Source organism: Amycolatopsis sp. NPDC024027 (assembly GCF_040638975.1).
GTDB lineage: Bacteria > Actinomycetota > Actinomycetes > Mycobacteriales > Pseudonocardiaceae > Amycolatopsis.
The window spans coordinates 55,343-168,564 of the sequence record NZ_JBEZYY010000007.1; the positions used below are offsets into that span (position 1 = coordinate 55,343).

At 71.7% G+C, this 113,222-nt stretch carries 109 protein-coding genes and 1 pseudogene (2 of these 110 running past the window's edge); 68 read left to right on the forward strand and 42 right to left on the reverse strand.

Going from position 1 to position 113,222, the window contains the following annotated elements; translation table 11 throughout:
• From glmS to AB0F52_RS19030, 9 genes and pseudogenes are all read left to right on the forward strand, one after another.
• Positions 1-1,011: the 3' portion of a glutamine--fructose-6-phosphate transaminase (isomerizing) gene (glmS, locus tag AB0F52_RS18990; RefSeq protein WP_103342497.1), read on the forward strand. Its footprint begins 852 nt before the window's first position; only the last 1,011 of its 1,863 coding nucleotides appear in the window; the start codon falls outside the window, past its left edge; its stop codon occupies positions 1,009-1,011.
• Positions 1,012-1,028: 17 nt separating this feature from the next.
• Entirely contained in the window at positions 1,029-2,468 is a 1,440-nt protein-coding gene (locus AB0F52_RS18995) for an NAD(P)H-hydrate dehydratase (RefSeq protein ID WP_360172190.1), read from the forward strand.
• A gap of 194 nt (positions 2,469-2,662) precedes the next feature.
• Complete coding sequence (locus AB0F52_RS19000) at positions 2,663-3,499, forward strand: DeoR/GlpR family DNA-binding transcription regulator (protein WP_360172193.1); 837 nt, start codon at positions 2,663-2,665, stop codon at positions 3,497-3,499.
• On the forward strand, positions 3,489-4,919 hold the full coding sequence (xylB, locus tag AB0F52_RS19005; protein WP_360172196.1) for a xylulokinase: 1,431 nt from the start codon (positions 3,489-3,491) through the stop codon (positions 4,917-4,919). Before AB0F52_RS19000 ends, xylB begins: the two co-directional genes overlap by 11 nt.
• Positions 4,920-4,922: 3 nt before the next feature.
• Positions 4,923-6,014, forward strand: coding sequence for a sn-glycerol-3-phosphate ABC transporter ATP-binding protein UgpC (ugpC, locus tag AB0F52_RS19010; protein WP_308672627.1), 1,092 nt, complete (start codon positions 4,923-4,925; stop codon positions 6,012-6,014).
• Between the two features lie 29 nt (positions 6,015-6,043).
• On the forward strand, positions 6,044-7,174 hold the full coding sequence (gene alr, locus AB0F52_RS19015) for an alanine racemase (RefSeq protein ID WP_360172200.1): 1,131 nt from the start codon (positions 6,044-6,046) through the stop codon (positions 7,172-7,174).
• Positions 7,171-8,268 (forward strand): alpha/beta hydrolase, encoded by a 1,098-nt coding sequence (locus tag AB0F52_RS19020; RefSeq protein WP_360172203.1) that lies wholly within the window; start codon positions 7,171-7,173, stop codon positions 8,266-8,268. Before alr ends, AB0F52_RS19020 begins: the two co-directional genes overlap by 4 nt.
• A complete protein-coding gene (tsaE, locus tag AB0F52_RS19025) occupies positions 8,265-8,726 on the forward strand; it encodes a tRNA (adenosine(37)-N6)-threonylcarbamoyltransferase complex ATPase subunit type 1 TsaE (RefSeq protein WP_360172206.1) in 462 nt (153 codons plus the stop codon). The genes AB0F52_RS19020 and tsaE overlap by 4 nt, the downstream gene beginning before the upstream one ends.
• Before the next feature lie 20 nt (positions 8,727-8,746).
• Positions 8,747-9,634: pseudogene (locus tag AB0F52_RS19030) on the forward strand (P-loop NTPase fold protein); the annotation flags it as partial.
• 1,144 nt (positions 9,635-10,778) lie between these two features.
• Here AB0F52_RS19030 and AB0F52_RS19035 read toward each other — a convergent pair.
• The 3 genes from AB0F52_RS19035 to AB0F52_RS19045 are packed head-to-tail and all read right to left on the reverse strand — an operon-like array spanning position 10,779 to position 14,576.
• Positions 10,779-11,777 carry a serine hydrolase gene (locus AB0F52_RS19035; RefSeq protein WP_360172209.1) on the reverse strand — a complete coding sequence of 333 codons (999 nt, stop codon included), beginning with the start codon at positions 11,775-11,777 and terminating at the stop codon, positions 10,779-10,781.
• A 50-nt stretch (positions 11,778-11,827) separates the two neighbouring features.
• Positions 11,828-13,159 carry a carboxyl transferase domain-containing protein gene (locus AB0F52_RS19040; RefSeq protein WP_360172212.1) on the reverse strand — a complete coding sequence of 444 codons (1,332 nt, stop codon included), beginning with the start codon at positions 13,157-13,159 and terminating at the stop codon, positions 11,828-11,830.
• Positions 13,152-14,576, reverse strand: a complete 1,425-nt coding sequence (locus tag AB0F52_RS19045; RefSeq protein WP_360172215.1) for an acyl-CoA synthetase — start codon at positions 14,574-14,576, stop codon at positions 13,152-13,154. Before AB0F52_RS19045 ends, AB0F52_RS19040 begins: the two co-directional genes overlap by 8 nt.
• A 99-nt stretch (positions 14,577-14,675) precedes the next feature.
• Between AB0F52_RS19045 and tsaB the strand changes: the two genes are divergently transcribed.
• From tsaB to tsaD, 3 genes are read left to right on the forward strand one after another with little or no spacing between them, the layout of a single operon-like run.
• Complete coding sequence (gene tsaB, locus AB0F52_RS19050; protein WP_360172218.1) at positions 14,676-15,341, forward strand: tRNA (adenosine(37)-N6)-threonylcarbamoyltransferase complex dimerization subunit type 1 TsaB; 666 nt, start codon at positions 14,676-14,678, stop codon at positions 15,339-15,341.
• Complete coding sequence (rimI, locus tag AB0F52_RS19055) at positions 15,338-15,817, forward strand: ribosomal protein S18-alanine N-acetyltransferase (RefSeq protein ID WP_013222663.1); 480 nt, start codon at positions 15,338-15,340, stop codon at positions 15,815-15,817. Before tsaB ends, rimI begins: the two co-directional genes overlap by 4 nt.
• Complete coding sequence (tsaD, locus tag AB0F52_RS19060; RefSeq protein WP_360172221.1) at positions 15,817-16,863, forward strand: tRNA (adenosine(37)-N6)-threonylcarbamoyltransferase complex transferase subunit TsaD; 1,047 nt, start codon at positions 15,817-15,819, stop codon at positions 16,861-16,863. Before rimI ends, tsaD begins: the two co-directional genes overlap by 1 nt.
• A 182-nt stretch (positions 16,864-17,045) precedes the next feature.
• On the opposite strand, the gene wecB is transcribed toward tsaD, so the two are convergent.
• From wecB to AB0F52_RS19075, 3 genes are all read right to left on the reverse strand, one after another.
• The gene (gene wecB / locus AB0F52_RS19065; protein ID WP_360173187.1) at positions 17,046-18,197 is read right to left on the reverse strand and encodes a UDP-N-acetylglucosamine 2-epimerase (non-hydrolyzing); all 1,152 of its coding nucleotides are present in this window, start codon (positions 18,195-18,197) and stop codon (positions 17,046-17,048) included.
• Between the two features lie 100 nt (positions 18,198-18,297).
• Positions 18,298-18,477 carry an LPXTG cell wall anchor domain-containing protein gene (locus tag AB0F52_RS19070; protein WP_360172224.1) on the reverse strand — a complete coding sequence of 60 codons (180 nt, stop codon included), beginning with the start codon at positions 18,475-18,477 and terminating at the stop codon, positions 18,298-18,300.
• Positions 18,478-18,488: 11 nt separating this feature from the next.
• A complete protein-coding gene (locus tag AB0F52_RS19075; RefSeq protein WP_360172227.1) occupies positions 18,489-19,256 on the reverse strand; it encodes a choice-of-anchor P family protein in 768 nt (255 codons plus the stop codon).
• A 360-nt stretch (positions 19,257-19,616) separates the two neighbouring features.
• Between AB0F52_RS19075 and xrtP the strand changes: the two genes are divergently transcribed.
• Both xrtP and AB0F52_RS19085 read left to right on the forward strand, forming a co-directional pair.
• Complete coding sequence (gene xrtP / locus AB0F52_RS19080; RefSeq protein WP_360173190.1) at positions 19,617-20,126, forward strand: exosortase P; 510 nt, start codon at positions 19,617-19,619, stop codon at positions 20,124-20,126.
• Positions 20,123-21,499, forward strand: coding sequence for a glycosyltransferase family 2 protein (locus tag AB0F52_RS19085; protein ID WP_360172230.1), 1,377 nt, complete (start codon positions 20,123-20,125; stop codon positions 21,497-21,499). The genes xrtP and AB0F52_RS19085 overlap by 4 nt, the downstream gene beginning before the upstream one ends.
• A 21-nt stretch (positions 21,500-21,520) precedes the next feature.
• Here the strand turns inward: AB0F52_RS19085 and AB0F52_RS19090 are convergent, their stop codons facing one another.
• Complete coding sequence (locus AB0F52_RS19090) at positions 21,521-23,389, reverse strand: peptidoglycan recognition family protein (RefSeq protein ID WP_360172233.1); 1,869 nt, start codon at positions 23,387-23,389, stop codon at positions 21,521-21,523.
• 248 nt (positions 23,390-23,637) lie between these two features.
• Here AB0F52_RS19090 and groES point away from each other — a divergent pair, with 248 nt between their 5' ends.
• Positions 23,638-23,931 carry a co-chaperone GroES gene (groES, locus tag AB0F52_RS19095; protein ID WP_004559922.1) on the forward strand — a complete coding sequence of 98 codons (294 nt, stop codon included), beginning with the start codon at positions 23,638-23,640 and terminating at the stop codon, positions 23,929-23,931.
• 97 nt (positions 23,932-24,028) lie between these two features.
• Positions 24,029-25,642, forward strand: coding sequence for a chaperonin GroEL (gene groL / locus AB0F52_RS19100; protein ID WP_360172237.1), 1,614 nt, complete (start codon positions 24,029-24,031; stop codon positions 25,640-25,642).
• Between the two features lie 152 nt (positions 25,643-25,794).
• Here the strand turns inward: groL and AB0F52_RS19105 are convergent, their stop codons facing one another.
• Positions 25,795-26,097 (reverse strand): WhiB family transcriptional regulator, encoded by a 303-nt coding sequence (locus AB0F52_RS19105; protein WP_276209731.1) that lies wholly within the window; start codon positions 26,095-26,097, stop codon positions 25,795-25,797.
• Between the two features lie 209 nt (positions 26,098-26,306).
• On the opposite strand from AB0F52_RS19105, the gene AB0F52_RS19110 reads away from it, so the two are divergent.
• The 5 genes from AB0F52_RS19110 to AB0F52_RS19130 all read left to right on the forward strand — a co-directional run bounded on the left by AB0F52_RS19110 (position 26,307) and on the right by AB0F52_RS19130 (position 31,079).
• Complete coding sequence (locus AB0F52_RS19110) at positions 26,307-27,251, forward strand: MerR family transcriptional regulator (protein ID WP_360172241.1); 945 nt, start codon at positions 26,307-26,309, stop codon at positions 27,249-27,251.
• Positions 27,252-27,615: 364 nt separating this feature from the next.
• Complete coding sequence (locus tag AB0F52_RS19115) at positions 27,616-28,470, forward strand: hypothetical protein (RefSeq protein ID WP_360172244.1); 855 nt, start codon at positions 27,616-27,618, stop codon at positions 28,468-28,470.
• 131 nt (positions 28,471-28,601) lie between these two features.
• Positions 28,602-29,198, forward strand: coding sequence for a response regulator transcription factor (locus tag AB0F52_RS19120; protein ID WP_003073605.1), 597 nt, complete (start codon positions 28,602-28,604; stop codon positions 29,196-29,198).
• 372 nt (positions 29,199-29,570) lie between these two features.
• Positions 29,571-30,143, forward strand: coding sequence for a sigma-70 family RNA polymerase sigma factor (locus AB0F52_RS19125; protein ID WP_026468912.1), 573 nt, complete (start codon positions 29,571-29,573; stop codon positions 30,141-30,143).
• Positions 30,144-31,079 (forward strand): anti-sigma-D factor RsdA, encoded by a 936-nt coding sequence (locus AB0F52_RS19130; RefSeq protein ID WP_360172247.1) that lies wholly within the window; start codon positions 30,144-30,146, stop codon positions 31,077-31,079. It abuts the gene before it with no gap.
• Between the two features lie 68 nt (positions 31,080-31,147).
• Here the strand turns inward: AB0F52_RS19130 and AB0F52_RS19135 are convergent, their stop codons facing one another.
• Positions 31,148-31,543: a DUF5319 domain-containing protein gene (locus AB0F52_RS19135; RefSeq protein ID WP_003073549.1), complete on the reverse strand. Its 396-nt coding sequence runs from the start codon at positions 31,541-31,543 to the stop codon at positions 31,148-31,150.
• A 149-nt stretch (positions 31,544-31,692) separates the two neighbouring features.
• Here AB0F52_RS19135 and guaB point away from each other — a divergent pair, with 149 nt between their 5' ends.
• The 4 genes from guaB to AB0F52_RS19155 all read left to right on the forward strand — a co-directional run bounded on the left by guaB (position 31,693) and on the right by AB0F52_RS19155 (position 35,569).
• Positions 31,693-33,204, forward strand: a complete 1,512-nt coding sequence (gene guaB / locus AB0F52_RS19140; RefSeq protein ID WP_360172250.1) for an IMP dehydrogenase — start codon at positions 31,693-31,695, stop codon at positions 33,202-33,204.
• Between the two features lie 142 nt (positions 33,205-33,346).
• Positions 33,347-33,874, forward strand: coding sequence for a hypothetical protein (locus AB0F52_RS19145; RefSeq protein WP_360172253.1), 528 nt, complete (start codon positions 33,347-33,349; stop codon positions 33,872-33,874).
• Positions 33,875-33,876: 2 nt separating this feature from the next.
• Positions 33,877-34,359 carry a hypothetical protein gene (locus AB0F52_RS19150; protein WP_360172256.1) on the forward strand — a complete coding sequence of 161 codons (483 nt, stop codon included), beginning with the start codon at positions 33,877-33,879 and terminating at the stop codon, positions 34,357-34,359.
• 76 nt (positions 34,360-34,435) lie between these two features.
• Complete coding sequence (locus AB0F52_RS19155; protein WP_103353362.1) at positions 34,436-35,569, forward strand: GuaB3 family IMP dehydrogenase-related protein; 1,134 nt, start codon at positions 34,436-34,438, stop codon at positions 35,567-35,569.
• Here the strand turns inward: AB0F52_RS19155 and AB0F52_RS19160 are convergent.
• Complete coding sequence (locus tag AB0F52_RS19160) at positions 35,553-35,747, reverse strand: DUF397 domain-containing protein (RefSeq protein ID WP_360172260.1); 195 nt, start codon at positions 35,745-35,747, stop codon at positions 35,553-35,555. The two genes, AB0F52_RS19155 and AB0F52_RS19160, sit on opposite strands and share 17 nt — an antisense overlap.
• 154 nt (positions 35,748-35,901) lie before the next feature.
• Here AB0F52_RS19160 and AB0F52_RS19165 point away from each other — a divergent pair, with 154 nt between their 5' ends.
• From AB0F52_RS19165 to AB0F52_RS19175, 3 genes are all read left to right on the forward strand, one after another.
• Entirely contained in the window at positions 35,902-37,614 is a 1,713-nt protein-coding gene (locus tag AB0F52_RS19165) for a GMC family oxidoreductase (RefSeq protein ID WP_360172263.1), read from the forward strand.
• A gap of 10 nt (positions 37,615-37,624) precedes the next feature.
• Positions 37,625-38,332: a maleylpyruvate isomerase family mycothiol-dependent enzyme gene (locus AB0F52_RS19170; protein WP_360172266.1), complete on the forward strand. Its 708-nt coding sequence runs from the start codon at positions 37,625-37,627 to the stop codon at positions 38,330-38,332.
• 71 nt (positions 38,333-38,403) lie between these two features.
• Positions 38,404-39,909: an FAD-binding oxidoreductase gene (locus AB0F52_RS19175; protein ID WP_360172269.1), complete on the forward strand. Its 1,506-nt coding sequence runs from the start codon at positions 38,404-38,406 to the stop codon at positions 39,907-39,909.
• Here AB0F52_RS19175 and AB0F52_RS19180 read toward each other — a convergent pair.
• On the reverse strand, positions 39,906-41,351 hold the full coding sequence (locus AB0F52_RS19180; protein WP_360172272.1) for an aldehyde dehydrogenase family protein: 1,446 nt from the start codon (positions 41,349-41,351) through the stop codon (positions 39,906-39,908). The genes AB0F52_RS19175 and AB0F52_RS19180 overlap by 4 nt on opposite strands.
• A gap of 162 nt (positions 41,352-41,513) precedes the next feature.
• Here AB0F52_RS19180 and AB0F52_RS19185 point away from each other — a divergent pair, with 162 nt between their 5' ends.
• The gene (locus AB0F52_RS19185) at positions 41,514-42,119 is read left to right on the forward strand and encodes a rhomboid family intramembrane serine protease (protein ID WP_360172275.1); all 606 of its coding nucleotides are present in this window, start codon (positions 41,514-41,516) and stop codon (positions 42,117-42,119) included.
• Here AB0F52_RS19185 and AB0F52_RS19190 read toward each other — a convergent pair.
• Positions 42,087-42,632 carry a DinB family protein gene (locus tag AB0F52_RS19190; protein ID WP_360172278.1) on the reverse strand — a complete coding sequence of 182 codons (546 nt, stop codon included), beginning with the start codon at positions 42,630-42,632 and terminating at the stop codon, positions 42,087-42,089. The two genes, AB0F52_RS19185 and AB0F52_RS19190, sit on opposite strands and share 33 nt — an antisense overlap.
• Positions 42,633-42,739: 107 nt before the next feature.
• On the opposite strand from AB0F52_RS19190, the gene guaA reads away from it, so the two are divergent.
• Positions 42,740-44,296 (forward strand): glutamine-hydrolyzing GMP synthase, encoded by a 1,557-nt coding sequence (gene guaA / locus AB0F52_RS19195; protein ID WP_360172281.1) that lies wholly within the window; start codon positions 42,740-42,742, stop codon positions 44,294-44,296.
• 63 nt (positions 44,297-44,359) lie between these two features.
• Here guaA and AB0F52_RS19200 read toward each other — a convergent pair whose 3' ends face one another.
• Together AB0F52_RS19200 and AB0F52_RS19205 are read right to left on the reverse strand one after the other, a co-directional pair.
• Positions 44,360-44,602: a hypothetical protein gene (locus tag AB0F52_RS19200; protein WP_103342481.1), complete on the reverse strand. Its 243-nt coding sequence runs from the start codon at positions 44,600-44,602 to the stop codon at positions 44,360-44,362.
• A complete protein-coding gene (locus AB0F52_RS19205) occupies positions 44,595-45,884 on the reverse strand; it encodes a PspC domain-containing protein (RefSeq protein ID WP_360172285.1) in 1,290 nt (429 codons plus the stop codon). Before AB0F52_RS19205 ends, AB0F52_RS19200 begins: the two co-directional genes overlap by 8 nt.
• A gap of 120 nt (positions 45,885-46,004) precedes the next feature.
• On the opposite strand from AB0F52_RS19205, the gene AB0F52_RS19210 reads away from it, so the two are divergent.
• Together AB0F52_RS19210 and AB0F52_RS19215 are read left to right on the forward strand one after the other, a co-directional pair.
• Entirely contained in the window at positions 46,005-47,312 is a 1,308-nt protein-coding gene (locus AB0F52_RS19210) for a PspC domain-containing protein (protein WP_360173195.1), read from the forward strand.
• A 7-nt stretch (positions 47,313-47,319) separates the two neighbouring features.
• Positions 47,320-48,000: a response regulator transcription factor gene (locus AB0F52_RS19215; RefSeq protein ID WP_103342484.1), complete on the forward strand. Its 681-nt coding sequence runs from the start codon at positions 47,320-47,322 to the stop codon at positions 47,998-48,000.
• Here the strand turns inward: AB0F52_RS19215 and AB0F52_RS19220 are convergent.
• A complete protein-coding gene (locus AB0F52_RS19220; protein WP_360172288.1) occupies positions 47,997-48,902 on the reverse strand; it encodes a DMT family transporter in 906 nt (301 codons plus the stop codon). The genes AB0F52_RS19215 and AB0F52_RS19220 overlap by 4 nt on opposite strands.
• Positions 48,903-49,006: 104 nt before the next feature.
• Here AB0F52_RS19220 and AB0F52_RS19225 point away from each other — a divergent pair, with 104 nt between their 5' ends.
• Complete coding sequence (locus AB0F52_RS19225; RefSeq protein WP_360172291.1) at positions 49,007-49,909, forward strand: LysR family transcriptional regulator; 903 nt, start codon at positions 49,007-49,009, stop codon at positions 49,907-49,909.
• Here the strand turns inward: AB0F52_RS19225 and AB0F52_RS19230 are convergent.
• The 7 genes from AB0F52_RS19230 to AB0F52_RS19260 all read right to left on the reverse strand — a co-directional run bounded on the left by AB0F52_RS19230 (position 49,906) and on the right by AB0F52_RS19260 (position 57,125).
• Positions 49,906-51,015: a serine/threonine-protein kinase gene (locus AB0F52_RS19230; protein WP_360172294.1), complete on the reverse strand. Its 1,110-nt coding sequence runs from the start codon at positions 51,013-51,015 to the stop codon at positions 49,906-49,908. The two genes, AB0F52_RS19225 and AB0F52_RS19230, sit on opposite strands and share 4 nt — an antisense overlap.
• A gap of 13 nt (positions 51,016-51,028) precedes the next feature.
• Entirely contained in the window at positions 51,029-52,651 is a 1,623-nt protein-coding gene (locus tag AB0F52_RS19235; RefSeq protein ID WP_360172297.1) for a serine/threonine-protein kinase, read from the reverse strand.
• Positions 52,652-52,866: 215 nt separating this feature from the next.
• Positions 52,867-53,724 (reverse strand): hypothetical protein, encoded by an 858-nt coding sequence (locus AB0F52_RS19240; RefSeq protein WP_360172300.1) that lies wholly within the window; start codon positions 53,722-53,724, stop codon positions 52,867-52,869.
• Positions 53,725-53,983: 259 nt separating this feature from the next.
• Positions 53,984-55,516 (reverse strand): hypothetical protein, encoded by a 1,533-nt coding sequence (locus tag AB0F52_RS19245; RefSeq protein WP_360172303.1) that lies wholly within the window; start codon positions 55,514-55,516, stop codon positions 53,984-53,986.
• A 346-nt stretch (positions 55,517-55,862) separates the two neighbouring features.
• Entirely contained in the window at positions 55,863-56,177 is a 315-nt protein-coding gene (locus AB0F52_RS19250; RefSeq protein ID WP_013222708.1) for a hypothetical protein, read from the reverse strand.
• Between the two features lie 64 nt (positions 56,178-56,241).
• On the reverse strand, positions 56,242-56,538 hold the full coding sequence (locus AB0F52_RS19255) for a chorismate mutase (protein WP_360172306.1): 297 nt from the start codon (positions 56,536-56,538) through the stop codon (positions 56,242-56,244).
• 161 nt (positions 56,539-56,699) lie between these two features.
• Positions 56,700-57,125 carry a DUF1707 domain-containing protein gene (locus AB0F52_RS19260; protein WP_360172309.1) on the reverse strand — a complete coding sequence of 142 codons (426 nt, stop codon included), beginning with the start codon at positions 57,123-57,125 and terminating at the stop codon, positions 56,700-56,702.
• 156 nt (positions 57,126-57,281) lie between these two features.
• Here AB0F52_RS19260 and pcrA point away from each other — a divergent pair, with 156 nt between their 5' ends.
• Positions 57,282-59,696, forward strand: coding sequence for a DNA helicase PcrA (gene pcrA, locus AB0F52_RS19265; RefSeq protein WP_360172312.1), 2,415 nt, complete (start codon positions 57,282-57,284; stop codon positions 59,694-59,696).
• A 939-nt stretch (positions 59,697-60,635) separates the two neighbouring features.
• Here the strand turns inward: pcrA and AB0F52_RS19270 are convergent.
• Complete coding sequence (locus AB0F52_RS19270; RefSeq protein ID WP_360172315.1) at positions 60,636-61,316, reverse strand: M23 family metallopeptidase; 681 nt, start codon at positions 61,314-61,316, stop codon at positions 60,636-60,638.
• A gap of 1,294 nt (positions 61,317-62,610) precedes the next feature.
• On the opposite strand from AB0F52_RS19270, the gene AB0F52_RS19275 reads away from it, so the two are divergent.
• The 9 genes from AB0F52_RS19275 to AB0F52_RS19315 all read left to right on the forward strand — a co-directional run bounded on the left by AB0F52_RS19275 (position 62,611) and on the right by AB0F52_RS19315 (position 72,969).
• Positions 62,611-64,599, forward strand: coding sequence for a hypothetical protein (locus AB0F52_RS19275; protein WP_360172318.1), 1,989 nt, complete (start codon positions 62,611-62,613; stop codon positions 64,597-64,599).
• A gap of 129 nt (positions 64,600-64,728) precedes the next feature.
• On the forward strand, positions 64,729-65,061 hold the full coding sequence (locus AB0F52_RS19280; protein ID WP_360172321.1) for a hypothetical protein: 333 nt from the start codon (positions 64,729-64,731) through the stop codon (positions 65,059-65,061).
• Between the two features lie 118 nt (positions 65,062-65,179).
• Positions 65,180-66,349: an ADP-forming succinate--CoA ligase subunit beta gene (gene sucC, locus AB0F52_RS19285; protein ID WP_360172324.1), complete on the forward strand. Its 1,170-nt coding sequence runs from the start codon at positions 65,180-65,182 to the stop codon at positions 66,347-66,349.
• A gap of 2 nt (positions 66,350-66,351) precedes the next feature.
• Positions 66,352-67,242 (forward strand): succinate--CoA ligase subunit alpha, encoded by an 891-nt coding sequence (sucD, locus tag AB0F52_RS19290; RefSeq protein WP_103353387.1) that lies wholly within the window; start codon positions 66,352-66,354, stop codon positions 67,240-67,242.
• Between the two features lie 205 nt (positions 67,243-67,447).
• Entirely contained in the window at positions 67,448-68,242 is a 795-nt protein-coding gene (locus AB0F52_RS19295; RefSeq protein ID WP_360172328.1) for a DUF5336 domain-containing protein, read from the forward strand.
• Positions 68,243-68,377: 135 nt separating this feature from the next.
• On the forward strand, positions 68,378-69,871 hold the full coding sequence (locus AB0F52_RS19300) for a DUF6350 family protein (protein WP_360172331.1): 1,494 nt from the start codon (positions 68,378-68,380) through the stop codon (positions 69,869-69,871).
• Positions 69,872-69,948: 77 nt separating this feature from the next.
• On the forward strand, positions 69,949-70,566 hold the full coding sequence (purN, locus tag AB0F52_RS19305) for a phosphoribosylglycinamide formyltransferase (protein WP_360172334.1): 618 nt from the start codon (positions 69,949-69,951) through the stop codon (positions 70,564-70,566).
• The gene (gene purH, locus AB0F52_RS19310) at positions 70,556-72,124 is read left to right on the forward strand and encodes a bifunctional phosphoribosylaminoimidazolecarboxamide formyltransferase/IMP cyclohydrolase (RefSeq protein WP_360172337.1); all 1,569 of its coding nucleotides are present in this window, start codon (positions 70,556-70,558) and stop codon (positions 72,122-72,124) included. Before purN ends, purH begins: the two co-directional genes overlap by 11 nt.
• Positions 72,125-72,156: 32 nt before the next feature.
• Positions 72,157-72,969, forward strand: a complete 813-nt coding sequence (locus AB0F52_RS19315; RefSeq protein ID WP_360172340.1) for a hypothetical protein — start codon at positions 72,157-72,159, stop codon at positions 72,967-72,969.
• On the opposite strand, the gene AB0F52_RS19320 is transcribed toward AB0F52_RS19315, so the two are convergent.
• Both AB0F52_RS19320 and AB0F52_RS19325 read right to left on the reverse strand, forming a co-directional pair.
• Positions 72,966-73,685 carry a hypothetical protein gene (locus AB0F52_RS19320; RefSeq protein ID WP_360172343.1) on the reverse strand — a complete coding sequence of 240 codons (720 nt, stop codon included), beginning with the start codon at positions 73,683-73,685 and terminating at the stop codon, positions 72,966-72,968. The genes AB0F52_RS19315 and AB0F52_RS19320 overlap by 4 nt on opposite strands.
• A gap of 71 nt (positions 73,686-73,756) precedes the next feature.
• On the reverse strand, positions 73,757-74,245 hold the full coding sequence (locus AB0F52_RS19325) for a GNAT family N-acetyltransferase (RefSeq protein ID WP_103340908.1): 489 nt from the start codon (positions 74,243-74,245) through the stop codon (positions 73,757-73,759).
• Positions 74,246-74,298: 53 nt separating this feature from the next.
• On the opposite strand from AB0F52_RS19325, the gene AB0F52_RS19330 reads away from it, so the two are divergent.
• The 5 genes from AB0F52_RS19330 (at position 74,299) to AB0F52_RS19350 (ending at position 81,445) form a co-directional block, all read left to right on the forward strand.
• Positions 74,299-74,847, forward strand: coding sequence for an HD domain-containing protein (locus AB0F52_RS19330; protein ID WP_360172346.1), 549 nt, complete (start codon positions 74,299-74,301; stop codon positions 74,845-74,847).
• A 154-nt stretch (positions 74,848-75,001) separates the two neighbouring features.
• Positions 75,002-75,697, forward strand: coding sequence for a hypothetical protein (locus AB0F52_RS19335; RefSeq protein WP_360172349.1), 696 nt, complete (start codon positions 75,002-75,004; stop codon positions 75,695-75,697).
• 409 nt (positions 75,698-76,106) lie between these two features.
• On the forward strand, positions 76,107-77,669 hold the full coding sequence (locus AB0F52_RS19340; protein ID WP_360173198.1) for a DNA polymerase Y family protein: 1,563 nt from the start codon (positions 76,107-76,109) through the stop codon (positions 77,667-77,669).
• Between the two features lie 2 nt (positions 77,670-77,671).
• Complete coding sequence (locus tag AB0F52_RS19345; RefSeq protein ID WP_360172352.1) at positions 77,672-78,139, forward strand: hypothetical protein; 468 nt, start codon at positions 77,672-77,674, stop codon at positions 78,137-78,139.
• Positions 78,140-81,445, forward strand: a complete 3,306-nt coding sequence (locus AB0F52_RS19350; protein WP_360172355.1) for an error-prone DNA polymerase — start codon at positions 78,140-78,142, stop codon at positions 81,443-81,445.
• Here AB0F52_RS19350 and AB0F52_RS19355 read toward each other — a convergent pair.
• Positions 81,438-82,166 carry a methyltransferase domain-containing protein gene (locus tag AB0F52_RS19355; RefSeq protein ID WP_360172358.1) on the reverse strand — a complete coding sequence of 243 codons (729 nt, stop codon included), beginning with the start codon at positions 82,164-82,166 and terminating at the stop codon, positions 81,438-81,440. The two genes, AB0F52_RS19350 and AB0F52_RS19355, sit on opposite strands and share 8 nt — an antisense overlap.
• Positions 82,167-82,246: 80 nt before the next feature.
• Between AB0F52_RS19355 and AB0F52_RS19360 the strand changes: the two genes are divergently transcribed.
• Positions 82,247-82,714: a VOC family protein gene (locus tag AB0F52_RS19360; RefSeq protein ID WP_360172361.1), complete on the forward strand. Its 468-nt coding sequence runs from the start codon at positions 82,247-82,249 to the stop codon at positions 82,712-82,714.
• Between the two features lie 24 nt (positions 82,715-82,738).
• A complete protein-coding gene (locus AB0F52_RS19365; protein WP_360172364.1) occupies positions 82,739-83,326 on the forward strand; it encodes a pentapeptide repeat-containing protein in 588 nt (195 codons plus the stop codon).
• 47 nt (positions 83,327-83,373) lie between these two features.
• Here the strand turns inward: AB0F52_RS19365 and AB0F52_RS19370 are convergent, their stop codons facing one another.
• Positions 83,374-86,385 (reverse strand): glycohydrolase toxin TNT-related protein, encoded by a 3,012-nt coding sequence (locus tag AB0F52_RS19370; RefSeq protein ID WP_360172367.1) that lies wholly within the window; start codon positions 86,383-86,385, stop codon positions 83,374-83,376.
• 223 nt (positions 86,386-86,608) lie between these two features.
• Here AB0F52_RS19370 and AB0F52_RS19375 point away from each other — a divergent pair, with 223 nt between their 5' ends.
• On the forward strand, positions 86,609-87,463 hold the full coding sequence (locus tag AB0F52_RS19375; RefSeq protein ID WP_360172370.1) for a bifunctional methylenetetrahydrofolate dehydrogenase/methenyltetrahydrofolate cyclohydrolase: 855 nt from the start codon (positions 86,609-86,611) through the stop codon (positions 87,461-87,463).
• Entirely contained in the window at positions 87,463-87,786 is a 324-nt protein-coding gene (locus AB0F52_RS19380; RefSeq protein ID WP_360172373.1) for a DUF3017 domain-containing protein, read from the forward strand. Before AB0F52_RS19375 ends, AB0F52_RS19380 begins: the two co-directional genes overlap by 1 nt.
• A gap of 51 nt (positions 87,787-87,837) precedes the next feature.
• Here AB0F52_RS19380 and AB0F52_RS19385 read toward each other — a convergent pair whose 3' ends face one another.
• On the reverse strand, positions 87,838-89,022 hold the full coding sequence (locus AB0F52_RS19385) for an MFS transporter (RefSeq protein ID WP_360172376.1): 1,185 nt from the start codon (positions 89,020-89,022) through the stop codon (positions 87,838-87,840).
• Between the two features lie 184 nt (positions 89,023-89,206).
• The gene (locus tag AB0F52_RS19390) at positions 89,207-89,530 is read right to left on the reverse strand and encodes a metalloregulator ArsR/SmtB family transcription factor (RefSeq protein ID WP_360172379.1); all 324 of its coding nucleotides are present in this window, start codon (positions 89,528-89,530) and stop codon (positions 89,207-89,209) included.
• Between the two features lie 108 nt (positions 89,531-89,638).
• Between AB0F52_RS19390 and AB0F52_RS19395 the strand changes: the two genes are divergently transcribed.
• A complete protein-coding gene (locus tag AB0F52_RS19395; protein WP_360172382.1) occupies positions 89,639-90,817 on the forward strand; it encodes an MFS transporter in 1,179 nt (392 codons plus the stop codon).
• Here the strand turns inward: AB0F52_RS19395 and AB0F52_RS19400 are convergent.
• A complete protein-coding gene (locus AB0F52_RS19400; RefSeq protein ID WP_360172385.1) occupies positions 90,814-91,002 on the reverse strand; it encodes a DUF1918 domain-containing protein in 189 nt (62 codons plus the stop codon). The two genes, AB0F52_RS19395 and AB0F52_RS19400, sit on opposite strands and share 4 nt — an antisense overlap.
• 198 nt (positions 91,003-91,200) lie before the next feature.
• On the opposite strand from AB0F52_RS19400, the gene AB0F52_RS19405 reads away from it, so the two are divergent.
• Complete coding sequence (locus AB0F52_RS19405) at positions 91,201-91,635, forward strand: TrmH family RNA methyltransferase (RefSeq protein ID WP_360172388.1); 435 nt, start codon at positions 91,201-91,203, stop codon at positions 91,633-91,635.
• Positions 91,632-92,192: a hypothetical protein gene (locus tag AB0F52_RS19410; protein ID WP_360172391.1), complete on the forward strand. Its 561-nt coding sequence runs from the start codon at positions 91,632-91,634 to the stop codon at positions 92,190-92,192. Before AB0F52_RS19405 ends, AB0F52_RS19410 begins: the two co-directional genes overlap by 4 nt.
• On the opposite strand, the gene AB0F52_RS19415 is transcribed toward AB0F52_RS19410, so the two are convergent.
• Together AB0F52_RS19415 and AB0F52_RS19420 are read right to left on the reverse strand one after the other, a co-directional pair.
• Positions 92,189-92,770, reverse strand: a complete 582-nt coding sequence (locus AB0F52_RS19415; RefSeq protein WP_360172394.1) for an HhH-GPD-type base excision DNA repair protein — start codon at positions 92,768-92,770, stop codon at positions 92,189-92,191. The genes AB0F52_RS19410 and AB0F52_RS19415 overlap by 4 nt on opposite strands.
• A 67-nt stretch (positions 92,771-92,837) precedes the next feature.
• Positions 92,838-93,614: an AraC family transcriptional regulator gene (locus AB0F52_RS19420; protein WP_360172397.1), complete on the reverse strand. Its 777-nt coding sequence runs from the start codon at positions 93,612-93,614 to the stop codon at positions 92,838-92,840.
• Positions 93,615-93,664: 50 nt separating this feature from the next.
• On the opposite strand from AB0F52_RS19420, the gene AB0F52_RS19425 reads away from it, so the two are divergent.
• Positions 93,665-94,078, forward strand: a complete 414-nt coding sequence (locus AB0F52_RS19425; RefSeq protein WP_103340925.1) for a DUF2000 domain-containing protein — start codon at positions 93,665-93,667, stop codon at positions 94,076-94,078.
• 84 nt (positions 94,079-94,162) lie between these two features.
• Positions 94,163-94,651: a hypothetical protein gene (locus AB0F52_RS19430; RefSeq protein WP_360172402.1), complete on the forward strand. Its 489-nt coding sequence runs from the start codon at positions 94,163-94,165 to the stop codon at positions 94,649-94,651.
• 1 nt (position 94,652) lies between these two features.
• Here the strand turns inward: AB0F52_RS19430 and AB0F52_RS19435 are convergent, their stop codons facing one another.
• The 3 genes from AB0F52_RS19435 to AB0F52_RS19445 are packed head-to-tail and all read right to left on the reverse strand — an operon-like array spanning position 94,653 to position 96,204.
• Entirely contained in the window at positions 94,653-95,270 is a 618-nt protein-coding gene (locus AB0F52_RS19435) for a class I SAM-dependent methyltransferase (protein WP_360172405.1), read from the reverse strand.
• Between the two features lie 9 nt (positions 95,271-95,279).
• Positions 95,280-95,660 (reverse strand): DUF2203 domain-containing protein, encoded by a 381-nt coding sequence (locus tag AB0F52_RS19440; protein WP_360172408.1) that lies wholly within the window; start codon positions 95,658-95,660, stop codon positions 95,280-95,282.
• 25 nt (positions 95,661-95,685) lie between these two features.
• Complete coding sequence (locus AB0F52_RS19445) at positions 95,686-96,204, reverse strand: hypothetical protein (RefSeq protein ID WP_360172411.1); 519 nt, start codon at positions 96,202-96,204, stop codon at positions 95,686-95,688.
• A gap of 247 nt (positions 96,205-96,451) precedes the next feature.
• Between AB0F52_RS19445 and AB0F52_RS19450 the strand changes: the two genes are divergently transcribed.
• Positions 96,452-97,675: an NADP-dependent isocitrate dehydrogenase gene (locus tag AB0F52_RS19450; protein WP_360172414.1), complete on the forward strand. Its 1,224-nt coding sequence runs from the start codon at positions 96,452-96,454 to the stop codon at positions 97,673-97,675.
• A gap of 182 nt (positions 97,676-97,857) precedes the next feature.
• Positions 97,858-98,154 (forward strand): hypothetical protein, encoded by a 297-nt coding sequence (locus AB0F52_RS19455; RefSeq protein ID WP_086844049.1) that lies wholly within the window; start codon positions 97,858-97,860, stop codon positions 98,152-98,154.
• Between the two features lie 4 nt (positions 98,155-98,158).
• On the opposite strand, the gene AB0F52_RS19460 is transcribed toward AB0F52_RS19455, so the two are convergent.
• The 3 genes from AB0F52_RS19460 to AB0F52_RS19470 all read right to left on the reverse strand — a co-directional run bounded on the left by AB0F52_RS19460 (position 98,159) and on the right by AB0F52_RS19470 (position 100,677).
• Positions 98,159-98,707 (reverse strand): permease, encoded by a 549-nt coding sequence (locus AB0F52_RS19460; protein WP_360172417.1) that lies wholly within the window; start codon positions 98,705-98,707, stop codon positions 98,159-98,161.
• 79 nt (positions 98,708-98,786) lie between these two features.
• Positions 98,787-99,368, reverse strand: a complete 582-nt coding sequence (locus AB0F52_RS19465; RefSeq protein ID WP_360172420.1) for a TetR/AcrR family transcriptional regulator — start codon at positions 99,366-99,368, stop codon at positions 98,787-98,789.
• 550 nt (positions 99,369-99,918) lie between these two features.
• Positions 99,919-100,677: an MBL fold metallo-hydrolase gene (locus AB0F52_RS19470; RefSeq protein ID WP_360172423.1), complete on the reverse strand. Its 759-nt coding sequence runs from the start codon at positions 100,675-100,677 to the stop codon at positions 99,919-99,921.
• 103 nt (positions 100,678-100,780) lie between these two features.
• Between AB0F52_RS19470 and AB0F52_RS19475 the strand changes: the two genes are divergently transcribed.
• From AB0F52_RS19475 to AB0F52_RS19505, 7 genes are all read left to right on the forward strand, one after another.
• A complete protein-coding gene (locus AB0F52_RS19475; RefSeq protein WP_360172426.1) occupies positions 100,781-101,617 on the forward strand; it encodes an exodeoxyribonuclease III in 837 nt (278 codons plus the stop codon).
• A 328-nt stretch (positions 101,618-101,945) separates the two neighbouring features.
• Positions 101,946-102,323, forward strand: a complete 378-nt coding sequence (locus AB0F52_RS19480) for a hypothetical protein (protein WP_360172429.1) — start codon at positions 101,946-101,948, stop codon at positions 102,321-102,323.
• A gap of 46 nt (positions 102,324-102,369) precedes the next feature.
• Positions 102,370-103,404, forward strand: coding sequence for a tryptophan--tRNA ligase (gene trpS / locus AB0F52_RS19485; RefSeq protein WP_360172432.1), 1,035 nt, complete (start codon positions 102,370-102,372; stop codon positions 103,402-103,404).
• Positions 103,401-103,901, forward strand: coding sequence for an AAA family ATPase (locus AB0F52_RS19490; RefSeq protein WP_360172435.1), 501 nt, complete (start codon positions 103,401-103,403; stop codon positions 103,899-103,901). Before trpS ends, AB0F52_RS19490 begins: the two co-directional genes overlap by 4 nt.
• Positions 103,902-104,206: 305 nt before the next feature.
• Positions 104,207-105,217 (forward strand): inner membrane protein YhjD, encoded by a 1,011-nt coding sequence (yhjD, locus tag AB0F52_RS19495; protein ID WP_360172438.1) that lies wholly within the window; start codon positions 104,207-104,209, stop codon positions 105,215-105,217.
• A 58-nt stretch (positions 105,218-105,275) separates the two neighbouring features.
• Positions 105,276-106,385: an acyl-CoA dehydrogenase family protein gene (locus tag AB0F52_RS19500; RefSeq protein WP_360172441.1), complete on the forward strand. Its 1,110-nt coding sequence runs from the start codon at positions 105,276-105,278 to the stop codon at positions 106,383-106,385.
• Complete coding sequence (locus AB0F52_RS19505; protein WP_360172444.1) at positions 106,382-106,819, forward strand: helix-turn-helix domain-containing protein; 438 nt, start codon at positions 106,382-106,384, stop codon at positions 106,817-106,819. Before AB0F52_RS19500 ends, AB0F52_RS19505 begins: the two co-directional genes overlap by 4 nt.
• On the opposite strand, the gene AB0F52_RS19510 is transcribed toward AB0F52_RS19505, so the two are convergent.
• A complete protein-coding gene (locus tag AB0F52_RS19510) occupies positions 106,816-108,060 on the reverse strand; it encodes a D-alanyl-D-alanine carboxypeptidase family protein (protein ID WP_360172447.1) in 1,245 nt (414 codons plus the stop codon). The genes AB0F52_RS19505 and AB0F52_RS19510 overlap by 4 nt on opposite strands.
• Positions 108,061-108,103: 43 nt before the next feature.
• Here AB0F52_RS19510 and AB0F52_RS19515 point away from each other — a divergent pair, with 43 nt between their 5' ends.
• Both AB0F52_RS19515 and AB0F52_RS19520 read left to right on the forward strand, forming a co-directional pair.
• Positions 108,104-108,343 (forward strand): SCO4848 family membrane protein, encoded by a 240-nt coding sequence (locus AB0F52_RS19515; RefSeq protein ID WP_103340941.1) that lies wholly within the window; start codon positions 108,104-108,106, stop codon positions 108,341-108,343.
• Positions 108,344-108,406: 63 nt separating this feature from the next.
• On the forward strand, positions 108,407-109,804 hold the full coding sequence (locus AB0F52_RS19520) for a S8 family serine peptidase (RefSeq protein WP_360172451.1): 1,398 nt from the start codon (positions 108,407-108,409) through the stop codon (positions 109,802-109,804).
• 577 nt (positions 109,805-110,381) lie between these two features.
• Here AB0F52_RS19520 and AB0F52_RS19525 read toward each other — a convergent pair.
• The 3 genes in view from AB0F52_RS19525 to AB0F52_RS19535 are tightly spaced (at most 18 nt apart) and all read right to left on the reverse strand, a layout consistent with a single transcriptional unit that may run on beyond the window.
• A complete protein-coding gene (locus AB0F52_RS19525) occupies positions 110,382-111,152 on the reverse strand; it encodes a succinate dehydrogenase iron-sulfur subunit (RefSeq protein ID WP_360172454.1) in 771 nt (256 codons plus the stop codon).
• Complete coding sequence (gene sdhA, locus AB0F52_RS19530; RefSeq protein ID WP_360172457.1) at positions 111,152-112,906, reverse strand: succinate dehydrogenase flavoprotein subunit; 1,755 nt, start codon at positions 112,904-112,906, stop codon at positions 111,152-111,154. The genes AB0F52_RS19525 and sdhA overlap by 1 nt, the downstream gene beginning before the upstream one ends.
• Positions 112,907-112,924: 18 nt before the next feature.
• On the reverse strand, positions 112,925-113,222 hold the 3' portion of the coding sequence (locus AB0F52_RS19535; protein ID WP_103340945.1) for a succinate dehydrogenase hydrophobic membrane anchor subunit. Its footprint extends 116 nt past the window's final position; only the last 298 of its 414 coding nucleotides appear in the window; the start codon falls outside the window, past its right edge — the gene reads right to left on this strand; its stop codon occupies positions 112,925-112,927.

The window sequence follows — 113,222 nt, forward strand, 5'->3', positions numbered from 1 at the left end:
ATCATCCTCGACGAGCAGCGCATCTCCGACCAGGACCTCCGGGACGTCGACAAGGTCTTCGTCGTCGCCTGCGGGTCGGCCTACCACTCCGGCCTGGTCGCCAAGTACGCCATCGAGCACTGGACGCGGCTGCCGGTCGAGGTCGAGCTGGCGTCGGAGTTCCGCTACCGCGACCCGGTCCTCGACCGCGACACGCTGGTCGTCGCCGTGTCGCAGTCCGGCGAGACGGCGGACACGCTGGAAGCGGTCCGGCACGCGCGTGAGCAGAAGGCGCGCGTCCTCGCCGTCTGCAACACCAACGGCGCGCAGATCCCGCGCGAGTCCGACGCCGTGCTCTACACCCACGCCGGGCCCGAGATCGGCGTGGCCTCGACGAAGGCGTTCCTCGCCCAGATCGCGGCCAACTACCTGGTCGGCCTGGCGCTGGCGCAGGCTCGCGGCACGAAGTACCCGGACGAGGTCGCGCGCGAGTACGCCGAGCTGGAGGCCATGCCCGCGGCCGTCCAAAAGGTACTGTCCACTGTGGAGCAGGTGCGGGACCTCGGTCGCCGGATCGCCGACTCGAAGGCGATCCTGTTCCTCGGCAGGCACGTCGGCTTCCCGGTCGCCCTCGAAGGCGCGCTGAAGCTCAAGGAACTCGCGTACATGCATGCCGAGGGCTTCGCCGCCGGCGAGCTCAAGCACGGCCCGATCGCGCTGATCGAAGACGGCCTGCCGGTCGTCGTCGTGATGCCGTCGCCCAAGGGTCGCGCGGTGCTGCACTCGAAGCTCGTGTCGAACATCAGCGAGATCCAGGCGCGTGGCGCGCGCACGATCGTCATCGCCGAAGAGGGCGACGAGACGGTCCGGCCGTTCGCCGACGAGCTCATCGAGGTCCCCGCGGTGCCGACGCTGCTGCAGCCGCTGGTGTCCACCGTGCCGCTGCAGGTGCTGGCGGCGGAGATCGCCCGCGCCCGCGGGTACGACGTCGACAAGCCGCGTAACCTGGCGAAGTCCGTCACTGTCGAGTAGTTGCGGGAGGCCCCGCCGTGCAGGGAATCTGGACCACGGAACGGATTCGTGAGGCGGAGGGGCGGGCGTTCGCCGTCACGCCCGAGGGCGAGCTGATGCGGCGAGCGTCGTTCGGCTTGTCGGTGCAGCTCGCGGACTTCCTCGACGACCACACCGGCGGCGTGTCCGGCCGCCGGGTCGTCCTGCTGGTCGGCTCCGGTGACAACGGCGGCGATGCGCTGTGGGCGGGGGCGTTCCTGCGCCGCCGCGGGGTCGCGGTGACGGCGATCCTGCTCAAGCCCGAGAAGGCGCACGCGAAGGGACTCGCCGCGCTGAAGCGAGCCGGGGGTCGCGTGGTGTCCGCCGAGGACGGTCCACAGTGGATCGCGAAGGCGGACGTCGTGGTCGACGGGATCGTCGGCATCTCCGGCCGCGGCGCGCTGCGGCCGGACGCGGCCCGGCTGGTCGGGCTGGTCGAGGCCCCGATCGTGGCGGTCGACCTGCCCAGCGGCGTCGACCCGGACACCGGCGCGGTCGACGGGCCCGCGGTCAACGCCACCCGCACCGTCACGTTCGGCGCGCTCAAGCCGGTGCACGTGCTGGCGCCGTCGTGGTGCGGTGAAGTGGTGCTGGTCGACATCGGCCTCGAACTGACGGACCCCGATCTCCGGCGGCTCGACATCGTGGACGTCGCCGCGGCCTGGCCGGTGCCCGGCCCGGAAGACGACAAGTACAGCCAGGGCGTGGTGGGCGTCGCGGCGGGTTCGGCGACCTACCCGGGCGCGGCGGTGCTGGCCGCGGGCTCGGCGGTCCGCGCGACCTCGGGTCTCGTGCGGTACGCCGGCCACGCGGCGGACATCGTCCGCGCGCAGTGGCCGGAGGTCATCGCGACCGGCACGGTGGCCGACGCGGGCCGCGTCCAGGCGTGGGTGGTCGGGCCGGGCATCGGCACCGGCTCCGAAGGGCGCGATGTGCTGCGGTACGTCCTCGGCCAGGGCGTCCCGGTCTGCGCCGACGCCGACGCGACGACGATCATCGCGAAGTCCCCGGACGTCCTCGACGCGCGCGACCCGGACACCCCGCTGGTCCTGACCCCGCACGCGGGCGAGTACGAGCGGCTGATGGGCCGCAAGCCGGGCCCGGACCGGGTGACCGCGGCGCGCGAAGCGGCGAAGAAGTACCAGGCGGTGGTGCTGCTGAAGGGGCACTGCACGGTGATCGCGGCACCGGACGGCCGGATCGCGGTGAATCGTCCCCGAGGAGCTTGGCTGGCGACGGCCGGTTCGGGCGACGTGCTGTCGGGCCTGGTGGGTGCCCTCCTGGCCGCCGGGTTGGACCCCTGGCTGGCGGCCGCCGCGGCGGCCGATGTGCATGCGCTGGCCGGGGCGATCGCGGCCCAGAACGCCCCCACCTCGGCGTCGGGCCTGGTCCACGCGATCCCGGAGGCCATCCGGTCGATCCGCTCGCTGACGACCTGACCGGACGACACGCGTACCTCCACGGACGACACGCGTACCTGGATGGCCGACACGCGGGCCCGCCGGTCCGGCGGTCGTGTCGTCCGCTCGGGTACGCGTGTCGTCCGGTTGGAGACGACGGCCCGGCGACCGACGTGCGAAGAGATATCGAGTTCTCTGTTAACTTCGCGCGATAAATCTGGTAAGAAGTCCGTGTGAGCGGCGGCACAGCAGCATCCGGAGACCGGAAGACCCGGCCGTCCGATGCTGTCGTCGAGCAGCGGCGGCAGGACATCCTCGATCACGTCATCGAGGAGGGCGAGGCCCGGATCGACGACCTGACGTCGAAGTTCAAGGTCAGCCTGATGACCATGCACCGCGACCTCGACGACCTGGCCGAGCGCCGGCTCCTGCGCAAGCTGCGCGGCAAGGTCGAGGCCTACCCGGCGCTCACCATCGAGAGCGCCGCCCGCTTCCGCGACACGCTCCACCACGGCGAAAAAGAAGCTCTCGGCCAGGCCGCCGCGAACCACGTGCTGCCCGGCCAGACCGTCTTCGTCGACGACTCCACCACCCTCCTCCCGCTGGTCAAGCGGCTCGCCGAGATCGACGCGCTGACCGTCGTCACCAACTCGCTGCACGCCGCCCGGCTGCTCGGGCCCCGGGTCGAGGTCGTCCTCGCCGGCGGCCGCTACAGCCACGAGTACGACTCCTGCGCCGGGCCCGAGGTCCTCAACCTGCTCGACAGCATCCGCGCCGACGTCTCGTTCGTGTCGGTCACCGCCGTCGCCGTCGGGCGCCTGTTCCACCCCGATCGTGACTACGCCGAGCTCAAGAAGGCCGCGCTGAAGGTCGCGAACCAGACCGTCCTCGTCGTCGACCATTCGAAGTTCGGCCGCACCGCCACCTACGCGCACGGCGACGTCGGCGACTACGACCTGCTGATCACGGGCCAGGCCACGCCCACCGAGGAGATCGAGGCCGCGTTGAACGCGGGCACCGCGATCGAGATCGTCGAACACGTCGCAGAGGGGCAGCCCTATGACAGCTGAACTGGTCGCCGGCATCGACTCGTCCACCCAGTCGACCAAGGTCGTCGTGTGTGACGCCGCCACCGGCGAAATCGTCCGCACCGGCCGCGCGCCGCACCCCGACGGCACCGAGGTCGCTCCCGCCGCCTGGTGGGACGCCTTCAAGGAAGCCACGAACGGCCTGCTCGACGGCGTCACGGCCATCGGCGTCGGCGGCCAGCAGCACGGCATGGTCACGCTGGACGAAAACGACGACGTGGTCCGGCCGGCGCTGCTCTGGAACGACACCCGCTCCGCGCAGGCCGCCCTCGACCTGATCGAGGAGCTCGGCGGGCCGTCGGCCTGGGCGAAGTCCGTCGGCTCGGTGCCGGTCGCCAGCTTCACCGTCACGAAGCTGCGCTGGCTGGCCGAAAACGAGCCGAAGCTCGCCGACCGCGTCGCGCGCGTGCTGCTCCCGCACGACTGGCTGACCTGGAAGCTCACCGGCGGCGACCCGGTCACCGACCGCGGCGACGCGTCCGGCACCGGGTACTTCTCGCCGTCCGACAACGCCTACCGCCTCGACGTCCTGAGCCACGCCTTCGGCGGCCGGACGCCGGAGCTGCCGACCGTGCTCGGCCCGGCCGACGCCGCCGGCCACACCCCGGACGGCGTGCTCGTCTCCGCCGGCACCGGCGACAACATGGCCGCCGCGCTGGGGCTCGAACTCCAGCCCGGCGACGCCGTCGTCTCGCTCGGCACCAGCGGCACCGTGTTCGGCGTCGCCGAGACCGGCGCGGCCGACGTCAGCGGCGAAGTCGCCGGGTTCGCCGACGCCACCGGCCGCTTCCTGCCGCTCGCCTGCACCCTCAACGCCGCCCGCGTCCTCACCGCGACAGCCGCGATGCTCGGCGCGACGCTGAGCGAGTTCGACCGCCTCGCCCTGACTGCCGAGCCGGGGGCGGGCGGACTGACGTTCCTGCCGTACCTGGACGGCGAGCGCACCCCGAACCTGCCCGGCGCCACCGGCTCGCTGTCCGGCCTGACCAGGGACAACATGTCCCCGGCGAACCTCGCGCGCAGCGCCGTCGAAGGCATGCTCTGCGGCCTGGCCGCCGGCCTCGACGCGGTGCGCGCGCACGGTCTCGACGTCCAGCGCGTGCTGCTGATCGGCGGGGGCGCGCAGTCGCGGGCCGTCCGCGCGGTCGCGCCGCTGGTGTTCGGCGTGCCCGTGCAGCTGCCCGAAGTCGCCGAGTACGTCGCGCTCGGCGCGGCCCGGCAAGCGGCCTGGGCGGCGGCCTCCAGTGCGGAACCGCCGTCCTGGCAGGAAAACCAGAAGCTCCGGCTCGAGCTGGACGAGCCGACCGAGGCGCAGCGCGCCGAGGGCCACCGGATCCAGCAGCGCCACCTCGAAGCCCGCGAAGCGGCTTACGGGGTCCGGCGGAATCTCGGAGAGGACTGACCGATGGCTTCCATCACCTACGACAAGGCGACCCGGCGCTACGCCGGCTCGGAGCGCCCCGCGGTCGACGCGCTGGACCTGGAGATCGCCGACGGCGAGTTCCTCGTGCTGGTCGGCCCGTCCGGCTGCGGCAAGTCGACCAGCCTGCGCATGCTGGCCGGCCTCGAGGACATCGACGACGGCGCGGTCTGGATCGGCGACCGCGACGTCACCCAGCTGCCGCCGCGCTCGCGTGACATCGCGATGGTGTTCCAGAACTACGCGCTGTACCCGCACATGACGGTCGCGCAGAACATGGGCTTCGCGCTGAAGATCGCCGGCCGCCCCGCGTCCGAGATCAAGCAGAAGGTCCTCGAGGCCGCGAAGCTGCTGGACATCGTGGACTACCTCGACCGCAAGCCGAAGGCGCTCTCCGGTGGTCAGCGCCAGCGCGTCGCGATGGGCCGCGCGATCGTCCGCGAGCCGCAGGTCTTTCTGATGGACGAGCCGCTGTCGAACCTCGACGCCAAGCTGCGGGTGTCGACGCGTACGCAGATCGCCGCACTCCAGCGCCGGCTCGGCGTCACGACGGTGTACGTCACGCACGACCAGGTCGAGGCCATGACGATGGGTGACCGCGTCGCGGTGCTCTCGGACGGCCTGCTGCAGCAGTGCGACACCCCGCGCGCCCTGTACGACCGGCCCGCAAACGCTTTCGTCGCGGGCTTCATCGGCTCGCCGGCGATGAACCTCGCCACCGCGAAGCTGACGGCGGACGGGGCCGAGGTGGGTGGCGCGCGCGTGCCGCTGACCCGCGAGACCATCGCCGCCGCCGACGGTGACACCGTGACCCTGGGCTTCCGCCCCGAGGCCCTCGAGGTCGTGACGAACGAGGACGGCGCCCTGCCGATCAAGGTGGACCTGGTCGAGGAGCTCGGCTCGGACGCCTTCGTCTACGGCAAGCTCGCCCAGACCGACGCCGACGACACCCGCCCCAACGTCGTCGTCCGGGTCGACCCGCGCACGCCGCCGGCCATGGGCGACACGCTCCACCTGCGGATCCGCCCCGACGAGCTGCACGTGTTCTCCGCCACGTCCGGGGCGCGCCTGCCCTGACCTCGGCTCATGGGAAACTGGAGGGCGCCATGTCCTCCAGTTTTCCCCATGAACCCAGCCCGCGGGCGCAGGTCGACATCGACCTCGACGCGATCCGCCACAACCTCACCCTGCTGGGCGCCCGCGCGCCCGGCTCCCAGGTGATGGCCGTGGTCAAAGCCGACGCCTACGGCCACGGCGCGCTGCCGGTGGCGCGCGCCGCGGTCGAGGCCGGGGCCACCTGGCTGGGCACCTGCTCGCTCGGCGAGGCCCTCGCCCTGCGTGAAGCCGGCCTCAAGACCCGGCTGTTCAGCTGGCTGGACACCCCCGACGTCGACTTCGCGCCGGGCGTCGAAAACGACATCGACCTCGCCGCCAGCTCGCTGGGTGAGCTTCGCCGCATCGCGGCCGCGGCGAAACCGGGTACCCCGGCGCGTGTGCACCTCAAAATCGACACCGGGCTCTCGCGCAACGGCTGCCCGCCCGCCGCGTGGGCCGAACTGGTCGAAGCGGCGGCCGCCGAACCGCGGGTCGAGGTCGTCGCGATCTGGTCCCACCTCGCGTGTGCCGACGAGCCGGACCACCCGGCGACCGACCTGCAGGCCAAACGCTTCGCCGAGGCCTACGACACCGCCCGCGCCGCCGGGCTCGACCCGCTGCGGCACCTGGCGAACTCCGCGGCCCTGCTCACCCGGCCCGACCTGCACTTCGACATCGTCCGGCCCGGCATCGCGATGTACGGGCTGAACCCGGTGCCGCAGCCGGAAGACCTGCGCCCGGCCATGACGTTCCGGTCGGCGGTCGCGCTGGTCAAGCGGATCGAGGCCGGGGAATCGGTGTCCTACGGGCACACCTGGACCGCTTCCCGGGAGACGAACCTGGCGCTCGTCCCGGCCGGGTACGCCGACGGCGTCCCGCGTTCCCTTTCGGGCCGCATGGACGTACTCCTCGGCGGGCAGCGGCGGCCGGTCGCCGGGCGGGTCTGCATGGACCAGCTGGTGGTCGACTGCGGTGACTACGAGCCTTCCGTCGGCGACGAGGTCGTCCTCTTCGGCGCCGGTGCGCACGGCGAGCCGACCGCCCGGGAATGGGCCGGCAAGCTGGGCACCATCGACTACGAGATCGTGACCTCGATGTACCGGCCGCGGGTGCGCCGCCGGTATCTGGGGGAGCACCCGTGACTCCTTCACGACGAATGCTGGCCATCGCCGGCGGGGTCGGGGCCCTGGCCACCGGGACCGCCGCCGTCATCGCCGTCGCCGCGCAGCAGCGGCGGCACAGTGAGGATCCGTACGTGGACGAGCCGCTGGGGGAGCTGAAGCCGGACCGCACTTCGACGGTCGCGGCCGAGGACGGCACGCCGCTTTCGGTCGAGGAGATCGACCCGGAAGACGGCGGCGAACCGGAACTGACCGTCGTGGGGGTCCACGGCTTCGCGCTTTCGCGGCGCTGCTGGCACTTCCAGCGTCGCGACCTCGCCTCGCTTCGGCTGCCTCGCGTGCGTCAGGTGTACTACGACCACCGCAGCCACGGGCTGTCCGGCATGGCTTCCACCAAGACGTCGACCATCGAGCAGCTGGCGCGGGACCTGGACTGCGTGCTGCGGTCCGTGGTGCCGGACGGGCCCATCGTGCTGCTGGGGCACTCGATGGGCGGCATGGTGATCATGGAGCTGGCCGCCGAGTTCCCTTCGCTGTTCGAAGAGCGGGTGGAAGGCGTCGCCTTCATCGCGACCGCGGCGGGCGAAGTCGGCGCACGCGGGTTGCCGCGTTCACTGCTCTCGAAGTACAACCCGCTGACGCGCGCCGCCGGCGGGCTCGCCGGCTGGCAGCCGGGGCTGGTGGAGTTCGTCCGCGCGGCCGGCGGTCAGCTGACCCGGCAGGCCGTGCGCCGGCTGGCGTTCGGCAGCCGCGACGTCGCGCCCCGGCTCGTCGACTTCATGCTCGAAATGCTGGAAGTGACGCCGGTGCGCGGGCTCGTCAACTTCATCGACACGCTCGGCAGCCACAACCGCTACGCGGCGCTGGCGGGCCTGAAGCACGCGGAAGTGCTGGTCATCGGCGGCGATTCGGACCGGTTCACGCCGTTCTCGCACGCCGAACGGATCGCGGCCGAGCTGCCCGACGCGGAGCTGGTGCGCGTCCGCGGCGCCGGCCACATGGTCCAGCTCGAGCAGCCCGAGCTGGTGAACAGCCATCTGATCGATCTCCTGCAACGCTGTTCCGGTGCGGACGGCGAATCCTCGTCCCGGCGAACCTGGTGGTGGCAGCGTTGAGCATGGTGTTTCCCACGCCCGAAGAGACCATGGACTTCGGGCGGGCCCTCGGCCGCGTCCTGCGCGCGGGCGACCTGGTCCTGCTGGCCGGGCCACTCGGCGCGGGCAAGACGACGCTGACCCGCGGCATCGCGGACGGCCTGGGTGTCGGCGGCCGGGTGAGTTCCCCGACGTTCGTGCTGGCCCGCGTCCACCCGGCGGGCGCTGCGGGCGTGCCGCTGGTGCACGTGGACGCGTACCGCCTGGGCGGCGACCTGTCCCAGCTGGACGACCTCGATCTGGACACGGACCTCGAGCGTTCGGCGATCGTGGTCGAGTGGGGTGAGGGGTCGGCGGAACGGCTGTCGGAGGACTACCTGGTGGTCCGCCTGGACCGCCGCGAGGACGACGTCCGCGAGATTACGCTGGAACCACACGGTTCCTGGGCGGACCGCGTCCCGGAGCTGGTCGGCTCGTGACCCAAGCACGGCGTTTCGTCGTGCTCAACGACGCGCCGCTGGGCGATGGCGCAGACGAAGACCTGCTCAAGATCACGCAGGTCGCAGGGGCCCTCGCCGACTTGATCGTCGCGTCGCGGAGCACCGCGCCCTTCACCTTGGCCGTCGACGCCGCCTGGGGCATGGGCAAGAGCAGTCTCCTGCACCGGCTGGACGTGACGTTGGCCGCCGAGGCCGGGATTTCCACCGTGTGGTTCAACGCGTGGACCTCGGGCCGGGCGAGTGCGTTGGAAGGTCTGATCAAGTCGGTGCTGCTCCGCTTCGACCGCAACGTCATCCGGCGGGCCCTGCGGTCGATGTCGAAGCGCGCGCACCTGCTCGGTGCGTTGCGGGGACTCGCGCTTGGGGCGGCCAGCTTCTTCGGTCTCGGCCGGGTGGTCGACGAGATGTGGCAGCGCATGTCCTTGGACGCGCAGGCTCGCAACCAGATCAAAGGCGTCCTGCGCGATGCGTTCGGGGCTTGGCTGGCGAAGGGCGGCGAAACCGGCGGCCGGCTGCTGGTCGTGTTCGTCGACGACTTGGATCGATGCGCGGGCGAACGTGTTGTCGAGGTGTGCGAGGCGATCAAGCTCTACCTCGACGTGCCGGGGATCGTCTTCGTGCTGGCCTGCGACCAAAGCGCTTTGTGGCGAGCGGTCCAGAACTCATCGGGCGTCGGCGACCCCGCGGCCGCGGTGGAGTACCTGGAGAAGATCGTCCAGATCAGCTACCGCATTCCGGCGCCGTCGTCCGACCAAGCTCTGCAGCTGGTGGACGGCTACCTTTACCGGTCGGGAACGAGCGGTTTGTTCGACAAGCCGCTGAAAGACCTGATCATCGAACGATCCGGCCGCAACCCACGCCGGATCAAGCGGCTGATCAACAGCTTTGTGCTCGAGTACCACCTCAACCGGACCTGGGACGCGATCGGTCTGGAGAACCTGGTCAAAGTGATCATGCTCCAGCACTTCTACCCGGCGTTCTACCGCCTCCTGAGCAATCCCCGGCACCTCGGCCTGATCTCCGAGTTCCTGGCTTACCGGGACTTTCGCAAGGAAGTGAAGGAAGTGGAGGAGGGCGGCGCGGTGACAACTTCGGACTGGGCGCCGCTGTTCGGCTCGAAGGGGCTGAGGCCGCCGCTGGGCCGGCCGGACGAGCTGCACGACTTGGAGCGGCAGCTGCCGGCCGAGTTTCCGGCCCTCGTCGACGACCGGGACTTCGTGGCCTTGCTGGAGAGCTTCGGCCCGGCCACGGAAAGCGTGATGGAGCAGCTGCAACGGCGTCCGCTCGCGGTGACCCAGGTGCCGGACGACCACGCGGCGGCAGGACTCCTGGCGAGTCTGCAGTCGATTCCGGAGCACCTGGACCTCCCGGCCACGCCGGACAACCTGGCCATCACGGCCGACGGCCGGCTGGTCGCGGTCCAGCGCCCGGACCGGGTGGAGGGGTTGCGGGAGAGTTTTCCGTTGGCGGAGAACCGGCGATCGGCGCGTGTTCGCCTCCCGGTGGCCGAGCCGATCCGGCCGGCGCTGCGCGACCTCCGCGTCCTTTGGGTCGACGACCAGCCGCCGAACAACCGCGGCCTGGTGGGCTACCTCGTCGAGTGTGGCGTCCGGGTCGACATCGCGAGGGGCTGGACCGAGGCTCGGGACAGGCTGGTCCGGCATCGTCCGGACGCCCTGCTGTCGGACTTCCGGCGCGGCACCGATGACAACGCGGGGATCGACGATCTGGCGAGCTTCCGCCGCGAGGGCTACGACGGCCCGGTGCTGTTCTTCTCCGGGAAGGTACCGAGCTTGAGGCTGCAGAGCCGGATCCAAGAACTGCGGGCGGAGGGTCCGACCAACGACGAGAACGAGGTGGTGCGCTGGCTGGAGCAGCTGGTCGCCGGCCGAGAGGATTGACCACCGCCCGCGCCACGCCCAGGTCCACTCGCGCGGCTCCGAACGAGCTGATCGGATCACGGCGGCGGAACTGCCGGAGGGCAGCGACCGCCGTGTGGCCCACGGTGGTCGCTGCCCTCGGGAGCTGCGCTCAGCCGCCGTTGTACTGCTGGTAGGCCGGTGCCCGGAAGGTCCGGGCGCCGGCGCCCGCGATCTTGTCGACCGCGCGCATGAACTTCGGCCCCATCTTCGCGGTGGCCTGCCGGACCGGGTGCGTGGCCCCGAAGTCCTCCGGGTTCGCCTGGCCGTGCGCGAACATCGAGTAGATCACCACCGGCTTGCCCGCGGCGTCGAACATGATCCCGGCCTCGTTGCGGCCGTCGTTCAGCCAGCCCGCCTTCGTGGCGATCCTCGCCCGGTCGGCGGACGACATCTCACGGCGGATACCGTCGGTGAACGCCACCTGCGACCGCAGGATGGACAGCAGGTAGTCCGTCGACGCCGGGCTCAGCAACGTGCCCGCGACCAGCGCCTTCAGCAAGTCGTGGGTCTCGCGCGGAGTGGTTTGGCCGAGGAAGTAGCGGTTCGGGTTGGCCACCGGCGTGACCTGGGTCTTGGGGAAACCCTTGGTCACCAGGATCTGGTTGATCTCGGCCGCCGGCACCACGAGCCCCACCAGCCGGACGCACGTGTCATCCGAAACCGTGAGGAACAGCGACAGGACGTGGCCCAGCGTGAACGCGCTCGGGTACGCCTTGTCCAGGATGATGATGCCGTCGCCACCCGGCACGACGATGCTCGCCGGCACCTGGACCTGCTGGTCCAGGGTGAGCAGGCCACGGTCGATCTTGTCCATCAAGGTGACCGCGACGGCCACCTTGTTGACGCTGTACGCCTCGACGATCTCGTCGGACGCCACGTCGACGGCCACCTGGTCGGCCACGCTGATGTAGGAGTTCCAGATGCCGCCTGCCTCGGCGGCCGCGTCGTCGTAGACGCGCTTGACCTTCTGCCTGGCCCGGTCCGGTGTGGCCGGGCTGGCCTCGATGTCTGCTTCCTGCGCGAACGCGGGAGAGCCGGCCAGAAAGCTTCCAGCGGCGACGGCGGTCCCCAAACCGAACGCCGCTCGCCTGTTGAGTCGATACCCCATCGCAAGATCCAACCACGAATGGCTGAACCTCGTGAGTGGTAACGCGGGTTCTAATCCGCTTTACCACTCACGACCGCCCGCGCGACGCCCAGGTCCACCAGGTCCTGCGGCCGCAGGTGCAGCTGGTTGGCGATGTCCGGCACCTCCGAAGCCGGCCGCTTGAGGATCGCCGCCGCGGCTTCCGGAGAGGTCACCGAGAAGTACGCGTCCGGGGCCACCCACGTCGAACCCGCCGCGGCGAACGCCAGGGCACCGCCCGAGCCGCCTTCGCCGATCACCAGCGTCGTCACCGGGACCGAGGCCGTCGCCACCGCCTCGAACATCTCCGCGATCGCGCCGCCCGCGCCCGCCTGCTCCGCCGCGGCGTCGTTCGCCGCGCCCGGGGTGTCGACCAGCGTCAGCACCGGGATGCCCAGGCGCGACGCCAGCCGCACCAGCCGGGCCGCCGTCCGGAAGCCGGATGGCAACGTCGGCGTGCCGCACTGGGCCGCGTACGCGACCGTCCGCCCGTCGCGCCGGCCGAAACCGCACGCGACACCGGGATCCGCGCCGCCGACGCGGTCGCCGCTGATGTCCTGCCGCCAGTCGAAGTACGCGTCGAGGTACTCCGCCGCCCGGGCCCGCGATGGTGACCGCGCCGCCTGAACCGCTTCCCAGCCGGTCGAAGGCGCCGAAACGGCCCGCAGCGCGGAAGGCGGCGGAGCCGCGGCCGACGAATGCGCGGTCAACAGGCGCAGCCACCGTTCCAGCGTCGCGCCGAGTTCCTCCGGTGCCACGACGGCGTCGACCTGGCCCCAGCCGAAGTGCGCCTCCGCGGTGTACGCCTCCGGCGAGCCGGCCGGGCGCACCCGCGAGCCCGCGAACCCGACCTGCGCTTCCGGCAGCGCGAGGATGACGTCGGCACCCGCGCCGAGCGTCGCCCACCCGCCGCCGGTCGTCGGGTCCCGCAGCACCGAGATCTGGGGGATGCCCACCGACCGCGTCAACGCCGACGCCCGTGCCACCCGCTGCAGCTGCATCAACGCGCGCATGCCCTGCTGCATGCGGCTGCCGCCGGTCGCGATCAGCGAAACCACCGGCAGCCGCACGTCGCGGGCGTGCGCGAACGCCGCTTCGATCCGGTCGCCGGTGCGCTGCCCGAGCGACCCGCCGAGGAACCCGAACTCGAAGGCGATCAGCACGGCTTCGACATCGCCGATCTTCGCCGTCCCGCAGAGGACCGATTCCTTCTCGCCCGTGCGCTCCTCCGCGGCGGAACGCGCTTCCCGGTAACCCGGCCAGCCGATCGGGCCGTCGGCGGGCTCCTCGCGCAGCGGGGTCGGGAACTCCGTGAAACCGCTTCCGATGGCGCCGAGGATCTCGCGCGCCGGCAGCCTAGGCACCGAGCGTCCGCTTCATGACCTTGCCCATGTCGTTGCGCGGCAACGCGTCCAGGTACCGGACGACCCGCGGGCGCTTGTGCGGCGCAAGCAGCTTCGCGACGTGGTCGGCGAGCTCGCCGGCGGCCGGTGGCTCGCCGGCGGGCACGATCCAGGCGACGATGCGCTCGCCGAGGTCGTCGTCCGGTTCGCCGGTGACGGCCGCCTCGGCGACGCCGGGGTGTTCGAGCAGCGCGTTCTCGATCTCGCCCGCGCCGATCTTGTAACCGCCGCTCTTGATCAGGTCGGTCGCCTTGCGCCCGACGATCTTGACGTACCCGTCGGTGTCGCGCGTCGCCATGTCGCCGGTGCGGAACCAGCCGCCGTCGAACGCGGCCGCGGTCGCGTCCGGGCGGTTGAGGTACTCGGTGAACAGGTTCGGCCCGCGGACCTGGATCTCGCCGACCGTCTCGACGTCTTCGATCACTTCGCCGGCGTCGCCGACCAGCCGCAGTTCGACGCCCCGCAGCGGGACGCCGACCGTGCCGGGCTTGCGCTCGCCGTCCGCGCGGACGCTCGTGTTCATCAGTGTCTCGGTCATGCCGTAGCGCTCGACGACCTGCTGGCCGGTGGCCGCGGTGATCCGCTGGTGGTCGTGCACCGGCAGCGCCGCGGACCCGGAGACGAGCAGCCGGGCCCGCTTGAGCGCCTCGGCGAGCGTGGCGTCGGAGCCGACCTCGCCGGCGATCCGGTGGTACATCGTCGGCACGCCGAACAGCATCGTCGCGCCGGCCGCCAGCTCCCGCGCGACGCCCTCGGTCGAGAACCGGCCGAGGTGGCGCACCGAACCGCCGCGGCGCAGCGGGCCGAGGATGCCGAGGATCAGCCCGTGCACGTGGAACAGGGGAAGCGCGTGCACCAGCGTGTCCGCGCCGGTCCAGCCCCAGGCGTCCTCCAGGGCGTCCAACGTGGTCGCGAGCGCGCGGCGGGGGAGCACGACACCCTTCGGCGGCCCGGTGGTGCCCGAGGTGTAGACGATCAGCGCCGGGCTTTCCGGGTCGGGTTCGTCCGCGAGCAGCGCTTTCCCCCCGGTCAGGGAGATGTCGCGGCGCGGCAGGGCGGCGAGCCCGGCGGGCAGCTCGGCGCCGGGTTCGGCCAGGACGAGGGCGGGTTCGCTGTCGGCGAGGATGTGGGCGAGCTCGCGCTCGCCGATCTTCGGGTTGAGCGGCACCGCCGGCACCCCGGCGAGCAGCGCGGCGACGACCGCGACACTCGTGTGCACGGTCGGCGTCGCCCACACCGCCACCCGGCCGGGTGGCAGCTCGCGGGCGAGACCGCCGGCGACGGCGGCGAGGTCGTCGTAGCTCAGGACGTGGTCGCCGAAGCGCAAGGCTTCCTTCGCGGCACCGGCGACGAGCGAGGGGAACAAGGGGTCGGGCACCGCGGGGACCTCCCAGTGTCGGACTCGAGCAGCACGTTACCGCGCTGATCCGTCCCCTGCAGCAAGCGGCCGAAGACGCTGGTCGTAGGCTGGGACACCGTGTTGGTACTGGCGATCGATACTTCGACCCCGGCGGTGACCGCGGGCGTCGTCGCGCTGGACGGCGGCTTGGTCGAGACGCGCGGTGAGCGCGTCACGGTCGACCCCCGCGCCCACGGAGAGCTGATCACGCCGCACGCGCTGGCCGCCGCCGAGGCCGCCGGGGTGACCCTCAAGGACCTCGACGCGATCGTCGCCGGCGTCGGCCCCGGGCCGTTCACCGGCCTGCGCGCCGGCCTGGCCACCGCCGCCGCGCTCGGCCACGCCCTCGGCATCCCGGTGTACCCGGTCTGCAGCCTCGACGCGCTGGCCACCGACGTCGCCCCGGGGGACGACGCTTTCCTCGTGTGCACCGACGCCCGCCGCCGCGAGGTCTACTGGGCCGCCTACGACGCCGCCGGCCGGCGCACCGACGGCCCGCACGTCCAGCGCCCCGCGGACCTCGAGACCGGCGTCAAGGTGGCGGCCGGGGACGGCGCCGTCCTGTACGCCGACGTGCTCGACGTCCGGCCGGTCGAGCCGCGCTTCCCGTCGCCCGCCGGGCTGGTGAAGGTCGCGAAGGACGCGCTGCTGGCGAAGGAACCGCCCGCGCCGCTGACGCCGTTGTACCTGCGCCGTCCGGACGCCGTCGAGCCCGCGGCGCCGAAACGGGTGACCGCTCCGTGAGACTCGAACCCCTGCGCCGCATGGACATCGCCCGGTGCGTGGAGATCGAGAAGATCCTGTTCCCCGGCGACGACCCGTGGAGCGCCCGCGCCTTCCACTCCGAACTGGACGCGGGCAACTTCTACCTCGCCGCCCGCCCGGACGAGGGCGACGAGCTGCTCGGCTACGCCGGGCTGGCCGTCGTCGGGCGCCGCCGCGGCGAGTACGAGGCGACCGTGCACACCATCGGCGTCGCGCCCGAGCACCAGGGCCAGGGCATCGGCAAGGCGCTGCTGCAGGCGCTGCTGACGCGGGCCGACGAGTTCGAGGCGCCGGTCTTCCTCGAGGTCCGCACGGACAACACCACCGCGCTCGCCTTGTACGAGCGCCACGGCTTCGAACGGCTCGGCATCCGGAAGCGCTACTACCAGCCTTCCGGTGCCGACGCGTACACGATGGTCCGCCCGGCGCGGACGCGAGACGGGGTGGCGGGCTGATGGCACGCATCATCATGGGCATCGAGAGCTCGTGCGACGAGACCGGCGTCGGGTTGGTCCGGCTGCACGACGACGGCACGGTAGAGCTGCTGGCCGACGAGGTGGCCTCCAGCGTCGAGCAGCACGCCCGGTTCGGCGGTGTGGTGCCCGAGGTCGCCAGCCGCGCGCACCTGGAGGCGATGGTCCCGACGACTTCGCGGGCGTTCGCCACGGCTGGTCTTTCGCTGTCCGATGTGGACGCGATCGCGGTGACGGCCGGGCCGGGGCTGGCCGGTGCGCTGCTCGTCGGTGTCTCCGCGGCGAAGGCGTATGCGACGGCGTTGGATGTGCCTCTGTACGGCGTCAACCACCTGGCCGGGCACATCGCCGTCGATACGCTGCAGCATGGGCCGTTGCCGGCGCCGTGCCTGGCGCTGCTGGTTTCCGGTGGGCACACGCAGCTGCTGCGCGTTGATGACATCGCGTCGTCGATCACCGAGCTGGGGTCCACTGTGGACGATGCCGCCGGTGAGGCGTACGACAAGGTCGCTCGCGTGCTCGGCCTGCCGTACCCGGGTGGGCCGCCGATCGACAACGCGGCCAAGAACGGGAATCCGGCGGCGATCGCGTTTCCCCGTGGGATGACGGGGCCGCGCGATGCTGCTTTCGACTTTTCCTTCTCGGGGTTGAAGACTTCGGTCGCGCGTTGGGTCGAAGGCGCTTTGCGGCGTGGCGAGGAGATTCCCGTGGACGATGTTGCGGCGTCGTTCCAGGAGGCCGTTGCGGATGTGCTGACCGCGAAGGCGATTCGTGCGGCGAAGGAGCAGGGGATCGACACGATGGTGATTTCCGGTGGGGTGGCGGCGAACTCGCGCTTGAAGGAGCTGGCCGCGGAGCGTTGTGCGGTTGCGGGTATTGAGCTGCGGGTTCCTCGGCCGAGGCTGTGCACGGACAACGGCGCGATGATCGCGGCCTTGGGTGCGCATGTTGTGGCGGCGAAGCGGCCGACGGCGCCGCTGGACTTCAGTGCCAATCCGGCGCTGCCGGTGAATGTGGTGTCGCTCTAGCGGTATTTCTCCGCCACCCCGAAGCCCGATTGTGACTACGGCCGGCGGCACCGCGTCAAGGCGGGAAAGCGTGCCTTGACCCGGCGCCGCCGGCCGTGTTCTGGCTTCGGATCGGGGTTGCGGGGGGCCTGGGCCCCGTGTTGCGGTCGGCGAGGTCGCCGCCCTTGGTGGTCGCGTGCGCGTTAGGAAGCCGCTGCTGGGGTGGTGGCCGGGGCTCGGACGCCCAGCAACTCCTCGATCGCCGCGACCGCCAGCACCGCCGCATTTCCTTCTCCGTAAGGATTGCCCACCTGGGCCGGGCGTAGCTCGCCGCTCAGCAATCTTGCCGCCGTGTCCGCGATGCGCTCGGTGTCCGTGCCCGCCAGCCAGGCGCACCCCGCCGCCACCACCTCCACGCGCTCGGTCACCTCGCGCAGCACCACCACCGGGGTGCCGAACGTCGGTGCTTCCTCCTGGATGCCGCCCGAATCCGTCAGTACCAGTGCTGCCAGCCGCAACGCTCGGACCAGGTCCGGGTACTCCAGCGGGTCCGTCACCGTCACCCGGGGGAGGCCGGCCAGTGCCGCCTCCACCTGGGCGCGGACCTGGGGGTTGGGGTGTGCCGGGAACAGCACCTGGACGTCCGGGTGCTCGGCCACGATCAGCTGCACCGCCGCCAGCGTCCGCTCCAGGGGCTCGCCCCAGGACTCCCGGCGGTGGGACGTGACCAGCACCAGCCGCTCGCCCGCCTCCGCTAACCCCATCTCCAGCAACGCCAGCGCCGTGTCGCGGGCAGGCAGGTCGCGGGCCGCGATCTCCAGCACCGCGTCGACCACCGTGTTGCCCGTGACCGCGATCTGTTGCCGCGCAACGCCTTCCGAGCGCAATGCCGCCGCCGCGCCCAGGGTCGGGGCCAGGTGCAGCGCCGCGATCCGGGACACCATCTGCCGCGCGCCCTCCTCCGGGAACGGCGCCGCGAGGTCGTGGGTGCGCAGCCCGGCTTCCAGGTGGACCACCGGTATGCCGAGCCAGAACGCGGCCAGCGCGCCCGCGAGCGTCGTCGTCGTGTCGCCCTGGACCACCAGTGCGGCCGGGGTGTGGCGGCGCAGTGCGTCGTCGAGCGCGGGCAGCAGGCCCGCCATCAGCTCGGCCTGGCCGCCGGTCACCCGCGGTGGCACGTCGAGCCACACGTCCACGGCCAGCCCGAACGGCTCCAGGGCCTGCTCGACCATGCCCGGGTGCTGGCCGCTGTGGACCACGACCGGGCGCAGCACCGGGTGGGCCGCCAGCGCCAGTGCCAGCGGCGCGAGCTTGACGGCTTCCGGTCGTGTCCCGGCCAGCAACATCACGTCCACCTCGCGGTGCCCCTTCTCCACATCGTCCAGTGTCCAGGAAATAACCAGCCCGGGCCGCCGGCGTGCGAGGGGCACACGCCGGCGGCCCGGGGTCACCGCCTCAGTCCCGCGCCCGGGAAAGGCGGCGGTTGCGGCGGTGGACGGCGATCAGCGCGCCGGTCCCGAGCAGGACCAGGAGCACGCCGAGGGCCAGCCACCACCCGATGTCGGCGCCGGTGGCGGCGAGGGTGCCGACCCCGCCCCCGGCCACGCCGACGCCCGCGCCCGGCATCTTGTACATCCGCGCCTCACTCAGGCCCGCGCGGAACGGCGGCGGAAGATGCGGGTGCCGACCGGCAGCGCGACGGCGCCCAGCAGGCCGAGCCCGATCCACAGGCCCGCACCCGACGCCAGCGGCATCGGCGGCGCGGCCGGACCGCAGGTCGCCGACGACACGACGACGTCACCCGAGCCGAGCGCCTTGAGCCCTTCGCCGAGCAGCTTCACGTGGACGGCGTTGACCGTGAGGCTGCCGTCGGCGTTCTTCACCTGCTCGTTGAGGATGATCGTCGCGACGTTGAGCGCGCCGAGACCGACCTTGATCTGCGTGTTCGCGGCCGGAGCGGCGTCAACCGCGCCGACGCTGCCGAGGTTCGCGCCGACCAGTTTCGTGCTGCCTTCGACGCCCTTCTGCGTCGCGGTGCACACGGCCTCGACGAGCTTGATGCCGACGTTGCCGAGAGCCGCCTTGAGCAGCGGCAGCGCGACGTCGGCGGTGCTCGCCTTCGCCGTCACCGCACCGGAATTCTCGTCGCGCTTGGCTTCGGTGTTGATCGCGCCGGCGGTGAGGATGCCGGTGAGGTCGACCTTCGCCAGGCTGCTGCTCGTCGGGCCCGCGGTGTTCGCGGCCGCGAACGGGCCCGCCTTCACCGCGTTCTGGCCGAGCAGCTTGACGTCGACCTTGACGCCGTACGCCGATCCGTCGCCGGGTGCTGCCGAAGCGGGGGCCGCGCCGGCGAGCACGACGCTCGCCACGACCGCGGCGAGCAGCCCGCCACGGCGCACGAGGGAGCTCTTCATCAAGTGGTCCTCCGAATTCGCTGGATTTATCGGGGGTGCGTGACGGCGGCGCGGAACGACCCGGCTTGCCATGACTCGGCACGCGGATCGACTATCGCGAAGACCGGCTCGAATAGCACACAAAATTTTCCGAATCACCGGATCGGGTAAGGCTCGGCGCCGTTTTCGCTGGTCGTTTCCGTATCACTCGAACGGCGTAACAAGTTCGGCTGAGGTCCAGCCGATTGGGGCGGCGTTTCCACCCCTCCGGGTGGAAACGCGCGGCACATATGTCCTACGCTCGCCGGTGCCCCCCAACTCGATCGGGAAATCGACACCGAGAGGAACGTCGTGGCGGTAGCGAGCGCTCCGAACTCAGGAATGGCAAGGTTTCCGCTGGTCGCGGCCATGGGTGCACTGGCCGCGGCGGGTGCCGCGGTGGTGCTGGCCGAGCGGTTCTACCGCGAACTCGAAGTGCGGCTCGCCGGGGTGATCCTCGATCTGTTCACTACATCGGGTGTTTATGTCGCGCCCGATCGGGAGACTGTTTACTTTGGGTTGACCAGTGCTGCTCCGTTCGGGTTGAGAATGACGCCGGAATGTTCCTCGGCGTTCCTTTTGCTCCCGCTGCTCGTTGTGACGATGGCCATGCTGTACTTCCGGCCGTCGAATGTGCGGCGGCTCTTCTTTTCGCTCGGCATTTCGGCGCTCGTCGTCGTGCTGGTGAACCAGCTGCGCATTCTGACGATCGTCGGTCTCGTGCACTGGTTCGGCACCGACGATGGCTACTACTGGGGCCACACGCTGCTCGGTTCGATGGTGAGCGTGTTCGGCGGTGCGGTCTCGATCGTCCTGTTCGTCTGGCTGTCCACGCGAAAGAAGCAGGCATGAGCGTCAAGGTCCTGCTGGCCATCACGCAGGCGTTCGCGCTGACCATGAGTGTGGCGTTCCTCGTCTACGTCGTGGTGATCGTGGTGCCTTACCTGCGCCGCAGACCCGGTCCGGCCGGCGACCCGGCCGGCTTCACGTGGCACTTCTTCGTACCGTGCCGCGACGAGCAGACGGTCATCCGCGAGACGATCCGCTACCTGCGCACCACGTTCCGCCGGGCGCACGTCTGGGTCGTCGACGACGACTCGGAGGACCGCACCGCCCGCGTCGTCCGGATGCTGTGGCGGCGCCACGGCGGCTACGACCCGTACCTGCACCTGGTGCCGCGCGTGCGACCCGAAGCCCGGACCGGCAAGGGGGACGCGCTCAACGCGGCCTACCGCGCCCTGAACGACTGGATGGGCCCGGACGCCGCCCGTGACGACGTCGTCGTGGTGGTCGTCGACGCCGACGGCCGCCCGTCGCCGAACTGCCTGGAGGTCTGCGCCGCGGACCACCTCTTCGGTGCTCCGGCGGTCGGTGCGGTGCAGCTCGACGTCCGGATGGGCAACGTGGACACGCCACCGCCGTCGCGCAACCCGCTCGGCCGCTGGTTCGGCCTCAAGCTCGCGCAGCTGCAGGACCTGGAGTTCCGGACGGCGATCGCGGCGATCCAGACGTCTCGCGGGTTCACCGGCACGATCTCGATGGGCGGCAACGGCCAGTTCACCCGCCTCACCGCGCTGGACTCGATCGCCGGCGACGCCGGGGAGCCGTGGCGCGGCTCGCTGCTGGAGGACTTCGAACTCGGCGTCCACCTGCTCACCGCGGGCTGGCGCACCGGGTTTACCCCGGATGCCCACGTCTCGCAGGAAGGTCTGTACAGCCTGCGGCGGTTCCTCGTGCAGCGCACGCGGTGGGGCCAGGGCACCATGCAGTGCGCCCGGTACCTGCGCCGGATCTGGGATTCACCGCACGTCAGCACGCTCGGCGCGGCGGAGATGATGTACTACCTGGCCCAGCCGTGGCTGCAGCTGCTGGGCTCGCTGCTGTACCCGATCCCGTTCGTCCTGCTGGTGATCGGCACCGCGGGCGATCCGGGGCAGATGTGGACGTGGTTCACCGGCGGCGCCTGGATCCTGTTCGCCGTCTACGGTTCGTTCGGGCTGCTGCCGTTCCTCGTCTGGGGCCCGATCTACCAGCTGAAGTGCTTGCGCACCAAGAACATCCTGCGCGGGTTGGGGATGGGCTTCGCGTACGCCGCGTACATCTACACGTTCTACGTGACGTCGTGGCGCGCGCTGTTCCGGCTCGTCCGCGGGCGCAACGGGTGGGCGAAGACGCGCCGCAACACCGAGCAGGCGGCCGGGGTGAAGGTCGCGCTCGACGCGTGAGCGCGACCTCCACCCGGGGAGTCAGAACGCCGGGACGATCCGGACGTCGTCGGCCTTGACGAAGGCGATCCGGTGCCCGAACTGGATCTGGACGTACTTGAGCTTGCCCTTCACCACCACGTGGTCGGCCGGGTCGAACGTGGTCGCCCAGTAGTACTCGGAGCCGACCGTCCCGCCCGAGGAGTACCTCTGGCCGGCGGAGAGGGTGTACGGCAGCGGCGTGATGGCCTGCACGGTCACGCCCGCCGGGTAGGCCTCCGGCTCGGGGTAGGCCCGGCCGTAGACCGGCACTGTCGCCAGGCCGGCCTTCGGCGTCACGACCCAGCCGATCGCGGGCTTCGCGACCCGGGCGTCGCGCGGGTTGTGGAACCAGCCCTTCTGACCGAGGTACCAGATCGCCGTCCAGTCGCCCCGGACGTCGGCGACGGCGTACCGCTGGCCGGTCGCGACCCGGCTGCCGACGTCGGACACGTCCATTGTGGACGCCGTCCCCTTCGGGTGCAGGCCGATGTCGACCAGCAGCGGCGACGACTCACTCGGCGCCGAGTGCAGCACGACGGCTTCCGAGCCGCGCGGCACGCAGGGGGTGCCGGGACTGTCGCAGCCGGTGAAGGCGGGCTGGTTCTTCGCGAAGTCCGGGTCGATGGTGACCAGCGACGAGCCGGGCAGGCCGAACCCGCCGAGCGGCGCGCCGAGCAGGTCGAAGTAGTGCGACCAGTCCCAGTACGGACCCGGATCCCAGTGCATGCCCGGGATCGTCGCCGGGGTCGTGCCCGGCACGTTGTCGTGGCCGATGATGTGCGCCCGGTCGAGCGGGATGCCGTACTTGCGCGAGAGGTAGCCGACGAGCTTCGCGCTCGAGCGGTACATGGCCTCGGTGTACCAGGTGCCCTTCGCGGCGAAGCCCTCGTGCTCGATGCCGATCGACTTCGCGTTGACGTACCAGTTGCCGGCGTGCCAGGCGACGTCCTTGGTCGGGACGTGCTGCGCGATCAGGCCGTCGGCCGAGCGGATGGTGTAGTGCCAGCTGACGTACGTCGGGTCCTGGACGAGGTCGAGGACGTTGGCCCAGTAGCCCTCGGTGTCGTGGATGACGATGTGGTCGATCTTCTGGCTCTCGGGCCGGTTCGCGAGGTCGTGGTTGCCGTAGTCGTCCTTCGGCAGCTGCTGGTACGGCGCCGGGACCGATTCGCAAGTCACCCTGCGCGGGCATTCGACGCCGGCCGGTGTCTTGTCGGCGTGCTGCGGGACGACGATGTCGGGGGTCGCGCTCAGCGTGACCTGCTGGCCGTCGTCGGTCGTCCGGGCGGCGCCGGTCTTGATCGTGTCGAAGACCTCGTCGGCGAAGGTCTGCGCGGCGGCTTGGTCGGCCGAGCCGCTGTAGCGGGCGACCGCGTTGTACCAGTCGCTCTGGCCGGCGTGGTACTTCGCGAGGAGGACCGCGCCGCCCCGGATGTTCTGGGTTGCGTCGGTGCGCAGCGTTTGTGCGTCGGTTCCGAGCAGTTGCGCGGCTTCATCGACGGTCTGCAGCGTTGGCGGCGGCGCGGCGGGCCTGGCCTGGGGGTGCGTGGCCGGGCGGGCGTCGTCGCCTCTTGCGTCTTCGGTGCCGTCGTCGTGGTGGCTGGTCGCCGCTCCCGCTTCGCGCAGGTCCGTGAGGTGCATCGGGCCGTAGCCGGCTGAGGTGCTGGGCGTGCCGGCGTTGGTGTCCCAGCGTGACTCCAGGTAGGAGACGCCGAGGAGGACGTTCTCGGGGACTTTGAACTCGGCCGCCGCTGCCGCGAAGTCGCGCTGGCGTTGGCTCGTGGGGTCGGCTTGGGCCGGAGTGGCAAGACCGGTGAGAAGGGCGAGGGCAGCGGCTACGGCCGCCGTTCTCGGGACGGGCCGGGACATGGGCATGAACCCCCAGGGTGCAGTGGCCAGAGGTCAGAACTTAACCAGAAACTCACGTCGGGGGTAAGGGCTGACCTGCTGGGAATGCGGGACATCGCCCTGCTGGTGGACCCTGGTTGCACGGCTGGCACTCCCGTGGCTAGAGTGCTAAATGCACGGCCCGACAGCCCCGGCACCCGCGACGGCGGGGGTGGTAGAGCCGTAACCACATCCTGCCAACGCTTTCGACGACCGTGGAGGTCAACCCGGTGAGCGTGAACATCAAGCCGCTCGAGGACAAGATCGTTGTCCAGACGAGTGAGGCCGAGGAGACGACCGCTTCCGGCCTCGTCATCCCCGACACCGCCAAGGAGAAGCCCCAGGAGGGCAAGGTTCTGGCCGTGGGCCCGGGCCGGATCGACGACAAGGGCAACCGTGTCCCGCTGGACGTGAACGTCGGCGACGTCGTCATCTACTCCAAGTACGGCGGCACCGAGGTCAAGTACAACGGCGAGGACTACCTCATCCTGTCCGCCCGCGACGTGCTGGCCGTCATCAACTGACGTCCGCTCGCAGCGCATGACGCCCCGGGCCCCGCACAACGCCGGGGAGCGGGGCGTTCGTGCGTTCAAGACCACCGGAAGGTAAGCGGAAAACGCTATGCCCAAGCAGATCAAATTCGACGAGGACGCTCGTCGCGCACTCGAGCGCGGGGTGAACAAGCTCGCCGACGCGGTCAAGGTCACTCTCGGCCCGCGCGGTCGCCACGTCGTGCTCGACAAGAAGTTCGGCGGGCCGACCATCACCCTCGACGGCGTGACCGTCGCCCGTGAGATCGAGCTCGACGACCCGTTCGAGAACCTCGGCGCCCAGCTCGCCAAGAGCGTCGCCACCAAGACCAACGACGTCGCGGGTGACGGCACCACGACCGCGACCGTGCTCGCGCAGTCGCTGGTGAAGGTCGGCCTGCGCAACGTCGCGGCCGGCGCCAACCCCTCGGCGATCGGCCGCGGCATCGAGGCCGCCGCGGAGAAGGTCATCGAGATCCTCAAGGCCAAGGCCACCCCGGTCAAGGGCCGCGAGAACATCGCCCAGGTCGGCACCGTGACCTCGCGTGACGCGAACATCGGCGCCCTGCTCGGCGAAGCCGTCGAGAAGGTCGGCGAAGACGGCGTCATCACCATCGAGGAGTCGTCGACCCTGGCGACCGAGCTGGTGATCACCGAGGGCGTCCAGTTCGACAAGGGCTTCCTCTCGGCGCACTTCGCGACCAACCCGGAGGAGCAGAAGGCGATCCTCGAGGACGCCTACATCCTGCTCGTCCGCGAGAAGATTTCGTCGCTGGCGGACCTGCTGCCGGTGCTCGAGAAGGTCGTCGAGGCCAAGAAGCCGCTGCTGATCATCGCCGAGGACGTCGACGGCGAAGCGCTGTCAACCCTCGTGGTTAACTCGCTGCGCAAGACGATCACCGCGGTCGCCGTCAAGGCGCCGTTCTTCGGTGACCGCCGCAAGGCGTTCCTGGACGACCTCGCGGTCGTCACCGGTGGCGAGGTGATCTCCACGGAGATCGGCATGAAGCTGGCCGACGCGAACCTCGGTTCGCTCGGCAGCGCGCGCCGCATCGTCGTCACCAAGGACGACACCACGATCGTCGACGGCGCCGGCACCAAGGACGCCACCCAGGCGCGGATCGCGCAGATCCGCAAGGAGATCGAGAGCACCGACTCCGACTGGGACCGCGAGAAGCTGCAGGAGCGGCTCGCGAAGCTCGGCGGCGGTGTCGCGGTGATCAAGGTCGGCGCGGCCACCGAGACCGAGCTGAACGAGCGCAAGCACCGCATCGAGGACGCCGTGGCCGCGACCAAGGCCGCCGTCGAAGAGGGCATCCTGCCCGGCGGCGGTTCGGCGCTGGTGCACGCGGTCAAGGAGCTCGAGGGCGGCCTCGGCCTCTCCGGCGACGAAGCGACCGGTGTCCGGATCGTGAAGGACGCGCTGACGGCGCCGCTGTTCTGGATCGCGACCAACGCGGGCCACGAGGGCGCGGTCATCGTCAACAAGGTGCAGGAGCAGGGCTGGGGGCAGGGCTTCAACGCCGCCACCGGCGAGCTCACCGACCTGCTGGCCGCCGGCATCGTCGACCCGGTCAAGGTGACCCGGTCCGCGGTGGCGAACGCCGCCTCCATCGCCCGGCTGGTGCTGACCACGGAGTCGTCCGTGGTCGAGAAGCCGGCCGACGAGGAGCCCGCCTCGGCGGGGCACGGCCACTCGCACTGACGCAGTACGCGAAGCGGGGCGGTACTTCCCAGGGGGAGTGCCGCCCCGCTTTCGTCGGCGCCGGGCGCGTCCGCTTCGAGCCCCGAACGGCCCCTGAACGGCACGGAGGGCGGCACCCCACCCGGTGCCGCCCTCCGATGTCTGTGGTGCGCTCAGCCGCCGGACATGCTGAGCGCGCGTTTGTCCGATTTGATGATGTTCTCCCGCTCGGACTCCGAGAGCCCGCCCCAGATGCCGTACGGCTCGTGCACCGCCAGCGCGTGGCTGCGGCACATCTCCAAGACCGGGCAGCTCAGGCAGACGGCCTTCGCCCTGGCCTCCCGCCGTGCCCGCGCCGGGCCGCGCTCGCCGTCCGGGTGAAAGAAGGACGCGCTGTCCATCCCCCGGCACGACCCTTCGAGCTGCCAGTCCCACATGTCGGCGTTGGGTCCTGGGAGCCTGCGCGTGTCTGCCATCCTGACCGCCTCCGTCATTCGGTCGATGCCGCTAGCTGCTCTGCGGTGGTGCCGATACTCCATTCGGTGCAACGGGCGTAACGTTAGAAGCGCGCCAATAGTTGTTCAAGCGATTCGGTTCGATTCAGCCGTTAGGCATCCCCCGGATGTGTGAGCAGGGCTTTCGCCTCCGGTTGCCGACTGCGCTGGGTGCCTGGATATTGAGCCTCGTGGGAGCTGGGTCGGGCACCGAAGAACCCACCCTGCCGGTGGCCTCGGTCGCCCGCCGGCTCGGGGTCGCGCCGTCCACCCTCCGAACCTGGGACCGCCGCTACGGACTGGGCCCCAGCCGCCACACCGACGGCCGGCACCGCCGCTACGGAACCTCCGACATCGGCCGCCTCGAACTGATGCAGCGAGCGCTGCTGAGCGGCGCGTCGACGGCCGAGGCGGCGCGCTACGCCCTCGAGCAGATGCCCCGCTCCGGCCCGCCCCAGCCGGAGGAGCTTTCGGAGCCCGCCGGTGCCTCGGCGGCCGACGACGGCCTGGAGGTCCGCTCCCGCCTGGCCCGCCGCTTGAGCACGGCGGCGCTGGCGATGGACGTCGGCGCGGTCCAGCGCATGCTCGCGGACACCATCGCCGAGCTCGGCGTGCTCCCGGCCTGGACGGGCGTGATCGAGCCGGTCCTGTCGGCGCTCGGCGCGCGCTGGCGGGGGGCGAGCGCGGGGGCGGAGGTCGAGTACCTGCTGGCGGAGTGCGTGTTCGCGGCCCTGGTCCGCGCGACGCCGGTGCTCGACGAACCCCGCAACACCCGCCCGGTCCTCCTCGGCTGCGTCCCCGACGAGCGCGACTCGATGCCGATGTACGCGCTGGCGGCGTCCCTGGCGGGCCGCCGGATCGGCGCGCAGCTGTTCGGGGTGCCGTTGCCGGCGGAGGTGCTGGCGGTGGCGGTGCGCCGCAGCGCCCCGGCGGCGGTGGTGCTGTGGGCGCACGGGCGCGGGGTGGCGGACGCGCGGCTGTTCGCGAGGGTGTCGCGCGGACGCCAGCGCAGCAGGTTGTTCGCCTGCGGCCCGGGCTGGGACCCGGCGGGCCTGCCGGACAAGGTGGAGCTGCTGACGGACCTTCCCTCGGCGGCGGACCGCCTCGAGCACGTCCTGGTCGGCGCCTGCCATTAGCGGCCGTTCGCGGCACGCGTGGCCGGTTCAGGTGGCCGTGGCGAGGTGGGGTGTCGGTTGTCGGCGGCTGGCTCGGTGGCCGTGCTGGGCAAGGTGGAGTTGCTGACGGGCCTCCTGCCGGCGGCGGACCGCCTGGAGCACGTCTTGGTCGGCGCGCAGCGGTAGGGCCGGGCTGCCCGCTGTCCACAACCTGGCAGCGATGTGGACAACTCCGGCGGACGGACCGCGATCCGCCGGTTTTGTCGCACTTCGCCGATAGACTGGACCGGGGTCAGCCCCCAGGGATGGGTGGGGCATGCCTGTCCGGGCGCGCGGCGGTAGTTCGATCATGTTTTTTGTCGGTCCTACCCACTAGAAAGGACGGGTGCACGAACCCGCCCTCAGGGCCGCCGCGTTCGGGAGCGATCCGCTGCCCGATCCCGCCGCCGTGCGCGGTGCCGGCAGCCCGCGGGAACGGCTGCTCGCCGCCATCGTCCTCGGCGCCCAGGGCCGGTACGCCGCCGCCGCGACCCTGCTCGATGCCCTCCGGCACGACAGCGACCCGGTGGTGGCCTCCCTCGCCGCCAGCACCCTCGCCTCGCACCGGCGGCAGCTGGGGGGCCACCGGCAGGCTCGCGCGCTCGACGGCGAGGCCTTCGCGAAAGCCGCCCACCTGGACACCCAGCAGGATCCCGACGGCCTCGACGCCGCCGGTGCGAGAGCCGACGCCCTCCTCGGCCTGGCCGCCGACAACCTCGCCCTCGGCCGCCTCGCCGCCGCCCGCAGGCTCGCCGCGCGCGCCGGTACCGGTGCCGCCGGGTGGCGGGCCGGCGTCCGCGGCGGCTGGGTGGGCGCCGAAATCGCTCTCGCCGCAGGTCAGGGCGCCGATGCCGTGCCGCACGCCGAGCGCGCTTTGGAAACCGCGCTCGCGCGGGGCGCGCGGCGGCACGCCGTGAAATCCCGGATTGTGCTGGCCGTGGCCCTGAGGGCGGCCGGGGCTCCCGATCACCGGAAGATTTCGGACGACCTTGTCGGAAATGCAATGGCGGCCGCGGAGGAATGCGAACTCCTTTCACTTTCGTGGCCGGCGGCGCTCGTCGCGGCCGACCTGCGCCCAGGACACGCCGAGGAGTATCGATTCAGAGTGGCGCAGGTGTTGCACGCAGTGTTACGAAGCGCAGATCCTTGCGGGAGGAGGGTTGCGGGGGAATCACCATGGGTCCCGGTCCCGGGTGGTTGAGCCGTCGGAATGGGGTGTTCCGGCATCCGGGCTAAGAAACTTCAAAAAAAGCCACCGGATCGTGTCAAGGTTCGGGCTAAAGCGTCCGATAGGGGAAGAGGAATGTCACCCGGCTGCAGGAAGGAAACCCCGTGACGACGGTCTTGATCTGCGACGACCGACGCAGTGTCCGTGAAGGGCTCACCCGAGTGATGTCCGCGGTCCCTGGGGTCAGTCGCATCGACTGCGTAGCGCACGGTGACGAGCTGCTGGCCCGGTACTCCCGTCAGCCCGTCGACGTCGTGCTGGTCGGGACGCAACGCGCGGTCCCGACGGGTGTCGAAGCCACCCGGCGGCTCGTCTCGGCCAACCCCCAGGCGAACGTCATCGTCTTCGGTGCCCCGGACGACGCGGGCAGCATCGCCGCCGCGATCGCCGGCGGTGCCCGCGGCTACCTCCGCTGGGACGCGTCCCGGCCGGAGCTGGTCGCCGCGCTGGCCCACACCCTGGCGAGCACCTCGGTGCCCGCGCCCCGTCAGCCGTCCGACCCGGGCGTCCAGCTGACCGAGCGCGAGCTTCAGGTGCTCCGCGGGATGAGCCAGGGCAAGAGCAACGGCCAGATCGGCCGCGAGCTCTACCTGTCCGAGGACACGGTCAAAACCCACGCTCGGCGGTTGTTCCGCAAGCTCGGCGTGCGCGACCGCGCGCAGGCCGTGGCGCACGGTTTCCGCCGCGGCCTGGTCAGCTGACCTGCCGCTCTCCCCGTTCCTGACACGGCCGGTTCCCAGGTGACGACGGGCCAGGGCGTACTGCCCTGGCCCGCACCTGTGTGGTCCCCACCACACTCCGGCGCCGCCGGGGCCGTTGACGCCCCCGGCACCGTCCTCCGACGGATCTCGTACCCGTGACGCCGCTCACTCGTTGAAACGACGATGTCGACCACGGGTCTGCACGACAATCCGTATTTCCGCGGCTACGCACGCCGCGGCGCGCCGGGGAGTACCGCGCGCGCCGCTCCGGTGCGAGCCGAAGGTACGGTAGCGGTCACCGGTGCGCGGTGGAGGCGACCACGGGCCGGGTTCTTTGCACACCTACACGTAACACTGGGACTGTTGTCTGCGATGGCCAATGTGGGGGATGGACTGGATGAGCCGGTCGCCGCTGCTGTCGAGGGAGATCCCCAGGCAGTCGAGCGGCTGTTGGCTGCTATCCGTCCACTGGTAGTGCGGTATTGCCGCGCTCGGGTTGGCAGGCAGGAGCGATCGTTCGCTTCGGCGGACGACGTTGCGCAGGAGGTGTGTCTCGCGGTGCTAACGGCATTGCCCTCGTACCGCGATCAAGGCCGCCCGTTTCTGGCCTTCGTCTACGGGATCGCCCAGCACAAGGTGGCCGACGCGCACCGCGCGGCGGCCCGGAACCGGGCCGAGCCGGTGGCCGAGATCCCCGACGAGGTCGAGGGCGGGGTCGGTCCCGAGCAGCGGGCGCTGCAAGGTGAGCTGAACGAGCGGATGTCCCAGTTGTTGCAGGTGCTGCCGGACAAGCAGCGGGAGATCGTGGTGTTGCGCGTGGTCGTGGGCCTGTCGGCGGAGGAGACCGCGGACGCGGTCGGCTCCACCCCGGGTGCCGTCCGCGTCGCCCAGCACCGCGCCCTCGCGCGGCTGAGAAAGGTCCTGGCCGCGGAGGAGGTGATCTGAGTGACCGGTCACGAGAAGAGATTCGAGCCGGACGACGTCTTCGGCAGTGGCCTGACGGCGTCGGAGGCGGAGTTCGCCGCCGACCTGTCGGCCGTGCAGGCCGATGACGCACTGCTCGACGCGCTCGGCGGGTCCGACCCGGCGCTGGCCGACGGTCTCGGCGACCAGGAGCTCAACGCGTTGCTGGTGGCGTGGCGAAGAGACATCGACAGCGAGCCGCTGGCCGAGCTCGTCGACGTCGACACCGCCGTGCGCACCGTCAGTACCGCCGCTCTCGCGAAGCGGCACGCTTCGAGCGGACGCCGTCGCAGGCTGCTCGTCCCGGTCGCCGTCGCCGCCGCCGTGCTGGCGATCGCGTTCACCGGCACCGGGCTGGCCGCGCGCTCCGCGCAACCCGGCGACACCCTGTGGGGCCTCGCCAAGGTCCTCTACTCCGACCACACCCGTTCCGTCGAGGCGGCCGCGACAGCGAAGCTCGACCTCGAAAAGGCCAACCTCGCCATCGCCGGCGGCAACCTCGACGCCGCCCGCCAGGCCCTCCAGGACGCCCAGGCCGCCCTGACGCAGGTCACCGACGAGGAGAACCGTGACCAGCTGATGGAGCAGCACCGGCAGCTCGCCGCCCAGCTCCAGAACCCCGAAGCGCCGGTCCAGGGCCCGATCCAGACCTCGGTACCGCCGGTTTCGCCCGGCGCGCCGACGAGCCAGGCGCCGCCGGCCGGGCCGGCGTCGTCCTTGCCGGGCAGCGGCAGCGGCACCACGAGCCTGCCGGGCAGCGCGACCCCGACGCCGACGCCCCCGGCGCCGACCACCACGCTGCCGGCCACCACGACCCCGGCGGCGCCGACCACCACCGGCGCCACCGGCAACGACCCGGGCACCCCGCGCAGCGAGTCCGCCGGCGGTCAGCCACAGGGCGTCAGCGAGACCCCGTAGAACGGACAGCGAAAAGCCCTGGTGAGGAAACTCTCACCAGGGCTTTTCCGGGTCTTCGGGGAGTGCGCTCAGTAGGCGCTTTCGTTGGCCGTGACACCGTCGGCGAAGCCGCGGCAGTAGTCCCAGCTCACGTAGTCGCCGGGGTTCGGGTCGTAGGCCGGCTCGTGCGGACGCATCCGCCCGTCGGCCAGCAGCTGCTCGAGGCTCGCCCGCAGCAGGTGCCAGTCGTGGTAGTGCGGTTCGTCGCACTCACCGCAGTCGACGACGATCCCGCGAACCCCGCGGGGTTCGAGGAGAGCCTGGTAGACGGCCAGATCCGAGAGATCGGCCAGTAGTTCGGTGCGTTCGGAGTCGCTGATCGGCTCGTCCAGCCGGTCCTCGGGGTCTCCGAATGCGCGGGCCGGGTCGTCCGGGTCGTCCGCGAACGGGTCTGGAGGCAGGACATCGTGCGCCACGGCCTGCACGGTACCGGTCGGCCCCGCCGGCCCGCCCACCGCCCGGGGCGGGCGCCGGGCGGCGGATATCATGAGGGGAAGGCTCCGGGTTGCCGCTGATCTTGGATCGAAGACCGGCGACCCCCGCTCATCCCGCGCCAGGAAGGCCCTTCACCCGCATGACCAGCGACGGCACCACCGCCCCCGTTCCGGCCAAGTTCGCCATGCTCGGCCTGACCTTCGACGACGTGCTGCTGCTGCCGGCCGAATCGGACGTCGTGCCGAGCTCCGTCGACACGAGTTCCCGGCTGACCCGGAACATCACCCTCGGCGTCCCGCTGGTGTCCGCGGCGATGGACACCGTCACCGAGGCGCGGATGGCCATCGCCATGGCCCGCCAGGGTGGCATCGGCGTCCTCCAGCGCAACCTGCCGATCGACGAGCAGGCCGCCGCGGTCGAGGTCGTCAAGCGGTCCGAGGCCGGCATGGTCACCGACCCGGTCACCTGCGCCCCCGACGCGACGCTGGCCGAGGTCGACGCCCTGTGCGCGAAGTTCCGCATCTCCGGCGTGCCGGTGACCGACGCGGCCGGGACGCTGGTGGGCATCATCACCAACCGCGACATGCGGTTCGAGGTCGACCACAGCCGCCCGGTGTCCGAGGTCATGACGAAGGCGCCGCTGGTCACCGCCCAGGTCGGGGTGTCGGCGGACGCCGCGCTCGGCCTGCTGCGCCGGCACAAGATCGAGAAGCTGCCGATCGTCGACGGCGCGGGCAAGCTCCGCGGGCTGATCACGGTCAAGGACTTCGTGAAGACCGAGCAGTACCCGAAGGCGACGAAGGACCCGGACGGCCGGCTCATCGTCGGGGCCGCGGTCGGCGTGGGCGTCGACGGGCACAAGCGCGCGATGACGCTCGCCGAAGCCGGCGTCGACGTGCTGATGGTCGACACCGCGCACGGGCACTCCCGCGCGGTCGTCGACACGGTCTCGCTGCTGAAGAAGGAGCTGGGCGAGTCGGTCGACATCGTCGGCGGCAATGTCGCGACCCGGGCCGGCGCGCAGGCGCTGGTCGACGCGGGCGCCGACGGCATCAAGGTCGGCGTCGGCCCGGGCTCCATCTGCACCACCCGGATCGTGGCGGGCGTCGGCGTGCCGCAGATCTCGGCGATCTACGAGGCCGACCAGGCCGCGCGGCCGGCGGGCATCCCGGTGATCGGCGACGGTGGCATCCAGTACTCCGGCGACATCGCGAAGGCCATCGCGGCCGGCGCGTCCACGGTGATGCTGGGCAGCCTGCTCGCCGGCACCGCCGAGTCGCCGGGTGACCTGATCCTGGTCGGCGGCAAGCAGTTCAAGGTCTACCGCGGCATGGGCTCGCTGGGTGCGATGCAGTCCCGCGGGCAGGGCAAGTCCTACTCGAAGGACCGCTACGCCCAGGACGACGTGCTCAACGAGGACAAGCTGGTCCCCGAGGGCATCGAGGGCCGGATCCCGTTCCGCGGGCCGCTGTCGAACGTCGTGCACCAGCTGATCGGCGGCCTGCGCGCCGGGATGGGCTACGCGGGTGCCGAGACGATCGCGCAGCTGCAGGAAGCGCAGCTGGTGCGGATCACCGCGGCCGGGCTCAAGGAGAGCCACCCCCACGACATCACGATGACCGTCGAAGCGCCGAACTACACGACCCGCTAGTCCGTTCGCGTTACGGCGGCAGTGGGGCCCGCACCCCGAACCGGCCGGAAGTGCGGGCATCTCGCTGTGTCATCGTGACCTAGCGTGCTTACGGTAATCGGTCTATCGCCTTGCGTGGCAGTCGTGGTGTGCACTAGGACGCATGACGGTCGGCCGGCTCGCCCAGGTGCTGCGCAAAGTGTTCTTCACGGCCGTCGCCCTGGTGTCCCTGATCCTCGGCGGCGTGGTGTGCCTGATGTGCCAGTTGCTCGCTGGCCGGGACGCGCCGGTGTACCGCATCGAGGGGCACGTGACGTCCCACACGCGCGGTGCGCTCCCGGTCGGCGGGGACGAAGAGGCGGTGAGCCACACCCTCGCGGTCGACGCCGGTGACCGGCACTACCGCGTCACCGCGGTGGACGCCGGCCTGGACCTGCCACCCGGCCAGCCGGTGACGCTCGACGTGTCGACGGCGGACGGGAGCATCGCCTACCTGCGGGCCGGCGGCGGCGTGGTCGACCTGCGCCCGGGCGTGATCCGGCCGGTGCTGTCGATCGCCGCCAGCCTGCTGGCGCTGGGGGCGGTGTACTTCGGCGCGGTCCGGCTGAACGTCTACCCGCCGGTGGCGACCTGGCTGGCGCTCGCGCTGGGCGCGCTGCTGGCGCCGGTCGCCGTGTTCGTGCGGGTGTAGCCGTGTCCGGCAACGTGATCTCCCCAGCGCTTCTGGCGGTCGCCGCCGGGGCAGGGCTGGCGTTCGGGACCTTCGGGGTCCTCGCATCCTTCGGGCCGTCCGAGCGGACGGAAGCTGTCGTCGAGACGAGGCACAACGAGCAGCCACCCCAGGGAGAGCGCCTCTACGAACTCGTCTTCCGCACGCCTTCCGGCGAGCACTTCAAGGTCCGCGAACCCGACGCGCACCTCGACCTGGAGCCGGGGTTGCCGGTCGGGCTGCAGGTCTCCGCGGTCGGGCGGAAGGTGCAGGCCGTCGAAACCGGTGACCACCGGGTGAGCACCGATTCGCTCGGCGCGGTGGCCTGGCTGGCGGTGGTGTTCGGGGCGGGCATGCTGCTCGGCGCGCTGGTCAGTGCCGCCGACACGGGCCGGCCCGGCCTGGCCACGCTGAGCGCGACGTCCGGGTTGGTGGTGGGGGCACTGCCCGTGCTCCTGCTGTTCTAACCCCCGTGCGCGGGTCACCCACGCGGCCTAGCGACAATGGGGCACGGCAGATTGTCGTCGGCGGAGGAGGCTTCACGTGCGGGACCTGGTCGAGATCGGGATGGGCCGCACCGCGCGGCGGGCGTATGACCTCGACGACGTCGAGATCGTGCCGTCGCGGCGGACTCGCTCGTCTTCGGTGGTGTCCACCGCCTGGCAGATCGACGCCTACCGCTTCGACCTGCCGCTCGTCACGCACCCGACCGACGCGATCGTCTCGCCCGGCACCGCGGTCGCCGTCGGCGAGCTCGGCGGGCTGGGCGTGCTCAACGCCGAAGGGCTCTGGGCGCGGCACGCGAACGTCGAGGACGCCATCTTCCAGCTGGTCCGCGCGGCCGAGGACCTCGAGGACCCGACCGCGGTCGGCCGCGTGCTGCAGGAGCTGCACGCCGCCCCGATCCGGCTCGACCTGCTGACCGAGGCGATCAAGACGGTCCGCGAGTCCGGCGTCACGGTGGCCGCCCGGGTCAGCCCGCAGCACGCCGCCGAGCTGACCCCGGACCTGATCGCGGCCGGCGTCGAAATCCTCGTCGTCCAGGGCACGATCATCTCCGCCGAGCACGTCCAGCGCGACGCAGAGCCGCTGAACCTCAAGGACTTCATCGGCCGGCTCGACGTCCCGGTGATCGCCGGCGGCGTCAGCGACTACCGCACCGCGATGCACCTCATGCGCACCGGCGCGGCCGGCGTCATCGTGGGCCACGGCTACACGCCGGGCGTGACGAGCACCGACCGCGTGCTCGGCATCGGCGTCCCGATGGCCACCGCGATCATCGACGCCGCGGCCGCCCGCCGCGACTACCTCGACGAGACCGGCGGCCGGTACGTGCACGTGCTCGCGGACGGCGGCATGACGGTGTCGGGCGACATCGCCAAGGCCATCGCGTGCGGCGCGGACGCCGTCATGCTCGGCTCGCCGCTGGCCGCCGCCTCGGACGCGCCCGGTCAGGGCCTGTACTGGACGGCGGCCGCGGCGCACCCGTCACTGCCGCGCTCGCGCGTGGCGGCCGGCCCCGATTACGCCGTGGACCTCAAGACCCTGCTGTTCGGGCCGTCGTCGGACGCGGAAGGCGTGGTGAACCTGTTCGGGGCGCTTCGCCGGGCGATGGCGAAGACGGGTTACTCGGACCTCAAGGAGTTCCAGCGGGTCGGGCTCACCGTGCGCCGGTGAGCCGGTCGAGGAACGCGGCGAAGGCGGCCGCGGAGTAGACCAGGATCGGCCGGGGCACCGCTTGCTTGGTGTCCCGGACCCCGACGACGCCGGGGCCGGTGCCGATCTCGACGCAGGCGTTCTCTTCGAAGTGGCTGTGGCTCGACTTGCGCCAACCGGTGAGCGTTCGTGGGCTCATCGTGGTGTCTCCCGCCCTTGTGTCCCGACCGGCGGTGATTCGCCGACGTGGACATCGACCACCGTAGAGATTACCCACTATTGTTGTCGGACAAGCGTAACCGGCGAGTAACTTACCTCTGGTCAGAACGCGAAGCCGGAGTTACGCTCCAGGTGTGACTGCCAGTAACACCACCACCAGTGCGGGTGGCCCCGACTACGACGTCGTCGTGGTGGGGTCGGGGTTCGGCGGCAGCGTTGCGGCGCTGCGGCTCACCGAGAAGGGCTACCGGGTCGCCGTCGTCGAGGCCGGGCGCCGGTTCGCCGACGACGAGTTCGCGAAGACGTCGTGGGACCTCAAGCGCTACCTGTGGGCGCCGCAGGTCGGCTGCTACGGCATCCAGCGCATCCACATGCTCAACGACGTCATGGTGCTGGCGGGCGCCGGCGTCGGCGGCGGCTCGCTCGTCTACGCGAACACGCTGTACCGGCCGCTCCGGCCGTTCTACCGCGACCGGCAGTGGGCGCACATCACCGACTGGGAGTCCGAGCTCGCCCCGCACTACGACCAGGCGAGCCGCATGCTCGGCGTCGTCACGAACCCGACGATCACCCCGTCGGACGTCGTGATGCGCGAGGTCGCGAAGGACATGGGTGTCGCCGGTTCGTTCCACCCGACGCCGGTCGGCGTCTACTTCGGCAAGCCGGGGGAGAAGGCGGCCGACCCGTACTTCGGCGGTGCCGGCCCCGAGCGCGTCGGCTGCACCGAGTGCGGCTCGTGCATGACCGGCTGCCGGGTCGGCGCGAAGAACACGCTGGTCAAGAACTACCTCTACCTCGCCGAGCAGGACGGCGCGCAGGTCATCCCGCTGACGACGGTGACGTCGGTGAAGCCGATCGACGGCGGCTACGAAGTCGGCCTCAAGAAGACCGGGACGACCTCGAAGAAGTTCCGCACGACGATCACCGCCGAGAAGGTCGTCTTCGCCGCGGGGACCTGGGGCACCCAGAACCTGCTGCACAAGATGAAGGACACCGGCACGCTGCCGCGGCTCTCGCGGCGGCTCGGCGAGCTGACCCGCACGAACTCCGAGGCCATCATCGGCGCGGCCCGGACCGACGTCGACGAAAGCCGGAACTTCAGCCGCGGCGTCGCGATCACCTCGTCCATCCACCCGGACGAGAACACCCACATCGAGCCGGTCCGCTACGGCAAGGGCAGCAACGCGATGAGCCTGCTGCAGACGATCGCGACGGACGGCGCCTCGCCGGTGCCGCGCTGGCGGCAGGCCGTCACGTTCATGCTCAAGCACCCGGTCCAGGCGGCGAAGCTGCTCAACGGCTACCGCTGGAGCGAGCGCACGGTGATCCTGCTGGTGATGCAGAGCCTGGACAACTCGATCACGACGTACACCAAGCGCGGGCTGTTCGGCCGCCGCAAGTACACGTCCAAGCAGGGCCACGGCGAGCCGAACCCGAGCTTCATCCCGGCCGGCCACGAGGCCAACGAGCGCACGGCCGAACGCATCGGCGGCATCGCGGGCGGCACCTGGGGCGAGATCTTCGACATCCCGCTGACCGCCCACTTCATCGGCGGCGTCCCGATCGGGGCCACCGCCGACGAAGGGGTGATCGACCCGTACCACCGCGTGTTCGGCTACCCGGGTCTGTCCGTGGTGGACGGCGCGGCGATCACCGCCAACCTCGGCGTGAACCCGTCGCTGACGATCACGGCCCAGGCCGAGCGCGCGTTCTCCTTCTGGCCGAACAAGGGCGAGGAAGATCTGCGCCCGCCGCAGGACCTGCCCTACGCGCGGCTGGAGCCGATCGCACCGAAGAACCCGGCCGTCCCGGCCGAAGCGCCCGCCGCGCTGCGTCGTTCCTCCTAGACTCGGGGCCGTGACGGCATCCGAGAAGGCACACGCACTGCTCGACGGCATCCGGAAGCTCGACGACGAATGGGCGCGGGCCATCGGTGGCCTCGGCGAACCCGAGCTGCGCGCGCCCAGCGCGTTGCCCGGCTGGTCGCGCGCCCACGTCCTCACGCACGTCGCCCGCAACGCCGACGGCCTGCAGAACCTGCTGGTCTGGGCGAACACCGGCGTCGAGACGCCGATGTACGCCAGCGCCGAGGCCCGCGAGCGGGACATCGAAGCCGGCGCCCGGCGCGCGGCCGCCGACCTGCTCGCCGACTTCGTCGCTTCGGCCGGGCGCTTCGAGCAGTACGCCGCCGCGATGCCGGACGACGCCTGGGCGCGCGAAGCCCGCAACCGGCAGGGCGCGCCGGTCACCGGGGCCGTCGTGGCGCGGATGCGGCTGTCCGAACTGACCATCCACCTCGCCGACCTCGACCGCGGCTACGACCTCGACCGCGTGCTCGCGCTGCTCGGGCCGCTCACCGAGGACGTCGTCCAGAACGCCGTCACCGCGCGGGGGTCCCACCTGCCGGCGCTGCGTCTGGCCACCGACGGGTTCGAGTGGACGATGGGTGCCGCCCCGAAGACGACCGTCCGCGGGTCGGCCGGGGCGCTGCTGGCCTGGCTCAGCGGGCGTACCGACGGCGCCGCTCTCGACGGCGACGTGCCCCCGCTTCCCGCCTGGGCGTGACCGGCCCGCTCCGCCCGGTGCACGCCTTGCGCCCGCTCTACACTGGGCGTCCCGGCACCGAGGAGTCCGCTGTGGACAGTGAGCACGACCAGGGGCGGCCCGGCGTCCGCCGCCGGACGTTCCTGCGGATCGCGGGCGTCTCGGCCGCCGGTGCCGTCGCCGCCGCGTGCGGGCCGGAGAACCCCGCCGCCCCGGTCGCCTCGACCGCCCCGGTGGACACGACGTCGGCCCCGCCGGGCACCCGGCTGCCCACCGGGCCACCGAACTGGGACGACCTGCGCCCCCGGCTGACCGGCGGCCTGCTGCGTCCGGGCGCCGACAGCTACGACACCGCCAAGCACGGCTTCAACCAGCTGTTCGACGGCAACAACCCGGTCGCCGTCGCGACCGTGGCGAACGCCCAGGACGTCCAGGCCTGCCTGCAGGCGGCCGCCGGACGCGTCGCGATCGCCGCGCGCAGCGGCGGCCACAGCTACGCCGGTTACTCGGTGCCGGTGGGCGGTCTGGTCATCGACGTCGCCGCGCTGAACAAGGTCGACGTCCAGGGCGGCAAGGCCGTGATCGGCGCCGGCGCGAAGCTGGCGGACGTCTACGCCGGGCTGGCGCGGGCCGGGCGCGCGCTGCCCGCCGGGTCGTGCCCCACGGTCGGGATCGCCGGGCTGACCCTCGGCGGCGGCATCGGCGTGCTCGCCCGCAAGTACGGCCTCACCTGCGACCACCTGAGCTCCGCACAGGTCGTCACCGCCGACGGCCGGGCACTCACCGCGTCCGCGAGTTCCGAACCGGACCTGTTCTGGGCGCTGCGCGGCGGGGGCGGCGGCAACTTCGGCATCGTCACCGAGTTCACCTTCGACACCGATCCGGCGCCCGCGGCGCTGACGGTGTTCTCGCTGCACTTCCCGGACGGTGCCGCGAGTGGCGTGCTCGCCGCGTGGCAGCAGTGGATCGCCGCGATGCCGCCGGAGCTCTGGGCGAACCTGGTGCTCTCGGGCGGGTCGCCGGTGCAGTGCCGCGTCGGCGGCTGCTACGTCGGAGGCGCGGCCGGGCTCAACACCCTGCTGAACAACCTGACCGCCAACGCCGGCGCCCGGCCGACGCAGCGCGTGGTGAAGACCCTGGACTACCTCGGCGCCATGAAGTACTTCGAGGGCAGCTCGAACCGCCAGTCGTTCGTCGCCTCCTCGCGGATGATCACCACCCCGGTCGACGCCGCGAAGCTCGTCGCGGTCGCCGACGGCCGGTCGGGCATGGACCTGCTGATCGACGGTCTCGGTGGCGCGGTGGCCGGGCCGGCCAAGGACGCCACCGCGTTCTGGCACCGCGACGCGCTGGCCAGCATCCAGGTCTACGCGCCCGCGACGGCGAAGACCCGGACGAAGGTCACGCAGGCGGTCGGCGACGTCGTCGCGGGACTCGCCGCGGCCGGCGCGGGCGGCGGGTACGTCAACTACATCGACCCGGCCCTGCCCGACTGGAAGGCCGCCTACTACGGCGACAACGCCAAGCGCCTGCAGGACGTCGCGAACAAGTACGACCCCAACAACGTCTTCCGGTTCGGGCAGGGCGTGGTCAGTTAGAGGTCGATGCCGGTGAAGACCGTGACGCGTTCCTCTGTCAGGTCGTGCATCGCGGCGAGCACGCCTTCGCGGCCGACGCCGGAGCCCTTTACGCCACCGTAAGGCATCTGGTCGGCGCGGTAGGACGGGACGTCGCCGATGATCACGCCGCCGACCTCCAGCTCGGCCGACGCGTGGAACGCCAGCTGGATGTCGGTGGTGAAGACGCCGGCCTGCAGGCCGTACGCCGATTCGTTGACCGAGCGGAAGGCCTCGTCCACTCCGTCCACAACAGACACCGCGAGGACCGGGCCGAAGATCTCCTCGGTCCACGCCTTGGTGCCCGGCGGGACGTCGGTGAGCAGTGTCGGGACGACGGTCGCGCCGTCGCGGGTGCCGCCGGTGAGCACCTTCGCGCCCGCTTCGACGGCCTCGTCGATCCACGCGACGATCCGCTCGGCGGCGGCTTCGTCGACCACCGGGCCGACGTCGGTGGTGCGGTCGTACGGGTCGCCGGTCCGCTGCGCCTCGACGGCGTCCACCAGCGCGGGCACGAACTCCTCGGCCACGGCGGCGTCCACGATCACCCGCTGCACCGCGATGCAGGACTGGCCGGCCTGGTAGTTGCCGAAGGTGGCGATCCGGTGCGCGGCGCCCTCGGGGTCGGGCCAGTCGCGCAGCACGACGGCCGCCGCGTTGCCGCCGAGCTCGAGCACGACGTGCTTGCGCGGCGCGGCGTCCTTGAGCGACCAGCCGACCGGGCCGGAGCCGGTGAACGACACGACCGGCAGCCGCGGGTCGGCGACGAGCGCTTGCGTCTGCTCGTTTCCCAGCGGCAGCACGGAGAAGGCGCCTTCCGGCAGGTCCGTCTCGGCCAGGATTTCGCCGAGGATCAGCGCCGACAACGGCGTCCGCGGGGCGGGCTTGACGATGATCGGCGCACCGATCGCCAGCGACGGCGCGACCTTGTGCGCCACCAGGTTGAGCGGGAAGTTGAACGGCGCGATGCCGAGCACCGGCCCGCGCGGGACACGGCGGGTCAGCGCCAGCCGGGCCTCGCCGGCGGGGTCGGTGTCGAGGCGCTGGACTTCGCCGGTGAACCGGCGGGCTTCCTCGGCGGCGATGCGGAACACCGACACCGCGCGCTTGACCTCGGCTTCGGCCCACTTGAGCGGCTTGCCGTTTTCGGCGGTGATCACCTCGGCGATCTCCTCGGCCCGCGCGGCGAGCACGCGGGAGACGTGGTCGAGCGCTCCCGCGCGCAGGTGCGCGGGGCTGCGCCGGAACTCCTTGGCGACCGCGGCCGCGGCGGCCACCGCGCGTTCGACCTGCTCCGGCCCGGGCACGGCGACCGTGGCGACCTCGCTGCCGTCGTACGGGTGGTGCACGACGAGGGTGGTGGCGCCCGGCTCCGGGCGGCCGGCGATCCAGGCGGGGCGCGGCTCGGGGGTGATCATGTCCATGCGTACCAACGTAATCCGGCCGGGGGCGCGACCGGCGGACCCCCACCCGGACGGGTCATGGCTTGACGAACACCGTCAGCGCTTCACGGCCGGCCGTTTCCGGTGTGCCGACCGTGACAAACGGCGGAGGTGCGGTGGCGGTGTCGCGCCTAGATTTCGGTCATGACCACTCGCGCCGCAGCTCGCAACCCGTTCGGGGCCCTCGCCACCGGGCCACGCCGCCCGATCCTCACGGCCGTGGTGTTCGCGGTGACCCTGGCCTGCGGCATCGCGCAGCTGGTGCACCCGCCGCTGTACGACGCGATGCACCGTGACGCCGCCCGCATCGACGCCGGCGAGTGGTACCGCCTGCTGACCGGCATGTTCTTCCAGGACGGCTGGGCCTTCGGCCTGACGTCGAACCTGCTCTGGCTGGCGTTCTTCGGCACGCTCGCCGAGCGCGTGTTCGGCCGCGTCCGCTGGCTCGTCCTGTACTTCGGCTGCGGCCTGTTCGGCCAGGTCATGAGCTACGTCTGGCTGAACCCGGTCGGCGCGGGCAACTCGATGTGCGTCACCGGCCTGATCGGCGGCCTGGTGGCGGTCGTCATGGTGGCTTCTCGCCGCTACGGCGTGGTGCTGCCGATGCAGATCCGGCTCATCGCCTTCGCCGCGCCGGTGCTGGCCGTGGTGGACACGCTGTCGCACGACAACCACGGCCTGCCGCTGCTGCTGGGCCTGGCGCTCGGCTTCGCGCTGCTACCGGCTCCGGTAAAGGTCGCGCAGCAGTAGGACTTCGGCGCAGTGGTGGATCAGCTCGCGGTGGATGTGCAGCACCAGCGTCGCCATCGGGTACTCCGCGTACGGCCCCTCGGCCGGTCCGCACGGCCGGGCCAAGGCCTCTTCGTCGAGCGACTTCACCCCGTCGACCCACTGCGCGTAGAGCTTGTCGAGTTCGGACAGCGCCTCGGCGGCGGTCCCGGGGTAGGGATAGGTGTCGTAGCCGATCGGCGCGCCGCCGAAGTGCGACGCGATCCGCGCGCCCAGCACGCCGACGAGGATGTGGCCGAGCCGCCAGGCGATCGTCGTGACCGGCGGCGGTGCCGGCTCCGGGAAGGCGAAGTCGATGGTGAACGGGCCGGTGCCGGGTTCGTCGTCCGACTTCCTCGGCCGCACCGTCCAGCAGCCCGCGACCGGCTCCCAGAAGTACTCGTCGTCGGTGAGCCCCTCGAGCTTCCGGTGCACCAGGAAGTTCCAGTGGAAGTCGAGCTGGTCGGTCAGTTCCTTCGTCCAGTTCACAGCCATACCGGGCACCGTAGGCCCGATCGAGGACAGGGACCGCCCTGAATCCCGGGTGACCCGGCCCACCTGGGACGATGGAGGCCTATCCCACCGTCGCAGGAGGTCCTCAGGTGCCCAACCCCACCGGTCCGGTTCTCGTCGTGGACTTCGGGGCGCAGTACGCGCAGCTGATCGCCCGGCGCGTCCGCGAGGCACAGATCTATTCGGAGGTCGTCCCGCACAGCGCGTCCACCGAAGAGATCCTCGCCAAGAACCCCTCGGCCATCATCCTCTCCGGCGGCCCTTCGAGCGTGTACGCCGAAGGCGCCCCGGGCATGGACCCGAAGCTCACCGAAGCGGGCGTGCCGATGTTCGGCATCTGCTACGGCCACCAGCTGCTGGCCAGCGCGCTCGGCGGGGTCGTCGAGCCGACCGGGGTGCGCGAGTTCGGCCGCACCGAGGTCCGCGTGACCGGTGACGGCGGTGTCCTGCACGCCGGCCTGCCCGCGCACCAGCCCGCCTGGATGAGCCACAACGACAGCGTCACCAAGGCCCCGGAGGGCTCGGTCGTCACGGCGTCTTCGGACGGCGCCGAGGTCGCCGGCTTCGAGGACGTCAAGCGGCGCTTCGCCGGCGTCCAGTACCACCCGGAGGTCGCGCACTCGCCGCACGGCCAGGAGGTGCTGCGCCGGTTCCTGCGCGACATCGCCGGCATCGAGCCGCAGTGGACGACGTCGTCGATCGTCGAGGAGCAGGTCCAGCGGATCAGCGACCAGATCGGTGACGGCCGCGCGATCTGCGGCCTGTCCGGCGGGGTCGACTCCGCCGTCGCGGCCGCGCTCGTGCAGCGCGCCATCGGTGACCGGCTGACCTGCGTGTTCGTCGACCACGGTCTGCTGCGGGCGGGCGAGCGCACCCAGGTCGAGCAGGACTTCGTCTCCGCCACCGGGGTCAACCTGGTCACCATCGACGCGCGGGAACGCTTCCTCGACGCGCTGGCCGGCGTCACCGACCCGGAGCAGAAGCGCAAGATCATCGGCCGCGAGTTCATCCGCGTGTTCGAGCAGGCCGAGCGCGACCTCAAGGCCGCGGGCGACTACCGGTTCCTCGTGCAGGGCACGCTGTACCCGGACGTCGTCGAGTCCGGCGGCGGCGAGGGCACGGCGAACATCAAGAGCCACCACAACGTCGGCGGCCTGCCGGACGACCTGCAGTTCGAGCTGGTCGAGCCGCTGCGGCTGCTGTTCAAGGACGAGGTCCGCCGCGTCGGCCTGGAGCTGGGCCTGCCCGAGACGATCGTGCAGCGCCAGCCGTTCCCCGGCCCCGGCCTGGGCATCCGGATCATCGGCGCGGTCGACCAGGAGCGGCTGGACACCCTGCGTGCGGCGGACCTGATCGCGCGTGAGGAGCTGACGGCCGCCGGGCTGGACCGCAGCATCTGGCAGTGCCCGGTGGTGCTGCTCGCCGACGTCCGCAGCGTCGGCGTCCAGGGCGACGGCCGGACCTACGGCCACCCGATCGTCCTGCGGCCGGTTTCGTCGGAGGACGCGATGACCGCGGACTGGACGCGCCTGCCCTACGAGGTTCTCGAGCGGATTTCCACGCGCATCACCAACGAGGTCGCGGAGGTCAACCGGGTGGTCTTGGACGTGACGTCCAAGCCGCCGGGCACCATCGAGTGGGAGTGACCTCTCCCCGGACAGGACTCGAGGCCCCGGCGTGGGATCCGGGGCCTCGAGTGATCCGGTGGCTCAGCGCCGCCGCTTGCTGCCGAACGACGCGGTGAGGAGCAGCAGCCCCACGAAGACCGCACCGCCGGCGACCACCCAGCGGAAGTCGAACGACGGCAGCCAGCTCGCGCCGTCCGAGAGGACGTACGCCGACACCAGCAGGGTCGCGACGCCGAAGATCAGGGTGATGACGTCCACGCCGCCGCGCTTGGCGGGCTGCGTGCCGGCCGGATCGTCGTAGGCGTAAGGGTTCTGGTCAGTCACGCCGCACCTCCACGTCGCCCACGTTGTTCGAGACCTTCAGGGTGATCTTCTGGCCGCCGACACCGTCGGGGCCGTTGTCCGTGCCGATCAGCGCGGCCTCGCCGACGCCGTCGCTCTTGCGGCCGAAGCACGACGCCTCGCCGGCGCCGGTGTGGCAGTCGAAGGTGACGTCCGCGTTCGCCGGCACGGTCACCGTGGTGTTGCCGGCGCCGTTGGACACGGTCGTCGAGTACGGCGCTCCGTCGGGCAGCTTGGTCAGGTCGAGGTCGATGTCGCCCGCCGCGTGCTGGTAGAGCGGCTTCAGCTCGGTCAACGCCTGCGGCGTCGGGTTGATGTCGCCGAGACCGCCGCGGACGTCGAAGTTCTTGAACGGCGCCGCCGTCAGGACCAGCCCGGCGATCGCCAGCGGGATCGCGAGCCCGATCAGGCCGCGTCCGCCGCGGGCGAACGCGCCGGCGACCAGGCCGATCCCGACCACGCCGAGCACCAGGCCGACGATGTGCTGCGCGTCGAACCAGGTGGCGCCGTTGAGGCCGGCCAGCACGGCCGCGCCGGCGGTCACCACGGCCAGCGCGAACGTCGCGGAGCCGACCTTCGACCGGGGACGCCGCTGCGGCGCCTGGTACGACGGTGGGGGCGGCGGCGTGGGCCGCGGCTCCTGGGCGGGCGGAGCGTCGGGAAGGTCCCAGCCGGCCGGGTCGGCCGCCAAGGGATCCCAGCCGCGCGCCGGCGAAGGCGCCTCGGCGGTGTCGGTCATGGTGAAGGCTCCGTTTCCGGTGAAGGCCGGGTACGACGTCCGCGCGGCGACCGGCGCCGGGCGGTTCTCGTGGCCGCGGCTGCGGTGCAGCAGGTAGAGCGCGGCGGCGATGAGGGCGCAGCTGATGAGCCCGCCGCCGTCGAACCACGACCCGGTGATCGAGCCCCCGGCGCTGACGACGGTGAGGATCATGAGCACGACGGCGAACGCGGGCGACACCGACGACCGGCCGCGCCCGATCAGGCTTTCGAAGCCGGAGACCTCGTCGCTTTCGCCGGGCAGGAACAGCCACCCCAGCAGGTAGAAGGGAACGCCGAAGCCGCCGAAGATCGTCGTGACCACCAAGGCGATCCGCACGACGACGGGATCGATCCCGTACCGCCGCCCGATGGCGGCGGCCACCCCGGCCAGCTTCCGCCCGGAGTGCGGCCGCCGGGGCCGGCTGTTCCAGAAGTCCTTGACGGTCTCCTCGAAGCCGTTCAGGGCACTCGGCTTCGGCGACCGGGTTTCGCTCGCACCACTCATACCGAGAAGCATGCGGCACCTGCGGCGGCGGGACATCCGGGATGGTCCCTGAGGTTTCCCCTGGCTCGCGGCCATTCACTGGATCAGGGGTTTCCCCGATGGAACCGCACCCCGGTGCGTGTGACCATGGACGGCGTGCAGGAGTCCCTCGACCACGTCACCGCCGAGCAGGCGATCGCGGCCACCACGGAACCGGGCGCGCCCAAGATGTTCCGGCGCCGGTCCGGGCGGGCCATCGCCGGCGTCGCCGGGGGGCTCGCCGATCACCTCGGTGTGCCGGTCGTCTGGGTGCGGACGGCCTTCGCGCTGCTCGCCGCGCTCAACGGCGCCGGGCTGCTCGCCTACGGCCTCCTCTGGGTGTTCGTCCAGCAGCAGTCCGAAGAAGCCGCGGAGCCGCCGACCCAGAAGGAACGCCAGCAGGCGTTCGGGCTGATCGCGCTGGGCGTCGGCCTCGCCGTCGCCAGCGGGACGCTCACCGGGTTCATCAGCGGCTGGGTCGCGGTGCCCCTGGCCGTCGCCATGATCGGTGCCGCGGTCGTCTGGCGCGAGGCCGACGAGTCGCAGCGCCGCCGCTGGAAGGTCGGCGCGAAGGACGGCTTCGCCGGGGCGTTCCTCGGCGGGGGCGGCTGGTCGGCCGCCATCCGGATCGTCGCCGGCGTCGCGCTGGTGATCACCGGCATCGGCGTCGTCGTGCTCCGCAGCGGCAGCCTCGACCAGGTCCAGTTCGCGCTCATCGCCGTCACCGCCACCCTGATCGGGGTCGCCGTGCTGACCGTGCCGTTCTGGCTGCGGCTGGTCCGGGACCTCTCCGACGAGCGCAAGGCCCGCATCCGCACCGACGAACGCGCCGAGATCGCCGCCCACCTGCACGACTCCGTGCTGCAGACCCTCGCGCTGATCCAGAAGCAGAGCGAACAGCCCCGCGAGGTCGCGCGGCTGGCCCGCAGCCAGGAACGCGAGCTGCGCGGCTGGCTCTACGGCCCCAACGGCTACGGCAAGCCCGCCGAGAACGTCGAAGAAGCGACCGGCCAGCTGTCCGAAGCGCTCGCGACGGCGTGCGGCGAGGTCGAGGACACCTTCGCGATCTCGGTCGGCCAGGTCGTCGTCGGCGACGCCGAGCTGGACGAAGCGCTGGTGGCGCTCGTCCAGGCCGCGCGGGAGGCCATCGTCAACGCGGCCAAGCACGCCGGCGTCGACGAGGTCAGCGTCTACGCCGAGGTCGAGCCGACGGCGGTGACGGTGTTCGTCCGCGACCGCGGCAAGGGCTTCGACCCCGACCTCGTCCCGGACGACCGCCACGGCCTCGCCGACTCGATCCGCGGCCGGATGACCCGCCACGGCGGCACGTGCAAGGTCCGGACGGCGCCGGGCGAGGGCACCGAGGTGCAGCTCGCCATGCCGGTGAAAGCGGGCAAGGGAGCGGCGTGAGGCGGCTATGCTCGACGACGTGACGGACAACCAGCGTGAACCGGTCAAGGTCTTCCTCGTCGACGACCACGCGCTGTTCCGCGCCGGGGTGCGCACCGAGCTCGACTCGATCACCGACGAGGTCCGCGTGGTCGGCGAGGCCGGTTCGGTCGCCGAAGCGGTGGCCGGCATCGCCCGCACGAAGCCCCAGGTCGTGCTCCTCGACGTCCACATGCCCGACGGCGGCGGCGCCGAAGTGCTGCGCCGGGTCCGCCCGGAGCTGCCGGACGTGGTGTTCCTGGCCCTGTCGGTGTCGGACGCGGCGGAGGACGTCATCGCGGTCATCCGCGCGGGCGCCCGCGGCTACGTGACGAAGACGATCTCGTCGAAGGAACTGGTCCGCGCGGTGGTCCGCGTCGCGGACGGCGACGCGGTGTTCTCGCCGAGGCTGGCCGGCTTCGTCCTGGACGCGTTCGCCGACCGCCCGGGTTCGGCGCCGATCAACGACCCCGAGCTGGACCTGCTGACGCCGCGCGAGCGGGACGTCCTGCGGCTGCTGGCGCGCGGGTACGCGTACAAGGAAATCGCGTCGGAGCTGTTCATCTCGGTGAAGACGGTGGAGACGCACGTGTCGAGCGTCCTGCGGAAGACCCAGCTTTCGAACCGCTACGAGCTCTCCCGCTGGGCCTCCGACCGCCGTCTCGTCTAAACCCGTTCCATGACCGGCGCCGCCGTCGGCACGCGCTTCGGGAGCCGCGTCAACGCTACGCCGCCGAGCACGACCACCATGCCTGCGATCACCCGCAGGTGCAGCTGCTCGCCGAGGAACACCGCCCCGAGCAGCACCGAAACCACCGGCAGCAGGTACCCGACCACCGAAGCCGCCACCGCGCCCTCGCTGGCCAGCAGCTGGTAGTTCAGGGCGAACGCGATCCCGGTCGACCCGATGCCCAGCACCAGCACCGCCAGCAGCGGTCCCGCGGAAACGTGCACCGGCGCGAACCCGCCCGCAGGCAGCGCCAGCACCAGCATTCCGCTGGCCAGCACCATCTGGCCCGCCGAAGTCGCGTACGGCGACACCGACGGGTCCGACAGGTACTTGCCCTCGTAGACGAACGCGAAGCCGTAGCTCGCCGCCGCCGCGAGGCAGCCCAGCGCGCCCCAGCTCAGCAGGCCCGACGCCTGCCACGGGGCGAAGATCAGCAGGATCCCGCCGAGACCGACGACCAGGCCCGCCAGCCGCGCCCCGGTCATCCGCGACGACGTTCCCATCAGCGGCGCGGCGAGCAGCACCCACAGCGGCGTCGTCGAGTTGAGGACGCCGGTGATGCCCGAATCGACCGTCGTCTCGCCGATCGCGAACAGCAGGAACGGCAGCGCGTTGTGGAAGAACGCCGCGACCGCCAGGTGCCCCCACGTCCGGCGGTCGCGCGGGAGCCGGGCCCGCTGCAGGCGGCACAGCACCAGCAGCATGGCGGCGCCGAGCACCAGCCGCGCCAGCACCAGCTGAACCGGCGAGAACATCCCCAGGCCCAGCTTGATCCAAAAGAAGCTCGAGCCCCACATCAGCGCCAGCGCACCGATTCTGAGCAGGGTCTTCGTCTCGCCCACCCCAGTCCTCCTTCGAAATCCGAAGTCAGCTTCACCCGGGCCAGACGTAAGGACAAGCGAAATTAACTGCATGAACACTTAAGCCGAGCTGTACGATCGGGGGCATGCTCGACGTCCGCCGCATGCAGGTCCTCCGTGCCGTCATCACCAGCGGGTCGATCACCGCCGCGGCCCGCAACCTCGGCTACACGCCGTCCGCGATCAGCCAGCAGCTGTCGACGCTGGAGCGCGAGGCCGGCACCGAACTGCTCGAACGCGTCGGGCGCGGCGTCCGCCCGACGGCCGCGGGTGTGCTGCTGTGCGAACACGCCGAGACGCTCAGCACCGAGCTCGCCAAGGCCGAGGCGGCGCTGACCGAGCTCAAGGAGGGCCGCACCGGCCGCGTCACCATCCGCTACTTCGCGACGGCCGGTGCGTCGCTGGTCCCGCCCGCCATCGCCGCGGTCCGCCGCGAGCACCCGGGCGTGCGTCTCGACCTCAAGCTCGTCGAGCCCGACGACCCGATGCTCGACGTCGAGACGGGCCACGCCGACGTCGCCATCACCGTCTTCCCGCGCCGGACACCGCCCGCCAAGGGGGTTGAGCTGGTGCACCTGCTGGACGACCCGTACCGGGCCGTGCTGCCGAAGACCCACCCGCTGGCCCGCAAGCGCGTGCTCGACCTGACGGACTTCGCCGAGGAACCCTGGGTCGGCGTCGACGGCCTGCCCGGCATCTGCCGCGACATCCTGGACAGCGCGTGCGCGTCCGCCGGGTTCACGCCGAACGTCGTCGTCGAATCCGAGGACTACCAGACGGCGCAGGGGTTCGTGGCGGCCGGCATCGGCGTCAGCCTGATCCCGGAGCTGGGGCTCGGCGCGCAGCACCCCGGCGTCGTCGTCCGCAGGATCCGCAACCCGGAACCCTTCCGCGCGATCCACGCCGCCGTCGCGTCGCGCGCCTGGGGCCACCCGGCCGTCCGCACGCTGCTGGAAGCCATGCGCGCGGCGACCGCCAAGGTGGCCTAGACGAAGAACAGCTCCGTGACGAGGATGCCGACCAGCACCGCGGCGAGGATCGCGGCCACGGTGACCAGCGTCTTCTTCGACACCGGCAGGTTCCAGGCCTCGGCCTGCTGCGCCGCGGCAGCGGGCGGCGGCGCGTACTGCGTCGCCTGAGGAGCCGGCGGGACCGGCGGGATCTGCTGCGTCGCCCCCTGCGCGTAGCCGGGCGGCGGCGTCATCGGGTACTGCGGCTGGAACTGCGGGCTCGACGCCATCGGCGGCCCCTGGGGCGGCATCGGCGGGGCGCCCTGCGATGTCGGCCAGCCGACGGGCATGGTCGGCATCGCCGGCGCGGTCGGCGGGATGAACGCCGTTTCGCGGCCTTCGGTGATCGCCTTCAGCGAGTGGACGGTGTCCGCCATCGTCGGCCGGGTGGTCGGGTCCGCGCGCAGCATCTTGCGCAGCGCCTCCGTCAGGACGCCCGAGTTCTGCGGCGGGCGTTCGGACGACTGGCCGTCGTCCCCGAACGGCGGCACGCCCTCCACGGAGGTGTAGAGCGTCGCGCCGAGGGAGAAGACGTCCGCCGCCGGCGTGCCCGGCAGCCCGCGGGCGACCTCGGGCGCCACGTACGCCGGGCTCGGCCCGCCGCCGCTGATGCCGATGTCGGTGAGCTTGACGCCGCCGTCGTCGGCCAGCAGCACCGTGCCCGGCTCGAGGGTGCGGTGCACGAACCCGGCCCCGTGGATGGCCGCCAGCGCGTTCCCGAGCTGGATGCCCAGCAGCGCCGCCTGGTCGGGGGTGAGCCGGCCGTGCTCGGCGAGGAACGTCGCCATGCTGCGCGACGGGATGTACTCCATCACCAGCCAGACGTCCTGGCCGTCCGGCAGCACGTCGAACACCTTGATCGCGCACGGGTGCTCGATCCGGGCCGCGTCCTTGCCTTCCTGCATCGCGGCGGCGCGCGCTTGCTCGGCGCGCTCACCCGCGCCGACCGGCAGGTACATCCGCTTCATCGCGACGGTGCGGAACAGCCGCGTGTCGAACGCCAGCCACACGATGCCCGCGCGGCCGCGGCCGATCGGCTGGTCCAGCCGGAACCGGCCGCCGACGATGGTGCCTTCAGAACTCAAGACTTACCTCGGGTCACGGCGTGGTGGAAGTGGGTGTCGCCACCGGCGTGGTGGGCGTCGTTTCCGGAGACGACTCTGTAGGCGGTGTCGTCTTCGTAGTCGTCTTCGGTGTCGTGGTCACCGGCGTTTCGGTCGGCCGCGAGGTCGTCGCGCGCTTCGTCGACGAGGTCGTCTCCGACGCCGGAGGGGGCACCTCCACCGGGGTGAACGAGTCCTCGGTCGTCGACGGCTGCGACTCCGACGTCGTGACGGGCGACGACTTGGTGCTGGGCGCCGGCGCGGCCGGGGCCTCCGGGTTGTTCGGGCTCAGCAGCCAGACGACGAGCGCGACCAGGCCCACGACCACGACGCCGCCGATGATCGCCGGGCGCTTCCACGCGCCGGGCTTGTCGTCGTCCTCGTCGACCGGGCTCAGCTGGGGCCGTGACCGGGCCGGGGGCGGCTCGGGATCGTCGTCGTAATCGTCGTAGTCGTCCTCGTACCCGCCTTGCTCGTGCGGCGGCACCGGCACGGCGCGGGTCGCGGCCAGGCCGGGCGGTACGCCCCCGGCCGCGTGGTGGTCGTCCTCGGGGTAGTGGCCGTACCCGTCGTAGTCGTCCTCCGGGTAGCCGGTGCCCTCCGGGTAGTCGTCCTCGTCGTAGAACGGCACGGCCTGCGTCGGGGCCCCGCCGCCGCTGAGCAGCGTGCCCGAGTGACCGGCGGGGATCTCGTCGAACATCTGCGTCGCGTTCGGGTCGGCGACGGCGGCCGCGCCGAGGACGCCGGCGGACGGCGCCATCATGGTCTCGTCCGCGGGGCCGCCGAGCGGCAGCTCACCGCGGGCGACGGCGGCGAGCAGCTCCTCGCACTCCTCGGCGGTCGGCCGGTGCTCGGTGTCCGGGTGCAGCAGCACCGCCAGCACGCTGGCCAGCGGCCCGGACTGGCGCGGCGGGTTGATCTGCCCGGCCGCGACGGCGTGCAGCAGGCTCAGCGTGTTCTCGGACAGCCCGAACGGCGGCTGGCCCTCGCACGCCGCGTAGAGCGTGGAGCCGAGGGAGAAGACGTCGGACTCCGGGCCCGGCTCGCCGCCGATGGCGACCTCGGGGGCCAGGTAGGCGGGGGTGCCGGCGATCATCCCGGTCTTGGTGACCGTGACGTCGTCCTTGGCCCGGGAGATGCCGAAGTCGGTGATCTTCACGGTGCCGTTGCCGCCGAGCAGGATGTTGCCCGGCTTGATGTCGCGGTGCACGATCCCGACCGCGTGGGCCTCGCGCAGCGCCGCGGCGACCTGGGCGCCGATGCGCGCCACCTCGGTCGGCGGCAGCGTGCGGCGCTCCTGCAGCACGGCGGCCAGGCTGGTGGAGTTGAGGTACTCCATGATCAGGCACGGCTGGCCGTTGTCGTCGGTGACGACGTCGAAGACGGAGATCGCGTTGGGGTGGTGCAGCCGGGCCGCGATCCGGCCCTCGCGCATCGTCCGCTGGCGGGCGTCCTCTTTGTCGTGCTCGTCCAGGTGTGGCTGGAGCAGGAGCTGCTTGATGGCCACGGTGCGGCCCAGGACCTCGTCGTGCGCCTGCCAGACGGCCCCCATCGCGCCCGTGCCGATCCGGCCGACGATGCGGTACCGATCGGCGACCAGACGACCCTCGTCGCTCACGCGACCTCCCTTTGGGCTCCGGCTTCACCAGGGCGTGCGGATCGGTGCCTGGTGAGGCGGCCACGAGCACGCCGCTCGGCTGGAGCGTATGCACGTGTCGTGGGCTCTGAGCCGGCTTTTCCGAGACCGGCCCGTGACAAGGCTAGGCGCTCACTCTGCGCACACGAATTCGGCACGGGCACTTGAACCAGGGGTGAAGGGGTGGTCGCGGTGGGCTACATGTACTGGGCCGAGACGAGCTCGGCTTCGGTGATCAGCCCGCCGCTGTCGGCGACCCGGAACAGCTGGGTGACGCGCACCAGCGCGCCGTCCGGCCGGTGCAGCGTCGCGACCGCGAGGATCGAGCCGTCCGGCTTGATCTGCGTGTCGGCCTCCTGGACGTCGATGGCGTCCATCGCGCTCCAGGTGCGGACCAGCTCGCCGGCCGTCCCCTGGACCAGGGCCGGGCTCAGCAGCGCCAGCGCGCCCGCCGAGTCGCGGGCGATCTTGGCGTAGAAGTCCTTGACGGCCTGGATCTTGCGGCTGGCGCTGCGGGCGTCGGCGGCCTTGTCCGGCACCGGGGTGTCGGCGGCCGGCGCCGGCTGGGTGCGGGGCTTGCCGTTCGCCGGCTGGGTGGCCGGCGTGTCCTCGGCGTGCGTGCCCGGCGTCGCCGGGCTGCGCTGCTCCGGCGCGCTGCCGCCGGCCTGGTGCTGCGGGACGGCGAGGCCACCGAGCTCGGCCGCGCCGGTGAACCCGGCGGGCGTGGACTGCCCGCCGGGGGAGGCGGCGCGGTGGGCGCTGGTCAGCATCGGCGCGGCGATCACGGCGCCGGCGACGAGCGCGCCCGCGGCGACGAGCCCGGTCAGCTTCGCGCGGCGCGCGAACCGGCTTTCCGGCTCGCCGGCGTCTTCGGCCTGCACCGGCTGGCGGGCGGGCTCGGTCCGCGACGGCAGGAAACGCTGCGGGTCGCGGAAGACCTGCTCGAGGTGGTCCCGGTCGGCGTCGGCGACGCCGTCCAGGATCTCGGCCGGGATGACGTCCTCGACGCGGACGGCGTGGGGTGACTCACGCCGTGTGCGCTGCCGATCAAGCACGAAAGTCCTCGCTCTGGGTTCCGGGGACGGTCACCCGGCCGTTCGCCGGGTGCCCGTTGGTCCGGTCGGCCGACTCGTGGCCGGTTTCCGGATTCGCTGTCGTCAGGTAACCCTGTGCGGACGGCGACCACCAGGCTCTGTCGCCGGAATGCCGTCGCAATACGACGAGCGGCAGCTTATGTCACCCACCCGGACCAGGCATAACCGCTCGTCGCACCGCACGTGCATCAGAACGGGCGAACCGCACGTGCAGGTTCGGCTACTGACCGTCAGCCGTGATCTTGTCGCCGTCGCCGAAGGTCAGCGTGCGCTCCTCGACGGTCTTGGTGCCGTCGGTGTGGGTGACCTCGACGGTGTTGACCGTGACGCCCCGCTGCTGGTCGATGCTGACCTTCTTGACTTCGAAGTAGGCGATGCCGGCGTAGCGGTCGGCGAGCGCCTGTGGCCCCTGGTCGTGCAGGTGGCCGGTGGTCACCGACGACGCCGCGGACGGGTCGGTGGTGACGGTGTTGAAGAACTTCTCCGAGTTGTCCCCCATGGTCTGGGCGTCCGGCGGGAAGGAGTACCACCACGGTGGCTTGACCGGGGTTTCGCGCTGGGCGGGCGTGACCTGCGGCTTGCGCGGGCTCGCGCCCGGACCGGCCGGGCCGGTCTTCGTCGTGTCCGGGGTGGTGGTGCTGCGGGCGGGAGGGGGAGCCGCGCCGTCGACCGGCCCGGCACCGCCGCCGCGCTGGGTCTTCCCGGGGGCGTTTTCCGGCCGCGACGCGGATTCCGGCCCCGGCGCGGCACCGCCCTGCGTCGGCGGCCGGTGCTCGCCGGTGGGGTCGGCGATCGTCGGCACGCCCTGGTAGCCGGGCCAGGAGCCCTGCACGGCCTGGTCCACGGGCGGCTTCCCGACCAGGAAGGAGCCGGCGCAGAGGAGGCCGACGACCACGGCACCGGATGCACCGGTGGCGAACCAGGCCGCTTTCCGCCACGTCTTCGGCGGCGTCACCGACGCGGGCACGGACCCGATCGTGAAGCCCCCGAGGCCGTCGAGGGGAGGGGCGGAGTAGATGCGGACGTCGTCATCGTCGACGTCCGCACACCGCGGCGCGGGCGCGGCCAGCGAGACGCGGGTACGCCGGGCGGCCAGGTCGGCACAGCTTTCGGCGGCCGGCGCCTCGTCCGGCCCGGGCTCGAGGTCGTCGTCTTCGAAGGCATCGAGCGGAAGACTGCCGTGCGCGGCCGGGAAGAGCGGCGACGAGGGCCGCCGGTCCCGCGGCTGCGGCAGCGACGGCTGCGGAAGGGGCAGGCACCCGGACACCGGCGGATCGGCCGGCGCGGGTCCGGCTTCGGTGGTCCGGCGCCGGAAAGGGCGGTTGCCCGCCTCCGGTGATCCGGTCGGGTAGTGCCGCAGGGGGTGTGAGCCACCTTCGGGCGGCTCGGCGGCCGCGTAGTGCGGCCAGTAGGAGCCCTCCGGCGGCTCGGCTGCTCCGCGGTAGCGCGTGGGGTGGAAGTCACCTTCGGATGGCTCGGCGGGCGCGTAGTGCGGCCAGGAACAGGTGCCGCCTCCCGACGGCTCGGCCGTTCCGCGGTACCGCAACGAATACGAACCACCCTCCGGCGCCTCACCAGAACCTCGGTGCCGCAACGGAAGCGTGCCCGGCTCCGGCGCGTTCCCGGCCGCGTGGTGGCGCACCGGGCGGTGCTGGGGCAGCGGTGGCGTCCAGCTCTCCGCGCCACCGCGCCGGTGCCGCCCGGGATGCGCGGGCGCTGCGGCGTGCCCGTGGAACTCCGTGCCTTGGCTCATGTGGGCTCGACCACCCGGCGGTGCGGTCCTGACGCCATCCGGCGGCGAGACGACCCGATCGGAGCACCCTCACGCGCGGAATCCCGTTCGGAATCCTGTTCGGAATACTGCGCAAATGCACGCGCACGCGACTGGAGGCGCGCGGGGCCAGTGCCCCCGCGCGTCTCGCGGGCATTGCCCGACCCAGACGCAAGGGTCCTCACGCCGCCAACCCTAGGAGCATCCGGCGGAGAAAGTCGCCCCCAAACCTGCAAGTTGCAGAGGTTTCACTCGGTCGGGCGCGACCGAACGGGCGATGGTGACGCTGCGAAGTTTCACGCAGCGCCATCGGCCCTGATCAGGGGTTTCAGCCTCCCGTGCGGTAACGGTCCCGCGTGGACTGCAGCGCCTTCGTCGCCACCACGCCGCTACCCGCGGCGACGATGATCGCGAAGATGTCCAGCGTCGGTCCGCCGGCCGTGAGCAACCAGGCGAACAGCGAAGCCGCGGTGGTACCGCCGGCAACGGCCCACCTGCTCTTGACGTACTGCGCGACCGGAGCGCCTCCGGCCCGCTTACCCGCCGCGTTGTTGAGCAGCGCCAAATACCCCACATGGCCCAGCGCGGCCAGCACGCTCGCGAGCGCGACGATGACGGCGATGAGGTTCACGAGCCAGTCCATGGCCCCAGTCTGCCTGCACCGGGGCCGCCGGTGCCTCGGGGAAGTCCCCGAATTCGGGTAACCGTTACCGGCCGAGCCGCCCGCGGCCCAGGTTCAGCAGCGCCATGGCCAGCTGCCGGCCGTCCGGGCCGAGCTCGCGGTAGCGCGCGAGCACGTCCATCTCGCGGTTGTAGACGATGCGCGTGCCCCCGGCGGCCATCCGCGCGGCCCCGATCGTCTTGGACACCTCGACCCGGCGTTTGACCAGCCGCAGGATCTCCTTGTCCAGCCAGTCGATCTCCTCGCGGAGCGACGCGATGTCGTCGCTCGCGGGAGTGTGCTCGGCGGGCTGGCCGTCGGCGTTCGTCGCGTGTGCGTTCATCGGGACCTCTTCCTCGAAGCCCGGACCCGGCCCCAGGGACGGCGACAGCCCCGGGTCCGTGGACTCCGGGGCTGGCGTGATGGCGGTTCGGGCACTACGCGATCACGGGAGCCGGAGTCCGGGTCCCGTAGAAAAATCGCTTCGCGTGGCGCCGCATGCGCTCAGTATGGCACAGCGGCACGGGGCCGCTCCCGGACCGAGCGCACCCGGGCGTGGACCAAGAGGCTCACCCCGAGCCAGAACACCGGGAACACCGGCCAGAAGAACCCGGCGCCCAGCACCGCCCACCGGACGACCACCAGCACCGCGATCGCGACCACGACGGCGAGGTGGACGCGCAGCGCGGGATGGCGCCGCAGCGCCGCCCGGGTCAGCGGGAAGCCGGGCGACGGCGGAGCGGGCCGCGGCAGGTCGGTGGTGAGCGCGGCGAGTTCGTCGGTGAACCGCGCGGAGTAGACGCGGCTGAGCCGTTCTTCGACCTCGTCGAGGGTGAGCCGGCCTTCGGCACCGGCGGTCTGGACGGTGGTGGCGACGCGTTCACGATCGGCGTCGGCGGCCCGGATGCGGGCGGAGCTGGTGTCTTCCATGTCCACCGATGCTCCGCGCGTGGCGCCCGCGGCGCGTCGGGTGGCAGGCGACATCCGGCGCTACGCCCACCGCCGTAGCCGCTCGCGCCGAAGCCACCGGCTCGCGTCGGCACGCTGTGCCGCACTTCCACCCACCCGGGGTAGCGTGGACGCACGATGGACACCCTCTTCGATCTCCCCGCCGCGACCCCTGTGCGCAAGCCCGCCGCCGGCGGGCAGGCCGAGCTGCTCGACGACCTCAACCCCGCCCAGCGCGAAGCCGTCACCCACGCCGGTGGCCCGCTGCTGGTGGTGGCGGGCGCGGGATCGGGCAAGACCCGGGTGCTGACCCGCCGGATCGCCTACCTGCTCGGCCAACGCCGGGTGCACCCCGGCGAAATCATGGCGATCACGTTCACCAACAAGGCCGCCGCCGAAATGCGCGAGCGCGTCGCCGCGCTCGTCGGGCGCCGCGCGAACGCCATGTGGGTGTCGACGTTCCACTCCATGTGCGTGCGGATCCTGCGCCGTGAGGCCAAGATCCTGGACATGTCGTCGAGCTTCTCCATCTACGACTCCGACGACACCAAGCGGCTGATCACGTTGGTGGCGCGGGACCTCGACATCGACCCGAAGCGCTACGCCGCCCGCACGCTCGCCGTGCACATCTCGAACCTGAAGAACGAGCTCACCGACCCGGAGACGGCGGCGGCGAACGCGGGCAACGACCTCGAGCGCCGCGTCGCCGAAGTCTACGGCGAGTACCAGCGGCGGCTGAACCAGGCCAACGCCTTCGACTTCGACGACCTCATCATGCGCACGGTCTCGCTGCTGCAGGCGTTCCCGGACGTCGCCGAGTACTACCGGCGGCGGTTCCGCCACGTGCTGGTCGACGAGTACCAGGACACGAACCACGCGCAGTACACCCTGGTCCGCGAGCTGGCCGGGACCGCGCCGAACGAAGCGGGTATCGAGCCGGCCGAGCTGGTCGTCGTCGGTGACGCGGACCAGTCGATCTACGCCTTCCGCGGCGCGACGATCCGCAACATCGAGGAGTTCGAGCGGGACTTCCCGAACGCGCACACCATCCTGCTGGAGCAGAACTACCGCTCCACGCAGACGATCCTGAACGCGGCCAACGCCGTGATCGAGCGGAACCCGAACCGGCGGGCCAAGCGGCTGTGGACGGACGCGGGCGACGGCGAGAAGATCGTCGGCTACGTCGCGGACAACGACCACGACGAAGCCGCGTTCGTCGCGGGCGAAATCGACGCGCTGGCGGAGAAGGGCGAAGCCGACTACTCCGACGTCGCCGTGTTCTACCGCACCAACAACCAGTCCCGCGTCTTCGAAGAGATCTTCATCCGGCTCGGCCTGCCGTACAAGGTCGTCGGCGGCGTGCGGTTCTACGAGCGCCGCGAGGTCCGCGACATGATCGCGTACCTGCGGGTGCTGGCGAACCCCGAGGACACGGTCAGCCTGCGGCGCGTGCTGAACGTGCCCAAGCGCGGCATCGGCGACCGCGCGGAGGCCGTCGTGGCGACGCACGCCGAGCGCGAGCGGATCTCCTTCGCGCAGGCGCTGCGGGACGCCGTCGAGGGCAAGGTGCCGTTGCTGAACCCGCGCTCGGTCAAGGCGATCAGCGGTTTCGTGGCGCTGCTCGACGAGCTCGGGGTGCTGGTTTCGGACGGCGCCGAGGTGCACGACGTCCTGGAAGCCGTGCTGGAGAAGACCGGCTACCGCGTCGAGCTCGAGGAGTCGGAAGACCCGCAGGACCACACGCGCGTGGAAAACCTCGACGAGCTCGTCACGGTCGCGCGGGAGTTCACCGAGATCACCGCCGCGGTCGTCGCGGACGAGAACGCCGAGCTGGTCGTCGAAGAGGGCGTCCCGGCGCCGGGCTCGCTGCCGGCGTTCCTCGAACGCGTTTCCCTGGTCGCGGACGCCGATTCGGTGCCTTCGCCCGACGGCGGCGAGGAAGGCGACGGCGGCGCGGGCGTGGTCACGCTGATGACCGTGCACACCGCGAAGGGCCTGGAGTACCCGGTGGTGTTCTGCACCGGCTGGGAGGACGGCGTCTTCCCGCACATGCGGGCGCTGGGCGACCCGACGGAGCTGGCCGAAGAGCGGCGGCTCGCGTACGTCGCGATCACGCGCGCCAGGAAGCGGTTGTACGTCTCGCGCGCGATCACGCGCTCGGCGTGGGGCCAGCCGTCGATGAACCCGGCTTCGCGGTTCCTCGACGAGCTGCCGCCGGACCTGGTCGACTGGCGGCGGCTGGAGCCGTCCAGCAGCGGCTTCGGCTCGTTCGGTGCCGGTTCGCGCGGCGCCCCGCGGGCGGCGACTACCTGGGGCGGCCGGCGGTCTTCTGCGCCGTCTTCGTCGGGCACGCCGTCGTTCGGCAAGGGCTGGAAGGACACGGTGGCGCTGAAGCTGGACGTCGGCGACCGCGTCAGCCACGACAAGTACGGCCTCGGCACGGTGATCTCCTGCGACGGCGTCGGCCCACGGGCCACGGCCACGATCGACTTCGGCGCGGCGGGCAAGGTCCGGCTGATGCTCATCGGCAGCGTGCCGATGGTGAAGCTCTAGCGCCACTCGTCCGAGTGAATCCGGCGGCGATCTCTCCGATCGCCGCCGGAATCGTCGTACCCACCCGGTAGAACTGACCCCGTGATCGAACAAAGGTTCGACGGAGGGGGTAATGCGGTGTGGACGCGGTGCTGTTTGGGCTGCTGGCCGAAGGGGTACAAAAATACCTGCGAGGAGTCCTGGGGTCGACGGTTCCGGATCGGGGTCGGGAGCCTTCGGGGGCTTCAGGAGTTCCTTCGCGTGCGGGAGCGGAGGCGTGCCGGCTGGCCGCCGCCTGGCGAGCGCTGCTCAGGCAGCACGAGCTCGGCGCGGACGGGCGCTGTGTCACCTGCGGCCGGGGACGCCGCTGGACGACCAGAGCCCGGAGTGCCGCGCGTGTCCGCTCCGCGGGGGGCGCGGGGGGAGCCGTGCCCTGGGGCTGGCTGCCGGTCCGGCGGCCGGCGGAGCTGTGCACGGTGTGGCAGATCGCGGTGGCCTACTTCATCCGCCGGTTACCGGGCGGACAGCGATAGGTGGTTGCGGGCGCTGAGGCGCCTGTGGGCGGCCTGGATCGGATCTTCCGTGGCCGTGGACGCCGGTGGGGATTCCCGGCGGCCTGGGGCGTTTCCGCTACCGGGCGAGCTCCGCCCGGAAACTTCCCGCGCGGTGGGCTGCGGTGCAGCCGTGACCTCGCCGGAACCGCTCGATGACGTCCGGCCGCCTCGGCCGGGGAGCGAAGACGTACCCGATATGAGTGTTTGTGTTTGGCCCGCAGTGGCCAACCTTGATCTTGTGACCGGTTTCAGCGTACGAGCGGCTCAGCGGAGCGCGTGTTCTCCGCGCTCTTCGTCGGTTGCCGCTGCCCGCGGTGTCCCGGCCGGAGCGGATAGTCGCTCTACGGCCGGGGTTCCGCTGTCGTACGCGCTGGTGGTGCCAGCTCCCGCGCGGGGAGCGAACGGATCAGAGGACGATGCCGCGCGCGGCCAGCCAGGGCCGGGGGTCGATCTTCTTGGTGCCGCCCTGCCACACCTCGAAGTGCAGGTGCGGGCCGGTGCTCTGGCCCCGGTTGCCGATCTCGGCGATCTGCTGGCCGCACTTGACCTTCTGGCCCTCCTTGACGGAGAAGCTGTTCATGTGGCCGTAGACCTGGATCGTGCCGTCGTCGAGCTGGACCCGCACCCAGAGGCCGAAGCCGCTGGCGGGGCCGGCCTCGATCACGGTGCCGTCGGAGGCCGCGTAGATCGGGGTGCCGATGGCGTTGGCGATGTCGATGCCGAGGTGGCTCGTGCCCCATCGGGCACCGAAGCCCGAGGTGAAGGTGCCGTGCGCGGGCAGGCAGGTCTTGGGGCGAGAGGCTTCTTCGGCGGCCTTCTTGGCGGCGTCGGCTTCGCGCTGCTCACGGGCCTGCGTGACGGAAGCGCTGTCAGCAAGCTTCGCGGCTTCGGCGGAGGCGTCGACGGTGTGGCCGGTGGGCAGGAGTTCCGGAGCGCCCCCGGAGCCCGCACCTCCCGCGGTCAGCGAAGCGCTGGCGTCCTGGCTGTTGGCCAGCGGCGTGATGGCGGTGTCGGAATCGGTGACTGTCTTGAGGGTCGAGCCCGCAGCAGCAGCGGCGAACGCACCAGCCGCAACAGCGGCAACCACGACACGGCCGCGAAGGGCCGAAGAGGGCGGGGCGATGCGGTGCGCACCCCGGACACGAACGACCGCACCTTCCAGTGCGTCCTTCAATGCCGGGGAAGGAGCTTGGCCGCCGGGGGAGCGGTGTGAAGCCAAGACAGGGCCTTCCATCGTCGGGGAGCCGGGTCGAGGACTGTGGGCGGGGGAACCCGGTGAGCCAACCTCGGGGGTGGTTTGCTCGCGTCCTACTTCGTGACCTGACTGTAATGGGGACCTCGGGACAGTAACGAAGGGGTACCGCTGTCGGCAAGGCGTGCCCCCGCTGTCGGCCGATCGGGTGGAACCGGCACCCCGCCCACCTGTGTAAATCACTCAAAGTTAGAGGGGGTTTACGGCGTTCGGTGTGACTTGCCTTACAGGCTTGACGGGTGGTGAAGGTCCACCGAACGGCCCAGCGAGGCCTTTCGGAGGCCTTGGAAGCCTCGAAAGCCTCCGAAGGCCGGAATAACGAATTGCGGAGGAGGGTTGAAGCGCATCCGACGACTCGCGCCCCGCCACGGCTCCCGGGCGGCGCGAACTTGCTAGCGTCGCGGGCAATATGCCCCCACGCGCAGAGCCCCCCACCGGAAACACCCCCGGCCCCCGCCGAGAACCCGAGGCACAAGGCCCGGGCAACGCGGCCCCGAGCCCACTCGCCGCCGGTCCGGGCAACCCCAAGCCGGACGCCACTGGCACGGGCCGGAGTCGACAAGGTTCCGACGCGCCGACGCGCCCGGTGCCCGCCGCCGGAAGCGCGGCGGGTGCGCCCGGAGTCTCTGGTGTGCCTGCGCGCGGTTCCGCCGGCGCCGGCCAGTCCGGCGAGCCGACGCGCCCGGTGCCTGCTGCGGGAGGCGTGGCCGGTGCGCCCGGAGTTTCGGCTGCATCTGTGGGCGGTTCCGCCGACCCCGGCCACCCCGGTGAGCCGACGCGTCCGGTGCCCGCTGCGGGAGGCGCGGGGAGTGCGCCTGGAGTTGCGGGGAGTGCGCCTGGAGTTTCGGCTGCCTCGGCGGGTGATTCCGCCGGCCCCGGCCCGTCCGGTGAGTCGAGGCGTCCGGTGCCTGCCGATGGAGGCGTGGCGGGTGCGCCCGGTGTCTCCGCTGCGCCTGCAAGCGGTTCCGCCGACCCCGGCCAGCCCGGTGAGCCGACGCGCCCGGTGCCCGCCGCCGGAGGCGCGGGGAGTGCGCGTGGAGTTTCCGCTGCGTCTGCGGGTGGTTCCGCTGGCGCCGACCGACCCGGCCAGTCCGGTGAGCCGACGCGCCCCGTGCCCGCCGCGGGAGGCGTGCCGCGCCCCGACCAGCCCGGCGAGCCGACACGGCCGGTACCCGCCGCGGGGGGCACACCTGGAGTTTCCGCCGCCCCCGCAGGCGATTCCGCCCAGCCCGCGTCGCCCGGCCGAACTGCCCGGCCTTCCGGCAACCCATCCCAGCCGAAGCCGGCAGCCCGGCGCGCCGAGCCACAAGCCTCAACCGGCAATGAGAGCGACCTCTGGGCCGACGACACCGAAACCCGCCCGTCCAGCGCCCTGAAAACCGCCCTGACCCTGGCTGCTCTCGGCGCCGTCTCGCTCGCCGCAGCCGCCGTCGTCCCCGTCTCGCCCGCCGCCGGGCCCGGGTTCACCAGCTGGCCTTGGCTCGCCCTCCTCGCCCTCGCACCCGCCGTCGCCGCGATCTGGTTCGCCGGCGCCGGGAAACCCGGCCTCGGCGGTGGCCTCGTCCTCGGCCTGGCCGTCCTCGCTCCCGGGCGGCTGGTCCTCGACCTGCAGTTCGCCGCCAACGGCCCGCTCACCATCCGGCCCGAGCTCTACCTGCCCGACCGGTTCCTCGGCAGCTCCGCCGTCGGCGGCGGGTTCTGGCTGCTCGTCGCCGGGCACGTCTTGACCGCGGCCGCCGGGGTCGTCGCCTGGCGGGCCCTCCGGAACCACGACGAACCCGAACGACGGCGGTGGCGGCTGCTCGTCCCGCTGCTCGCCGTCGTCGCCGGGGCGGGGCTGCTCACCGCGCCCGTCCACTCCGACAACGGCTTCCTGCTCGCCCGCGCCGCCTTCGAAGGCCCCTGGCCCGCGCTCGGCGGCTACCTCCTGGTCGCCGCCGCCCTGCCGCTGGCCGCCGTGCTCGCGCTCGCCGCTCCGGCCGAGCAGGTCGCGCGGGGTGCTCTCGCCGGGCTGGCCGCCGGCGCGTTCGGGGTGGCCGCGCCGCCCGTCCTCGCCGGGCTCTTCCGGGATGATCTGCACGTCACCTGGGGACCCGCGCTCGCGCTCGTCGCGACGGCCATCGTCGCCGGCCTCGCGGCCACGCGGTTGACCGAACGCACCGAAAAGGCCGAAACCGACCTCGCCGGCAGCGCGAAGCTGCCCGGCCTCTTCTGGTGGCGGCTCACCACCGGCCTGCTCGGTCTCGCCACCGTCATCGCCGCGCTCATCGGAGCCTTCGCGCCGCAGGTCGCCGTCACCGCGCTGAACCCGGGCGCCACCACGCCGGTCAGCGCCGCCGCCGACAGTCCCGCGCGCTGGTTCCTCCTCGTCGCCGCGCTGGTGCTCGCCGTCCCCGCTGCTGGCGTGCTCGTCCCGAAGACGGCCGCCGTCGCGCGGCCCGTGCTCGGGGTTGCCTGGGCGGGGATCGTCCTGGCCGGCACGGCTGTCCTCAACACCGCACTCACCGCCACCCAGGCCGGCAACCTCGCCGGCTTCGGGGGCGCGGCCGCCCCGGTCTTCAGCTACGACCTCGGAGCCGGCTCCGCCTGGACGTTCGCCGCGCTCGTGCTCGCCGCCCTGGCCGCGCTCGCCGCCGCCGGCACCGGTGTCGTCGAACGCGAAGACACCGGGGACGGCACTGAGCCGGACCACCGGACACTCACGCCCGCCGCGGCCGGGGCGATCCTGGCCGTCGCCGCGTTCGGGCTGCCCGTCTTCGCCGTTCCCGGCTACGTCGCCGCCGGCCTCTGGTCCCACCTCGACACGCCGTCGTGGGGCCTGCTGACCGCCGCCGCGGTCGTCGTCGGCGCGGCCGCGCTCGCGACGCGGTCCCGGCCGAAGCCGGCGGCCGCCCTGCTCGCCGGCGCCGCCCTGCTGACCGCGCTGCACGCCGCGGAGCTGCCGCTCGTCGGCGGCTCGCTCGGCGGGGCGAGCCCGGCCGCCGGGTTCTGGGTCGCGCTCGCCGCCACGGCCGCGTTGCTTGCCGCCGCCGGCATGTCGGCCGCAGGCAGGTCCGCGGCCGGGGAACGCCACGCGCCCGCGGAAGCCCGTACGCACGGAGAAGGCCGTACCCCGTGAACGCCGTGCGCTCGGAGAACGCGATGCGCCGTGAACGCCGAGCCCCCGGGGAACGCCGTGCGCCCGGGAAGGCCGGGGAAGGCCGGGAACGCCGCGCGCCCGGGGAAGGCCGTGCGCCCGGGGAAGGCCGTGACCGCCGTGCGCCGTGATCGGCTGCGGGTGCTGCTCGTCGAGTTCACCCGCCCCGATCCGGCCGCCGTCGCGCTGGGCCGCGGCCTGCGCGACGACGGCGTGGAGGTCGTCCACGCCGGGCCCGTGGTCACCGTCGAACAGATCCTCCGCACCGCCGAACAAGAGGACCCCGACGCGGTCGGTGTGCTCGGCGCCGCCCCGCCCGAAGACCTCGGGGACGCGCTCGGGGGTGTCCCCGTCTTCACCGCCGAGACCGCCTCGGAGGTGGTGAAACGGCTCGCCGGTGGGCGGTCTCACACCGGTGAAGCACCGTCTGACCGCGTACGGTGACCGACTTCACCAGGTGCGGAGTCCCCTGCGTCTGCGCAGGTCGCTAACCTCGACTGGTCCGACAGCGCGGTCCGGTCGCGGACCACCTGCAGTGGCGTGTCGTCAGGAGACTGGAGTAGTGGACCTCTACGAGTACCAGGCGAGGGATCTCTTCGCCGCCCACGGAGTACCGGTTCTGCCGGGCTCGGTGGCTAGCACCCCCGAAGAAGCCAAGGCCGCCGCGGAGCAGATCGGTAACCAGGTCGTCGTCAAGGCGCAGGTGAAGGTCGGCGGCCGCGGCAAGGCGGGCGGCGTCAAGCTGGCCCAGACCCCGGACGAGGCGAAGGAGAAGGCGGAAGCCATCCTCGGCCTCGACATCAAGGGCCACATCACGCGTCGCGTGCTCGTGGCCGAAGCCTCGGACATCGCGTCCGAGTACTACTTCTCCTTCCTGCTGGACCGGTCCAACCGGACCTTCCTGGCGATGGCGTCCTCCGAGGGCGGCATGGAGATCGAGCAGCTCGCCGTCGAGCGCCCCGAGGCGCTCGCCAAGATCCCGGTCGACTCGATCACCGGTGTCGACAAGGCGAAGGCGCTCGAGATCCTGAAGGCCGGCAACTTCCCGGCCGACATCATCGACGAAGCCGCCGACGTCGTGGTGAAGCTCTGGGAGACCTTCGTCTCCGAGGACGCCACCCTGGTCGAGGTCAACCCGCTGGTCCGCGACCCGCAGGACAAGATCATCGCCCTCGACGGCAAGGTCACCCTCGACGAGAACGCGGACTTCCGCCAGCCGGGCCACGAGGCCCTGGTGGACAAGGACGCGGAGAACCCGCTCGAGGCGAAGGCCAAGGCCAAGAACCTCAACTACGTCAAGCTCGACGGCCAGGTCGGCATCATCGGCAACGGCGCGGGCCTGGTCATGTCCACTTTGGACGTCGTGGCGTACGCGGGCGAGAAGCACGGCGGCGTGAAGCCGGCGAACTTCCTCGACATCGGCGGCGGCGCGTCGGCCGAGGTCATGGCGGCCGGGCTGGACGTCATCCTCAACGACTCCGACGTGAAGAGCGTCTTCGTCAACGTCTTCGGCGGCATCACCGCCTGCGACGCGGTGGCGAACGGCATCGTCGAGGCCCTGAAGATGCTGGGCGACGAGGCCAGCAAGCCGCTGGTCGTCCGCCTGGACGGCAACAACGTCGTCGAGGGTCGCCAGATCCTGGCCGACGCGAACCACCCGCTGGTCACCGTGGTGGACACAATGGACAACGCGGCCGACAAGGCTGCCGAGCTCGCCGCGGCAGGTGCGTGAAGATGTCGATCTTCCTGAACGAGAACAGCAAGGTCATCGTGCAGGGGCTCACCGGCTCCGAGGGCATGAAGCACGCGACCAAGATGCTGAAGTCCGGCACGAACATCGTGGGCGGCGTCAACGCCCGCAAGGCCGGCCAGACCGTCACCATCGAGGGCAAGGACCTCAAGGTCTTCGGCACGGTCGAAGAGGCCATCAAGGAGACCGGCGCCGACGTGTCGGTCATCTTCGTGCCGCCGAAGTTCGCCAAGGACGCGGTCGTCGAGGCGATCGACGCCGAGATCCCGCTGGCTGTCGTCATCACCGAGGGCATCCCGGTGCACGACTCGGCCTACTTCTGGGCGCACGCGGTCGCGAAGGGCGGCACGACCCGCATCATCGGGCCGAACTGCCCCGGCGTGATCAGCCCGGGCAAGTCGAACGCCGGCATCATCCCGGCCGACATCTCCGGCCCGGGCCAGATCGGCCTCGTGTCGAAGTCCGGCACGCTGACCTACCAGATGATGTACGAGCTGCGGGACATCGGTTTCTCCACCGCGGTCGGCATCGGCGGTGACCCCATCATCGGCACCACGCACATCGACGCCCTCGAGGCGTTCGAGGCGGACCCCGAGACCAAGGTCATCGTGATGATCGGCGAGATCGGTGGCGACGCCGAAGAGCGCGCCGCGGCCTACATCAAGGAGAACGTGACGAAGCCGGTCGTCGGTTACGTCGCGGGCTTCACCGCGCCCGAGGGCAAGACCATGGGCCACGCCGGCGCCATCGTCTCCGGCTCCTCCGGCACGGCGGCCGCGAAGAAGGAGGCCCTCGAGGCCGCCGGCGTCAAGGTCGGCAAGACCCCGAGCGAGACCGCCGTCCTCGCGCGTGAGCTGTACAACAACCTGGGCTGATCCCGGGACGTAACTCCTGGTGAGGCCGGGCACCCACGAGGTGCCCGGCCTTTCCTCGTTCCGGCCGGAACCGCGCGGGAGATTCACACGTCTGGTGGGCTGACGGCCGTGGAGTGCGCTAGCGTTCTGCGCACACAAGCCGCCTCGTCTTCTTCCGGGCGCCCGCGCGCCCGGAGTGCCGGTCGAACCGACAGGAGTGCATCCGATGACCTTCCCCAGCGGTGGGCCCGGCTACCCCCAGCAGGGTGGCGGCCAGCAGCCCCCCGGACCGCCGTCCAGCAGCTTCCCATCGCAACAGCAGCAACAGCAGCAGCCGCATTCGCACCAGGCACCCTCCGGTGGGGCGGGCCTGCCGCAGAACCTGCCGCTGCTGCTCGCCCTGGTCGTCGCCGGCCTCGGCCTCGTGCAGTACTTCCTCGGCTTCTCCGACAACGGTGAAGTCGGCCTCGGCGGGACGTTCCTGCTCGGCGGCGGCCTGCTCGCCGCGATGCACGCGCTGCCCAAGGGCCCGAAGACGCTGCCGTTCGCGGCGCTGTTCAGCGTTCTCGGCGCGCTCGAGGTCCTGGACACCCTCGTCGGGCTCCAGACTTCGCCCGGCATCGTCACCGTCATCCTGATCCTGGCGATCCTGCAGATGCTGGTCGCGGTCGGCGCGCTGCTGATCGCGCACGACGTCATCAAGCCGCCGTCGCCGAAGCCCGCCGCGCCGTCCTACGGCGGCCAGTACGGCCAGCAGGGACAGCAGGGACAGCAGCAGTACGGCCAGTCCGGTCAGCAGTTCGGCCAGCAGGGTCACGGGTCGGGCCCGGTCGCCCCCACCGGCGAGCCGTCGGCGCCGTTCTCGCAGCCGGGCCAGTACGGCTCGCCGAACCCGCCGTCGACCACCCCGCCGCCGGGGCAGCAGGCCACGACGTACGCCCCGCAGCAGGGCCAGTTCTTCCAGCAGCCGCCACCGGAGAACCCGGGCACGCCGCCCGGTGGGTTCGGCAAGTCGAACTGACGCAGCCCACTTCGAACACCCGCTGTGACACTCGGTGTCACAGCGGGTGTTTTGTTTCGGGGAAGACCCGACCGGGTGAGCTCCCGCGCCCGGCGGCGGCGTGGCTCACCCGGACGGAGCAGCCCGGATGTCAGGGTGCGGATCATGGACCTGCTCACCGACGACCCCCACCCGCCGGGTGAAGCGGTGGGCGAGCCCGGCTCCGGCGTCGAACCCGCCCCGGTGTCCTGGCTGCGCGTGCTGCTCGCCGCCGCCCTCGGCCCGCTGGTCACCGGCTACGCCGCCGTCGCGACCGTGCTGGCCCTGGTCGCCCTCACCGCCGGTCGCACCGCCTTCTCCGACACCGGCGTGCTGCTGGCCGCCAGGCCCGGCTGGCTCGCCGCGCACCAAGTGCGCCTCGGCATCGGCGGTCACCCTCTCGGGTTCCTGCCGCTGCTGCCGACGCTGGGTGTCGTCGCGCTCGCCGCGCGGACGGCGTCCGGCGCCGCCCGCCGCCTCGGCTGCCGGTCGTTCCGCGAAGCCCGGCCGGTGCTGCTCACGATCACCGGTGCGCACGCGGTGTTCGGGCTCGTCGTCGCGCTCTGCGCCCAGGGCTCGCCGGTGACGGCGAACCCGGCGCTCGCCTTCGTCGTGCCCGGGCTCCTCGCCGCCGCGGCCTCGTGCGCGGGCATCACCCGCTCGTGCGGGCTGCCGGACGCCGTCTCCGACCGCATCGACGCGCTCGCGCTGCGCGGGCTGCGCGTCGGCGCGATGAGCCTGGCGATCCTGGTGGCCTGCGGCGCCGCCGTGTTCACCGTCGCGACCGGGCTGTCGTGGGCGACGGTGTCCGGCACCTACGAACCCGGCTTCGGCACCAGTTCCGGGCTCTTCCTGCTCTCGCTGCTGTACCTGCCGAACGCCGTGACGGCCGCGATGTCCTTCGTCACCGGGCCGGGGTTCTCGATCGGGCCGCTCACCGTCGGCGTGTTCGGCTACCGCGGCAGCGCCGTGCCCGCCGTCCCGCTGCTCGGCGGCCTGCCCGAGCACCACGCGGCCTGGTGGCCGGCGCTGCTGGTGCTGCCCGCGGCGACCGGCGCGCTGGCCGGCTGGTCGCTGCGCAAGGCCGACGCCGATCCGGCGCAGCGCATCCGCGCGGTCGCGGTCGCCGGTGCCGTCGTCGCGCTCGGCTGCGTCGTGCTGGGCACGCTGGCCGGAGGGCGGCTCGGTGACGGCCCGTTCGACCCGGTGAGCGTCCCGGTCGGCGTCGCTTCGATCGTCGCGTTCTGCTGGATCGTCATCCCGGGGTCGTTCGTCGCGTTCTTCGCGGGCGAGCACGAGCCGCCCGCTCCGCCGCCCGAAGCGCTCGAAGACAACGAAGCCTTCCAGGACGCTGACGACGTCGACGCCGAAGAAGCGGCCGAAGCCGTCGAGGAACTCGAAGCGGCTGAAGCCTCCGAGAACTCCGGAGAGTCCGAAGAGGACGAGGAGTTTTCCGCCGAGGACGCGGAGTTCGAAGCCGAGGCCGACGCCGAGCTCGGGCTCGAAGAACCGGCCGAAGACCTCCCCGACATCGCTCCCGAACCGGGCGGCGCTGTGACCGGAGGCACCGAGACCTGCGGCGACGTCGAGCCGGACGAGGGCGACCGTTAGGGTTTACGTGACCTGGTGAAGCGCCGTGCGCCCGGCTGCGCACCGCCCGCGGCAAGGAGCTCGCTCTGTCTCAACGGTTGGACCTGCCCACTCCGGTGAAGCTCGTCGTGCTCGCGTCGGGCTCCGGCACCCTCCTGCAGGCGGTGCTGGACGCCACCGGGCGGTCCGGCTTCCCGGCCAAGGTCGTCGCCGTCGGCGCCGACCGCACCGGCATCGAGGCCCTCACCCGCGCCGAGCGCCTGAGCATCCCGTCGTTCACCGTCCGCGTCGCCGACCACCCGGACCGCGCCGCCTGGGACAAGGCGCTGACCGAGGCCGTCGCGGCGTACCGGCCCGACCTGGTCGTCTCCGCCGGGTTCATGAAGATCCTCGGCGAGCAGTTCCTCGGCCGCTTCACGGTGATCAACACACACCCGGCGCTGCTCCCGTCCTTCCCCGGGATGCACGCGGTCCGCGACGCCCTCGACGCCGGGGTCAAGGTCACCGGCTCGACCGTGCACTTCGCGGACGCCGGGGTCGACACCGGGCCGATCATCGCCCAGGAGGCGGTCGTCGTGGAGAGCGACGACGACGAAAACGTCCTGCACGAACGGATCAAGGCCGTCGAACGCAGGCTGCTGGTGGAAACGATCGAGCGACTCGGCCGCGGTGGCTGCACCGTGGACGGACGAAAGGTGACATTTCGTGAGCACTGACCTGGGACGGCGCCCGGTCCGCCGGGCGCTGATCGGCGTCTCGGACAAGGCGGGCCTCCTGGACCTCGCGACCGGCCTGCACGCGGCCGGCGTCGAGATCGTCTCCACCGGTGGCACGGCGAAGGCCATCGCCGACGCCGGGGTCCCGGTCACGCCGGTCGAGCAGGTCACCGGTTTCCCGGAGTCGCTGGACGGCCGCGTCAAGACGCTGCACCCGCACGTGCACGCCGGGCTGCTGGCCGACCAGGGCAACTCCGACCACGTCGAGCAGCTGCGCAAGCTGGACATCGCGGCGTTCGACCTGCTCGTCGTGAACCTGTACCCGTTCGCGCAGACCGTCGCGTCCGGCGCGAGCGCCGAGGACTGCGTCGAGAACATCGACATCGGCGGTCCGGCCATGGTCCGCGCGGCGGCGAAGAACCACGGCAGCGTCGCGGTCGTCGTCGACCCGGCCCGCTACGGCTGGGTGCTCGAGCGCGTCGCGGGCGGCGGCTTCGAGTTCGCGGACCGCAAGCGCCTCGCCGCCCAGGCGTACGCGCACACGGCGGCGTACGACACGGCCGTCGCGTCGTGGTTCGCCAGCGCGTACGCCCCCGACGAAGACGCTGCCGACGCCGGCTTCCCGGACTTCCTCGGCGCCACCTGGGAACGCGCCGACATCCTGCGCTACGGCGAGAACCCGCACCAGAAGGCCGCGCTGTACAAGAGCGAGCGGCCCGGCCTGGCGCACGCCGAGCAGCTGCACGGCAAGGCCATGTCGTACAACAACTACGTCGACACCGACGCCGCGCGCCGCGCCGCGTACGACTTCGCCGAGCCCGCCGTCGCGATCATCAAGCACGCCAACCCGTGCGGTCTCGCGATCGGCGTCGACGTCGCCGAAGCGCACCGCAAGGCGCACGCGTGCGACCCGGTTTCGGCCTACGGCGGCGTCATCGCGACGAACCGGCCGGTCAGCCGCGAGGCCGCCGAGCAGATCGCCGAGGTCTTCACCGAGGTCGTGCTGGCCCCGGACTTCGACGCCGAGGCGCTGGAAATCCTGCAGCGCAAGAAGAACATCCGGCTGCTGAAGCTGCCGGCCGCCCCGGCGTCGCCGATCGAATTCCGCCCGATCTCCGGTGGCGTCCTGCTGCAGACCGCCGACGCCATCGACGCCGCTGGTGACGACCCGGCGAACTGGACGCTCGCCACCGGCGCCGCGGCCGACGAGCAGACCTTGCGCGACCTCGAGTTCGCGTGGCGCTCGCTGCGCGCGGTCAAGTCGAACGCGATCCTGCTGGCCACCGGCGGCGCGACCGTCGGCGTCGGCATGGGCCAGGTCAACCGGGTCGACTCGTCGCGGCTCGCGGTGGCCCGGGCGGGCGACCGGGCCAAGGGCTCGGTCGGTGCGTCGGACGCGTTCTTCCCGTTCCCGGACGGCCTGGAGGTGCTGACCGAGGCGGGCGTGCGCGCGATCGTGCAGCCCGGCGGCTCGGTCCACGACCCCGAGGTCATCGCGGCCGCGGAAAAGGCGGGCGTCACCATGTACCTGACGGGAACGCGCCACTTCGCGCACTGATCGCTTTCGGGGGCTTCGAGAGGGAGGGCTCGATGCAGCAACCGCCGCCGTACGGCCACGGCCAAGGTCAGCAGGGGTACCCGGGCTATCCGCAGCAGCCCGGGTACCCGCCGCAGGGGCAGCCGCAGCAGCCCGGATATCCGCCACCGCAGGGTTATCCGCAGCAGGGCTATCCCCAGCAGCCGGGCTACCCGCCGCCCGGCTACCCGCCCGCCGGGTACGGCGCACCGGCGCCGCCACCGAAGAAGAAGCGGACCGGGCTGATCCTCGGCATCATCGGCGGCGTCGTCGTGCTGCTCGGCGCGGGCATTCCGCTGGGCATCTTCGCGGGCGACTACTTCGCGAGCACCGGCGCGGCACCGTCGTCGTCGCCGGTGCCCGCCGAGTGCCAGGTTCCGGCGCCGGTGCTGGAGAAGGCGGGTTTCCCGAGCTTCGTCCTGGGCGGCCAGGGCACCCAGGACCTCCCGGGCATCAAGCAGCAGGGCTGCAGCTGGAAGCCGGGGCCGGACGAGAACGTCCGCGACGCCACCATGCACGTCCAGATCACCCGGTACTCCGGGGAGAGCGCGCGCGAGCAGGCGAACGACATGTTCAAGCCGAAGGCACCGGCGCTCCCGCCGACGGACGTGCGCGGCATCGGCGACAAGGCGGTCCTGGTCCGGCTCGCCACCGACAGCGCGTTCAGCGGGTCCGAACTGCACGTCCTGAAGGGCACGACCGTCGTCATCCTCGAGGTGTCCGGCTGGGACAAGGGATTCTTCTCGAACTCGCCGATGCCGCAGGACGAAACCGACGCCGCCGTGCAGGCGGTCGGCGCGGAGATCGTCAAAAAGCTGCCGCGCTAGGCGGGCGCGGGCAGCGTCCGGCAGAGCGCGGCCGGGAACTTCGGCTCGGCCGCCTGGATCTCCGCGCAGCCGGCGGACCGGGCCGTCGCGAACGACGTCCACCCCGCGTCGCTCCAGCGGAAGGCGGTGCGGGACGGCGGCTCGGACCGCTGCTGCGGGAGGTCGAGGAGCAGCCAGTCCGGCACGCACGCGCGGGTCGCGCCCGGGCTGACGGCACCGGTGGCGGACACCGCGGCACCGATCCACGCCGGATCGCAGTGGTCGGCGGGCGGGGCACAGGTGCCCTGGCGGTCGCAGTGGCCCCAGCCCGCACCCAGCTTGTGCCAGGCGTTGCCGGTGTCGGCGTTGAGGATGACCGTCCGGTCCGCGATCGGGCCCGTCGTCGTCAGCCGCAGTTCCGCGGGCACCTTGTCCTGGCAGCCGCCCGCCGCGGGGCGGGTCGAGTAGACGACGTCCGCGCGGATGTCGGTCTTCGCTTCCACGACCTGTTCGATCCGCGGCTCCTGGACGCAGCCGGGGTCGTTGCCGGGCAGGACGACCTGCACGAAGAGGCTGCGGTCGTCCGAACCGGGGCGGATCCCGGTGACGTCGGCGCGGAACGAGCGCCACTGGGCGCCGATGGTCGTCGGCGCCGTGGCCGCGGCCGTGGCGCCCGGAACCCCGCAGCCGGCGGCGAGGGCTCCTGCCGCCGCGATGACGGCGCAAGCGACTGCCACGATCGGCCGTCTCCGCCGTTCGGTCATCGCCACCCCCAAGTCCACCGGCGAATCTAGCCGACGCCGCAGCGTCAGGCGGCCGGCCCGGGTTTTTCGCGCAGCGTGACGTCCTTCTCCAGGTAGACCGCCCCGGCGATGTGGCCGCCGGGCGCCGGCGCGTCGGTGAGCCGGTAGCCGGCCCGCTGGTACAGCGCGATGTTGCGGGTGCTGCGGGCGCCGGTGAAGAGGGCGAACCGGCGGGCTTCCGCGGGCGCCTGCGCTTCGGCGTGGGCGAGCAGCCGGCGACCCAGCCCGCGCCCGGCGAGGTCCGGCGCGACCATCAGCCGGCCGAGTTCCCAGCAGTCCCCGTCCAGCCGGGCGCGCACGGCGCCGATCAGCCGGTGGTCCTGCCGCAGCACCCACACCGACCACGTTTTCGTCCAGTCGCGGACGTCTTCGAGGGTCTCGTGCAGGGCGGGGATGTCGAGGGTGTCGTTGAGGACGGCCTCCTGCACCCAGCAGCAGCGCTGGAGGACCAGCAGCTCGGGGCAGTCTTCGGGGCGGGCGTCGGTGAGCTCCACGCCGCCTGTCTAGTGACCGGTGCCGGGGCGGGCAACTTCATTACCTTGGCGGGGTGAACCTGCGCCACGCTCTCGACGCCCCGGGATTCGCCCCGCTGCCGCCCCGGGCGCGGACCTTGCTGGAAACACTCGCTGCGCCGCCGCGGCTCGGCGCGCACCTGCGGCTGGTGCACGACGTCGCGGTCACCCTGACCGGGTGGGTGGGGCCGCGCGTGGACGTCCCGGCGGTGCTGTTCGGTGCGGCCACGCACGACATCGGGAAGATCGTGCACCCCGCGGAGCTGTCCGGGCCGGGATCGGCGCACGAACTCGCCGGGTACTCGTTGCTGCTCTCGCAGGGGGTCGAGGAGCCGTTGGCGCGCTTCGCGCGGACGCACGGCTCTTGGGACGCCGCGGACAGCACCTTCGAAGATCTGCTCGTCACGCTGGCGGACAAGGTGTGGAAGGGAAAGCGGCTGCCGGAGCTGGAGAAGCGGGTCGCCGAGCGGCTCGGCGGGCCGCCGTGGGAGACGTTCCTGGCCCTCGACGACGAGCTCGAGCGGATCGCTTCCGGTGCCGACGCGCGCTTGGCTTTCCAGGCCGCGTACCCCACCAGTGGGTGACTTGACACCTCGGGTGGTTCGCGGTTGACTGGTTCTAGTCGAACAGACGTTCGACGTGGAACCGCCGCCTTCCCCGCGGCGAACCAGTGCCGTCGGTCGCGTTTTGGGAGAGGCCCGACCGCCGGCCCTAGTCCGTGGTGGGGAGGTGCGTGCGGTGACAGCTGTGGTGGAGCCGCCGGTGGCCCGGCTGGCGGCCCTGCCCGGGGTCAGCACGGCGAGCCGGGTGGCGGCCCAGGCCGAGCGGGCCAGGGCGGCGGGAAGGGTGCTCCCGGTCGTCCCGGCGCTGGCCGGGCTGCTGCCCGACACCGGGCTCCGGCGCGGGAGCACGGTGGCGGTCCACGGGGGTACCTCGCTGCTGCTCGCCCTCCTCGCCGCGGCCACGACCGCGGGCTCCTGGGCGGCGGTGGCCGGCATGCCGTCCTTGGGGATCGCGGCGGCGGCCGAGTACGGGGTCGACGTCAGCCGCCTGGCCCTGGTCCCGCGTCCGGGGCCGGAGCTCCCGGCGGTGATCGCGGCGTTGCTGGACGGCGTCGACCTGGTGGCGGTCCAGTCGGAGACGCTCCAGCCGGCGCTGGCCCGGCGGCTGTCGGCCCGGGCTCGCCATCGCGGCGCGGTGCTGTTGTCGGCCGGGGCTTGGCCCGGAGCGGACGTGGTGCTGTCGTGCCGTCGTGAGCCCTGGTCGGGCCCGTCTGGTGGGTACGGCCACCTCGAGTCCCGCCGCGTGCGGGTCCGAGCCCACGGCCGCGGCCCGGCGGCCCGCCCGCTCACGGCGGACCTCCACCTCCCGGCCGCCGGCGGCGAGGTCACCCGGGCGCTCCCCGCGCCCTCGCTCCGCGAGGCCACCGCATGACCCCCACCTCGCACCCCGTCCCCACCCACACGTGTCGACCTTCCAGTCACGCGTGTCGACTCTCCAGTCACGCGAGTCGACCCTCCAGTCACGCGAGTTGCGCCTCTAATCACGCGAGTCGACCCTCCAGGCACGCGAGCCGTCCCTCTCGGTGCGTGGGCCGACGGTCCGGGTACGCGAGCCGACCGTCTGGGTACGTGGGCCGACCGCTTGGGCACGCGAGCGGACCGCCTGGGCACGTCGGCCGACCGCTTGGGCACGCGAGCCGACCTCCCGGGTACGCGGGCCGACCCTCCAGGCACGCGAGCCGACCACTCCATCACCTCCACCCGCGTCGGGGTGGCGGGCGGGTTCGGGAGGCCACGTGACCGTCCCGTCCCAGCGGAGCGCCCACGACGCCCCCACCCGCATGCTCGTCCTCTGGTGTCCGGACTGGCCCGCCGTCGCCGCTGCGGCCGTTGGTGGGGTTGATGCCGCCCTGCCCGTTGCCGTCTTCAGCGCCAACCGGGTTGTCGCCTGCAACGCCGTTGCCCGGCGGAATGGTGTCCGGCGGGGGATGCGGCGGCGGGATGCCCAGTCGAACTGTCCGGAACTCGCCGTCTTCGCCGCCGACGACGGGCGGGACGCGCGGCTCTTCGAAGCCGTCGCGCGGGCCGTCGAGGGGCTCGTTGTCGGGGTCGAGGTCGTGCGGCCCGGGCTGGTCGCCGTTCCCGTCGAAGGCGCCGCCGGCTACTTCGGTGGGGAACACGCGCTCGTCGAACGGCTTCTCGACGAGGTCGCCGCCGCGGCCGGGGTCGAATGTCAGGTCGGCGTCGCCGAGGGGCTGTTCGCCGCGACGCTCGCCGCGCGGTGCGGTGAGTTCGTCGCGGCCGGGCGGGTTGCCGAATTCCTCGCCCCGCTTCCGGTCACCGAGCTCGACCAGCCCGGTGCCGACCGCGCGGAGCTGGTCGATCTGCTGCGCCGCCTCGGGCTGAAGACGCTCGGTGCGTTCGCCGCCCTGCCGGAACGTGACGTCGCCAACCGCTTCGGCGCGGGCGGGCTGCTCGCCCACCGGCTGGCGCGCGGCCGGTCCGAACGGCCGCCGCTGCGTCGCCGACCACCGCCTGAACTGGCGCTGGCCGAGGAGTTCGACCCCGTTGTCGAGCGGGTCGACGTCGCGGCGTTCCTCGCCAAGGGGCTCGCGACGCGCTTCTGCGCGGGCCTCGCCGGGCACGGCCTCGCCTGCACGCGGCTCGGCATCTACGCGGTCACCGAAGAAGGCGAACACCTCGGCCGGGCTTGGCGCTGCGCCGAACCGCTGACGCCCGCCGGGGTCGCCGATCGCGTGCGCTGGCAGTTCGAGGGCTGGCTGCGCGCCGCGCCCGGGCAGCGTCCGACGTCCGGCGTCGTGCGGCTGCGGCTGGAACCCGAAGAGGTCGTCGAAGGGCGGTCGCTGCAGCTCGACCTGTGGCGCAACGGCGGTTCCAACGAGGACGACGAGCGCGCCGCCCGCGCGTTCGTGCGGGTCCAGGGCCTGCTCGGGCCCGAAGGCGTGCTCACCCCGGTGCTCGACGGCGGCCGCGACCCCGCCGGCCGCGTCCGGCTGGTGCCCTGGGGCGACCCGCGCGAGCGGACGGCACCGCCGGACGCGACCTGGCCGGGGCGGCTGCCGTCGCCGTCTCCGGCGACGGTCCTCGACCGGCCGGTCCCGGCGCAGGTTTTCGACGACGGCGGCCGGGCCGTCGGCGTCACGGCCCGCGACCAGGTCACGGCACCCCCGCGACGCCTCGCCATCGCGGGCGGCGCGGGCCGGGAGGTCGTGGGCTGGGCGGGCCCGTGGCCCCTGACGGGCGACCGCCGCCGGCCGGGCCCGCGGCGGGCGCGGCTGCAGCTGGTGCTGGCCGGCGAGGGGGACGAGCCGCCCGAGGCGGTGCTGGTGCACTGCGCAGGCACGGAAAATCCACTGTGGACGGTCGAGGGAGTGTACGACTGAGCATGGACGACGACTACGCACGAAAGCTGCGCAACTGGCTGCGAGCCGAGCCCGGGGCCAAGCCCAGCGGGACATCGGAGGAGCGCGAGTGGCTGCGCGAGATTCCCGAGCCCGCCACAGAGGAGCAGGCGGACACGCCCGACCGGTGGACGGTCCGCGGCCAGCTCCCGGAGACCCCCGCCGCCGACGACGAGTGGGTCTGCCCGGTGATCGAGCTCCCGGTCCCGCGCTCGTCGCGCGAGAACGGCTGCCGCATCAGCGGGATCGAGCTCCGTTGGAGCCATCCGACCAACGCGGACCGCCGCAGCGAGCCGCCGGACGTGAGCCGCCTGAGCGACCCCGAGCCACCGCCGAGCCCCCCAAGCGCAGCCGAAGCCGAAGCCCGGTCCCGCTGGAACCACCCCTCCAACTGGCACCGTCGCCGCCGGGCGGCTGAAGACCAGGGGCGCGACCTGCCCGGGAGTCACTGAATGGGCTGGAACAACCCACCCGTCCGGTGGAAGGACCTCGCCCGCACCCTCGCCGGCGGGCTCCCACCCGGCGACCACGGTGACAGTCCCGCCTGGGGCCGTCACCGCGAGGGCTACCAAAGACCCGGCGACCTCCCCGCCCGGCGCAACGACGATGGCGCCGAAACCGTCCGCGTTCCGTACGCCGAACTGCACTGCCACTCCAACTTCAGCTTCCTCGACGGCGCCAGCCACCCCGAAGAACTCGTCGAAGAGGCCGCGCGCCTGGAACTCGACGCCATCGCCCTCACCGACCACGACGGCATGTACGGCGTCGTGCGCTTTGCCGAGGCCGCGCGGGAACTCGGCGTCGACACCGTCTTCGGCACCGAGCTCAGCTTCGGCCTGCGCAGCCCGCAGAACGGCGTTCCCGATCCGGAAGGCGAGCACCTCCTCCTGCTCGCCCGCGGCGATCAGGGCTACCGGGCCCTCTGCCGCGCCATCACCGCCGGGCAGATCCACCACCAAGCCGAGAAGGGCCGGCCCAGCTACGACCTCGGCGCGGTCGCCGAGGAGGTCGCCGGGCAGTGCGTGGTGCTGACGGGCTGCCGCAAGGGCGCGGTGCGCTCGGCCCTCGTCACGCACGGCGCGGCGGCCGCCGCGGAGAAGCTGAAAGAACTGATAGACCGCTTCGGCCGCGACAACGTCTACGTCGAACTCACCGACCACCGCCAGCCCCTGGACAGCACCCACAACGACCTCCTGACGCAGCTCGCCGGCGAACTGGGCCTGCCGACCGTGGCCACCACCGCCGCCCACTACGCGCGGCCCGAACGTGCTCCGCTGGCCGATGCCCTCGCCGCGATCCGGGCCCGGCGGGGGATCGACGAACTCGAGGGCTGGCTGCCCGCCGCCGGGACGGCCTTCCTCCGCAGCGGCGCCGAAATGGACGTCCTGTTCCGGCGGTACCCCGGCGCCGTCCGGCGCAGTGCCCTGCTCGGCATGGAATGCGCGTTCCCGCTGAAGCTGATCGCCCCCGAGCTGCCGCCCTTCGACGTCCCCGAGGGCTACACCGAAACGATGTACCTCCGAAAACTGACCGACGAAGGCGCGAAGGAGCGCTTCAAAGGCAAGCCGCACGAAGAAAAGGCGAACGCGCAGATCAAGCACGAGCTCGCCATCATCGAAGAGCTCGGCTTCCCCGGCTACTTCCTCATCGTCTGGGACATCGTGCGGTTCTGCCGGGAGAACGACATCCTGTGCCAGGGCCGCGGCTCGGCCGCGAACTCGGCCGTCTGCTACGCCCTCGGCATCACCAAGGTCGACTCCGTCGCCTACGAACTCCTCTTCGAGCGCTTCCTCGCCCCGGACCGGGACGGCTACCCCGACATCGACCTCGACATCGAGTCCGACCGCCGAGAAGAGGCCATCCAGTACGTCTTCCGGAAACACGGCCGCCTGCGGACCGCCCAGGTCGCGAACGTGATCACCTACCGCGCCCGGTCCGCCGTCCGCGACGCCGCCCGTGCGCTCGGCTACTCGCCGGGCCAGCAGGACGCCTGGAGCAAGCAGATCGACCGCTGGGGTTCGCTGCAGAACACCGAAAAGGACCACGACCACGACATCCCGGACGAGGTCCTGCAGCTCGCCTTCGCCCTCGAGGACTTCCCGCGGCACCTGGGCATCCACTCCGGCGGCATGGTCATGTGCGCCGAGCCGGTGAGCCAGGTCGTCCCGGTCGAGTGGGCGCGGATGGCCGACCGCAGCGTGATCCAGTGGGAGAAGGAGGACTGCGCCGCCGCCGGGCTGGTCAAGTTCGACCTGCTCGGCCTCGGCATGCTGTCCGCGCTGCACTACATGATCGACCTCGTCGCGGAGTACAAGGACGAAAAAGTCGACCTGGCCGAGCTCGACCTCGCCGACGAGAAGATCTACGACATGCTGTGCCGCGCCGACGCGATCGGCGTCTTCCAGGTGGAGAGCCGCGCGCAGCTGGCGACGCTGCCGCGGCTGCGGCCCCGCGAGTTCTACGACCTCGCCGTCGAAGTCGCCCTGATCCGGCCGGGCCCGATCCAGGGCGGCTCGGTGCACCCGTACATCCGCCGCAAGCAGGGCCGCGAGGAGTGGGCCTACGACCACCCGCTGCTGGAGAAGGCGCTGCACAAGACCAAGGGCGTGCCGCTGTTCCAGGAGCAGATGATGCAGATCGCGCTGGACGTCGCGAACTTCACCGCGGCGGAGGCCGACCAGTTGCGGCACGCGATGGGGTCGAAGCGGTCGGACCGGAAGATGGACCTGCTGCGGCAGCGGTTCCTCGAAGGCGCCGCCGTGAACGGGGTCGATGACGAGCTGGCGGAAAAGATCTTCCTGAAGCTCAAGGCGTTCGCGAACTTCGGCTTCCCGGAAAGCCACGCGCTGAGCTTCGCGCACCTGGTCTTTTCCAGTGCCCACTTCAAGTTCTACCACCCGGACGCGTTCCTGGCGGGCCTGCTGCGCGCGCAGCCGATGGGGTTCTACTCACCGCAGTCGCTGGTCGCCGACGCGCGGCGCCACGGCGTCACCGTGCACGGCCCGGACATCAACCGGAGCTTGCCGCACGCCACCCTGGATGCGGGCACGGGAAAGTTCCACGACGTGCGCACCGGGCTGAGCACCGTGCGCAAGATCGGGGAAGACCTCGCGAAGCGGATCGTGGCCGAGCGCGCGGAGAACGGCGAATACCGCGACATGGCCGACGTCGCCCGCCGCGTGCGGCTGACCACGCCCCAGATCGAGGCGCTGGCCACGGCCGGTGCGTTCGCCGGTTTCGGCGGTGATCGCCGTCAGGCGCTGTGGACCGCGGGCGCCGTCGCCGGTGAACGCCCGGAGCGGCTGCCCGGCCTGGTCGGCGCGCAGGCGCCGGTGCTGCCGGGGATGGACGGGCTCGACGTCGCGGCGGCGGACGTCTGGGCCACCGGGGTGTCGCCGGGCAGCTACCCGACCGAGTTCATCCGCGACCGCCTCGACGAGCTCGGCGTCGTGCCGGCGAGCGGCCTGGCGGACCTCGACGACGGCGCGCGCGTGCTGATCGGCGGCGCGGTCACACACCGGCAGCGCCCCGCGACCGCGGGCGGCGTCACCTTCCTCAACATCGAAGACGAAACGGGGATGGTCAACGTGATCTGCACGCTCGGGCTTTGGCAGCGCTACCACCGCGTCGCGCGCAGCAGCCCGGCGCTGCTGATCCGCGGGGTGGTGGAGAAGGCCGACGGCGTGGTGAGCGTCCTCGCCCATCGCGTCGAGCCGCTGCCGATGCGCATCAAGGCGAAGTCTCGGGATTTCAGGTAAGGGGGCGCCGGACGACCGTGATGATCTCGGGACTGGCGTCGGTCACCGGCGAACGGTCCCAGGAGCCGTACTGCTCGTCGACGACCAGCCCGGCTTCCCCGACGAACTCGTTCAGCGTGGGGACATCGAGGAAGCGCAACGTGCTCTCGCTGTACTTCGGCGCGTCCCAGTTCGGGCTTTCGTACGTCGTCCTGAAGCTGACGTACCCGTTCTCGAACGGCCCGGCGTCGTTCCACGAGCGGACATCGCCGGCTTCCCAGACGTTCGAAGGTGTCCAGCGTTCCCAGGCGCGGCCGGCCGGGTTGCGCGTCTCGAAGCCGAACCGGCCGCCGGGCTTCAAGGCGCGGCAGACCGCGGAGAACGCCGTGCGCACCTCGTCGTCGGTGAGCAGCACCTGGAACGCGTGCCCGGTCATCGCCGCGAAGTCGAACTCCGCGTCCCACGACGCGGTCGACAAATCGCCGTGCACCCATTCGATGTCGGTGCGGCGGCGGGCCTGGACGAGCATGCCCTCGGCGGGATCGAGCCCGACGAGCCGTCCTTCGTGGCCCGACTCGCGCGCCCAGTGCAGCAGAGAACCGGTGCCGCAGCCGACGTCCAGCACCGACTCCGCGGCCAAGATCATCGGCAGGTAGAACGTGTAGTCGCCGCCGCTTTCCCGTGGGTTGAGGGCGTCGTACAGCGAGGCGAGGCCGGCGTCGGCGAAGTGGCGGTCGGGCACGGGAGCACGCTAATGGTCGGAGCGGTCAGGAATCGACCTATTTTCCTCCTAGGTTCGGGGCACCGAACCGAGGAGGAAACATGGTCAACCCCGTTCCCGACGGCTACACGACGGTCACCCCGTGGATCATCGGCCGCGACACCGCCGGTCTGCTCGACTTCCTGAAGGCCGCCTTCGACGCCGAAGAACTCGGGCGGGTCGTCGGCGAGGACGGGAAGATCGGGCACGCCGAGGTGCGCATCGGCGACGCCGTGGTGATGGCGTTCGACTCACCGGACGGCTGGGGCGCCACTCCCGCATTCCTGCGGCTTTACGTGCCGGACAGCGAAGAAACCCAGCGACGCGCGATCGGAGCGGGCGCGACCGAGGTGACCCGCCAGACGGTCCTGTTCTTCGGCGACCGCGTCGGCCGGGTACGCGACCCCTTCGGCAACCTCTGGTGGATCCAGACGCGGGTGGAGGACCTGGACGAAGCCGAGCTGGCGCGCCGCGCGCAGCTGCCCGAGTACGTCGCGGCGATGAACTACGTCCAGGGTGCGGTCGGCTGATCGCGGGTGTGGCACCCTGGGCCCGTGCTGGAGACGGGGGAGGACTACCGCGAAGCGGTGTTGTCCGGGCAGTGGTGGGAAAAGCGGCGGTTCACCGGGTGTGACTTCACCGGCGCGGACCTGAGCGGGCTGCGGACGCGCGGCTGCACCTTCGACGACTGCGTGTTCAGCCGGGCCGACCTGTCGCGCTCCCGGCACGACGCGTCGGCGTTCCGCTCGTGCACCTTCGACCGGACGGTGCTCGCCGAGAGCCGCTGGACGGCGTGCTCGCTGCTCGGCACGTCGTTCACCGACAGCGGGTTCGGCGGAATCGCGCTCACCGAGTGCGACCTCTCCCTCGCGTCGCTGGCGAAGGCGCGGCTGCGCAAGCTCGGGCTGTCGGGCCTGCGGCTGCGGGAAGCCAACCTCACGGAAGCCGATCTCACCGGCGCCGACCTGCGCGGCAGCGACCTGACCGGCGCCCGCCTGCACGGCGCGAAGCTGGAAGGCGCCGACCTGCGCGGGGCACGGCTCGACGCGAACGCCCTGGTCCAGGCCGATCTGCGGGGCGCGGAGGTCGACGTCGAAACGGCGATCGCCTTCGCCGCCGCGCACGGGCTCGTCATCCGCTGAAACCACGAAGGCCCCGGCAGCGCGCTGCCGGGGCCTTCGCGAAGCACTCAATCGATCGGGGGTTCGCCCGGGTCGAGCTCGATCAGGTCGCCCTCGGCCACGAGTTCTTCGATCGACGCCGGCAGCAGGTACGCCGACCCGCCGCCCGGCTGGTTGAACCACGGGATCGCGACGCCGGCCAGCGCCTCCAGCGGCCGTTGCACCCGGTAGACGTGGTACGGGCGGTTGACCCACTCCGGCACCAGCGACCGCTCGGCGAACGGCGTGCCCGCCGCGTACGTCAGGTTGCCGTTCGGGCCGCCGAAGCGGTCCAGCTCGCTGCCCGCGGGCAGTTCGCGAAGTTCCTTGCCGCGGAACAGCGTCAGCGGCGGCTCACCGGCCATCGGGCCGATCGGCCACTGCTGCTGGCCACCACCCCCGCCACCGTTGACGGCCGGGCGGGCCGGTTCGTCCCGGCGCGGCGGCGCGGGCGCGCCCGCCGGAGGGGGCGGTGGCACCGGCAGGACACCCTGCGGCATCGGGGCCAGGACCGTCGGCGCCGACGGCGGTTCGCGCCGGGGCGGTGCGGGTGCCGCGGGCGGCGGACCGGCCTGCTGGGCCATCGGCGGCGGCCCGGCCGGGACCGGCGCGGGCTGGCGCGGCGGGGCCGGCGGCTCGTCGTCCCCGAGGTCGCCGAAGAGCTCTTCGGCGCTGGTGAACGCCGTCTGCTCCTGCGGCGGCACCGGCTCTGGCTTGCGGATCTGGTACGAGCCGGTCGCGACCTCCGGCGACAGCGTCGCGACGACCCGCTGCGGGGCGGCCGGCGGTTCCGGCTCGGGTTCCGGCTCCGGCGCGGGCGGCTCCTCGGGGGGCACGTGGCCCTCCGGGTTGAGCAGCAGCTTGCCGAGCATGAACGCGGCCGCGTCCTCGGCGTCGCCGAACACCGCCGGGTTGCTGAGCTTGCCGTCGTACCAGCCGACGCGCCAGCCGTCGTCGACCTCTTCGACGCTCCAGCCGTGCTCGGCGGGTTCGCCCAGCTTGTAGCCGCTTTCGGGGACGTCGAGCTCGTCGAGCTTGGCCTGCAGGCCGGCGAGCACCGGGTGGTCCGGGGTTTCGCGGCGCAGCGCCCGGCGGCCCGGACGCGGGGGAGCGGGCGGCTCGGCCTGGGCCGCGGCCGGGGGTGCCGGCGGCTCCGGCACCGGCAGCACGCCGGGCACCTCGGGCTGGGTGATCATGGTCGGCGGCCCGGGGTCGAACGCGGCCTGCTCACGCCGGGGCGGCTGGAACGGGGGCTCGCCGTCCGGCCGGCCCGCGGGCTGGAAGGCGTGCTCGTCGTCGTGCCGCGGCGGCTGGAAGGCGGCGTGCGCCGGCTCGTCGTCGTGGTGCGGCTGGCCGGCTTGGAAGGCGTGCGCGAGCTCGTCGTCGTGGCGCGGCGGCTGGCCGGGCTGGAAGGCGTGCTCGTCGTCCTGGTGCGGCGGCTGGAAGGCGCCTTCGTCCTCGTGGCCCGGCGGCTGGAAGGCGGCGTGCGACGGCTCGTCCTCCTGGCGGGGCGGCAGGCCGGACTGGAAGGCGTGCGCCGGTTCGTCCGCCTGGCCGGTGTCGAACGCGTGCCCCGCCTCGTCGTCCGGCCCGGGCGGACCGGACTCGAACGCCGCGTGCGCCGGCTCGTCCTCCCGGTGGTCCGCCGGTTCGTCGTCGTGCCGGGCCGGACCCGGCTCGAACGCCTGCTCGGCCGGGAAGGCGTGCTCGTCTTCCCGCGGGGGCTGGAAGGCGGCGTGCTCGTCGTCGCGTCGCGGGAAGGGCTCGCCGTCGCGCGGCGGCTGCTGCTCCTGCCCGATCGGCTGGTCGGGGACGTACTCCGCGGTCTCTTCCAGGTCGGGCACCCGGCCCGGCTCCGGCGCCGAACCGTTCGCCACGCCCGCGTGCTCGGGCTGCTGCGCGTACTCCTCGTCGCCGTACTGGTGGTCCTCTTCGGCGAAGCGGTCTTCGAACTCCTGCTCGTCGAAGCCCTCTTCGGCGTATTCGTGCTCTTCGGCCGGAGCCTCCGGTTCGGCCGGCGCGTGCACCGAGAGCGGCGCCTCCACCGGGGCGGGCGGTTCCTGGTGCTGCTGCGGCGGCGCGACGGGCGGGGGCGCGACGGGCGGCGGCCCCACGGGTGCCTGCTGCTGCGGGGGTCCCTGGGGCGGCAGGCCCTGCGGGGGCGGTCCCTGGGGCGGCGGCCCGGCCGGGCGCTGCTGCTGCGGCGGCGGCTGGTTGCCCCGGGTGAGGTACGCGGCGGCGGCCTGCAGCGTCGGCTCGTCCACGGGCGGCAGCGCGAAGCCGATCGCCCGGACGTGCTCGACCAGGTCCGGTTCGGGCGAAACGCCGTACTTGTGCAGGTAGAAGTTGACGGCGGCGGGCCAGATCCACTGGCCGTCGCTGTGGAAGGCGACCGGGACGGTCGCTTCCGGCGTCGCGGCCAGCCGGTCGATGTCGTAGCCGCGCTCGGGCACCACCAGCGGGGCGTGCTCGAGGTACTCCAGCAGCCGGTCCTGCTCCTCGACCTCGAGGTCGGGGCGGTTGATGACCGGGCGGCCGGCCGGGCCGACGGTGTCGAAGATCCGGGCGATCCGGAAGTGCGGCCCCGGCTGCTCCGGGCCGAGCCCGGACATCCGCCGGATCAGCCATTCGGGGACGTTCTCCTCGGTGCGCGGGAACATCCGCAGCTCGTCGGAGTAGGCCTGCGGCGGCGGCGCGAGGTTCCACACCGGTTCGTCGCGGTTGTACTCGAGGTTGTAGCTGGACGGGTGGTCGAGCTGGTAGCGCGCGTTGAACCACGTTCCGCGGCCGTCGCGGTACATGCCACCGCGGAGCCTGCCGAACAGGGTCGCGATGTCATGGGTGGCGAGCCACTCGTGCACCGTTCCGTCCTCGGTGACCATCTCGCCGGTCAGCTCGTGGTACCTGCCGAGCGCCCGGTACTCCGCGGTGACTTTGCGCCAGTCGCGCGGGGCGGCACGCAGCAGGGCAAGTCCGATCTGCTTGACCAGGGTGTCCTGCTCGGTCGCGTTCAGCTGCGTCGTCGGTTGTGCCACCCGCACATTTTGACTGTTCGCGCGCGTGAGTGCACCCCGCATGTGGGTTTTGCCGCCCGGCCACCCGGTGGCACCGGCTCTGACCTCGGGTGATGCGACGTGCGGTAGATCACAGGTTGATCGCGGGCATCGTCGCGAATGGACCGTGTGGGGTAGCGATCACTCTACGGGCTGCGACCACCCGCGCCTGGAAGCGACGCGCGGGCGCCGCTTTGCCAGAATGGGGCCCGTGACGGCGAAGATTCTCGACGGCAAGGCCACCAAGAACGCCATTTTCGCGGAGCTCGAACCCCGCGTCGCTGCCCTCGCCGCGAAGGGGGTGACGCCCGGCCTCGGCACCGTCCTGGTCGGCGACGACCCGGGGTCGCACTCGTACGTCCGGATGAAGCACGCCGACAGCGGCAAGATCGGGATCAACTCGATCCGCCGCGACCTGCCGGCCGACATCACCCAGGAGAAGCTCGAAGCCGTCATCGACGAGCTGAACGCCGACCCGGCCTGCCACGGCTACATCGTGCAGCTGCCGCTGCCGAAGCACCTCGACGCGAACCGCGTGCTCGAGCGGATCGACCCGGAGAAGGACGCCGACGGCCTCGCCCCGGTCAGCCTCGGCCGGCTCGTGCTGGGCCAGCGGGGCGCGCTGCCGTGCACGCCGTACGGGATCATCGAGCTGCTCAAGCGCCACGGCGTCGAGCTGAACGGCGCGCGCGTCACCGTGGTCGGCCGCGGCATCACCGTCGGCCGCACGCTGGGCCTGCTGCTGACCCGCCGCAGCGAGAACGCCACCGTGACCCTGTGCCACACCGGCACCCGCGACCTGGCCGCCGAGGTCCGCCGAGCCGACATCGTGGTCGCCGCGGCCGGGGTGCCGGGGATCATCACGCCGGACATGGTCGCGCCGGGCGCCGCGGTCCTCGACGTGGGCGTGTCCCACGTGGACGGCAAGCTCACCGGCGACGTCCACCCGGGAGTCGCCGAGGTCGCCGGCTGGATTTCGCCGAACCCGGGCGGGGTCGGCCCGATGACGCGGGCGATGCTCGTCAGCAACGTCGTCGAGGCGGCGGAACGCTCGGTTCAAGGCTGATGACCGTGACCGAGGACCGGCGGGACATCGGCGACCGCCGGAGCAGGCAGAGCCGGTTCAGCCAGCTGCCGTTCGCGGCGGTGCTGCTGGTGGTGGCCGTCGCGGCGCTGCGGATCTTCCAGTACCACTGGCGGGAGGGCGCGGCGCTGATCGGCGCCGCGCTCCTCCTCGCCGCGGTGTTGCGGCTGGCGCTGCCGACGGCCAGGGCGGGCCTCCTGGCGATCCGGGGCAAGCTCGTCGACGTCGTGACGTTCACGTGCCTGGCGGCGGCGGTGCTGTACGTCGCCCTGACGATCATCGGCGGCCCGCTCGGCTCCCCCTGAACGCCGAAAAGCGCCACTTTCGGGTGAAAGTGGCGCTCTCGGGTGGGTGGGTCAGGAGGCCAGGGCGAGTTCCCGCTGTTCGGCGCGGGCTTCGCGACGGTCCAAGGTGCCCGAAACGATCGCCAGCGTGAGCCCGAAGACCGCGAGCAGTGCGCCGACCCAGTTCGGGGCGACCAGGCCGAGCCCACCCGCGATCACCAAGCCGCCGAGGTAAGCCCCGATCGAGTTGGCGATGTTGAACGCGGACTGGACGGCGGCCGACACCAGGGACGGAGTGCCGCCCGCCTTTTCCATGATCCGCGCCTGCATCATCGGGCCGATCATGAACCCGGCGACGCCGACGAAGAAGATCGTGATCGCCGCGCCGACCTTGCCCTGCGCGGTGATGGTGAAGATGCCCAGCACCGAGGCCAGCGCCAGCAGGGCGATGTACAGGCTCGGCATCAGCGCGCGGTCGGCCAGCCGGCCGCCGAGCAGGTTGCCGATCGTCATGCCGACCCCCGCCAGCGACAGCAGCAGGGTGACGTTCGACGGCGAGTAGCCGGCGACGTCGGTCAGCATCGGCGTGATGTAGGACAGGCAGGCGAACACGCCGCCCAGCCCGAACGTGACGATCGCCAGCGCCAAGTGCACCTGCGGGCGCTTGAAGGCGCTGATTTCGTTCTTGAGCGACGCATCGGCGGTGGGCTTGCCCTGGTGGGGGACGAGCTTCGCGATCGCCGCGATGGCGACCAGCCCGATCACGGCGACGACGCCGAAGGTGGCGCGCCAGCCGACCTGCTGGCCGAGGAGCGTGCCCAGCGGCACGCCGATGACGTTCGCCAGGGTCAGGCCGAGGAACATCAGCGACACGGCCTTGGCGCGCTCGCCCTGGCCGACGAGGCTGGAGGCGACCACGGCCCCGGCGCCGAAGAACGCGCCGTGGGGCAGGCCGGCGAGGAACCGGAACGCGATGCCGAACTCCTGGCTGGGCGACAGCGCGAAGAGGGCGTTGCCCACCGTGAACAGGCCCATCATGGCCAGCAGCATGGTCTTGCGCGGCAGCCGGACGGCGACCGCGGTGAGCAGGGGGGCGCCGACGACGACGCCGAGGGCGTAAGCGGAGATGAGGTGGCCGGCGGTCGGGATGTCGACGCCGAAGTCGGCGGCCGCCTGGGGCAGCACGCCCATCATGACGAACTCGGTGGTCCCGATGCCGAAAGCTCCGATGGCGAGCGCGAGCAGCGCGACGGGCACGGCACTCCTTCCAGGGTGGGTAAACGATTACCGAGCCGATCTCTGGATCGGTTCAGTAAGGGGGCATAAAGAGAGGCAGCCATTCGGCCCCAGCGCCGTGAGCTGCCTACGCCCCAGTCCAACAAGCGAGGGGGGCGGTTGTCATCCCGATATCGGGTGACGATCCGCACTCCTGACGCGGTGATCAGCGCGGAGCGGCCAGAACGCCGTTCAGCAGGCCCGGGAACAGGGTGTCAAGATCGTTGCGGCGCAACGAGTTGAACCGGGTGGTGCCTTCCTGGCGGCCGACCACGACCCCGGCCTGGCGCAGGATGCTCAGGTGGTGGGTGAGTGTGGACTTCGTCACCGGCACGGTGAGGCCGCTGCACGAAATCTCCCGCTCGGTCCCCGCCAGCTGGCGGACGATGGCCAGCCGCACCGGGTCGGCGAGGGCGCGGAGCACGCCTTCGACGGTGATCTCTTCCCGCGCCGGGTAGTGGAGCGGCGGCAGGGTCGCGTGCTTGGCCATGAGCCCATCGTACGACGCCGGTCGAAATTGTGGCAGCGACGTAGTACGGTCACTGTCGAACTACGACGTTCGTCGAACCAATCCCTGCTTCGCTTGGGGGCTCAGCCCATGTCCGCACCTGCTCCGTCGAGGATCTCCGTCCTCGCCTTCGGCGCCTTCGGCGTCGGCACCAGCGGTTACATCGTCGCCGGGCTGCTGCCCGCGCTGACCGGCGAGCTGCACGTCTCGGCCACGGCCGCGGCGCAGCTCGTGACCGCGTTCGCCATCGCGTACGCGATCGGCTCGCCGCTGTTCGCCGCCGCGACCGGCACCTGGGAACGCCGGACGCTGCTGGTCGCCGCGCTCGCCGTCACCGGCGCCGGCAACCTGTTCGCCGCGCTCGCGCCCGGCTACGGCTCGCTGCTGGTCGCCCGGGTGGTGACCGCGGTGGGCGCCGCCGTGTTCACTCCGGCGGCGAGCGCCGTCGCGGCCGAGCTGACCGTCCCCGAGCGCCGGGGCCGCGCCGTCGCGCTGGTGTTCGGCGGCCTGACGGTCGCGCTCATCTTCGGCGTCCCGCTCGGCAGTCTCATTTCCCAGCACCTCGGCTACCGGCCGGCGTTCGCGCTGGTCGCCGCGTTCTCGCTGGTGAGCGCGCTGGCCGTGCGGTTCGCCCTGCCCACGGTCGCCGCGCCGCCGCGGGTCGGCCTGGCCGAGCGCTTCGCCGCGGGCCGCGACCCGCGGGTGCTCGTCATGCTGGCCACGACGGTGCTCGCCTGCTTGGCCGCGTTCATGGTCTACACGTTCGTCTCGCCGCTGCTGGCGGCGACCGCGGGCGTGCACGGCACGACTGTGACGGTGCTGCTCTTCTGCTACGGCGTCGGCGGCGCGATCGGCAACTTCGCGGGTGGCCGGGTGACCGACCGCTGGGGCTCGCGGAGGCCGCTGCTCGTGGTCACCGTGGTCATCACCGCCGTGATGGCGTTGCTGCCGCTGACGACGGTGACGCCGGTCGCGGCCGGCATCTCGCTGTTCGTCTGGGGGCTGGCGACGTGGTCGTTCAACCCGCCGGTGCAGCACCGCCTGATCGAGCTGTCGCCGGGCCACGCCGGGCTGGTGCTCTCGCTCAACGCGTCCGCGATCTACCTCGGCGTCGGCCTGTCCGGCGTGGTCGGCGGAGCGGTGCTCGCGTCGGGCGGCCCGCTGCTGCTGCCCGAGGTCGCGGCCGTGCTGACCCTCGTCGCCCTGCTGCTCGTGGGGTCGGCGTGGGGGCGGGTCCGCGAGCCCCGGGAACAGGTCGCCGCCGGCTAGCCGGCGTGCGCCTGGACCTCGCAGTCGGGCCCGGGGTAGACGAGCCCTTCGTGCCCGTCGGCGAACCGCACCAGGTAGGGCGGGGCGCCGTCGGGGCCACGGACTTCGAGGATCTCGCCGCGCTGCTCGGCCGCTCCGACCGTGCGGCCGTGCACCCGGATCTCGTCGCCTACTCCTGCGTGCATGGGGCTTCACCTCCGTGTCCAGAGTAAGAGCGGAAACTCGTCCCGTGGACCCCGCGAACGGGTTAGAATCCGGGGCATGATCAGCGAATTCGGAGGCGCCGCGCCTCGGCGCCGGTGAGCCCTTCGGTCCGGGTCCGCACGCCCCGAGAGCTGCGGAAGACCCGGCGGAGCAAGGCACATTCCTGTTGGGGGCACCTGGTGGCCGCCCCGCTGTGGCCGTTGCACGGCGCGAACCTCGGCACCCTCCTGCGCACCTGTGACGCCGTCGGCGCGTGTCTCGCCGTCCCGCGGTTCCCGTGGGTGCCCGAAGCGCTGCGGAGGGGAAACACGTTGCGGCGTCCCGCTTGCGTGCACTGGGTGCACGACCCACCGGGCTGGCTGGCCCGCGAACGGGCGGCGGGCACCCGGGTGGTCGGCGTCGAACTGGCCGAGGAAGCCGTCCGGCTGGCCGACCTGCCCGCCGCCCGCGGCCGCACGATCGCCGTGCTCGGTCACGAGCAGACCGGGATTCCGCCCGAGGCGCTCGATCTGCTCGACAGCGTCGTCGAAATCCCGATGGTCGGCATCGGCGCCAGCCTGAACGTCGCGGTGGCGGGCAGCCTGGTGCTGTACAAACTGGCGGGTCTGGTGTGATCGGTCTCAAGTGGACGGTCGCGGAAAACGCGGCGTGGTGCGATCTGGTCTGGCCCGGGCAGTTCCGCCCGCGGGCGTGGACCAGCCGCACGCGCACCCCGGCGTACTACCCGGACGCGGTGACGCTGACCCCGGACGCCACCGCCGCCGACGTCCTCCCGTTCGTCGACGGTTCGGCGGGGTGTTCCGTCAAGGACAGCTTCGCGACCTTGGACCTGCCGGGGTTCTCGGTGCTGTTCGAAGCGACGTGGATCGCGTGCGGGCCCGGTGTGCCGGAGCCGGGCTGGCGGCGGGCGGCCGGTCACGGCTTCCCGGCCGACGACTCGGTGGCGGTGCTGTCCCGGGGCCCGGCGATGGTCGTCGCCCACCGCGGCGACGGCGTGGTCGGGCTGTCCAACTTCTCGGGACCGGCTCAGGCCTGGCCCGGCGCGGTGGCGGCGGTGGCCTCGGCGTTCGCGGGTGTCCCGGTGGCCGGCTACGAACACGGCGACGCGCTGCGCAACGCGCTGGACCACGGCGCCGAGCCGCTGGGCCCGCTGCGCGTCTGGGTGCGTTAGCCCGCTTTCGCCGCGGCTTTGGCGGCCTTCTTGAACGCGCGGACTTCGGCGAGGGTTTCGGCGCTCGTGACGTCGGCGATCGACCGGCGCGAGCCGCGGTCGCCGTACGCGCCGGCCGCCTCGCGCCAGCCCTTCGGCTGGATGCCGCGCTGCTTTCCCAGCATGGCCAGGAAGATCTTCGCCTTCTGTTCCCCGAAACCGGGCAGGGCCTTCAGTCGCTTCAGGACTTCGGGACCGTCCGGCTTCGGGCGGCCGTCGAGCCAGATGCCTTCGGTGCGGCCGTCGTAGTTCTCGATGATGTGCTGGGCGAGCGCGTGGACGCGGCGGGCCATCGAGCCGCCGTAGCGGTGGATGGCCGGCGGCACCACGCACATCTCGACGAACGCTTCGACGTCGGTCGCGGCGATCTTGGTCAGGGAGAAGCCGTCCATCCGGTCGGCGATCTTCCTCGGGCCGGCGAAGGCGTGCTCCATGGGGAACTGCTGATCCAAGAGCATCCCGACGAGCAGGGCGAACGGGTCGTCGTTCAGCAGCTTGTCGGCGGCCGGGTCGCCGGTCAGGTGCAGTTCGCGCAACATGCCGTCATCTTGACACAACCCGCTTCTCCGGCAGGGGGACGACGACCGGCACCACCGTGGCCTGCCGTCACCGGGTTTTCGCGTAGCGCGACGGCGTCGTGCCCAGGTACCGCTTGAAGTGCCGGGTCAGGTGGGCCTGGTCGGTGAACCCGGCCGCCGTCGCGACTTCGGCGGCCGGGGTGCCGTCCAGCAGCAGGCGGCGGGCCCGGTCCACCCGGCGGCCGGTCAGGTAGCGGTGCGGCGGCAGGCCGAACCGCGCCCCGAAGCAGCGGACGAGGTACGCCGGGTGCGCGCCGAGCGTCTCGCCCGCTTCGGCCAGCGTCAGCGCTTCCGGCAGATGAGCGTCCAGCAGGTCCCGGAGATCGTCGGCGAGGCCGCGCTTCGGCTCGGGCGACGCCGGTTTGCCCAGGTGGGTGCGCAGGCGGTCGGCGACCAGCACGAGCCGGCTTTCCGCCTCGAGCGTGTCGCCGGGCTCGGCGAGGGACTCGTGGAGCTGGTGGATGCGGGTGCGCAGGAGGCCGTCGGCGAGGCTGGGCCGGTCGACCGCCGCGCCGATCAGGTCCTCGCCCAGCACCGGCGTGTCCAGGTAGAGCACGCGCTTGCGGAAGCCGTGGCTGGTCGCGGCGCGGCCGTCGTGGGCGACGTTCGGCGGCAGCAGCGTCACCGCCGGCCCGAGCGCGCCGTGGTGGTGGCGGTCGAGGTCGTAGCGGATGACACCGTCGTCGACGATCAGCAGCGTCCAGGTGTCGTGCGTGTGCAGCGGGTAGGCGTGCGTGGTGAAGCGCGCGTGGAAGACCTCGGCGATCCCCGGGACCGCCGGCCGCCAAGCCGCGACGTGCGCCATGTCAAGAACGTACAAGACGCGGGCGTCGCGCCCGGGTGAGTCTTCGGGGTATGAGTTCCTTCGACACGAAGATCGCCGTCCTGCTCCGCGACGACCTGGCGTCCTGGCAGCGGCTGAACGTCACCGCGTTCCTGGTGAGCGGTATCGCCCACGTGACCCCCGAGCTGATGGGCGAGCCGTACGCCGACGCCGACGGCACCGAGTACCTGCCGATGTTCGGCCAGCCGATCATGGTCTTTTCCGGCACGGCGGACGTCCTGACCGCGGCCCACGGGCGCGCGCTGGGCCGCGGGCTGCGGTTCTCGATCTTCACCGACGAGCTGTTCCACACCGGCAACGACGCCGACAACCGCGCGGCGGTCCGCGAGGTGCCGGGGGAGAAGCTGGCGCTGGCCGGGCTGGCGGTGCACGGCCCGAAGAACGCCGTGGACAAGATCCTCAAGGGCGCGTCGCTGCACCGCTGAGTAAAACCGCTCTATCCCCCGGCCGGGTGAGCTGCCAGCATGATCGGCAGTGCCGCGGAGAGCGGCTCGGGATGGGGAGGTTCCGTGAATCCACTTCGTCGTGCGTGCGTGGTCCTGACGGCGGCGGCCGGGCTGGGCGCGGCGCTCGTGCCGGTCGCCTCGGCGGACCCGCTGCAGACGGTCGCCTACACGTCCGAAGCCGGCGCCTGGCCGCTGGTGGGCAGTGCGCAGTACTCGGCGCCGGGCGACGAGATCGCCGTCTGGGAGAACGGCGGCGTGCTGAAGATCGACGTCCAGTCGGGGCTGAAGGACCTGCGCGTCGAGCTCAGCGCACCGGCCGGCGAGACCCTGCACACCGGCACCTACACCGGCGCGCGGTTCCGCGGCCAGAGTGACCCGGCGCTGGCCACACCTGGCGTCTTCGTCTACACCCACGGCGACGTCTGCAGTGAGGCCTACGCGGACTTCACGATCGACCGGCTCGACGCCTCGGGGGTGGACCTGACGTTCGTCCAGCGCTGTGGCGCCCCGGACGGCCCGGCCACCCGGGGTGAGGTGCACTTCACCGCCTGAGTCACGGCGCGGTCGCGTGCACCAGGAAGACGCTGCGGATCCGGTCGCCGGTGTCGACGGTGAACGTCCGCGCCGAAGCGTCCGCGAAGCCCGCCGACGAGGCCAGCGCCGCGGCGCCGGCCTCGCCGGTCGGGAAGGACAGGTCCGCCGGCACGAACTCGGCGAACGGCCCGGACGGCTTGAACCGCGCCCCCGACACGATCGAGAACGCCAGCCGGCCGCCGGGGCGCAGCACGCGGAGCCAGTCGGCGAACGCGGCGGCCCCCAGGAAGTGCAGCGAAGACGCGCACAGCACGACGTCGGCCGAGTGGTCCTCGACCGGCAGCGGCGCGGCCGGCCCGACCCGCCACTCGATCCGCCCGTCCGGATCCTGCGCGGGCGCCTTCGCCTCCGCCCGCGCGACCATGGCCGGTGACAAGTCGACAGCCAGCACGCGCGCGGGCTTCAGCCGTAGCGCCGCGTACGCCGCGACGCCCGTCCCGGTGGCGACGTCGAGGACGAGTCCCGGAGCGTCAGGGAGCGGCTCGACCAGGGCTTCCGCCACCGAGCCGTGGAACGGGTCGTCGTCGTACTGCTCGGCTGTGCGGTCGAAGAAGGCGGCTCGGGATTCGTCGGTCACGCACCCAACCTAGCCGGGGCCACCAGCGGTTTTCAGGGGACGACGGCCGGCGAAGCCGAGGTCGGCGCGGTGGTACCAGCCCAGCTCGCGGTCACCTTCGAGCCAGCACAGGAGGACGTCGGTGCCGTCCAGCTCGGCCGGGAAGTCGACCAGCAGCGGCGCGAACCCCTTGAGCTCGGCGCCGGTGCGCTGCACCGTCGTCATCAGGTCGTCGAGACGGGCCTGGGCGGCCTTCCACTCGGGCAGCCCGCCCAGCGCGGTGGCGCGGCCGCCGGGCCGCAGCGACGCGGCGAGCTCGGCGGCGTCGGCCCGGACGCGCACCAGTTCGTCGAGGACCGGCCGCAGGCGCGCCAGTTCGTCGCGCGCTTCCGCGACGGTGAACAGTCCCATTCGCCGATGATGCCATCGGCGTGCGTCAGCCTTCGCGCCGCCGCCGGACCAGTGCGTTGGCCAGTCCGCTGCCGACCAGCAGGAAGCCCACGCCGAGCAGGCCGCCGATGAAGAGGAAGTCCATGACGCCGTACGCGATGTCGCTCTTCGGCATCAGGTTGACCAGCCGGAACCCCCATTCGGGCACGGCCATCGCGGCGACGCCGGGCAGCACGCCGTAGATCAGGCCGCCGAGGATCGGGCCGGTCGCCGACAGCGCGCCGAGCGCGGCGACGACCAGCAGCAGGATCGCCCCGCCGGCCAGCAGTGCGATGCCCAGCGGGTCGCGGTTGGTGCTCAGGGTGGCCTGGATCAGCTGCTGCTGGCGCAGCCCGCCCCAGCTCAGCAGGCCCAGGGCGACCGGCGTGAGCACGAGCCCGCCGAGCGCGCTGACCACGTGCGCGGCGCCCCGGCGTGGCCGTTCGTCGAGCACGTCGGGTTCGCCGGTGTCCGGGTAGTCGTTCTCGTAGTCGTCTTCGTAGTCGGCGTACCGATGGGTCGACATGGCCGTCACCTCCCGCACAGTGGGTTCACGGGTGGCATCGTGCCCTGGTTCACCGCCGAACGCCTACGGTCGCTCGGCGAGCGGTCGGATCGGGGTCCCGCCCGGTGATCCGGGCCACAAAGCGCGGGTGGAGACTTGATGCCGACCACTACTTGAACCATCCAGGTGCGTCAAGCAGTACGCTTGTACCGCTACCGGCGAGACGTATCGAAGAACGCGAAGATCCGCGGAAGGAGCACCGCTGCTCATGGCCAAGATCAAGGTCCAGGGCACCGTCGTCGAACTCGACGGCGATGAGATGACCCGCATCATCTGGCAGTTCATCAAGGACAAGCTGATCCACCCGTACCTGGACGTGAACCTGGACTACTACGACCTGGGTATCGAGGAGCGGGACCGCACCGACGACCAGGTCACGGTCGACTCCGCGAACGCCATCAAGAAGCACGGCGTCGGCGTCAAGTGCGCCACGATCACCCCGGACGAGGCCCGCGTCGAAGAGTTCGGCCTCAAGAAGATGTGGCTGTCCCCGAACGGGACCATCCGCAACATCCTCGGCGGCGTGATCTTCCGCGAGCCGATCGTCATCCAGAACATCCCGCGGCTGGTGCCGACGTGGACCAAGCCGATCATCATCGGCCGCCACGCGCACGGCGACCAGTACAAGGCGACCAACTTCAAGGTCCCCGGCCCGGGCACGCTGACCATCAGCTACACCCCGGACGACGGCTCCGAGCCGATGGAGTTCGAGGTCGCGAAGTTCCCCGAGGGCGGCGGCGTCGCCATGGGGATGTACAACTACAAGAAGTCGATCGAGGACTTCGCGCGCGCCTCGCTGCAGTACGGCCTCGACCGCGGCCTGCCGGTCTACCTCTCGACCAAGAACACCATCCTCAAGGCCTACGACGGCCAGTTCAAGGACGTGTTCGAGGAGATCTTCCAGAACGAGTTCAAGGCCGACTTCGACGCCAAGGGCATCTCCTACGAGCACCGCCTGATCGACGACATGGTCGCCGCGGCGATGAAGTGGGAGGGCGGCTACGTCTGGGCGTGCAAGAACTACGACGGTGACGTCCAGTCCGACACGGTCGCGCAGGGCTTCGGCTCGCTCGGCCTGATGACGTCGGTGCTGCGCACGCCGGACGGCCGGACCGTCGAGGCCGAGGCCGCGCACGGCACGGTCACCCGGCACTACCGCCAGCACCAGCAGGGCAAGCCGACGTCGACCAACCCGATCGCGTCGATCTACGCCTGGACCCGCGGCCTCGAGCACCGCGGCAAGCTGGACGGCAACCAGGAGCTGATCGGCTTCGCGAACAAGCTGGAGCAGGTCGTCGTCGAGACCGTCGAGAGCGGTCAGATGACGAAGGACCTGGCGCTGCTGATCAGCAAGGACCAGCCGTTCCAGACGACCGAGGAGTTCCTCGCGACGCTGGACGACAACCTGGCGAAGAAGATCGCCCAGGGCTGAGTTCGCTGCTGCGAAAGCCCCTTCCCGGTTCGCCGGGAAGGGGCTTTTCGGTTGATCACGCGTTGTCACCTCGCGGGTGAGCCACTGGAGCCTCCGGGTGGTTGCGACGTCCGGCACTGCCGTCCGGGTAAAGGATTGCCTACCCTTGGCGGTGGGGACGGGCTCGCGGGTTGGAGGAAGGCATGTCGAAGAAGACTTTGCTCATCTTGGGCGCGCTCGTCCTGGTCGTCATCGTCTACGCCATGAACACGGGCAAGCAGGCGTCGGGGGCGTCGGCCACCGGCTGCAAGGTGACGGTGACCGCGGACGTCCTGAACGCCCGCGAGGCGGCCGACGGCAACGCGAAGATCGTCGGCAAGTACCTGCGCGACGCCCAGTTCGACGCGCTGCCGGGCGTGCAGAACGGCTTCCGCAAGGTCGCCGACGACAAGTGGGTGGCGGCCGAGTTCACCCAGCCCGTCGCCGGCTCCGCCTGTTGAGTCTTCAGAGACCGATCAGGTCGGCCGCGAGCGTGACGACGCCGAACGCCGCGGCCGACAGGCCGAGCGTCCTGGCGCGTTTCGGATCGCGTTTCGCGGCGGCGCGCCAGTAGAGGCCGATACCGATCGCGAGCATCAGCAGTTCGACGCCGGCCGAGACGGCGGGCAGCCGCCAGAGCCCGAAGCCGAAGGTGGGCAGATCGCCGGCGTTGCCGGGCAGGATCGGCAGGTCGGCGCGGTGCACGACGAGGTCGAGCAGCCAGTGCGAGAACACGACGCCGCCGAGGACGAGCCCGGCTTCGCGGCCGAGCCAGTGGGCGGCGACCGCGCCGAACAGCGCGGCGAGCACGAGCGCGCCGACGAGGGAGTGCGTGTAGTCGGCGTGGATGACGCCGCCGCCGTAACCCTCGCCGTCGATCGTCTCGACACCGCTCAGGTAGAGCGGTACGAAGACGACGTCGAGCCAGGCGGTGGCGAGCATGAGCGTCCAGACGGGGATGGCGGGCCGCCCGGCCTTGACGGCGGCGGCCAGCCCGAAGTGCCCGGCGATCATCGGCCGGCCTCCGTCCAGGGGAAGCGGGCGTCGAGCACGCCGAGCCCGACGGTGAAGAGCAGTACGGCGAGGATGAAGGTCATCGGTTTCCCTGTTCTGCGTAGGTTTCGAGGCCCTGGACGAGCATTTTCTTGAGTACTTCGAAGCTCTCGCCGACGTCTTCCGGGCGCCCGAAGCCGCCGGAGGCCTCGAGCCCGGCGAAGCCGTGGACGGCGGCGCGGATGCACCGCGTGGCGTGGACGGATTGGGCGTGGTCGAAGCCGAACGGCCGCAGCACGGCGAAGACGACTTCGGCGACGGCGTGGGTGGCGGTGCTGAGTTCGGTGTCCCCCTGGTCGGGTGCGGCGGTCAGGGCGCCGGTGCGGTGCGGGTGGTGTTGCAGGTAGTGGCGGTAGGCGTCGGCGAGTGCGGCAACGGCGTCTCCGCCCTCGCGCCCGGTGGCGGCGGTGCGGAGGGTTTCGGCCATTTCCTTGACGACGCGGAGGTCGATCAGCCGCCGGAGATCGGCGAGGTTTTCGACGTGCTTGTAGAGCGAGGGTGCGGCAACACCGGCGCGGCCGGCGATCTTGGCGAGGGTGAGTGCTTCGGGTCCGGACTCGTCGACGAGGGCCATGGCGAGATCGACCACGGCTTCGGTGGTCAGGCCGGCCCTAGGCGACATGGTGGCTACTTGGCATAGCTTTAAAGCTATGACGCGTAGCTTCGGTCGTCAAGGCCCGGTTTTTGTCGGTGGTGGGTGCTAGAACTGATCACAGGAAAAACCGCAGGTGGCGGCGTGGGGCCGCCGGGAAGGAGGAAGCGTCCGGGAGCGGGCGACAACTGAATCGCGGGACGAGCCAGAGTGTCCGCGGGGTCTCCAGGGGGAGTCTCGCGGGCCGGACGGGGTGTTCGGACGGTGCGGGATCGGCGGCGGTGAGATCGAGCCCTGGGGACCGCGCTCAGACGGGGGTCGGGGCGCGAAGGGGGAGATGTGCCGTGGCGAGGGATCTGCGTTCCGGGGGCTGGGTGGTGGGCTTGCTCGGAAGGCCTTGCGGAGCTGGATGGGTGCGCAGCGGGCCCTGCTCGGAGGGGTCATCGAGCGGCCGGTCCGTCGTCTGGGTGCGCTCGGGCTTGCGGTGGTAGAGCAGCGCGCCGCTCCCGAGCGGTGCGAGCGCCGCCATCGGAGCCGACCCATCGGCGCCGGGCCGGCCGTCACCTGCCTCCAGCGGGCGTCAGAGCTCGATCGCGGAGTCCTCTTCCGCCACGAGCACCTCGCCACCGAACTCGGCGCGGGCCTCTTCGGCAGCCGCAGGGCGGTCGGTGCCCGGCCAGAAGTGGGTGAGCAGGAGCCGGCGGGCGCGCGCCCTCTGTGCCCAGTGGCCCGCCTCTGCCGCCGTCATCAGGTAGCGGGGCTCTCCCTCCGGCGGTGGGGTGCGGAGGGTGGCGTCGCAGATGAACAGGTCGGCGTCGCGGCCGAGTTCGGCCAGCAGTGGCGACGGTCCCGTGTCGCCGGTGTACGCCACCGTCAGCCCGGGTGCCGTGAGGCGCACGCCGAAGTTCGGCTGGTGGTGCGGCAGCGGGTACGGCGTCATGCGGAACGGTCCGACGTCGGCCGGCTCGGCTAGGTCGTGCACCTCGAACAGCGTCTCCGGGTGCGGCCGGGGCTCCATCGCCTCGAGCCGGCGGACCGTGCCGGGCGTGCAGTGCAACGGCAGCCGTGCCGAGGGCGCGCCGGCCTGGACGGTGTAGTGCCACGCCCGCCCGAGCGCGCTCACGTCCGCGCAGTGGTCGGGGTGCTCGTGCGTCACGACGACCGCGTCGGGCAACCCGTTGCGGCAGTGCGTGAACAGGCGCGGTGCGGCGCCGTACCCGAGGTCGAGGACGACGCGGAAGCCGTTGTGCGCGAGCAGGAATCCGGCGCAGGCACGGCCGGGCTCCGGCCACGCGCCGCAGCTCCCCAGCACGGTCAACCGGCTCCCCGCTTCGCCCATGCGCGGCAGTCTGGCAGAGCGAGCCCGGCTCCCCGCACCGGTTTTCGGGACCCGCCATCGCCGCCACGCCCGGCCCCGAGGCGCCGGCTCGCCGGCCGGTAGCGTGCACGGCGTGCTGACCGTCTCCACCGTGAACGTCAACGGCCTCCGCGCCGCCGCCAAAAAGGGCTTCGTCGAGTGGCTCGCCGCCACGAAGGCCGACGTCGTCGCCTGCCAGGAGGTGCGGGCCGAAGCCAGTCAGCTGCCCGCCGCCGTTGTCGACCCCGATGGGTGGTTCTCCGTGCACGCGCCTTCGGCCGCGAAGGGCCGCAACGGCGTTGCCGTCTACAGCCGGGTCGAGCCCGAAGAGGTCCGGATCGGCTTCGGGGAGCCCGAATTCGAGGACAGCGGGCGGTACCTCGAGGTGCACCTGCCGAACGTCGTCGTCGCGAGCCTCTACCTGCCCAGCGGGGACGTCGGCACCGAACGGCAGGACGAAAAGGAACGCTTCATGGCCGCGTTCCTGCCCTACCTCGCCGAACTGCGGGCGAAGGCCGCCGCGGCTGGGCGGGAGGCCGTCGTCGTCGGGGACTGGAACATCGCCTACGACACCGTCGACCTCAAGAACTGGCGCGGCAACCGCAAGAACTCCGGCTTCCTGCCCGAGGAACGCGCCTGGCTCGGCCGCGTCTACACCGAGGCCGGGTACACCGACGTCCAGCGCCGGCTCGATCCCGAAGGCCCCGGCCCGTACACCTGGTGGTCCTACCGCGGCCAGGCCTTCGACAACGACTCCGGCTGGCGCATCGACTGCCAGCTCGCGACGCCCGGCCTCGCCGAGAAGGTCGTCGACGTCGTGGTCGAACGGGCAGCCGCCTACGACCAGCGCTGGTCCGACCACGCGCCGGTCACCGCGACCTACGACATCGACTTTCCCTGCGAGTCACCCCAAGAGGTATAGACCACTCACGACCGGGTGAAAGTTTCCCGGAGGGGACGAAGTCGTCGAACTGGGGTCACATCGGCGATGAATGGCGACAGCTGCGGAGAACGGGTGACACCCGATCGGGCACGCTCCGGTCATGCTCTACTCCGGGTAGTAGCAGGGTCGCCCGGCTGAGTGGTCGAAGTGAACCCTGGGGGCGCCGAGAGCGTATTAAGGAATGAGCGCTACCCTCGCTTCCGAGTTGATCAGAACCGGCAGGTCTTGACACGCTCGGTAGTTTTCTGACCAGTAGCACGCAACGCCTCACTCGGATGGGTGAGCGTTACTCGCGGGAGGCACTCCGGTGCGCAACCCAGGTCGAACCCTGTTGCGGTCCACCCTGCGCGGTTTCCGCGCGGCCGTGGTGGTCGCGCTCGTCCCGGCCGGCCTGCTCCTGGCCGGCGGCGGCAGCGCGTTCGCCGACGTCACGACGACAGCGCAGGCCGACACCAACGCCGCGAGCTTCGGCGTGCTCGGCCCCGTCGGGGTGGTGGCCGTCGCGCTCGGCATCATCGGCATGACGCTGGGTGTGCTGCGCCAGCGTCGCAAGACGCGCCTGGCCGAGGCTGCCCCCGCCGTGCCGGAAGTTCCCGACCCGGTCACGGCGATGGCCGAAGCCGTCCTCGGCGAGCCCGACATGACGCCGACGCGGCCGTTCCTCACGCCGCGCCCGAACGCCTGAGGGCCCTCGGCGCCCGTCGCTCGCCTCGGCCTGGAAGAATCCTGACGTGTCCGAAGAGCAGACCGTCGCAGCAGAGCGCCGCCCGCGGGTCCTGTCCGGGATCCAGCCCACCGCCGACTCCTTCCACCTCGGCAACTACCTCGGTGCGCTGCGCCAGTGGGTGAAGCTGCAGGACACGCACGAGACGTTCTACAGCGTGGTCGACCTGCACGCGATCACCGTCGAGCAGGACCCGAAGGTGCTGCGGCAGCGCACCCGCGTCTCGGCCGCCCAGTTGCTCGCCATCGGCATCGACCCGCAGCGCAGCGCCCTGTTCGTGCAGAGCCACGTCCCGGAGCACGCCCAGCTGAGCTGGGTGCTGGAGTGCCAGACCGGCTTCGGTGAGGCCGGCCGGATGACGCAGTTCAAGGACAAGTCGGCGAAGCAGGGCTCCGACAGATCCAGCGTCGGCCTGTTCACGTACCCGGTCCTGCAGGCGGCGGACATCCTGCTGTACCGGGCGGACGCCGTCCCGGTCGGTGAGGACCAGCGCCAGCACCTGGAGCTGACGCGCGACCTCGCGCAGCGCTTCAACAACCGGCTGGGCAAGACGTTCGTGGTGCCGGAGCCGTACATCATCAAGGACACGGCGAAGATCTACGACCTGCAGGAACCGACGGCCAAGATGAGCAAGTCGGCGTCGAACGTCAACGGGATCATCGAGCTGCTCGAAGACCCGAAGCGCTCGGCGAAGAAGATCCGCTCGGCGGTCACCGACACGGGCCGCGAGGTCAAGTTCGACGCCGAGAACAAGGCGGGCGTGTCGAACCTGCTGACGATCTACTCGGCCCTGACCGACCGCACGATCCCGGACCTCGAAGCGGCGTACGAGGGCAAGGGCTACGGCGACCTGAAGAAGGACCTCGGTGAGGTCTTCATCGAGTGGGTGACCCCGATCCAGGACCGCGCGAAGTCCTATTTGGACGATGTGGCGGAGCTGGACAAGGTCCTCGCCGCGGGTGCCGAACGTGCTCGCGAGGTGGCGTCGAAGACGCTCGCGAAGACGTACCAGCGGATCGGGTTCCTGCCGCCGGTGCGGTGAAGCTGATCCTGCTCAACGGCCCGCCGGGCAGCGGCAAGTCGACGCTCGCCCGGCGCTACGCCGACAACCACCCACCGGCGCTGGCCCTGGACGTGGACCGCATCCGCGCCATGATCGGCGGCCGGCGTGCGTCCCCGGCCGAAGCCGGCGTGCTGGCGCGGGACATCGCGGTGGCGGCCGCGCGCACGCACCTCGGCGCGGGGCATGACGTGGTGGTGCCACAGCTGGTGGTTCGCGCGGGCTTTCCGGAACGCCTCGAAGCACTGGCGGGCGAATGCGGGGCGAGCTTCCACGAGGTGGTGTTGCTGCCGGGGCGCGAGGCGGTCCGGCGCCGCTTCTCCGCCCGCGGTTCGTCGGAGGTCGAGGTCGCGGCTCCACTGACCGAGCCGGAGCTGGATCAGGCTTACAACGCTGTCGCCGCGTTCGCCGCGCGGCGCGGGGTGCCAGTGCTCACCGCGGCGGACGCCTATCCCGCCTTGCTGGCTGCTCTCACCTGAGCCGGGGACCGCCCTGCCGATGGTGCTGCTGTCCTTCGCCGACACAGCGTCGGCATCACGGTGAGCTGACCGGTCTGGCGGGGTGGGCGGAGACCCGAAAACTCCCCCGCCCTCCCTGGGGGGCGTGCCCAAGTCCAGTCTATCGGCGCCCACCGACGAACCCGGTTTCCGTGGCCGGAAACGAGCGGCTCGTCCACAACCGGCCACCCCTGTGGACAACACCGGCGCGCCCCCGTCAGGAGGACACCTCCCCCGAGGGAACCGCTCGCGTTGCGGGGTTCACCAAGCGTGGTTAGCGTTTCACGGTGGCGAACGAAGAGAAGGAAAAGCTCCTGCCGCGGCTGCGGCGGAAGCACCCGTGGCTCGATCACCTCATCCGGGCCAACGACGCCTTCACCGAGCGGTACGGCAACCACTACGCCGCCGCCATCACCTACTTCAGCGTGCTCTCCGTCTTCCCGCTGTTCATGGTGGCCTTCGCCGTGGTCGGGCTGGTCGTCAACCACGACCAGACGATCATCACGAAGATCACCGATGGCATCAACAACTCCGTGCCCGAAGGCCTCAAGGACCTCGTCAACGGCATCGTCAAGGGCGCGCTCGACTCCGGCGGCGGGATCGGGATCTTCGGTCTGCTCATCGCCCTCTACTCCGGCATCGGCTGGATGTCGAACCTGCGGGACGCGCTCACCGCGCAGTGGGGCCAGGAAAAGCAGCCGCAGCCGCTCGTCAAGCAGACGCTCAAGGACCTCGTCGCGCTGATCGGGCTCGGCGTCGCGCTCGTCGTCTCCTTCGCGCTGACCGCGGTCGGTGGCGGGGTCGGGCAGTTCCTGCTCGAACTCGTCGGGCTCGAGCAGGCCACCTGGGCGATCGTCCTGCTTCGCGGGGCCACCATCGTGCTCGGACTGGCCGCGAACACCCTCGTCTTCATCTGGGTCATCGCCCGGCTGCCCCGGGAGCAGGTCGCGCTGCGCAGTGCCGTCAAGGGTGCCGTGGTCGCCGCCGTCGGGTTCGTCATCCTGCAGCAGGTCGGCTCGCTCTACCTGGCCAGCGTCACGAAGTCGCCGTCGGCCGCGCTGTTCGGGCCCGTCATCGGTCTGCTGGTGTTCGCGAACCTCGTTTCGCGCTTCCTGCTGCTCATCACCGCGTGGACGGCCACCGCGAAGGAAAACGAACGCAAGGTCATCGCGCCCCCGCCGCCGGTGCGGCTCGAGCAGAGCGTCACCGTGCAGCGCGGGCCGGGCCTCGGCACCGTCGCGAGCGCCTTCGGTGCCGGTGCGCTGCTGGCGTGGCTGGGTGGCCGCCGCAAGTCTTGACAGCCGGCCACGCGGTAAAGAAACTGAACCGGTAAGAAATCTGAACCGGAGGGGTTTCGTGCTGCTGGACGCCGCCCGCGAGTGTGCCGACCTCGCCAAGACCCTCGCCCCGGTCACCGAGCGGCAGCGCGCGTTGCCGCCCGAGCTGGTCGCCAAGCTGACCGAAGCCCAGCTGTTCCGCACCGGCGTCCCCGGCCACCTCGGCGGTCCCGAAGCCCCGCCTGCCGTCAGCCTCGAAACCGCCGAGACGGTCGCGCGCGGGGACGCCTCGGCCGGCTGGTGCGTCTCGATTGCCGTGACGAGCAGCCTGCTTTCGGCCTACGCCCCGCGGAAATGCGCCGAAGAAGTCTTCGGGGACCCGCGCACGGTCGCCGCCGGCGTCTGGGCGCCGCGTGGGACCGGCCGAAAGGTCGACGGCGGGTACGTCGTGAATGGCCGGTGGGCGTTCTGCAGCGGCATCCCGCACGCCGGCTGGCTCTTCGCCGGGTTCGTGCACGGGAAAGCGCTCTACGTCGCCGCGCTGCCGAAGGCCGAAATCGAAGTGCTCGACACGTGGCACACGAACGGCCTGCGCGGGACCGGCAGCCACGACTGCGTCGCCGACGAACTGTTCGTCCCGGAACACCGCGTCTTCTCGGTGATGGCCGGTCCGCCCGCGGAAGCCGTTGCGCTGCACCGGTTTCCGCTCTTCGGCTTCTTCGCGTTGTCGGTCGCGGCCGCCGCGCTGGGCAACGCGCGCGGCGCGATCGACGACCTCGTCGAGCTCGCCTCGACGCGCAAACCGCTCGGTTCCAGCCGGTCGCTGGCCGAGCGGTCGGCGACCCAGGCCGCCGTCGCGGAGGCCGAGGCGGCCCTGCGCGCCGCGCGGCTGCTGTTCTACAGCAGCATCGACGACGCCTGGCAGGCCGCGCAAAGCACCGAACCGGTGCCGGACGCGCTCAAGCTGGGCCTCCGGCTGGCCGCCACGCACGTGACGCGCACGGCCGCGACGGTCGCCGGAAGCATGTACGACCTCGGCGGTGGCGCGGCGATCTACGAGACTTCGCCGCTGCAGCGCCGGTTCCGCGACGCGCACACCGCGACCGCGCACTTCCAGGTCAACCCGGCCAGCTACGAACTTCCCGGCAAGCTGCTGCTGGGCGTCCCGGCCCGCACGGACCAGCTGTGACCGGCCTCGGCCACCGGTTCACGGCGGACTCCGTCAGCCGCGCGCTCGACCTGGTCGGCGAGCGGTGGAGCCTGCTCATCCTGCGCGAGACCTTCTTCGGCGTGCGCCGCTACGGCGAGTTCGCGCGCAACCTGGCCATCCCGCGCCCGACGTTGTCCGCGCGGCTGAAGACCCTCGTCGACGCCGGCGTGCTCGAGCGCGTCGACCCGGTGCCGGAGTACGTGCTGACCGCCGCCGGGCGGGACCTCTTCGGCGCCGTCGTCACGCTCATGCAGTGGGGCGACAAGCACCTCGCCGGACCGGAGGGACCGCCGATCCTCCTGCGGCACGACGACTGCGGCGAGATCGCCGGGACGTTCGTGGCCTGCGCGCACTGCGGCGGCGTGATCGCCACCGATCGGGTCACGCCGGAGCCGGGGCCCGGTTTCCGCTAGCTCGCGGCCTTCTTGCGCTGGTGCCCGACCACGAACCCGCCGAGGATGATCAGGAACACCACCAGCGTGAGGATCCAGCCGGTGACGCCGAACGGGTCTTCCTTCGCCGCCGGCGCGGCCGCCGACGTGCCGCCGTTGCCGGTGCCGCCGTCGGCGAGCACGGACGGATCGCCGTTCGACGGGGCCGCCGCGGGCGGCTGGTAGGTGATCTGACCGACCGGCACGGCTCGGTCGTCCTCCAGCGCGAAGCCGTAGTCGAGCAGCTTCGCCGCCTGGTCGACCACCTTGGTCGGCTTCTGCTCCGCCCGCAGCATGACGACCGCGAGGCGCTTGCCCTTGCGCTGCGCCGCGCCGACGTAGGTGTGGCGCGCGTCGTCGGTGAAGCCGGTCTTGCCGCCGAGGAAACCGGGGTAGACGCCGAGCAGCTTGTTGTCGTTGAAGATCGGGATGGCCGGCTTGCCGCCGGCCGGCGGGAACTCGAAGTTCTTCGTCCCGACGACCTTGGCGAACTCCGGCTGCTTCATCGCGTAGTTGAAGATCAGGCTGAGGTCGTAGGCCGAGGTCGACATGCCCGGCCCGTCCAGGCCCGACGGCGTCGCGGCGCGCGTGTCCTGCGCGCCGATCTTCGCGGCCAGCGCGTTCATCTTCGCCACCGCGGAGTCGGCCCCGCCGAGCGCCGTGGCGAACGCGTGCGCGACGTCGTTGCCCGAGTGCATCAGCAGGCCGTGCAGCAACTGGTCGACGGTGTACTGGCCGCCGGCGACGAGGCCGACGCAGGTGCACTCCTGCTCCGCGTCCTCCTTCGTCGCGACGATCGTCTGCTGCGGGTCCAGCTGGGTGACGACGACCAGGGCGAGCAGCGTCTTGATCAGCGACGCGGGCCGCTGCCGGGCGTGCGGGTCCTTCGCCGCGACGACCGCGCCGGTGTCGAGGTCCTGCACCAGCCACGACGCCGCGGTGTTGCCGTCCGGCGGGTTGAGCGCGCCCTGCGGGGTGACCAGGCCGCACTCGGCCATCCGGTTGCCGCCGACCGGGACCGCGGGCACGGCCAGCGGCGCCGGGGCCGGCTTGCCCGGCGCGGGCTTCTCCGACGTGTCGACCGGCGGCGGCGGAGCCTGGCGGTTCGCGCACTGGCCCTGCTGCGCCGCGGCAGCGGCCAGCGCCGGGGTGCTCAGGGCCAGGAGGGCGGCGGCGAGCGTCGTCGTGAAGACCTTGAGCGACCGGGAGACAACAGAGTGCACCCACGCAATCTAGCGCCGCGGCCCGCGTCGCATACTCAGGGGCATGCGCATTTCACGCGGCACCTCGCTGTTCCTGCTGGCCTTCGGTGTGTGGTCGTGGATCATCTGGATCACCTTCGCCAAGAACCTGTGGGACAGCGACCGGGCCTGGACCCCCGACGGCTCGCCCACCGCGTACTTCGTGGTGCACGCCGTGCTGACGGTCGTGTCGTTCGTGCTCGGCACGATCATCGGCGTGCTCGGCTGGCGCGGGGTACGCGCCACTTCGCGCGTCTCCTCCTGACTTTGGTCGGTGGCGCGGCCTCCGGGGCCGGTTTAGGTTGACGCCACAGACCCTGGAGGTGGAATGTCCCGTTTACGTCGAATGGCGGCCCCGCTCGTGCTGGCCGTCGGGAGCGGCCTGTTCGCGGCGGCCCCCGCGGCCGAGGCCGCGCCGGTCGCCTGCGACACGACGAGCACGCCGTACACCTACGTCGTGACGTACCAGCCGGGCACCCGCGCGTCGGCCGTCGACAAGGAGCTGGCGGCCAAGTGCGGCACGAAGGTCGCCTACTACGCCCCGATCGGCGTCGCGATCGCGAGCTCGCGCAACGCGGACTTCCAGCAGAAGATCGGCGTCTACCGGGCCTACTCGGGCGGCAAGGACGTGGCTTCCCAGGGCGCCGCCGTCTCGGCCCGCTCGCTGGGTGCGGTGCGGACGCTGGAGGACACGCGGTCCGTCGCCGCCGCGGGTGACCTGTCCGCGCAGCAGTGGGACATGAAGGCGATCCACGCGCCCGAAGCGAACAAGATCTACCAGGGCAGCCGCGCGGTGACGGTCGGCGTGCTCGACTCGGGCATCGAGGCGACGCACCCGGCACTGAAGGCGGCGGTCGACCCGGCCGCTTCGGCGGGCTGCATCACGGGGGCGCCGGACCTGACACCGGCCTCGTGGGCCCCGACGACGTCGGACCACGGCACGCACGTGGCGGGCACGATCGCCGGCAAGGACAAGGCGACGGGCTTCACGGGCATCGCGCCGGGCGTGCGGCTGGCCTCGGTGAAGGTCGTCAACGACGCCGGCTACATCTTCCCGGAGTCGGCGGTCTGCGGGTTCGTCTGGGCGGCCGAGCACGGGTTCGCGGTGACGAACAACAGCTACTACATCGACCCGGGCATGTTCTACTGCCCGAAGCAGCCGGGCGACGCGGCGGCGTTCGAAGCGGTCCGCCGCGCGGTGGAGTTCTCGACGCACCGAGGCGTGCTGAACGTGGCGGCGGCGGGCAACTCCGGTTTCGACACGACCAAGCAGACAACGGACCCCAACCGCCCGCACCCGGTCGATTCGACGTGCGGCATCCTCCCCAAGGCGATCGACGGCGTCGTGAAGGTGTCGGCGGTCGGCTACGCGGGCACGAAGTCATCGTTCAGCAACTACGGCGAGATCGACGTGACGGCGCCGGGCGGCGACTTCGCCCAGACCCCACCGGAGGGCGCGGGGCCATCGTGCCCGCTGTCAACGGTGGTCGGCGGCCAGTACGGCTCGAAGTGCGGCACATCAATGGCCTCCCCGCACGCAGCGGGCGTGGCGGCGCTGATCGCGTCCCGGTTCCGCGGCATCCCGCCGCAGCTGCTGGTTCGCGTGCTGGAAGGCGAGGCGGACGCGGTGAAGTGCACGACCACGGAAACGGAGTGCACGGGCCCGGCAAAGAACAATTCGTACTACGGCCACGGCCTGGTCGACGCCCTGGACGCGGTCCGCTGACCCCAAGAAAAGAGCGGGGTGGTCATCCCGTCGCCTGAGGCCGCAAAAATCACTTTGAGCCGGGCCCGCAACCAAAAGCGCAACGCGAGGGGGCAGCGCAGGCTTGCGGGCCCGGCTCAAAGTGATAGGCCTCAATCAGGCGACGGGATGACCACCCAGCGGCCTAAACACGCGAAGGTGGGAGACAAGCGCTCCGGGTGGCCATCCCAGAGCCTGCCCGTCCGGCGAGGACAGCTTTTGTTCTACGGCGTTCGTTTACCGCGGTGGAGCGGCAGGGGCGGGTTCTGCCGCGGCTTCTACTGCGGGTTCTGCCGCGGCAGGGCGGGTCCGACCTCCCCCGCCCCTCCGGTAGGAGTCTCAGTCGCCGCCCAGGTTTGTCAAGGCGGGAAAGCGTGCCTTGACAAACCCGATCGTCGACTGAAGAGAAGGCTGGGATGAGGGGCGGGGGAGGTCTGGTGACGTCGTTGGTCCTCTTGCGTTGCCGGCCGCCGGTTCGCTTCCCTTTGGCGGAAGACCAGGGCAAAAGAAAGGGCCCCTCCTACTCGCCGAGCGGAGGGGCCCTTCTTTTGGTACAGCGTCACACGCGCTTGAACAGCAGGGCGCGCTTCACTTCCTGGATCGCCTTGGTCACCTGGATCCCTCGCGGGCAGGCGTCCGTGCAGTTGAACGTCGTGCGGCAGCGCCACACACCCTCGCCGTCGTTCAGGATGTCCAGGCGCTCCTCGGCCCCCTCGTCGCGGGAGTCGAAGATGAACCGGTGGGCGTTGACGATCGCCGCCGGGCCGAAGTAGGAGCCGTCGTTCCAGTACACCGGGCAGGACGATGTGCAGCACGCGCACAGGATGCACTTCGTCGTGTCGTCGAAGCGGTCGCGGTCGGCCTGGGACTGGATGCGCTCGCGCGTCGGCTCGTTGCCGTACGTGATCAGGTACGGCTTGATCGCGCGGTACGCCTCGAAGAACGGGTCCATGTCGACGTAGAGGTCCTTCAACGTCGTCAGGCCCTTGATCGGGGCGATCGTGATCACCGTCGGTTTCCCGGACGTCGACAGCAGGTCCTTCATCAGGACCTTGCACGCCAGGCGGTTGATGCCGTTGATCTGCATCGCGTCGGACCCGCACACGCCGTGTGCGCAGGACCGGCGGAACGAGAACGTGCCGTCGATGTAGTCCTTGACGTAGAACAGCAGGTTCAGCAGCCGGTCGGTGCGCTGGGCCGGGACGTCGTAGGACTCCCAGTGCGGCTCGCTGTCCACCTCCGGGTTGAAGCGGAGGATCTTCAGCGTGACCGTGATGGGCGTGTGCTCGTCCGAAGCGGCCGGAGCGTCTTCAGTGGTTGCCGCAGTCATCAGTACTTCCGCTCCATCGGCTCGTAGCGGGTGAAGGTGACCGGCTTGTAGTCCAGCCGGATGTCGGACGACAGACCCGAGCCCTGCTTGTAGGCCATGGTGTGCCGCATGAAGTTCGTGTCGTCGCGGGTCGGGTAGTCCTCGCGGGCGTGGCCGCCGCGGGACTCCTTGCGCGCCAGCGCGCCCACGATCAGGACCTCGGCCAGCTCCAGCAGGAAGCCCAGCTCGACGGCCTCGAGCAGGTCGGTGTTGTACCGCTTGCCCTTGTCCGACACGGTGATCCGCTGGTAGCGCTCCTTGAGCGCCTGGATGTCGGTCAGCGCCTGCTTCAGCGTGTCCTCGGTCCGGTACACCGAAGCGTGCGAGTCCATCGTCTGCTGCATTTCCTTGCGGATGTCGGCGACGCGCTCGTCGCCGTGCTCCGACAGCAGGCCCGCGAGCTGCTCTTCCACCAGCTTCGTGGGGTCCGAAGGCAGCTCGACGTGCTCGTGCGCCAGCGCGTACTCCGCGGCCGCGATGCCGGCGCGGCGGCCGAACACGTTGATGTCGAGCAGCGAGTTCGTGCCGAGCCGGTTCGAACCGTGCACGGACACGCACGCGACCTCGCCCGCGGCGTACAGGCCGGGGATGACGTTCTCGTTGTCCCGCAGCGCTTCGCCGTGGATGTTGGTCGGGATGCCGCCCATCACGTAGTGACACGTCGGGAAGACCGGCACCGGCTCCTTCACCGGGTCGACGCCCAGGTAGGTCCGGGAGAACTCCATGATGTCCGGGAGCTTCGCGTTCAGCGTCTCCTCGGGGATGTGCGTGACGTCCAGGACGACGTAGTCCTTGTTCGGGCCGCACCCGCGGCCCTGCAGCACTTCCTGCACCATCGAGCGGGCGACGATGTCGCGCGGCGCGAGGTCCTTGATGGTGGGGGCGTAGCGCTCCATGAACCGCTCGCCGGAGGCGTTGCGCAGGATCCCGCCCTCGCCGCGGACGGCTTCGGAGATCAGGATGCCCAGGCCCGCGAGGCCGGTCGGGTGGAACTGGAAGAACTCCATGTCCTCCAGCGGGAGGCCCTTGCGGAAGATGATGCCGAGGCCGTCACCGGTCAGGGTGTGCGCGTTCGACGTCGTCTTGAAGATCTTGCCCGCGCCGCCGGTGGCGAACACGATCGACTTCGCCTGGAAGACGTGCAGCTCGCCGGTGGCCAGCTCGTAGGCGACGACGCCGGAAGCGACCGGGTTGCCGTTCTCGTCCGGGGTGGTGACGAGGTCGAGCACGTAGAACTCGTTGAAGAACTCCGTGCCGTACTTGACGCAGTTTTGGTACAGCGTCTGGAGGATCATGTGCCCGGTGCGGTCCGCGGCGTAGCAGGCGCGGCGGACCGCGGCCTTGCCGTGGTCACGCGTGTGGCCGCCGAAGCGGCGCTGGTCGATCTTGCCTTCGGGCGTGCGGTTGAACGGCAGGCCCATCTTCTCGAGGTCGAGGACCGCGTCGATGGCCTCCTTCGCCATGATCTCGGCGGCGTCCTGGTCGACCAGGTAGTCGCCGCCCTTGATCGTGTCGAAGGTGTGCCACTCCCAGTTGTCCTCTTCGACGTTCGCCAGCGCGGCGCACATGCCGCCCTGGGCCGCGCCGGTGTGGGACCGGGTCGGGTAGAGCTTGGTGAGGACCGCGGTGCGGGCGCGCTGGCCGGACTCGATGGCCGCGCGCATCCCGGCGCCGCCGGCGCCGACGATCACCACGTCGTACTTGTGGACCTGCATGGTGGGAAGTCTCCGGGGTCAGTTCGCGGGCATGTTCGGGTCGAACGTGAAGATCACCATCGTGCCGACGGCCAGGATCAGCACCATCGAGACGTACAGCAGGATCTTCAGCCAGAACCGCGTGCTGTCCTTGCGGGCGTAGTCGTCGATGATCGTGCGCAGCCCGTTGCCGCCGTGGATCTCGGCGAGCCACAGCATCAGCAGGTCCCAGAACTGCCAGAACGGCGAGGCCCAGCGGCCGGCGACGAAGCCCCAGTTGATCCGGTGCACGCCGCCGTCGAGGATGTTCATGATCAGCAGGTGGCCGAGCACCAGG

Bases quoted from the DNA above. Each gene is read 5' to 3' on its own strand.
- AB0F52_RS19460 (WP_360172417.1), bottom strand. From the start codon at position 98,707: ATGATCGCCGGGCACTTCGGGCTGGCCGCCGCCGTCAAGGCCGGGCGG.
- AB0F52_RS19440 (WP_360172408.1), bottom strand. From the start codon at position 95,660: ATGGGACTGTTCACCGTCGCGGAAGCGCGCGACGAACTGGCGCGCCTG.
- AB0F52_RS19360 (WP_360172361.1), top strand. From the start codon at position 82,247: ATGGTCAACCCCGTTCCCGACGGCTACACGACGGTCACCCCGTGGATC.
- AB0F52_RS19105 (WP_276209731.1), bottom strand. From the start codon at position 26,097: ATGGCAGACACGCGCAGGCTCCCAGGACCCAACGCCGACATGTGGGAC.
- sucD (WP_103353387.1), top strand. From the start codon at position 66,352: ATGTCGATCTTCCTGAACGAGAACAGCAAGGTCATCGTGCAGGGGCTC.
- groL (WP_360172237.1), top strand. From the start codon at position 24,029: ATGCCCAAGCAGATCAAATTCGACGAGGACGCTCGTCGCGCACTCGAG.
- AB0F52_RS19415 (WP_360172394.1), bottom strand. From the start codon at position 92,770: ATGTTGCGCGAACTGCACCTGACCGGCGACCCGGCCGCCGACAAGCTG.
- alr (WP_360172200.1), top strand. From the start codon at position 6,044: ATGTCCTCCAGTTTTCCCCATGAACCCAGCCCGCGGGCGCAGGTCGAC.
- AB0F52_RS19125 (WP_026468912.1), top strand. From the start codon at position 29,571: ATGGCCAATGTGGGGGATGGACTGGATGAGCCGGTCGCCGCTGCTGTC.
- AB0F52_RS19260 (WP_360172309.1), bottom strand. From the start codon at position 57,125: ATGGAAGACACCAGCTCCGCCCGCATCCGGGCCGCCGACGCCGATCGT.
- AB0F52_RS19395 (WP_360172382.1), top strand. From the start codon at position 89,639: ATGTCCGCACCTGCTCCGTCGAGGATCTCCGTCCTCGCCTTCGGCGCC.
- AB0F52_RS19085 (WP_360172230.1), top strand. From the start codon at position 20,123: ATGAGCGTCAAGGTCCTGCTGGCCATCACGCAGGCGTTCGCGCTGACC.
- pcrA (WP_360172312.1), top strand. From the start codon at position 57,282: ATGGACACCCTCTTCGATCTCCCCGCCGCGACCCCTGTGCGCAAGCCC.
- AB0F52_RS19315 (WP_360172340.1), top strand. From the start codon at position 72,157: ATGCAGCAACCGCCGCCGTACGGCCACGGCCAAGGTCAGCAGGGGTAC.
- AB0F52_RS19090 (WP_360172233.1), bottom strand. From the start codon at position 23,389: ATGTCCCGGCCCGTCCCGAGAACGGCGGCCGTAGCCGCTGCCCTCGCC.
- AB0F52_RS19445 (WP_360172411.1), bottom strand. From the start codon at position 96,204: ATGTCGACCCATCGGTACGCCGACTACGAAGACGACTACGAGAACGAC.
- xrtP (WP_360173190.1), top strand. From the start codon at position 19,617: ATGGCAAGGTTTCCGCTGGTCGCGGCCATGGGTGCACTGGCCGCGGCG.
- AB0F52_RS19400 (WP_360172385.1), bottom strand. From the start codon at position 91,002: ATGCACGCAGGAGTAGGCGACGAGATCCGGGTGCACGGCCGCACGGTC.
- AB0F52_RS19160 (WP_360172260.1), bottom strand. From the start codon at position 35,747: ATGAGCCCACGAACGCTCACCGGTTGGCGCAAGTCGAGCCACAGCCAC.
- ugpC (WP_308672627.1), top strand. From the start codon at position 4,923: ATGGCTTCCATCACCTACGACAAGGCGACCCGGCGCTACGCCGGCTCG.
- AB0F52_RS19225 (WP_360172291.1), top strand. From the start codon at position 49,007: ATGCTCGACGTCCGCCGCATGCAGGTCCTCCGTGCCGTCATCACCAGC.
- AB0F52_RS19250 (WP_013222708.1), bottom strand. From the start codon at position 56,177: ATGGACTGGCTCGTGAACCTCATCGCCGTCATCGTCGCGCTCGCGAGC.
- AB0F52_RS19465 (WP_360172420.1), bottom strand. From the start codon at position 99,368: ATGTCGCCTAGGGCCGGCCTGACCACCGAAGCCGTGGTCGATCTCGCC.
- AB0F52_RS19255 (WP_360172306.1), bottom strand. From the start codon at position 56,538: ATGAACGCACACGCGACGAACGCCGACGGCCAGCCCGCCGAGCACACT.
- AB0F52_RS19350 (WP_360172355.1), top strand. From the start codon at position 78,140: ATGGGCTGGAACAACCCACCCGTCCGGTGGAAGGACCTCGCCCGCACC.
- AB0F52_RS19455 (WP_086844049.1), top strand. From the start codon at position 97,858: ATGTCGAAGAAGACTTTGCTCATCTTGGGCGCGCTCGTCCTGGTCGTC.
- AB0F52_RS19075 (WP_360172227.1), bottom strand. From the start codon at position 19,256: ATGAAGAGCTCCCTCGTGCGCCGTGGCGGGCTGCTCGCCGCGGTCGTG.
- AB0F52_RS19205 (WP_360172285.1), bottom strand. From the start codon at position 45,884: ATGAGTGGTGCGAGCGAAACCCGGTCGCCGAAGCCGAGTGCCCTGAAC.
- AB0F52_RS19390 (WP_360172379.1), bottom strand. From the start codon at position 89,530: ATGGCCAAGCACGCGACCCTGCCGCCGCTCCACTACCCGGCGCGGGAA.
- AB0F52_RS19340 (WP_360173198.1), top strand. From the start codon at position 76,107: ATGCTCGTCCTCTGGTGTCCGGACTGGCCCGCCGTCGCCGCTGCGGCC.
- AB0F52_RS19145 (WP_360172253.1), top strand. From the start codon at position 33,347: ATGACGGTCGGCCGGCTCGCCCAGGTGCTGCGCAAAGTGTTCTTCACG.
- AB0F52_RS19525 (WP_360172454.1), bottom strand. From the start codon at position 111,152: ATGACTGCGGCAACCACTGAAGACGCTCCGGCCGCTTCGGACGAGCAC.
- AB0F52_RS19185 (WP_360172275.1), top strand. From the start codon at position 41,514: ATGACCACTCGCGCCGCAGCTCGCAACCCGTTCGGGGCCCTCGCCACC.
- AB0F52_RS19450 (WP_360172414.1), top strand. From the start codon at position 96,452: ATGGCCAAGATCAAGGTCCAGGGCACCGTCGTCGAACTCGACGGCGAT.
- tsaD (WP_360172221.1), top strand. From the start codon at position 15,817: ATGGCACGCATCATCATGGGCATCGAGAGCTCGTGCGACGAGACCGGC.
- AB0F52_RS19035 (WP_360172209.1), bottom strand. From the start codon at position 11,777: ATGGGGTATCGACTCAACAGGCGAGCGGCGTTCGGTTTGGGGACCGCC.
- xylB (WP_360172196.1), top strand. From the start codon at position 3,489: ATGACAGCTGAACTGGTCGCCGGCATCGACTCGTCCACCCAGTCGACC.
- AB0F52_RS19180 (WP_360172272.1), bottom strand. From the start codon at position 41,351: ATGGACATGATCACCCCCGAGCCGCGCCCCGCCTGGATCGCCGGCCGC.
- AB0F52_RS19190 (WP_360172278.1), bottom strand. From the start codon at position 42,632: ATGGCTGTGAACTGGACGAAGGAACTGACCGACCAGCTCGACTTCCAC.
- AB0F52_RS19380 (WP_360172373.1), top strand. From the start codon at position 87,463: ATGACCGTGACCGAGGACCGGCGGGACATCGGCGACCGCCGGAGCAGG.
- guaB (WP_360172250.1), top strand. From the start codon at position 31,693: ATGACCAGCGACGGCACCACCGCCCCCGTTCCGGCCAAGTTCGCCATG.
- AB0F52_RS19215 (WP_103342484.1), top strand. From the start codon at position 47,320: ATGCTCGACGACGTGACGGACAACCAGCGTGAACCGGTCAAGGTCTTC.
- AB0F52_RS19420 (WP_360172397.1), bottom strand. From the start codon at position 93,614: ATGGCGCACGTCGCGGCTTGGCGGCCGGCGGTCCCGGGGATCGCCGAG.
- AB0F52_RS19425 (WP_103340925.1), top strand. From the start codon at position 93,665: ATGAGTTCCTTCGACACGAAGATCGCCGTCCTGCTCCGCGACGACCTG.
- sdhA (WP_360172457.1), bottom strand. From the start codon at position 112,906: ATGCAGGTCCACAAGTACGACGTGGTGATCGTCGGCGCCGGCGGCGCC.
- AB0F52_RS19345 (WP_360172352.1), top strand. From the start codon at position 77,672: ATGGACGACGACTACGCACGAAAGCTGCGCAACTGGCTGCGAGCCGAG.
- AB0F52_RS19470 (WP_360172423.1), bottom strand. From the start codon at position 100,677: ATGGGCGAAGCGGGGAGCCGGTTGACCGTGCTGGGGAGCTGCGGCGCG.
- AB0F52_RS19245 (WP_360172303.1), bottom strand. From the start codon at position 55,516: ATGAGCCAAGGCACGGAGTTCCACGGGCACGCCGCAGCGCCCGCGCAT.
- AB0F52_RS19515 (WP_103340941.1), top strand. From the start codon at position 108,104: ATGCGCATTTCACGCGGCACCTCGCTGTTCCTGCTGGCCTTCGGTGTG.
- AB0F52_RS19070 (WP_360172224.1), bottom strand. From the start codon at position 18,477: ATGTACAAGATGCCGGGCGCGGGCGTCGGCGTGGCCGGGGGCGGGGTC.
- AB0F52_RS19295 (WP_360172328.1), top strand. From the start codon at position 67,448: ATGACCTTCCCCAGCGGTGGGCCCGGCTACCCCCAGCAGGGTGGCGGC.
- AB0F52_RS19520 (WP_360172451.1), top strand. From the start codon at position 108,407: ATGTCCCGTTTACGTCGAATGGCGGCCCCGCTCGTGCTGGCCGTCGGG.